This is a genomic window from Leisingera sp. SA32 (genome assembly GCF_056033425.1).
Map to the genome: position 1 here is coordinate 174052 of NZ_JBVYHB010000001.1, position 112657 is coordinate 286708.

The 112657-nt window shown below is 63.0% G+C and carries 109 protein-coding genes and 1 tRNA gene (2 of these 110 running past the window's edge); 68 read left to right on the forward strand and 42 right to left on the reverse strand.

Annotated features, from left to right (window positions below):
* Together AC0IPL_RS00870 and ureG are read left to right on the forward strand one after the other, a co-directional pair.
* On the forward strand, positions 1-62 hold the end of the coding sequence (locus tag AC0IPL_RS00870; protein WP_474271274.1) for an urease accessory protein UreF. It extends 592 nt beyond the left edge of the window; only the last 62 of its 654 coding nucleotides appear in the window; its start codon lies beyond the left edge, outside the window; its stop codon occupies positions 60-62.
* On the forward strand, positions 59-688 hold the full coding sequence (ureG, locus tag AC0IPL_RS00875) for an urease accessory protein UreG (RefSeq protein ID WP_474271276.1): 630 nt from the start codon (positions 59-61) through the stop codon (positions 686-688). Before AC0IPL_RS00870 ends, ureG begins: the two co-directional genes overlap by 4 nt.
* A 13-nt stretch (positions 689-701) precedes the next feature.
* On the opposite strand, the gene AC0IPL_RS00880 is transcribed toward ureG, so the two are convergent.
* The 3 genes from AC0IPL_RS00880 to AC0IPL_RS00890 are packed head-to-tail and all read right to left on the reverse strand — an operon-like array spanning position 702 to position 3391.
* The gene (locus AC0IPL_RS00880; RefSeq protein WP_474271277.1) at positions 702-1349 is read right to left on the reverse strand and encodes a class I SAM-dependent methyltransferase; all 648 of its coding nucleotides are present in this window, start codon (positions 1347-1349) and stop codon (positions 702-704) included.
* 5 nt (positions 1350-1354) lie between these two features.
* Positions 1355-2572, reverse strand: coding sequence for a BtaA family protein (locus tag AC0IPL_RS00885; protein WP_474271278.1), 1218 nt, complete (start codon positions 2570-2572; stop codon positions 1355-1357).
* Between the two features lie 15 nt (positions 2573-2587).
* Positions 2588-3391, reverse strand: coding sequence for a UDP-2,3-diacylglucosamine diphosphatase (locus AC0IPL_RS00890; RefSeq protein ID WP_474271280.1), 804 nt, complete (start codon positions 3389-3391; stop codon positions 2588-2590).
* 142 nt (positions 3392-3533) lie between these two features.
* Between AC0IPL_RS00890 and AC0IPL_RS00895 the strand changes: the two genes are divergently transcribed.
* Positions 3534-3620, forward strand: a tRNA-Leu gene (locus tag AC0IPL_RS00895).
* A gap of 242 nt (positions 3621-3862) precedes the next feature.
* Here the strand turns inward: AC0IPL_RS00895 and AC0IPL_RS00900 are convergent.
* The 3 genes from AC0IPL_RS00900 to AC0IPL_RS00910 are packed head-to-tail and all read right to left on the reverse strand — an operon-like array spanning position 3863 to position 7479.
* Positions 3863-5383, reverse strand: coding sequence for a heme biosynthesis HemY N-terminal domain-containing protein (locus AC0IPL_RS00900; RefSeq protein ID WP_474271282.1), 1521 nt, complete (start codon positions 5381-5383; stop codon positions 3863-3865).
* Positions 5384-5393: 10 nt separating this feature from the next.
* On the reverse strand, positions 5394-6701 hold the full coding sequence (locus tag AC0IPL_RS00905) for a COG4223 family protein (protein WP_474271284.1): 1308 nt from the start codon (positions 6699-6701) through the stop codon (positions 5394-5396).
* Between the two features lie 52 nt (positions 6702-6753).
* Positions 6754-7479 carry a uroporphyrinogen-III synthase gene (locus AC0IPL_RS00910; RefSeq protein WP_474271286.1) on the reverse strand — a complete coding sequence of 242 codons (726 nt, stop codon included), beginning with the start codon at positions 7477-7479 and terminating at the stop codon, positions 6754-6756.
* A gap of 74 nt (positions 7480-7553) precedes the next feature.
* On the opposite strand from AC0IPL_RS00910, the gene tsaD reads away from it, so the two are divergent.
* The 5 genes from tsaD to AC0IPL_RS00935 are packed head-to-tail and all read left to right on the forward strand — an operon-like array spanning position 7554 to position 10750.
* Positions 7554-8651: a tRNA (adenosine(37)-N6)-threonylcarbamoyltransferase complex transferase subunit TsaD gene (gene tsaD / locus AC0IPL_RS00915; RefSeq protein WP_474271287.1), complete on the forward strand. Its 1098-nt coding sequence runs from the start codon at positions 7554-7556 to the stop codon at positions 8649-8651.
* Positions 8648-9610 carry an NAD(P)H-dependent glycerol-3-phosphate dehydrogenase gene (locus AC0IPL_RS00920; RefSeq protein ID WP_474271289.1) on the forward strand — a complete coding sequence of 321 codons (963 nt, stop codon included), beginning with the start codon at positions 8648-8650 and terminating at the stop codon, positions 9608-9610. The genes tsaD and AC0IPL_RS00920 overlap by 4 nt, the downstream gene beginning before the upstream one ends.
* 1 nt (position 9611) lies before the next feature.
* A complete protein-coding gene (locus AC0IPL_RS00925) occupies positions 9612-9884 on the forward strand; it encodes a YciI family protein (protein WP_474271291.1) in 273 nt (90 codons plus the stop codon).
* On the forward strand, positions 9884-10306 hold the full coding sequence (locus AC0IPL_RS00930; RefSeq protein WP_474271293.1) for an EVE domain-containing protein: 423 nt from the start codon (positions 9884-9886) through the stop codon (positions 10304-10306). The genes AC0IPL_RS00925 and AC0IPL_RS00930 overlap by 1 nt, the downstream gene beginning before the upstream one ends.
* 48 nt (positions 10307-10354) lie before the next feature.
* Positions 10355-10750 (forward strand): DUF1761 domain-containing protein, encoded by a 396-nt coding sequence (locus AC0IPL_RS00935; protein WP_474271295.1) that lies wholly within the window; start codon positions 10355-10357, stop codon positions 10748-10750.
* 313 nt (positions 10751-11063) lie between these two features.
* Here the strand turns inward: AC0IPL_RS00935 and ahcY are convergent, their stop codons facing one another.
* Complete coding sequence (gene ahcY / locus AC0IPL_RS00940; protein WP_474271297.1) at positions 11064-12452, reverse strand: adenosylhomocysteinase; 1389 nt, start codon at positions 12450-12452, stop codon at positions 11064-11066.
* Positions 12453-12635: 183 nt separating this feature from the next.
* Positions 12636-12950 carry a hypothetical protein gene (locus AC0IPL_RS00945; RefSeq protein ID WP_474271299.1) on the reverse strand — a complete coding sequence of 105 codons (315 nt, stop codon included), beginning with the start codon at positions 12948-12950 and terminating at the stop codon, positions 12636-12638.
* Positions 12951-13189: 239 nt separating this feature from the next.
* Here AC0IPL_RS00945 and AC0IPL_RS00950 point away from each other — a divergent pair, with 239 nt between their 5' ends.
* Positions 13190-13786, forward strand: a complete 597-nt coding sequence (locus AC0IPL_RS00950; protein ID WP_474271301.1) for an HD domain-containing protein — start codon at positions 13190-13192, stop codon at positions 13784-13786.
* A 391-nt stretch (positions 13787-14177) separates the two neighbouring features.
* Here the strand turns inward: AC0IPL_RS00950 and AC0IPL_RS00955 are convergent, their stop codons facing one another.
* Both AC0IPL_RS00955 and AC0IPL_RS00960 read right to left on the reverse strand, forming a co-directional pair.
* Entirely contained in the window at positions 14178-14732 is a 555-nt protein-coding gene (locus AC0IPL_RS00955) for an ActR/PrrA/RegA family redox response regulator transcription factor (RefSeq protein ID WP_474271302.1), read from the reverse strand.
* Positions 14733-14808: 76 nt separating this feature from the next.
* The gene (locus AC0IPL_RS00960; RefSeq protein ID WP_474271304.1) at positions 14809-15429 is read right to left on the reverse strand and encodes an SCO family protein; all 621 of its coding nucleotides are present in this window, start codon (positions 15427-15429) and stop codon (positions 14809-14811) included.
* Between the two features lie 116 nt (positions 15430-15545).
* Here AC0IPL_RS00960 and regB point away from each other — a divergent pair, with 116 nt between their 5' ends.
* The 8 genes from regB (at position 15546) to trxA (ending at position 27443) form a co-directional block, all read left to right on the forward strand.
* The gene (regB, locus tag AC0IPL_RS00965; RefSeq protein ID WP_474271306.1) at positions 15546-16928 is read left to right on the forward strand and encodes a sensor histidine kinase RegB; all 1383 of its coding nucleotides are present in this window, start codon (positions 15546-15548) and stop codon (positions 16926-16928) included.
* An 88-nt stretch (positions 16929-17016) separates the two neighbouring features.
* The gene (locus tag AC0IPL_RS00970) at positions 17017-18564 is read left to right on the forward strand and encodes a PAS-domain containing protein (protein ID WP_474271943.1); all 1548 of its coding nucleotides are present in this window, start codon (positions 17017-17019) and stop codon (positions 18562-18564) included.
* Positions 18565-18623: 59 nt separating this feature from the next.
* On the forward strand, positions 18624-19100 hold the full coding sequence (gene tsaE / locus AC0IPL_RS00975; RefSeq protein WP_474271308.1) for a tRNA (adenosine(37)-N6)-threonylcarbamoyltransferase complex ATPase subunit type 1 TsaE: 477 nt from the start codon (positions 18624-18626) through the stop codon (positions 19098-19100).
* Positions 19097-20095 (forward strand): aminoglycoside phosphotransferase family protein, encoded by a 999-nt coding sequence (locus tag AC0IPL_RS00980; protein ID WP_474271310.1) that lies wholly within the window; start codon positions 19097-19099, stop codon positions 20093-20095. The genes tsaE and AC0IPL_RS00980 overlap by 4 nt, the downstream gene beginning before the upstream one ends.
* Positions 20095-20787, forward strand: coding sequence for a nucleotidyltransferase family protein (locus AC0IPL_RS00985; RefSeq protein ID WP_474271312.1), 693 nt, complete (start codon positions 20095-20097; stop codon positions 20785-20787). The genes AC0IPL_RS00980 and AC0IPL_RS00985 overlap by 1 nt, the downstream gene beginning before the upstream one ends.
* Positions 20777-23710: a double-strand break repair protein AddB gene (gene addB / locus AC0IPL_RS00990; protein WP_474271314.1), complete on the forward strand. Its 2934-nt coding sequence runs from the start codon at positions 20777-20779 to the stop codon at positions 23708-23710. Before AC0IPL_RS00985 ends, addB begins: the two co-directional genes overlap by 11 nt.
* The gene (gene addA / locus AC0IPL_RS00995) at positions 23707-27060 is read left to right on the forward strand and encodes a double-strand break repair helicase AddA (protein WP_474271316.1); all 3354 of its coding nucleotides are present in this window, start codon (positions 23707-23709) and stop codon (positions 27058-27060) included. The genes addB and addA overlap by 4 nt, the downstream gene beginning before the upstream one ends.
* Positions 27061-27122: 62 nt before the next feature.
* Entirely contained in the window at positions 27123-27443 is a 321-nt protein-coding gene (gene trxA / locus AC0IPL_RS01000; protein WP_474271318.1) for a thioredoxin, read from the forward strand.
* A 146-nt stretch (positions 27444-27589) separates the two neighbouring features.
* Here the strand turns inward: trxA and AC0IPL_RS01005 are convergent, their stop codons facing one another.
* Complete coding sequence (locus AC0IPL_RS01005; protein WP_474271320.1) at positions 27590-27781, reverse strand: DUF1127 domain-containing protein; 192 nt, start codon at positions 27779-27781, stop codon at positions 27590-27592.
* A 218-nt stretch (positions 27782-27999) separates the two neighbouring features.
* Between AC0IPL_RS01005 and hslV the strand changes: the two genes are divergently transcribed.
* From hslV to AC0IPL_RS01025, 4 genes are all read left to right on the forward strand, one after another.
* Complete coding sequence (gene hslV / locus AC0IPL_RS01010; RefSeq protein WP_474271322.1) at positions 28000-28563, forward strand: ATP-dependent protease subunit HslV; 564 nt, start codon at positions 28000-28002, stop codon at positions 28561-28563.
* Position 28564: 1 nt separating this feature from the next.
* Positions 28565-29635 carry a hypothetical protein gene (locus tag AC0IPL_RS01015; RefSeq protein ID WP_474271324.1) on the forward strand — a complete coding sequence of 357 codons (1071 nt, stop codon included), beginning with the start codon at positions 28565-28567 and terminating at the stop codon, positions 29633-29635.
* A 13-nt stretch (positions 29636-29648) separates the two neighbouring features.
* A complete protein-coding gene (gene hslU, locus AC0IPL_RS01020; RefSeq protein ID WP_474271326.1) occupies positions 29649-30956 on the forward strand; it encodes an ATP-dependent protease ATPase subunit HslU in 1308 nt (435 codons plus the stop codon).
* Between the two features lie 78 nt (positions 30957-31034).
* Positions 31035-32150 carry an alpha/beta hydrolase gene (locus AC0IPL_RS01025; RefSeq protein WP_474271328.1) on the forward strand — a complete coding sequence of 372 codons (1116 nt, stop codon included), beginning with the start codon at positions 31035-31037 and terminating at the stop codon, positions 32148-32150.
* Positions 32151-32158: 8 nt separating this feature from the next.
* Here AC0IPL_RS01025 and AC0IPL_RS01030 read toward each other — a convergent pair whose 3' ends face one another.
* Genes AC0IPL_RS01030 through AC0IPL_RS01040 form a run of 3 tightly spaced genes read right to left on the reverse strand, consistent with a single transcriptional unit; the run spans position 32159 to position 34464 of the window.
* Positions 32159-32758 carry a Smr/MutS family protein gene (locus tag AC0IPL_RS01030; RefSeq protein ID WP_474271330.1) on the reverse strand — a complete coding sequence of 200 codons (600 nt, stop codon included), beginning with the start codon at positions 32756-32758 and terminating at the stop codon, positions 32159-32161.
* A complete protein-coding gene (gene mltA / locus AC0IPL_RS01035; protein ID WP_474271331.1) occupies positions 32759-33811 on the reverse strand; it encodes a murein transglycosylase A in 1053 nt (350 codons plus the stop codon).
* The gene (locus AC0IPL_RS01040; protein ID WP_474271332.1) at positions 33808-34464 is read right to left on the reverse strand and encodes a Tim44/TimA family putative adaptor protein; all 657 of its coding nucleotides are present in this window, start codon (positions 34462-34464) and stop codon (positions 33808-33810) included. Before AC0IPL_RS01040 ends, mltA begins: the two co-directional genes overlap by 4 nt.
* 115 nt (positions 34465-34579) lie before the next feature.
* Here AC0IPL_RS01040 and AC0IPL_RS01045 point away from each other — a divergent pair, with 115 nt between their 5' ends.
* The gene (locus tag AC0IPL_RS01045) at positions 34580-35089 is read left to right on the forward strand and encodes an FxsA family protein (protein WP_474271334.1); all 510 of its coding nucleotides are present in this window, start codon (positions 34580-34582) and stop codon (positions 35087-35089) included.
* Positions 35090-35147: 58 nt separating this feature from the next.
* Positions 35148-35636, forward strand: a complete 489-nt coding sequence (secB, locus tag AC0IPL_RS01050) for a protein-export chaperone SecB (protein ID WP_474271336.1) — start codon at positions 35148-35150, stop codon at positions 35634-35636.
* 91 nt (positions 35637-35727) lie between these two features.
* Here secB and dnaQ read toward each other — a convergent pair whose 3' ends face one another.
* From dnaQ to AC0IPL_RS01070, 4 genes are read right to left on the reverse strand one after another with little or no spacing between them, the layout of a single operon-like run.
* Entirely contained in the window at positions 35728-36456 is a 729-nt protein-coding gene (dnaQ, locus tag AC0IPL_RS01055) for a DNA polymerase III subunit epsilon (RefSeq protein WP_474271337.1), read from the reverse strand.
* On the reverse strand, positions 36449-37042 hold the full coding sequence (coaE, locus tag AC0IPL_RS01060; protein WP_474271339.1) for a dephospho-CoA kinase: 594 nt from the start codon (positions 37040-37042) through the stop codon (positions 36449-36451). The genes dnaQ and coaE overlap by 8 nt, the downstream gene beginning before the upstream one ends.
* Entirely contained in the window at positions 37039-37872 is an 834-nt protein-coding gene (locus tag AC0IPL_RS01065) for a shikimate dehydrogenase (RefSeq protein WP_474271341.1), read from the reverse strand. Before AC0IPL_RS01065 ends, coaE begins: the two co-directional genes overlap by 4 nt.
* Positions 37869-38468 carry a Maf family protein gene (locus AC0IPL_RS01070; RefSeq protein WP_474271342.1) on the reverse strand — a complete coding sequence of 200 codons (600 nt, stop codon included), beginning with the start codon at positions 38466-38468 and terminating at the stop codon, positions 37869-37871. Before AC0IPL_RS01070 ends, AC0IPL_RS01065 begins: the two co-directional genes overlap by 4 nt.
* Positions 38469-38515: 47 nt before the next feature.
* On the opposite strand from AC0IPL_RS01070, the gene AC0IPL_RS01075 reads away from it, so the two are divergent.
* From AC0IPL_RS01075 to AC0IPL_RS01110, 8 genes are all read left to right on the forward strand, one after another.
* Positions 38516-38827, forward strand: coding sequence for a hypothetical protein (locus AC0IPL_RS01075; protein WP_474271344.1), 312 nt, complete (start codon positions 38516-38518; stop codon positions 38825-38827).
* A 48-nt stretch (positions 38828-38875) separates the two neighbouring features.
* Complete coding sequence (locus AC0IPL_RS01080) at positions 38876-39331, forward strand: CopD family protein (protein ID WP_474271346.1); 456 nt, start codon at positions 38876-38878, stop codon at positions 39329-39331.
* Between the two features lie 174 nt (positions 39332-39505).
* Complete coding sequence (gene rho, locus AC0IPL_RS01085; RefSeq protein WP_474271348.1) at positions 39506-40777, forward strand: transcription termination factor Rho; 1272 nt, start codon at positions 39506-39508, stop codon at positions 40775-40777.
* A 30-nt stretch (positions 40778-40807) separates the two neighbouring features.
* On the forward strand, positions 40808-42094 hold the full coding sequence (gene mnmE, locus AC0IPL_RS01090; RefSeq protein WP_474271350.1) for a tRNA uridine-5-carboxymethylaminomethyl(34) synthesis GTPase MnmE: 1287 nt from the start codon (positions 40808-40810) through the stop codon (positions 42092-42094).
* Positions 42095-42107: 13 nt separating this feature from the next.
* Positions 42108-43982, forward strand: coding sequence for a tRNA uridine-5-carboxymethylaminomethyl(34) synthesis enzyme MnmG (gene mnmG / locus AC0IPL_RS01095; RefSeq protein ID WP_474271352.1), 1875 nt, complete (start codon positions 42108-42110; stop codon positions 43980-43982).
* Entirely contained in the window at positions 43979-44596 is a 618-nt protein-coding gene (gene rsmG, locus AC0IPL_RS01100) for a 16S rRNA (guanine(527)-N(7))-methyltransferase RsmG (protein ID WP_474271354.1), read from the forward strand. Before mnmG ends, rsmG begins: the two co-directional genes overlap by 4 nt.
* Entirely contained in the window at positions 44589-45398 is an 810-nt protein-coding gene (locus AC0IPL_RS01105) for a ParA family protein (protein ID WP_474271356.1), read from the forward strand. Before rsmG ends, AC0IPL_RS01105 begins: the two co-directional genes overlap by 8 nt.
* A gap of 25 nt (positions 45399-45423) precedes the next feature.
* The gene (locus tag AC0IPL_RS01110) at positions 45424-46317 is read left to right on the forward strand and encodes a ParB/RepB/Spo0J family partition protein (RefSeq protein WP_474271357.1); all 894 of its coding nucleotides are present in this window, start codon (positions 45424-45426) and stop codon (positions 46315-46317) included.
* Here the strand turns inward: AC0IPL_RS01110 and AC0IPL_RS01115 are convergent.
* The 4 genes from AC0IPL_RS01115 to rph are packed head-to-tail and all read right to left on the reverse strand — an operon-like array spanning position 46307 to position 49136.
* On the reverse strand, positions 46307-46660 hold the full coding sequence (locus AC0IPL_RS01115) for a YbaN family protein (protein ID WP_474271946.1): 354 nt from the start codon (positions 46658-46660) through the stop codon (positions 46307-46309). The genes AC0IPL_RS01110 and AC0IPL_RS01115 overlap by 11 nt on opposite strands.
* 4 nt (positions 46661-46664) lie before the next feature.
* On the reverse strand, positions 46665-47819 hold the full coding sequence (hemW, locus tag AC0IPL_RS01120) for a radical SAM family heme chaperone HemW (RefSeq protein WP_474271948.1): 1155 nt from the start codon (positions 47817-47819) through the stop codon (positions 46665-46667).
* Positions 47812-48426, reverse strand: coding sequence for an RdgB/HAM1 family non-canonical purine NTP pyrophosphatase (rdgB, locus tag AC0IPL_RS01125; RefSeq protein WP_474271359.1), 615 nt, complete (start codon positions 48424-48426; stop codon positions 47812-47814). Before rdgB ends, hemW begins: the two co-directional genes overlap by 8 nt.
* The gene (rph, locus tag AC0IPL_RS01130) at positions 48423-49136 is read right to left on the reverse strand and encodes a ribonuclease PH (RefSeq protein ID WP_474271361.1); all 714 of its coding nucleotides are present in this window, start codon (positions 49134-49136) and stop codon (positions 48423-48425) included. The genes rdgB and rph overlap by 4 nt, the downstream gene beginning before the upstream one ends.
* 144 nt (positions 49137-49280) lie before the next feature.
* On the opposite strand from rph, the gene hrcA reads away from it, so the two are divergent.
* Together hrcA and AC0IPL_RS01140 are read left to right on the forward strand one after the other, a co-directional pair.
* On the forward strand, positions 49281-50345 hold the full coding sequence (gene hrcA / locus AC0IPL_RS01135) for a heat-inducible transcriptional repressor HrcA (RefSeq protein ID WP_474271363.1): 1065 nt from the start codon (positions 49281-49283) through the stop codon (positions 50343-50345).
* 9 nt (positions 50346-50354) lie between these two features.
* Positions 50355-50918 carry a nucleotide exchange factor GrpE gene (locus AC0IPL_RS01140; RefSeq protein WP_474271365.1) on the forward strand — a complete coding sequence of 188 codons (564 nt, stop codon included), beginning with the start codon at positions 50355-50357 and terminating at the stop codon, positions 50916-50918.
* Between the two features lie 99 nt (positions 50919-51017).
* Here the strand turns inward: AC0IPL_RS01140 and mutS are convergent, their stop codons facing one another.
* Both mutS and AC0IPL_RS01150 read right to left on the reverse strand, forming a co-directional pair.
* Positions 51018-53648, reverse strand: a complete 2631-nt coding sequence (gene mutS, locus AC0IPL_RS01145; protein ID WP_474271367.1) for a DNA mismatch repair protein MutS — start codon at positions 53646-53648, stop codon at positions 51018-51020.
* Between the two features lie 102 nt (positions 53649-53750).
* A complete protein-coding gene (locus tag AC0IPL_RS01150; RefSeq protein ID WP_474271369.1) occupies positions 53751-54584 on the reverse strand; it encodes a flagellin in 834 nt (277 codons plus the stop codon).
* A 302-nt stretch (positions 54585-54886) separates the two neighbouring features.
* On the opposite strand from AC0IPL_RS01150, the gene AC0IPL_RS01155 reads away from it, so the two are divergent.
* Together AC0IPL_RS01155 and AC0IPL_RS01160 are read left to right on the forward strand one after the other, a co-directional pair.
* On the forward strand, positions 54887-57142 hold the full coding sequence (locus tag AC0IPL_RS01155) for an NADP-dependent malic enzyme (RefSeq protein ID WP_474271371.1): 2256 nt from the start codon (positions 54887-54889) through the stop codon (positions 57140-57142).
* 6 nt (positions 57143-57148) lie between these two features.
* Positions 57149-58021: a ribokinase gene (locus AC0IPL_RS01160; protein ID WP_474271373.1), complete on the forward strand. Its 873-nt coding sequence runs from the start codon at positions 57149-57151 to the stop codon at positions 58019-58021.
* A gap of 85 nt (positions 58022-58106) precedes the next feature.
* On the opposite strand, the gene msrA is transcribed toward AC0IPL_RS01160, so the two are convergent.
* From msrA to AC0IPL_RS01180, 4 genes are all read right to left on the reverse strand, one after another.
* The gene (msrA, locus tag AC0IPL_RS01165) at positions 58107-58772 is read right to left on the reverse strand and encodes a peptide-methionine (S)-S-oxide reductase MsrA (protein WP_474271375.1); all 666 of its coding nucleotides are present in this window, start codon (positions 58770-58772) and stop codon (positions 58107-58109) included.
* 221 nt (positions 58773-58993) lie between these two features.
* Entirely contained in the window at positions 58994-59272 is a 279-nt protein-coding gene (locus tag AC0IPL_RS01170; RefSeq protein ID WP_474271377.1) for an SCP2 sterol-binding domain-containing protein, read from the reverse strand.
* 84 nt (positions 59273-59356) lie between these two features.
* The gene (locus tag AC0IPL_RS01175) at positions 59357-59821 is read right to left on the reverse strand and encodes a DUF1810 domain-containing protein (protein ID WP_474271378.1); all 465 of its coding nucleotides are present in this window, start codon (positions 59819-59821) and stop codon (positions 59357-59359) included.
* Positions 59818-61044 carry an argininosuccinate synthase gene (locus AC0IPL_RS01180; RefSeq protein WP_474271380.1) on the reverse strand — a complete coding sequence of 409 codons (1227 nt, stop codon included), beginning with the start codon at positions 61042-61044 and terminating at the stop codon, positions 59818-59820. The genes AC0IPL_RS01175 and AC0IPL_RS01180 overlap by 4 nt, the downstream gene beginning before the upstream one ends.
* On the opposite strand from AC0IPL_RS01180, the gene AC0IPL_RS01185 reads away from it, so the two are divergent.
* Positions 61043-61954 carry a hypothetical protein gene (locus tag AC0IPL_RS01185; protein ID WP_474271382.1) on the forward strand — a complete coding sequence of 304 codons (912 nt, stop codon included), beginning with the start codon at positions 61043-61045 and terminating at the stop codon, positions 61952-61954. The genes AC0IPL_RS01180 and AC0IPL_RS01185 overlap by 2 nt on opposite strands.
* An 86-nt stretch (positions 61955-62040) precedes the next feature.
* Complete coding sequence (gene ilvA / locus AC0IPL_RS01190; protein WP_474271384.1) at positions 62041-63267, forward strand: threonine ammonia-lyase IlvA; 1227 nt, start codon at positions 62041-62043, stop codon at positions 63265-63267.
* Positions 63268-63283: 16 nt separating this feature from the next.
* On the opposite strand, the gene AC0IPL_RS01195 is transcribed toward ilvA, so the two are convergent.
* Positions 63284-63607 (reverse strand): Hpt domain-containing protein, encoded by a 324-nt coding sequence (locus tag AC0IPL_RS01195; RefSeq protein WP_474271387.1) that lies wholly within the window; start codon positions 63605-63607, stop codon positions 63284-63286.
* Positions 63608-63774: 167 nt separating this feature from the next.
* On the opposite strand from AC0IPL_RS01195, the gene AC0IPL_RS01200 reads away from it, so the two are divergent.
* Complete coding sequence (locus AC0IPL_RS01200; protein WP_474271390.1) at positions 63775-65046, forward strand: PP2C family protein-serine/threonine phosphatase; 1272 nt, start codon at positions 63775-63777, stop codon at positions 65044-65046.
* A gap of 15 nt (positions 65047-65061) precedes the next feature.
* Here AC0IPL_RS01200 and AC0IPL_RS01205 read toward each other — a convergent pair whose 3' ends face one another.
* Positions 65062-65505, reverse strand: a complete 444-nt coding sequence (locus tag AC0IPL_RS01205) for an NUDIX hydrolase (protein WP_474271392.1) — start codon at positions 65503-65505, stop codon at positions 65062-65064.
* Positions 65506-65582: 77 nt separating this feature from the next.
* Here AC0IPL_RS01205 and hslO point away from each other — a divergent pair, with 77 nt between their 5' ends.
* The 8 genes from hslO (at position 65583) to AC0IPL_RS01245 (ending at position 74925) form a co-directional block, all read left to right on the forward strand.
* A complete protein-coding gene (gene hslO, locus AC0IPL_RS01210) occupies positions 65583-66569 on the forward strand; it encodes an Hsp33 family molecular chaperone HslO (RefSeq protein ID WP_474271394.1) in 987 nt (328 codons plus the stop codon).
* Entirely contained in the window at positions 66544-67167 is a 624-nt protein-coding gene (locus tag AC0IPL_RS01215; RefSeq protein WP_474271397.1) for a CoA pyrophosphatase, read from the forward strand. The genes hslO and AC0IPL_RS01215 overlap by 26 nt, the downstream gene beginning before the upstream one ends.
* Positions 67168-67169: 2 nt before the next feature.
* Positions 67170-68321, forward strand: coding sequence for a CCA tRNA nucleotidyltransferase (locus AC0IPL_RS01220; RefSeq protein ID WP_474271949.1), 1152 nt, complete (start codon positions 67170-67172; stop codon positions 68319-68321).
* A gap of 212 nt (positions 68322-68533) precedes the next feature.
* Entirely contained in the window at positions 68534-70372 is a 1839-nt protein-coding gene (locus tag AC0IPL_RS01225; protein WP_474271400.1) for an ABC transporter ATP-binding protein, read from the forward strand.
* Positions 70369-72216, forward strand: coding sequence for an ABC transporter ATP-binding protein (locus AC0IPL_RS01230; RefSeq protein ID WP_474271402.1), 1848 nt, complete (start codon positions 70369-70371; stop codon positions 72214-72216). Before AC0IPL_RS01225 ends, AC0IPL_RS01230 begins: the two co-directional genes overlap by 4 nt.
* 55 nt (positions 72217-72271) lie before the next feature.
* Positions 72272-73519 carry a class I SAM-dependent RNA methyltransferase gene (locus AC0IPL_RS01235; RefSeq protein WP_474271404.1) on the forward strand — a complete coding sequence of 416 codons (1248 nt, stop codon included), beginning with the start codon at positions 72272-72274 and terminating at the stop codon, positions 73517-73519.
* Between the two features lies 1 nt (position 73520).
* A complete protein-coding gene (locus AC0IPL_RS01240; RefSeq protein ID WP_474271405.1) occupies positions 73521-74330 on the forward strand; it encodes an ion transporter in 810 nt (269 codons plus the stop codon).
* A gap of 67 nt (positions 74331-74397) precedes the next feature.
* Positions 74398-74925 (forward strand): L,D-transpeptidase family protein, encoded by a 528-nt coding sequence (locus AC0IPL_RS01245; protein ID WP_474271407.1) that lies wholly within the window; start codon positions 74398-74400, stop codon positions 74923-74925.
* Positions 74926-75121: 196 nt separating this feature from the next.
* On the opposite strand, the gene dalA is transcribed toward AC0IPL_RS01245, so the two are convergent.
* Positions 75122-75604 carry a divisome-associated lipoprotein DalA gene (gene dalA / locus AC0IPL_RS01250; protein ID WP_474271409.1) on the reverse strand — a complete coding sequence of 161 codons (483 nt, stop codon included), beginning with the start codon at positions 75602-75604 and terminating at the stop codon, positions 75122-75124.
* A gap of 171 nt (positions 75605-75775) precedes the next feature.
* Between dalA and AC0IPL_RS01255 the strand changes: the two genes are divergently transcribed.
* A complete protein-coding gene (locus AC0IPL_RS01255) occupies positions 75776-76393 on the forward strand; it encodes a L,D-transpeptidase (RefSeq protein ID WP_474271951.1) in 618 nt (205 codons plus the stop codon).
* A 138-nt stretch (positions 76394-76531) separates the two neighbouring features.
* Positions 76532-76714: a hypothetical protein gene (locus AC0IPL_RS01260; protein ID WP_474271410.1), complete on the forward strand. Its 183-nt coding sequence runs from the start codon at positions 76532-76534 to the stop codon at positions 76712-76714.
* Positions 76715-76808: 94 nt separating this feature from the next.
* On the opposite strand, the gene AC0IPL_RS01265 is transcribed toward AC0IPL_RS01260, so the two are convergent.
* The 3 genes from AC0IPL_RS01265 to AC0IPL_RS01275 all read right to left on the reverse strand — a co-directional run bounded on the left by AC0IPL_RS01265 (position 76809) and on the right by AC0IPL_RS01275 (position 81880).
* On the reverse strand, positions 76809-79817 hold the full coding sequence (locus tag AC0IPL_RS01265) for an aminotransferase class III-fold pyridoxal phosphate-dependent enzyme (protein WP_474271412.1): 3009 nt from the start codon (positions 79815-79817) through the stop codon (positions 76809-76811).
* A 72-nt stretch (positions 79818-79889) separates the two neighbouring features.
* On the reverse strand, positions 79890-80951 hold the full coding sequence (hemH, locus tag AC0IPL_RS01270) for a ferrochelatase (RefSeq protein WP_474271414.1): 1062 nt from the start codon (positions 80949-80951) through the stop codon (positions 79890-79892).
* 107 nt (positions 80952-81058) lie between these two features.
* On the reverse strand, positions 81059-81880 hold the full coding sequence (locus AC0IPL_RS01275) for an SAM-dependent methyltransferase (RefSeq protein WP_474271415.1): 822 nt from the start codon (positions 81878-81880) through the stop codon (positions 81059-81061).
* 13 nt (positions 81881-81893) lie between these two features.
* Here AC0IPL_RS01275 and AC0IPL_RS01280 point away from each other — a divergent pair, with 13 nt between their 5' ends.
* The 4 genes from AC0IPL_RS01280 to AC0IPL_RS01295 all read left to right on the forward strand — a co-directional run bounded on the left by AC0IPL_RS01280 (position 81894) and on the right by AC0IPL_RS01295 (position 84249).
* Entirely contained in the window at positions 81894-82622 is a 729-nt protein-coding gene (locus tag AC0IPL_RS01280; protein ID WP_474271417.1) for a double zinc ribbon domain-containing protein, read from the forward strand.
* Positions 82623-82704: 82 nt separating this feature from the next.
* The gene (gene grxC / locus AC0IPL_RS01285) at positions 82705-82962 is read left to right on the forward strand and encodes a glutaredoxin 3 (protein ID WP_474271419.1); all 258 of its coding nucleotides are present in this window, start codon (positions 82705-82707) and stop codon (positions 82960-82962) included.
* 16 nt (positions 82963-82978) lie between these two features.
* The gene (locus AC0IPL_RS01290; RefSeq protein ID WP_474271421.1) at positions 82979-83809 is read left to right on the forward strand and encodes a carbon-nitrogen hydrolase family protein; all 831 of its coding nucleotides are present in this window, start codon (positions 82979-82981) and stop codon (positions 83807-83809) included.
* Positions 83809-84249, forward strand: coding sequence for a MarR family winged helix-turn-helix transcriptional regulator (locus tag AC0IPL_RS01295; protein WP_474271423.1), 441 nt, complete (start codon positions 83809-83811; stop codon positions 84247-84249). Before AC0IPL_RS01290 ends, AC0IPL_RS01295 begins: the two co-directional genes overlap by 1 nt.
* A 298-nt stretch (positions 84250-84547) precedes the next feature.
* Here the strand turns inward: AC0IPL_RS01295 and ubiG are convergent, their stop codons facing one another.
* The gene (gene ubiG, locus AC0IPL_RS01300) at positions 84548-85294 is read right to left on the reverse strand and encodes a bifunctional 2-polyprenyl-6-hydroxyphenol methylase/3-demethylubiquinol 3-O-methyltransferase UbiG (protein ID WP_474271425.1); all 747 of its coding nucleotides are present in this window, start codon (positions 85292-85294) and stop codon (positions 84548-84550) included.
* 50 nt (positions 85295-85344) lie between these two features.
* On the opposite strand from ubiG, the gene pip reads away from it, so the two are divergent.
* The 6 genes from pip (at position 85345) to infB (ending at position 92698) form a co-directional block, all read left to right on the forward strand.
* A complete protein-coding gene (pip, locus tag AC0IPL_RS01305) occupies positions 85345-86325 on the forward strand; it encodes a prolyl aminopeptidase (protein ID WP_474271427.1) in 981 nt (326 codons plus the stop codon).
* Positions 86322-87167, forward strand: a complete 846-nt coding sequence (locus tag AC0IPL_RS01310) for an ABC transporter substrate-binding protein (protein ID WP_474271429.1) — start codon at positions 86322-86324, stop codon at positions 87165-87167. The genes pip and AC0IPL_RS01310 overlap by 4 nt, the downstream gene beginning before the upstream one ends.
* A gap of 180 nt (positions 87168-87347) precedes the next feature.
* Positions 87348-87938 carry a ribosome maturation factor RimP gene (rimP, locus tag AC0IPL_RS01315; RefSeq protein ID WP_474271431.1) on the forward strand — a complete coding sequence of 197 codons (591 nt, stop codon included), beginning with the start codon at positions 87348-87350 and terminating at the stop codon, positions 87936-87938.
* Entirely contained in the window at positions 87938-89557 is a 1620-nt protein-coding gene (nusA, locus tag AC0IPL_RS01320) for a transcription termination factor NusA (RefSeq protein WP_474271433.1), read from the forward strand. Before rimP ends, nusA begins: the two co-directional genes overlap by 1 nt.
* Positions 89558-89582: 25 nt before the next feature.
* On the forward strand, positions 89583-90203 hold the full coding sequence (locus tag AC0IPL_RS01325; RefSeq protein ID WP_474271435.1) for an RNA-binding protein: 621 nt from the start codon (positions 89583-89585) through the stop codon (positions 90201-90203).
* 8 nt (positions 90204-90211) lie between these two features.
* Positions 90212-92698, forward strand: a complete 2487-nt coding sequence (gene infB, locus AC0IPL_RS01330) for a translation initiation factor IF-2 (protein ID WP_474271437.1) — start codon at positions 90212-90214, stop codon at positions 92696-92698.
* A 427-nt stretch (positions 92699-93125) separates the two neighbouring features.
* Here the strand turns inward: infB and mutT are convergent, their stop codons facing one another.
* The 3 genes from mutT to AC0IPL_RS01345 are packed head-to-tail and all read right to left on the reverse strand — an operon-like array spanning position 93126 to position 95601.
* Positions 93126-93524: an 8-oxo-dGTP diphosphatase MutT gene (gene mutT, locus AC0IPL_RS01335; RefSeq protein WP_474271440.1), complete on the reverse strand. Its 399-nt coding sequence runs from the start codon at positions 93522-93524 to the stop codon at positions 93126-93128.
* The gene (gene argJ, locus AC0IPL_RS01340; protein ID WP_474271442.1) at positions 93521-94747 is read right to left on the reverse strand and encodes a bifunctional glutamate N-acetyltransferase/amino-acid acetyltransferase ArgJ; all 1227 of its coding nucleotides are present in this window, start codon (positions 94745-94747) and stop codon (positions 93521-93523) included. The genes mutT and argJ overlap by 4 nt, the downstream gene beginning before the upstream one ends.
* A 2-nt stretch (positions 94748-94749) precedes the next feature.
* Positions 94750-95601, reverse strand: a complete 852-nt coding sequence (locus tag AC0IPL_RS01345; RefSeq protein ID WP_474271444.1) for a peptidylprolyl isomerase — start codon at positions 95599-95601, stop codon at positions 94750-94752.
* Positions 95602-95778: 177 nt separating this feature from the next.
* On the opposite strand from AC0IPL_RS01345, the gene secA reads away from it, so the two are divergent.
* From secA to AC0IPL_RS01360, 3 genes are all read left to right on the forward strand, one after another.
* On the forward strand, positions 95779-98487 hold the full coding sequence (gene secA / locus AC0IPL_RS01350; RefSeq protein ID WP_474271445.1) for a preprotein translocase subunit SecA: 2709 nt from the start codon (positions 95779-95781) through the stop codon (positions 98485-98487).
* 254 nt (positions 98488-98741) lie between these two features.
* Positions 98742-99671, forward strand: a complete 930-nt coding sequence (locus tag AC0IPL_RS01355; RefSeq protein WP_474271446.1) for a hypothetical protein — start codon at positions 98742-98744, stop codon at positions 99669-99671.
* 24 nt (positions 99672-99695) lie between these two features.
* Positions 99696-101249, forward strand: a complete 1554-nt coding sequence (locus tag AC0IPL_RS01360) for a phosphate ABC transporter substrate-binding/OmpA family protein (RefSeq protein ID WP_474271449.1) — start codon at positions 99696-99698, stop codon at positions 101247-101249.
* A 15-nt stretch (positions 101250-101264) separates the two neighbouring features.
* Here AC0IPL_RS01360 and radC read toward each other — a convergent pair whose 3' ends face one another.
* The 3 genes from radC to dnaK form a co-directional block, all read right to left on the reverse strand.
* A complete protein-coding gene (gene radC / locus AC0IPL_RS01365; protein WP_474271451.1) occupies positions 101265-102029 on the reverse strand; it encodes a RadC family protein in 765 nt (254 codons plus the stop codon).
* A 136-nt stretch (positions 102030-102165) separates the two neighbouring features.
* Positions 102166-103326, reverse strand: coding sequence for a molecular chaperone DnaJ (dnaJ, locus tag AC0IPL_RS01370; RefSeq protein WP_474271453.1), 1161 nt, complete (start codon positions 103324-103326; stop codon positions 102166-102168).
* 78 nt (positions 103327-103404) lie between these two features.
* Complete coding sequence (gene dnaK, locus AC0IPL_RS01375; protein ID WP_474271455.1) at positions 103405-105330, reverse strand: molecular chaperone DnaK; 1926 nt, start codon at positions 105328-105330, stop codon at positions 103405-103407.
* A gap of 215 nt (positions 105331-105545) precedes the next feature.
* Here dnaK and AC0IPL_RS01380 point away from each other — a divergent pair, with 215 nt between their 5' ends.
* Positions 105546-106148 carry an alpha-ketoglutarate-dependent dioxygenase AlkB family protein gene (locus AC0IPL_RS01380; protein ID WP_474271953.1) on the forward strand — a complete coding sequence of 201 codons (603 nt, stop codon included), beginning with the start codon at positions 105546-105548 and terminating at the stop codon, positions 106146-106148.
* A gap of 494 nt (positions 106149-106642) precedes the next feature.
* Here the strand turns inward: AC0IPL_RS01380 and AC0IPL_RS01385 are convergent, their stop codons facing one another.
* Complete coding sequence (locus tag AC0IPL_RS01385; protein ID WP_474271458.1) at positions 106643-107464, reverse strand: ABC transporter permease; 822 nt, start codon at positions 107462-107464, stop codon at positions 106643-106645.
* Positions 107465-107576: 112 nt separating this feature from the next.
* Between AC0IPL_RS01385 and cysQ the strand changes: the two genes are divergently transcribed.
* From cysQ to AC0IPL_RS01415, 6 genes are all read left to right on the forward strand, one after another.
* Positions 107577-108374 carry a 3'(2'),5'-bisphosphate nucleotidase CysQ gene (cysQ, locus tag AC0IPL_RS01390; RefSeq protein WP_474271459.1) on the forward strand — a complete coding sequence of 266 codons (798 nt, stop codon included), beginning with the start codon at positions 107577-107579 and terminating at the stop codon, positions 108372-108374.
* Entirely contained in the window at positions 108374-109174 is an 801-nt protein-coding gene (locus tag AC0IPL_RS01395) for a 3-deoxy-manno-octulosonate cytidylyltransferase (RefSeq protein ID WP_474271460.1), read from the forward strand. Before cysQ ends, AC0IPL_RS01395 begins: the two co-directional genes overlap by 1 nt.
* Before the next feature lie 178 nt (positions 109175-109352).
* Complete coding sequence (gene galU, locus AC0IPL_RS01400) at positions 109353-110246, forward strand: UTP--glucose-1-phosphate uridylyltransferase GalU (RefSeq protein ID WP_474271463.1); 894 nt, start codon at positions 109353-109355, stop codon at positions 110244-110246.
* A gap of 67 nt (positions 110247-110313) precedes the next feature.
* Positions 110314-111297, forward strand: coding sequence for a UDP-glucose 4-epimerase GalE (gene galE / locus AC0IPL_RS01405; RefSeq protein WP_474271465.1), 984 nt, complete (start codon positions 110314-110316; stop codon positions 111295-111297).
* 2 nt (positions 111298-111299) lie between these two features.
* A complete protein-coding gene (locus AC0IPL_RS01410; protein ID WP_474271467.1) occupies positions 111300-112340 on the forward strand; it encodes a glycosyltransferase family 2 protein in 1041 nt (346 codons plus the stop codon).
* 178 nt (positions 112341-112518) lie between these two features.
* On the forward strand, positions 112519-112657 hold the 5' end (the start) of the coding sequence (locus AC0IPL_RS01415) for a glycosyltransferase family 2 protein (protein WP_474271956.1). The gene runs 848 nt beyond the window's last position; only the first 139 of its 987 coding nucleotides appear in the window; its start codon is at positions 112519-112521; its stop codon lies off the right edge, out of view.

A 112657-nucleotide genomic window follows, 5' to 3' on the forward strand; every position in this document is an offset into this window, starting at 1 on the left:
TTCTCGCGGACATCGCGTCCATGCAACATGAAACCCAATATTCAAGGATTTTCCGGACATGAGCAGTCAAAACGGCCCGCTGCGCGTGGGCATCGGCGGCCCCGTCGGCGCCGGCAAGACCACCCTGACGGCCTGCCTTGCCGAGGCCTTGCGCGACAAATGCTCGGTCGGGGTCATCACCAACGACATCTACACCCGGGAGGACGCCGAGGCGCTGATGCGGATGCAGATCCTGCCACAGGACCGCATTATCGGCGTCGAGACCGGCGGTTGCCCGCATACCGCCATCCGCGAGGACGCCTCGATCAATCTTGCCGCCGTGGCAGAGATGCAGGCGCGCCACCCGGAGGTGGAGGTAGTGCTGATCGAAAGCGGCGGCGACAACCTGTCGGCCACTTTCAGCCCCGAGCTGGCGGATCTGACGCTCTATGTGATCGACGTCGCCGCGGGCGAGGAAATCCCCCGCAAGGGCGGCCCAGCGATCACCAAATCCGACCTGCTGATCATCAACAAGACCGACCTCGCGCCGCATGTCGGCGCCTCGCTCGAGGTGATGGAGCGCGACGCTTTGAGAATGCGCAAGGGGCGGCCCTTTGTTTTTTGCGCCCTGCGCCACCGGCAGGGGGTGGAGCATGTCATCGACCACTTGGTGCAGATGGGTGGGCTGCGGCTGGCGCAGGTGGCCTAGCATCTGCGCCAGCTCAGCCCGGACGCTGCACCACGCCGTATTGGGCATAGCCGCGGTACAGTTGCCAATGCTGAAGCTGACCGCCAATGTCCGCGGCAGCGCGCGCCAGTTCCGTCTGCAAGTCCAGCCGCGGGGTGACGTGAAACCGGCCCAACCAACGGTTCAGCCCACGCCCGCACCATTCCGGCCAGCCGTGCAGATCGGAGAAATCGACCACATGCAGCTGCCCGCGCGGCGCCAGATGGGCGCAGGCCATGCGCAGCGCCGCCTGCCAGTCAGGGATCATCGACAGGCCGTAAGAGATGACCACCCGGTCGAACTGCGGCCGCCGGAACAGCTGCCCGCCCTCGAACTGGCAGGCATCGGCCCGCGCCAGCTGCACATGGTCGCCCAGTTTGGCGCGGGCGGAATTCAGCATCTCCTGCGAAATATCGAGTCCGTAGAATGCAGCGTGCGGGTACCTGCGCGCCGCCAGATGCAGGTTCCGACCGGTCCCGCAAGCCACCTCCAGCACATGGGCCCCTTCGGTCGGCACCAGCCCCGCTATCAGGCGATCCCGCCCGAACAGGTAATACTTGCGCGTCACATCATAGATCCGTCGCTGGTGGCGGTAGGTCTCGTCCATCAGCGCGGCATGGGTATGGGTCATACTGTCCAGCATCGGCGTTATCCCTGATAGCGATAGAGGTGAAACCCACCGTAAATGGCGGAGCGATCATCGGCGGTGCCGCGGGCCGAGGCCTCGGCGTCATACCGCCAGCGGTTCAGGATTTGCGGTTGCACCCGGCCCGGCAGGATGTCACCCGCGCCGCCGGTGCGGAAAATCACCCGCGCGCCTGGGCTGGCGGTGCGGCTGATCTGTTGCCACAGCGCGTTCAGCTGCGTGTCATTCATCCAATCCTGCGCATCCAGCAGCACATAGCCCTGTTTCGACCCTGCTGGCTCTGTCGCCAGAAGATCGGTCAAGGATCGGTTCACCAGCCGCCCGCGTTCGGCATAGCGGCGCAGCGCCGCAAAGTTCTGCGCCTGCAAATAGGGCGGCAACGCCGCATCCGGCGCCGGGTCGTAGCAGCGGCCAAAGGCCTGCCAGGCGAAGTAATTCTCCCGGATCGGAAAATCGCACATCAGCTTGCGTACCCGTTCACGCAGAACTGGCAGCACATCGCCGCCGCCATCCGCCGCCAGCTTGTCATATTGCGCGGGCGGAATGCCGAGGCCAAACAGCGCGGCACGGAACCCCGCCAGCCTGCGCACCAGCCACATGTCGAACAACGGCTCGATCTTCTGGTCAAAGAACGCCTGCTGCTCTGCCAGGGTGCGCGCCGCCAGCAAGGGGGCAAAATCCACCCGCCCCAGCCGCGCCACCAGATGCACCGCACCCAAAAAGCGCCCCAGCAGCCCGTGGTGGTAGAACCCGGTCTGAAACACCGAGATCCGGCGGCGCAGCAGGCTGCGACCCTCCCAGAAGGCGCGCGTTTGCGGGTCCAGGTGGTCCCGGATGTAGCGGTCGTACAAGGCACGGTTTGCCGCCATGTCGGCGCGGCCAAAGACCTGGTAGAAGGCCGCGTGATCGGGCAGCGCCTGCGCCGCCGCCAGCTTGAGCCGCCCCAGCGCCACATGCGCGGGCGACAGATCCACCCCGGTGACAGAGGCCGGGCCTGCCGTCAGATAGGACAACAGGTTGCAGCTGCCCGAGGCGATGCAGACCAGGTTGTCCTGCGGCGAGATCTCCAGCGCCGCCATGTCCACCACCGGATCCTCCCAGATCTGCGGATAGACCAATCCCAAGAACAGCCGGGAGAACAGCCGCTCCAGCCATCCGGTTGCAGCGTCGCCCTGTTGCAGCACCGCTGCATCCAGTTGCGCCTGTGCGGTCACCGTCATCTGTCGCGCGCCTCTTCAAACATTTTCCAGGTGTCTCTGCTTGCGTCGGGCGCGGCGGGTGCGATCCCTGTGGCGGGCCATGCGGGCCGTGTGCTCCCAGTCGATCAAGGCCAGCCGTCCGCTGTCCAGCTCGACCACTGCGGTACAGCTTTCGACCCAGTCGCCGGTGTTCACATAGGAAATCCCATCCAGATCCCGGATTGCGGCGCTGTGGATATGGCCGCAGATCACCCCGTCATAGCCGCCGCGCCGGGCCTCGCTGCTCAGCACCGCTTCATATTCACTGATGAAATTGACCGCCTGCTTGACCTGATGCTTGGCCCATTTCGACAAGGACCAGTATTGGCCGCCCCACAGATGCCGCACGCGGTTGATATGGGTGTTGAGCCACAGCATGAAGTCATAAGCCCGATCCCCAAGGTGCGCGAGCCAGCGGGCGTTCACCACAACCGAATCGAACTGATCGCCGTGGGTCACCAGGTACCGCTTGCCATCCGCGGCAGTGAAATCAGCCCTGTGGCAAACCTCGATCCCGCCGAAATGGGTGCCAAGATACGAGCGTAGAAATTCGTCGTGGTTGCCGGGAATCAGATAGATGCGGGCACCGGCATGCGCCTTTTCCAGCAGCGCCTGCACCACATCATTGTGGGCCTGCGGCCACAAGAAGCCTTTGCGTCGGATCCGCCAGGCATCGACGATGTCGCCGACCAGATAATATTGCTCCGCCTGGTGGCGGTTCAGAAAATCGAGAAGCAGCGCAGCCTGGCAGCCCGGCGTTCCCAGATGAATATCCGACAGGAAAATGGTGCGATACTTCACAGGCCCGGTCCCGGCTGGTTGCGTGGTTTCGGACCTAACGCCTCCACATAACAGGACCATGACGCTGCCGCAGAGTTCGACGACTTTCGATTTCCGTTTGACGCCCCCGGCTTTGCACCTTATACGCGCCTGCACGACACCTGCCCAGGTGGCGGAATTGGTAGACGCGCTAGCTTCAGGTGCTAGTGTCCGTATGGACGTGGAGGTTCGAGTCCTCTCCTGGGCACCATTCCCCCGACATTTCAGTCCCCGACAGGCCAGTGACCGGCAGGACATTGCCCCGGTATTTCAGATCTGCACGGTGGCAGCGCCGCGCGTGCCTGTGCGTTTGAACAGGCCGCCATTGCATGGCCGTTCCACGGCACAAGATTGAATGGCGCCAGACCGGATCGCCGACTGGCGCCGCGGTGCGGTGCGGTGGGTACTGCGCAGATCAGGGGGACGGGCAAACGGCCCGCCCCGCCAATGACTTTACCGTGTTTCCTTCACCTGCTCCGGCGCATCTGCGGGCTGGGCGTCGGTCGGAACGGATTGCTGCGCCGCGTCTGGCTCGGCGTCCTGCACGGGCGTCAGAATCGCCTCTTCCGCCGCCGTCGGGGTGACAGGGTGATCCTTGGAATTTCCGGTGATCAGAGGCAGCATATGCGCCGCGGCGGCGCTGGCCACCTCAGGCGTTTCCGGCCGTTTCCAGGACAGCGTGTCAAAGCTGGTGCAGTTCTCGCAGACCGGGGCCCAGTCGGCATGGATGTGATTGCAGCTGTCGCAGACCCATTGCGGACCGCGCGGCGCGGTCAGCGCCCGCGTCAGCCAGCCCTGCACCACCTTGTCATCCGAGCCTTCGCCGCGCTCGATCGCCGCCATCAACGTCAAGGCCCGCGCATCCGGTGCGCGCTCCGACAGATCGCTGAGCCAGCGGCGCGCCTCCGGAAAGTCTTCGGCCACGATGTTCAGCTCCGCCATCACCAGCCGCGTCTCATCATGGTGTGGTTTGAGCCGCGCCAGTTGATCGAACCGCGCGACGCGCTCCGCCGCGCTCTCCTCCGGCTCTGCCGCGGCAAAGGCATGGGCGAGATCAGGATGCGGCTGTGCTTCCCAGGCCTTTTTCAAAACCTTGATGGCCGGGCGTTTCTTGCCCTTGGCCAGATAGGCGCGCGCGGCCATCGCCGCCGCCGGCACCAGGTCGGGCGACAACCGGTTCGCCTCGATGGCCTGCTCCTGCTGTTCCACGGTGGCGGTCTCATCCACGATCCCGCGCGAGGCGGACAGCGCCAGAACCGCATCGCGGCGTTTGAACACATCGCGCGGCAGAGTGCCGGTTTTCAGTTTGGTCGAGAGCGTCTTGCGCGCGCCGGCCCAGTCCTCTGCCTGGGCTTGCAACCGCAGCAGCGTGTCCTGCACCTCGGCGTGTTTGGGCCGCAGCGCCAGCGCCTTTTCGGCCAGCTGGCGGGCGGTTTCCTCATCGCCTTCGGACAGCTTCTGCTTCATGATGCCGCGCACCCCGACAAAACGGGTCGGCGGGTTCGCCAGCAGCCGCTTGTAGGCCTCGGCCGCCTTGTGGGTGTCGCCGCTCAACTCGGCGGCCTGGGCCTTCAGCAGGTCGGTCAGCTCTGGTTGCCGCAGGTATTTCTCGGCCCGCTCCGCCTTGGTCAGCGCCAGCCGCCCCTCGCCCGAGGCCAGCGCCATCAGCCCGTCGGACAGCGCCTTGTAGCCCTTGCGCTCACGCCCCTTGTCGAAATAGCGCGACAGCGCGGTTTCGTCACCGTTCAGAAAGTGCAGCGTCGCCACCAGCAGCGATAACAGTTTCAGAACCAGCCAGACCCCCAGCACCAGCACGCCCAGCGCGATCACGGACTGCAATGCGCTCAGCGTGTATTCGGTGCCCGCAACGGTGATCTGCACCCCGCCGGCAGTTTCCATCAGCAGCCGCGCACCAAAGGCAAGGACCGCGACAATCGCGACAAATACGAGGATTTTCAACAACGACCAAAGCATGACGGTTTCCTTATTTGGCTTGCAGGCTGTGGGCCAGTTCGGCTGCGGCATCCACAGCGGCAATGCGGGCTTTGGCAGAGGCTTCCCAGCCAGAGAGCGCCGCACGGGCAGGCTCGGGCAGCGCGGCCAGTTCGTCCAGCGCCTGCTGAAGCTCCCCTGCGGCCACCGAAGCTTCGGCGCGGGACAGGACCGCATCCGGGTCATCGCCCTGTTTCGGGGTCACCGAGCGCGCGCCGAGGTGGCGGTTGACGTAGTCCAGCAGGTTGCCGCCGCCCTTGGCGTCCTCGCGGGCCTGGGCCAGCGCCTGGCGCGCGGCTGGCACGAATCCGCTGCGCAGGGCGGACAGGGTGGCAACGCCGCTGTCTGCCACGCCGGACAGCGCCCCCGGCACGTCAACGCCCAGCTCCTCCAGCGCCTGCACCTCGGCGACAAATTCGATGCCGCTGTCCAAGGCGGCGCGCAGCTGCGCGAGCTGCGTCTGGGCGCTGGCGATCCGGGCCGCCTCGGCGCTGGCCGCGTCCATCTCCTCCGCCTTGGCCAGCATGTCCTCAACCTCGGCGCGCTGCGCCGCCAGGCTCTCGCGCAATTTGTCCAGTTCTGTCTCAAAGGCCGCAACCGTCTCCGGCGAGGCCGCATCCATCGCAGGGCGCGCCTCCAGCTGGTCCAGACGGGTGGTCAGATCCGCCACCCTCGCGGCGAGCTCCTGCACCGCGCCAGCGCCGTCCTGCACGGGCTGCGCCTCCTCCAGCGCGGTCACACGCTGCTCCAGCGGTGTCAGATCGGGCTGGCTGAGCCCGTCGAGCCGCACCTGCATATTCGCAAGCTGCGCCTGCAATGCCTGTTGGCTGTCGGCATAGGTTTGCGGATCAACGGAGGCCGACCGTTGCAGCGCGGGCGGCAGCACCGTGTCGAGCAGGCCACCCTGACCAACAACAAAGCCGAGCACCGCAGCCACCGCGCCCCCCAGCAGGGCAGCCCCAAAGCCACCGCGTTTTTCCACCACCCGTTCAGCCGGAGCCGTCGGCGGACCGGTAACCACCGGGGTCTCGGTCTCGGTCTCGGTCTCGGTCTCGGTCTCGGTCTCGGTCTCGGTCTCGGTCTCGGTCTCGGTCTCGGTCTCGGTCTCGGTCTCGGTCTCGGTCTCGGTCTCGGTCTCGGTCTCGGTCTCGGGAGAGACGGTCGCCGCGTCAACCTCCGGGTCAATCACCTTTTTTTCGGTTTCGCCCTGCCCGAGCTGACCAGTGGCCACATCCGTTTCCGGCTGGTCGCCGCCGGGGCCGGGTTTCGAAACGTCTTCCGGAGTTTTCTTGTCAGCCACGCCGGTCTCCCCACTCGATTCCTAAAATACGATCCTGCGAACAGACCGGACACTACTCCGCGCCTGCGCTCCCCTCAAGCCGCGACACCCTTTGTGCGGCATCACGCACCGCTTGTGCCATGGCCTTGCTATCTGCTGCCTCGCTTACGTGCAACGTCTTGAAGTTCAAGCACTCTAACGGTTCCGCCACAGCCTTGCTGAGCGCAATCAGATGCAAATTGCCAGCATCTTCCCACAGACTGGCAAAGTGACGCGCCGTTCTGGGTGAAAAAAGCGGCACGATCACGCTGGACTGCGCCACCACCAACCGCCGCGCCGCATCGCTCAGCGGCAACAGGGCCTGATCGTAGACAACCTGCACCCGGCAGGGCAAGCCTGCGTCGCTGAGCCGGTCCGAAATGGCACCGCGACCATGCGCCCCGCGCAGATGCACCAGCGGGCCCAAAGGCATCCGCGACAGCAGCGTATCGACCAGCGCATCCGCGCAGCCGCCGACGCAGGTTGCCTGCCAGCCGGCGTGTCGGGCGGCCTCGGTTGTCTGGGTGCCGACGCAATACGCCGGGCAGCGCGCCGCGGTTTCACGTGAAGCGATGGCCACGGCATTGGCAGAGGTAAAGATCACCCCCTGCACATCCGACAGGTCAATCGACGCCGCGCGGGGGCGGATCTCCATCAGGGGCGCATAGGTCACGTCCAGTTTGGCCCGCAGATCCTCGGGCAGGTCGGCCACGAACCGCCGTGCCGCAGCCAGCGGACGTGTCATCAGCAGAGGGACCATCGCAAGGCTCCCGGGATTGTTTGCAGGCCGCAGAGGTGGTAGCCCCGGCGGCAATCTGATGCAACGGTAACACCATGACAAAGACCCTGACCATCCTGGGGCTGGAAAGCAGCTGCGACGACACGGCTGCCGCCGTTGTGCGGCAGGCCGCAGATGACCGGCCCGAGGTTCTCTCCTCGATTGTGTTCGGCCAGACCGAGCTGCACAGCGCCTATGGCGGCGTTGTGCCGGAAATCGCCGCCCGCGCCCATGCCGAGAAGCTGGACATCTGCGTGCGTGATGCGCTGGCCGAGGCCGGGCTGACGCTGCGGGACATGGATGCGGTCGCGGTCACCGCCGGGCCGGGGCTGATCGGAGGGGTGATGTCGGGCGTGATGTGCGCCAAGGGACTTGCGGCTGCCACCGGCCTGCCGCTGGTGGGGGTCAATCATCTGGCGGGCCACGCGCTGACGCCCCGGCTGACCGATGGCATCGCCTACCCCTACCTGATGCTGCTGGTGTCCGGCGGGCACTGCCAATACCTGCTGGTGCGCGGGGCCGAAGACTTTACCCGCCTCGGAGGCACCATCGACGATGCGCCGGGCGAGGCCTTTGACAAGACCGCGCGCCTGCTGGGCCTGCCGCAGCCGGGCGGCCCTGCGGTGCAGGCCGAGGCGGAAGGCGGCGATCCCAAACGCTTCCGCTTTCCGCGCCCGCTGCTGGACCGGCCCGATTGCAACCTGTCGTTCTCGGGCCTCAAGACCGCGCTGATGCGGATACGCGACCAGGTCGCGGCAGAAAAGGGCGGGCTGACGCGGCAGGACCGCGCCGATCTTTGCGCCGGGTTCCAGGCGGCGGTGGTGGACACGCTGGCGGAGAAAACCCGCCGCGCGATCCGCCTGTACATGGAAGAGAACCCGGCCCAGCCAACGGTCGCCGTGGCCGGCGGCGTGGCGGCAAATACCGCCATTCGCGTAGCATTAGAGACGGTTTGCGCCGAAGCCGGCGCCGCCTTCACCGCGCCGCCCCTGCGGCTGTGCACGGATAATGCCGCGATGATCGCCTATGCCGGGCTGGAGCGCTTCCGGGGCGGCGCGCGCGACGGGCTGGATCTGACCGCGCGGCCGCGCTGGCCGCTGGATACCGCCAGCCCGGCGCTGATCGGATCGGGCCGCAAGGGAGCAAAGGCATGACAGTTTCGGTTCTGGGTTCGGGCGCCTTCGGCACCGCGCTGGCGATCTCCCTGGCGGGGAACGGGCCGGTTACCCTGTGGGCCCGCAACGCAGACGCCGCCGCCGCCATGCAGCGCGACCGATGCAACGCCGACCGACTGCCGGGCGTCGCGCTGCCCGATGCGCTGACCGTCACCGCCGATCTGGAGACCGCGGCGGCAGCTGACGTGCTGCTGTTGGCGGTGCCGATGCAGAAGCTGCGCGGAGTGTTGTGCGACCACCGCGACCAGCTGGCGGGCAAGACGCTGGTCGCCTGCTGCAAGGGGATTGAGCTGAACACCGGGCTGGGACCGGTAGCGGTGCTGCGCGAGGCCGCGCCGGACTGCCGCCCGGCGCTGCTGACAGGGCCGAGTTTTGCCGCCGATATCGCTCGCGGGTTGCCAACCGCGCTGACGCTGGCCTGCGCGGATGCCGCACTGGGGCAGCAATTGCAGGCCCAGCTGACCACTGCCAACCTGCGGCTCTACCGCACCACCGACACCATCGGTGCGGAGCTGGGCGGTGCGCTGAAGAACGTGATGGCAATCGCCTGCGGCGCCGTGATCGGGGCCGGCCTCGGCGACAGCGCCCGTGCCGCGTTGATGACCCGCGGCTATGCCGAAATGCAGCGCATGGCGCTGGCCTGCGGTGCGCGCGCGGAAACCCTGGCCGGGCTGTCGGGCTTTGGCGATCTGACATTGACGTGCAGTTCCGAGCTGTCGCGCAACTTCCGGCTGGGCCTGTCGATCGGCCGCGGCGAGAGCTTTGACGCCTCGGTCACGGTGGAGGGCGCGGCCACCGCCCGCGCGGTGGCGGCGCAGACGGAAAAGCTGAACCTAGAGATGCCGATCACGCAGACGGTAACCAATTTGCTAGATCAGGAGTTGACGATCGAGGAGGCAGCGGCCCATTTACTTAAAAGACCGCTAAAAGAGGAATAAAATGCTCATTGCCTTGATCGCCCGTGACAAACCCGGCCATTTGCAAACCCGTCTCGACAATCGCGACGCCCATCTGGCCTATATCAACGACACCGGTGTGGTGGCCCAGGCCGGCCCGCTGCTGGATCAGGATGGCAATATGGCCGGCTCTCTGGTTATTCTGGACGTCGAGGACATGGCGGCTGGCGAAGCCTGGGCCGCCAATGACCCCTACAACAAGGCAGGCCTGTTCGAGGCCGTCGAATTGATCACCTGGAAAAAGGTCATCGGCTGATGCGCTACTGGCTGTTCAAATCTGAACCCTCCACCTGGAGCTGGCAGGACCAGCTGGACAAGGGCGAGACGGGCGAGGAATGGGACGGCGTGCGCAACTACCAGGCGCGCAACTTCATGCGCGAAATGAAACTTGGCGACCGCGGGTTCTTCTATCATTCGCAGAAGGAAAAATCCGTGGTCGGCATCGTCGAGGTCTGCGCCGAGGCACATCCCGACAGCACCACCGAGGACGACCGCTGGGAGTGCGTCGACATCAAGGCGGTGCGCAGCTTTTCCACTCCCGTCAGCCTCGACCAGATCAAGATGGATCCGCGGCTGGAGGACATGGTGCTGGTCAGGAACGCCCGCCTGTCGGTGCAGCCGGTCAGCGTATCCGAATGGCAAGCCATCTGCGCGCTGGGGCAGACAGACCCGGAGTGATCTGCCATTCTGATCCTCAAGTGACTGAATCCATTTGAGGAGCGAGCCATGGAATTTCTGAGCGTCATTGCCGCCGCCGCCGTCGCCTTTGGTCTGGGAGCCGCCTATTACGGGGCGCTGGCCAAGCCTTGGGTGGCGGCTTCTGGCGTCGAATGCGATGCCGACGGCAAGCCGAAGGGCAGCCAGAATCCGATGATGTATGTGATGGCGTTCGGGCTACAGCTGATTGTGGTCGGCATGATGCGCCATGTGTTCACCCTGTCGGGCATCGACACTTTGGCGGCCGGGTTGATCGGGGGCCTGGGGATCGGCTTGTTCTTCATCAGCCCGTGGATTGCGCTGAACAACCTTTATGGCGACCGTCCCGTGGCGTTGACGCTGATAGACGCAGGTTATGCAACATTGGCCTGTGCGGCGGCGGGTCTGGTGCTGACACTGTTCTGAGAATGCCGGGACACGGTCAGAAGAGAACCGAGCTGCTGAAACTGAAAAAGGGAAGACCCTGAGGACAATCAGGACCTTCCCTTTCCACCCCGCGTGCCCATATCCACCACACGCGTCTGAAAATCTGGTTCCTGGCCGTCCTGGCCGGTCTCTAAGTGATAGCCCATTTGCGCGCGATTCCGCAAAGCAATAACCCCGACAATGCAAGTCAAATGGAGCGGACAACTTTTTGGTGCGCTTCCGGCCCGGCACCGGGACAAAAAAAGCGCCGCCGGATTGCTCCGGCAGCGCCTGATTTCGGGAGCGCGAAGGCTCAGTAACGGTAGTGTTCCGGCTTGAACGGGCCTTCGGGCTTAACGCCGATATAGGCAGCCTGCTCCGGGCTCAGCTCTGTCAGTTTGACGCCGATCCGGCCCAGGTGCAGGCGGGCGACTTTCTCGTCAAGGTGCTTGGGCAGGATATAAACGTCGTTTTCGTAGTGATCGCCACGGGTCCACAACTCAATCTGGGCCAGAACCTGGTTGGTGAAGCTGGCCGACATCACAAAGGACGGATGACCGGTGGCATTGCCAAGGTTCAGCAGGCGACCTTCGGACAGCAGAATGATGCGGCTGCCCGAGGGCATCTCGATCATGTCGACCTGGTCCTTGATGTTGGTCCACTTGTGGTTCTTCAGCGCGGCGACCTGGATTTCGTTGTCGAAGTGGCCGATGTTGCCGACGATGGCCATGTCCTTCATCTCGCGCATATGCTCGATGCGGATCACGTCCTTGTTGCCGGTGGTGGTGATGAAAACGTCAGCGGATGACACCACATCCTCCAGCAGCACCACCTCAAAACCGTCCATGGCGGCTTGCAGGGCGCAGATCGGGTCGGCTTCGGTGACTTTCACACGCGCACCGGCACCGCGCAGGGAGGCGGCGGAGCCTTTGCCCACGTCACCATAGCCGCAGACCACGGCAACCTTGCCGGCCATCATGGTGTCGGTGGCCCGGCGGATGCCGTCGACCAGCGATTCCTTGCAGCCGTATTTGTTGTCGAACTTCGACTTGGTGACAGAATCGTTCACGTTGATCGCCGGGAACGGCAGCTGGCCGTTCTTTTGCAGATCATACAGGCGGTGGACACCGGTGGTGGTTTCCTCGGAGACACCCACGATCGCATCGCGCGTCTTGGTGAACCAGCCCGGCGAGGCCTCCATGCGCTTGGCGATCTGCGCCTTGATGACCGCTTCTTCCTCGGACTGCGGCACCGGGATGATGTCCTCGCCGGCCTCGGCGCGCGCACCAAGCAGAACATAGAGGGTGGCGTCGCCGCCGTCGTCCAGGATCAGGTTCGGGCCGTCCGGGAACATAAAGGATTTGTCGAGGTAATCCCAATGTTCCTCAAGGCTTTGGCCCTTGATGGCAAAAACCGGGATGCCGGCCTCGGCGATGGCGGCGGCGGCGTGATCCTGGGTTGAGAAAATGTTGCAGGACGCCCAGCGTACATCTGCGCCCAGCGCCACCAGCGTTTCGATCAGCACGGCGGTCTGGATGGTCATGTGCAGCGAGCCGACAATGCGTGCGCCTTTCAGAGGCTGGCTGTCGCCGTATTCCTCGCGCAGGGCCATCAGCCCCGGCATTTCGGTTTCGGCGATGTCCAGCTCCTTGCGGCCAAAGCCTGCAAGCGCGATGTCCTTGACGATATAATCCCCGGCCATAGTCTGCTCCATTCCGGTTGCGAGTAAAGTTGCATCAGGGCGTAGCATCGCAGGTCTTTATATTCAACGAAGATGCCCGCAGCCGGGGCGCAGCGGCCCGGCACGCGACATGGGCAGGGTGTTTCAGAAATCACGCTTGGATCTTGGACAGGCGATGGGGGATCGCCAGCCGATCCGTGCAAGTCAGCTTGGGGTCCCCGGTACGGACGCGTCATCCGGGATATGGAAGAAGCCGGATCCGGTTGCGACAACGCAGCTGAGCCCATTCGCATGTGTCACCAGAACGGTAAAGGTTCCGGTTTCATCCGAGGCCCAGACTTCGATCACGGTTGCCTGGGGTCGGCTTTTTTGCAGACCGCCCGCTGTCAGCCGTTCGGAATAGCCGTTTTGCAGTTTTTCCGTCATCGCCGTGCGGTCGCCGCAGCTGGCCGCCAAGGCCGGTGGCGCGGTTGCCGCCATGCCGAACAACAAAGACAGTCCCAATATACGCTTGAACATGACAAACTCCTTTCCATTGCGTGTCACGTCAGGAAAAGGGGTTGCCGCGAAAAGGGGGCGCGGTGCCCCTTTGGTGCCTATAATATTGGGTCGCCCCCGGCCGGTTTCAAACTCACGGCGTGTAAACACTGCGTTTACCGCAGCCCCCCGACCCCCATCCGCTGGCCCGCGCGGCCATTGCCCGCATCCCGTTCAAGGGGTAGTCACGGGGGTAAGCCACAGGGATCAGGAGCAAACTCATGCCCGCCAAACCTGCCCGTGCCTGGCAGCGGATGCTGTCCGGCCGCCGTCTGGATCTGCTGGATCCGACACCGATGGACATCGAGATCGAGGACGTCGCCCACGGGCTGGCCTTCGTCGCGCGTTGGAACGGGCAGACGCGGGGGGATTTCGCCTATTCGGTGGCGGAGCATTCGCTGCTGGTCGAGGAGATCTTTGCCCGGATACAGCCCAAAGCGCCGGTCAAGTGGCGGCTGGCAGCGCTTCTGCACGACGCGCCGGAATATGTGATTGGCGATATGATTTCGCCGGTCAAAGCGGCGGTCGGTCCGGGGTATGGCGCGCTGGACCAGCGGCTGACGGCGGCCATCCACCTGCGCTTTGGTCTGCCTTCGGCGTTGCCCAAGACGGTGAAGGCGCAGATCAAACGCGCCGACAAGATCAGCGCCTGGATGGAGGCGGTGCAGATCGCCGGGTTTTCAGAGGCTGAGGCCAGCAAGTTCTTTGGTCGGCCGAATACGGAGATCACCGGCAGTCTGGAGATCCGTCTGCGGCCGCCGCTTGAGGTGCGGCAGGATTTTGTGGCCCGCCATCATCAGCTGCTTGCACAGATGTGACGCTCGTCCTGGCCGGCTGCGATAGCCCGCGCGGGCGGCGCAGCGAAGCGTCCGACCGGGGCATCTGCCCCGCCGGTGTCTGTCTTTTTCGCGCGCTGCTGTCTGCTGCCGGTTCGGCGCGGGACGTACAGCCAGGTAAAGAATGGCGGCGCCGCCAATAGGCGGAGATGGACGGGCGTATCCGCCCGCGTGCTAAACGTTGTCTCTGCACGTCCCCCGGATAGGGGAACCTGTTCCTGGGATGCCGGGGATGTCAGCCCCGACGATGACCGCGATCAGATGCGATCATGGCAGACAGGGGGAAAAGCCGCGTAAAGCCTGCGTACGCTGGCTGTGCAACACCCTGCGGGCCGGTCTGATGCGGGCCCGCAGGATTGCTTGTCGGCTGCGGTCAGCGCGGGCTGCGCTTGGCCAGGATCCGTTGCAGGGTGCGGCGGTGCATATTCAGCCGCCGCGCGGTTTCCGAGACATTGCGGTCGCAGAGCTCATAGATGCGCTGGATATGCTCCCACCGCACCCGATCGGCGCTCATCGGGTTTTCCGGCGGCGGCGGCAGCTCATCAGTGCTGGCCAGCAGCGCGTTCATGATGTCGGTGGCATCAGCCGGTTTCGACAGGTAGTCGGTGGCGCCGATCTTGACCGCGGCAACCGCGGTGGCAATGGCACCATACCCGGTCAGAACGACAACGCGGCTGTCGGGGCGTTTCTCGCGTAGAATTTCGACCACGTCCAGGCCATTGCCGTCCTCGAGCCGCAGATCAACCACCGCATAGGCCGGCGGGCGGGCGGTGGCGATGGCGCTGCCGCCGGCAACCGAACCTGCGGTCTCCACCTCAAAGCCGCGCTTTTCCATCGCCTTGGCCAGGCGCCGCAGAAACGGCTCATCGTCATCGACCAGCAGCAATGTTTTGTCCGGTCCGATCTCCTGCAGAGCAATGTCCGCCATGCCCGGTCCTCCGCCTAGTTTTGATGTCCCGCCAGAGTATGTCCGGGCAAGGGAAAAGGTCAAACAGCTATCCGCCTCAGCTGTTTTCAATAAAGCAGGCGGTCTTGTCGGCCATCTGCTCGGCGCTTTCGTCGCGGCGGAAGAATTCGACAAAGCCCTGCTCGGGCAGCACCAGGTAGGAGAAGGTCGAATGGTCCACGAGGTAGTACTCGTCGTCGCCTTCGTTCTTTTTGTAGTAGGTCCTGTAGGCTTGGCTGGCGGCCTTGACCTGGGCGGCAGAGCCGGTCAGGCCGATCATCTTCTCATGCAGGTTTTCGGCATAGTCGCCAACCACTTCGGGGGTGTCGCGGTCCGGGTCGATGGAGATGAACACCGGCGTTACGCTGTAGCCGCGGTCGGCCAGTTCGTCGATGGCATCGGCGTTGCGCGCAGCGTCCATCGGGCAGACATCGGGGCAGAAGGTATAGCCGAAATAGACGATGGAGGGTTCGGTGATCACATCCTTGTCGGTGACCGTTTCGCCCTTGGCGTTGACCAGTTCGAACGGGCCGCCAATGGTCTCAGCGCCGCCGGCAATCTGGCTGCTGCGGCACTGGGCCAGTTTGTCGCTGCCGTTGCCATCGCGGGTCAGGAACCAGGCACCGCCCAGCAGGGCAGAAACGCAAACGGTGGCAAGGATTGCAGAAAGACGGGTCATGAGGTCACACCTTTGGTCAGGCAAGGGTTGTTGATCGTGGTCGGCGGCAGACCTATCAAGAAATGCGACCGATGCAACTGCTGCACGGCGTCACATCTACGGGAGCACCCAGGCCGATGATCAACCGCCTTTTCCGGCTGACAAGCGGGCAGGAACACAGCAACTGGATCCGGCTGCGCACATTGATCCTGCTACGCTGGGTGGCCATCACCGGCCAGCTGGCGGCGATTGCGGTGGCGCAGTATCACTTCCAGCTCCAGCTGCCGCTGCTGGCGTGCTATCTGGCCATCGGGGTTTCCGCCGCGGGCAACCTGGTGGCGGTGCTGGCATTTCCGGAAAACAAACGCCTGACGGAGTTCGAAAACTTCCTGATGGTGCTGTTCGACCTGCTTCAGCTGGCGTTTCTGCTGTATCTGACTGGCGGTCTGAACAACCCCTTTGCGCTGCTGGTGCTGGGGCCGGTGACGATCTCGGCCGCGGTGATGGCGCTGCGTTCGACCCTGATCATCGGCGCCACCGCCATCATTCTGGTGACGCTGATGGCAGAATTTCACCTGCCGTTGCGCACCGAAATCGGCTTCATGCTGCGGGTGCCGGACGTCTTTATCTTTGGCAACTGGATCGCCATCGTGATCGCCATCCTGTTTATCGGTGCCTATTCGTTCCGCGTCAGCAACGAGATGCGGCTGATGTCGGACGCGCTGAGCGCCACCCAGCTGGCGCTGTCGCGGGAGCAGAAGCTGACCGATCTGGGCGGCGTGGTGGCTGCTGCCGCGCATGAGCTGGGCACGCCGCTGGCCACCATCAAGCTGGCCAGCGCAGAGCTGATCGAGGAGCTGGACGACCGCCCCGACCTGCGCGACGATGCCGCACTGATCCGCGCCCAGGCGGACCGCTGTCGCGACATCCTGCGCAGCATGGGCCGGGCCGGCAAGGATGACCTGCACCTGCGCCAGGCGCCGTTTTCGGCCCTTGTGAACGAGGCGGCAGAGCCGCATATGCACCGCGGCAAGGCGGTGCTGTATGACGAGGCGCCGCTGGAGGGCGGTGATTTTCAGCAGCCCACGGTGCTGCGCAAGCCGGAGATCATTCACGGGCTGCGCAATCTGGTGCAGAACGCGGTCGATTTCTCGCGCTCCACCGTCTGGATCACCGCGGCCTGGGATGACACCACCATCGTGCTGCGCATCAGCGACGACGGCAAGGGTTTCCCACCGCAGCTGCTGGGCCGGATCGGTGACCCTTTCGTGCGCCGCCGCAAGGGCGAAAGCGAACATCACCAACGCCCGGAGTATGAGGGCATGGGGCTGGGGCTGTTCATCGCCAAGACGCTGCTGGAACGCACCGGGGCGCAGCTGCGATTCGCCAATGGCCGCGAGGCCGACCACGCCACCGACCGCCGCGGCGCGGTCGTTGTGGTGACCTGGCCGCGCAAAAAAATCGACGCGATGGAGGATGGTGGCCCTGTTATCGGGAAAAATTTACCTTTAGAAATTTAAGTATTCATTTTTAGGCAATCAATTAAACATGAATTAACCTTTATTGGCGCACCATAGGGTAAACGAGATCTGAACGAGGCAGGACATGATGCAGAATTTCGCTTCGATCGAATGGTTTGGACTGGTGGCCCTGTGTGCGGCAACAGCGGCTGCTGCGGTCTGGTGGCTGTCGCCCAATCCGCGCCGCGGCGGCATGGAACATGACCTGCTGGCCGGCGACAGCCGCAGCGATGCTGTGTTCCTGTTCGACGACAACAGCCTGATCGGCTGGTCCTCCGGTGCGCGCAAGTTCATTGGCGACCAGGCGGAAAACTTTGACTGGAGCATGCTGCGCGACCAGCTCTCCCGCAGCTATCCCGGCCTGCCGCAATCCCCCGGTTTCCTGCGCGATGTCGGCCCGCTGGTGCTGTCCGGCACCGCATCTGCCGAGAACCGCGAGGCCCATTGTGAATGGATCGACGGCGTCACCCGCGTCCAGCTGCGCCGCAGCGATCTGGAGGAGCAGAACAAAACCCTCGATCAGGAGCTGACAACCCTGCGTGCCGCGGTGCATCAGGCGCCCTACCCCGTCTGGCTCCAATCCGAGGAAGGCAACGTCACCTGGTCCAACCTGGCCTATGATGACCTGAACCAGAAGATTCGCGGCCGCGACGCCAATCTTGCCGAACCGCTGTTCACCGATCTGCACGATCCGATGACCAGCGGCAAGCCGGAGCGGATCAGCATCCCGCTGCCCGACAGCCAGAAGAAACTGTGGTACAACGTCTCCACCACCGAGACCGAGGCCGGCTGGCTGTGCCATGCGGTGGACGTGAACGCGGTGGTCGATGCAGAGGTGGCGCAGCGCAACTTTGTGCAGACCCTGGCCAAGACCTTTGCGCAGCTGTCGATCGGCCTGGCGATCTTTGACCGCAACCGCCAGCTGGTGCTGTTCAACCCGGTGCTGATCGACCTCACCGCGCTACCGGCCAATTTCCTCAGCTCGCGGCCCAACCTGCTGACCTTCTTTGACCGGCTGCGCGACCAGCGCATGATGCCGGAGCCCAAAAGCTACTCCAGCTGGCGCCACCAAATGGCCGACCTTCTGGAAGCCGCCGCCGAAGGTCGTTACCAGGAAACCTGGTCGCTGCCCTCGGGCTCTGTCTACAAGGTGTCGGGGCGACCGCATCCCGATGGCGCCATTGCCTTCCTGTTCGAGGACATCACCGCCGAGGTGACGCTGACCCGTCAGTTCCGCTCCGAGCTGGAGGTGGGCCAGTCGATCATGGACAACATGGAAGAAGCGATCGCCGTGTTCTCCTCCGACGGGACCATGAGCTTTTCCAACAGCGCCTATCGCACATTGTGGCAGATGGACCCGGAGGCAAGTTTTGCCAAAGTGTCGATCATGGATGCCAGCCGCATCTGGCAGGACACCAGCACCCCCACCCCGGTCTGGGGCGAGATCCGCGACTTCGTGGCTGGCTGCGAGGCCCGCGATGCCTGGTGGTCCCGCGTACAGCTGCGCGACGGCACCCGGTTGGTCTGCAAGGTCTCGGCGATCCAGAACGGCGCCACGATGGTCAGCTTCCGCACCCCGGAAACCGATGTGCTGCCCGCCGAACAGGAACGCTTTCCCGCCATCAGCCAGGGGTGATCGGGGACTGAACCCGAAACCCGCTTGCAGCAGGCCCGCGGCGACGCCATTGTACCGCAATGACGACACAGACCGCGGCCCGAACGCTGGCCTCACCAGAAGAAACGGCCGAACTGGCCGCCTTGATCGCCGGAGCCCTGCGCCCCGGCGATTGCCTGTTGCTGGAGGGCGTGATCGGCGCCGGCAAGACCCATTTCTGCCGCCACCTGATCCAGTCGCTGATGCGGGTGCCCGAGGATGTGCCCTCGCCGACGTTCACGCTGGTGCAGACCTATGACGTGCCCGCGGGTGAGCTGTGGCACAGCGATCTTTATCGTCTGACCTCGCTTGATGAGCTGGAGGAACTGGGCCTGACAGAGGCCTTCGAGACCGCGATCTGCCTGGTGGAATGGCCCGACCGGCTGGCCGAGCTGACCCCCGCCCACGCGCTGCATCTGACCCTGGCGCTGGTTCCCGGCGCCGACGACCAACGGACGCTGACCATCCGCTGGAGCGACCCGAAATGGCAACCGCTGATCGAAAGGATCACCGCATGAGCGCGCGCAACGATCACTGCCGTCAGTTTCTGGAGCGAACCCCCTATGGCGGCTGGCAGCGGGGCCCGCTGGCTGGTGATGCCTCCAACCGGCGATACGAACGGCTGCGCGGTCCGGACGGGCAAAGCGTCGTCCTGATGGACGCGCCGCCCGATCGGGGGGAAAGCGTCGCCCCCTTTGTTCGGATCGCCAACTATCTGCGCGACCAGGGGCTGAGCGCGCCAGACATCCTGGCACAGGACGAAACACATGGCTTCCTGCTGCTGGAGGATCTGGGCGACGATCTGTTTGCCCGGGTCATCCGACGCCAACCAGAGCTGGAAGCACAGTTGTATGAGGCGGCCACCGATGCGCTGGTAGCGCTGCACCGCGCGCCGCTGCCGGAGCTGGAACCCTATGGTCCGCGGGTGTTGGCAGAGCTGGCATCGCTGGTCCTGCCTGCCTACCGTGATGCCATTCTGGACGACCACGACGCCAGTCTGCTGTCCCGGTTTCAGGATCAGCTGGAGGACATCCTGCGCGGCACCCTGCACGGCGATCCGGTGCTGGTGCAGCGCGATTTCCACGCCGAAAACCTGCTGTGGCTGCCGGAGCGCGACGGTGTCGCCCGCGTTGGCATGCTGGATTTTCAGGACGCGCGGGCGGGTCACCGGGCGTTTGACCTGATGTCGCTGCTGCAAGACGCCCGCCGCGACGTTCCCGCCGCCATCGAGATGCAGATGATCGACCGCTACATTGCCGCCACCGGCGTCGACGGGTCCGGCTTTCGCACCGCTTATGCGGTGCTGGGCGTGCTGCGCAATCTGCGCATTCTGGGGGTGTTTGCCCGCCTCAGCCGTGAGTACGGCAAGCCGCACTACCTCGCCTATATGCCGCGGGTCTGGGACCATCTGATGCGCGGGCTGGACCATCCTGCAATGGCGCCGGTGGCAGAGATGCTGCGGCGCGCCCTGCCCGCCCCCACGGCGGAAAACCTAGAGAAGTTGAAACCCTGATGCCCCGCAGCCCCGATGCCGTGATGCTGTTTGCCGCCGGGTTCGGCACCCGCATGCGAGAGCTGACGCGCGCGCGCCCAAAGCCGATGATCGAAGTGGCCGGAAAGCCGCTGATCGGTCATGCGCTGGCGCTGGCAGAGGAGGTTTCCCCGGAAACAATTGTTGCGAATCTGCACTACAAGCCAGAACCGCTGCGCGCCTATCTGGAGCCACGGGGCGTGCGGATCAGCCATGAGGCAGATGAGATCCTCGACACTGGCGGCGGCCTGCGCGCGGCGCTGCCGTTGCTGGGCAGCGGGCCGGTTTTCACCATGAATACCGATGCGATCTGGAAAGGTCCGAACCCCTTGCAGCTGGCGCAAGATGCCTGGGATCCGGCTCGGATGGATGCGCTCTTGGTCTGCGTGCCGCTGGCGCGCGCGGTCGGACGCAAGGGCAGCGGCGATTTTTCCACCGACAGTGAAGGGCGCATCAGCCGCAGCGGCAATCTGGTCTATGGCGGCGTTCAGATCCTGAAGACCGACCGGCTGCACCAGATCGCCGAACGGGCCTTTTCGCTGAACACCCTGTGGAACCTGATGGCCGAAGACAACCGACTGTTTGCCCTGGAATATCCCGGCAGCTGGTGCGATGTGGGCCACCCCGAAGGGATCACCCTGGCCGAGGATCTGATAGCCGCCGATGATGTTTGACCCATCCGATAAACCGCGTGTCTTTGCCGTGCCCTGCGGCGTCGATTTCCCCCGCGCACTGGTGAACGGCCTGTGCCTGCGCAGCGAGGGCCAGCCGCCCGAGGCGCTGGCGCGGGTTGAACTGATCGTCAACACCGCCCGCATGGCGCGGCGGGTGCGGATGCTGTTCGACCAGGGCCCGCCGCGGCTGTTGCCGCGGATGCTGATGCTGACCGACCTTGCCCAGCGGGCCACCCTGGACGGGCTGCCGCCACCGCTGCCGCCCCTGCGTCGGCGACTGGAACTGTCGCAGCTGATCGCAAAACTTCTGGACGCGCAGCCGGATCTGGCGGCGCGCGCCTCGCTTTACGATCTGTCCGACAGCCTGGCTGCGCTGATTGATGAGATGCAGGGCGAAGGCGTCAGCACCGATGCGATCCGGCGGTTGGATGTGTCGGACATGTCCGGCCACTGGGCACGCGCGCAGCAGTTTATCGGCATTGCGGATCAACTGACGGCGCAGAATGACGGCGCCATGGACGCCCAGGCGCGGCAACGGCAGGTGGTCTTGAACCTGATCGAACAATGGCAGGACAATCCGCCGCAACATCCAATCATTCTGGCCGGCTCCACCGGGTCGCGCGGAACCACGCTGATGCTGATGGAAGCGATCGCGCGGCTGCCGCAGGGCGCGGTGATCCTGCCCGGGTTCGACTTTGACCAGCCTGATCCTGTCTGGGCGGGGCTGGATGATCCGATGATTTCCGAAGACCACCCGCAGTACCGGTTCCACAAGCTGATGAAGGATCTGGAGCTTGCGCCGGGTGATGTGCAGCGTTGGACGGACTGCGCGCCCGCCTCGCCACCGCGCAACCGGCTCCTGTCGCTGGCGCTGCGCCCTGCCCCGGTGACCGACGCCTGGATGAGCGAAGGGCCGCAGCTGACCGGGCTGGATGCAGCCACGAAGGACGTGACCCTGGTCGAGGCCTCCAGCCCGCGCGCCGAGGCGCTGGCGATTGCGCTGCGGCTGCGCAAGGCGGCGGAGGACGGCCAGACCGCGGCGCTTATCACACCGGACCGGATGCTGACCCGTCAGGTCGCGGCGGCGCTGGACCGCTGGGACATCCTGCCCGATGATTCCGCCGGCCAGCCCTTGCAGCTGTCGCCACCGGGCCGGTTCCTGCGCCATGTGGCCGGGCTGTTCTGCAAACCGCTGACCAGCGATGCGCTGCTGACGCTGCTGAAGCATCCGCTGACCCATGAGGGCACGGAGCGCGGTAACCACCTGCGCCAGACCCGTGAGCTGGAGCTGTCGCTGCGCCGCAACGGCCCGCCCTTTCCGGACGCCGGAACCTTTGCCAAGTTCGGCGAGGACCGCAGCCTGACACCCGGCTGGACAGAGTGGCTGTCGGCCTGTTTTGCCAACCAGCACCAGCCGGGCGAGCAGACGCTGACCGACTGGGTCACCCGCCTGCGCAAACTGGCGGAACAGATTGCCGCCGGCAGCCAGACAGACGGCACAGGCACGCTGTGGGACAAGAAAGCAGGCCATAAAGCCCTGGCCTGCATCGAAAACCTGCAAGCCGAGGCCGCATACGGCGGCACCATGACCGCCCGCGACTTTGCCGATCTGTTGGGGGCCTTGCTGAGCCAGGGAGAGGTGCGCGACCGCGACGCGCCCTATGGCTCGATCATGATCTGGGGCACGCTGGAGGCGCGCGTGCAGGGCGCTGACCTGGTGATCCTCGGCGGGTTGAACGAGGGCAGCTGGCCCGAGGCGGCTGCCCCCGACCCCTGGTTGAACCGACAGCTTCGCAACCAGGCGGGACTGTTGCTGCCGGAACGTCGCATCGGCCTGTCGGCGCATGACTTCCAGCAGGCCATCGCCGCATCCGAGGTCTGGCTGACGCGCGCGATACGCAGCGAAGAGGCCGACACAGTGCCCTCGCGCTGGCTCAACCGGATGACCAACCTGCTGTCCGGCTTGCCCGAACAGGGTGGTCCGCAGGCGCTGGCCGAAATGCGGTCGCGCGGCGCAAAATGGCTGGGCTGGGCCGCGGCGCTGGAGGCCCCGGTACCGATCCCGCAGGCGCCGCGCCCCTCACCGCGCCCGCCAGTGGCCGCGCGGCCGCGGCGGCTGACGATCACTGAAATTCCGCGACTGATCCGCGACCCTTATGCGATCTATGCCAAACACGTGCTGCGGCTGAAACCGCTGAACCCGCTGGTGCAGGAACCCGATGCGCTGCTGCGCGGCATTGTCGTGCATGAGGTCTTCGAGCGGTTCATCCGCGACAGCCTGGACGCGCCAGAGGCGCTGACGCCCGAGAACCTGATCGCTGCCTCGCGGCAGCTGCTGGAGGAACATGTGCCCTGGCCGGTGGCCCGCATCCTGTGGCAGAGCCGAATCCGCAGGATCGCGGCTGACTTTGTCCTGGCCGAGCGCGAACGCCAGGCCCGCGCACGGCCTGTTGCCTTTGAGGCAAAGGGCAGCGCGCGGCTGGATCCCTTAGATTTCACCATCGCCTGCCGCGCCGACCGCATCGACATGGACGACCGCGGATTTCTGCATCTGTACGACTATAAGACCGGCGCGCCGCCCTCCGAGGCGCAGCAGAAGAAGTTCGAAAAGCAGCTGTTGATCGAGGCAGCGATGGCCGAAGAAGGCGCCTTTGCCGACATTGGCGCTGCCGAGGTGGCCCGGGCGCTGTTCATCGGATTGGGCAGCAAGCTGAGCGAAGTGCGCGCCCCGCTGGAGGACGAACCCCCGGCCAAGATCTGGGAAGACCTGCGTACCCTTATCAGTGCCTATTTCGACCCTGATCAAGGCTATTCGAGCCGTCGCATGGTGCATAAGGACGACTTCGCCGGCGACTATGACCATCTGGCGCGCTACGGCGAATGGGACCGCAGCGCCACACCGCAGCCGGAGGATCTGGCATGAGCACCCGCAACAAGGCCTCAGAGGCACAGTTCCGCGCCGCGCGTCCCGACGCCTCGACCTGGTTGGCGGCGAACGCGGGCTCGGGCAAGACCAAGGTGCTGACCGACCGCGTGGCGCGGCTGCTGCTGAAGGGCGTGCAGCCGCAGCATATTCTCTGTCTCACCTATACGAAGGCCGCCGCGAGCGAGATGCAGAACCGGCTGTTCAAGCGGCTGGGCGAATGGGCGATGCTGGAAGATGCCGCGCTGATTGCCGCCCTTACTGATCTAGGCGAGGTCAATACAGGGGCGGCGGAATTGGCCCAGGCCCGGACCCTGTTTGCCCGCGCCATCGAGACACCGGGCGGTCTGAAGATCCAGACCATCCACTCCTTCTGCGCCTCCCTGCTGCGCCGCTTTCCGCTGGAGGCCGGCGTCAGCCCGCAATTCGCCGAGATGGACGACCGCGCAGGCCAGATGCTGCGCGCAGAGATCATGGAGGATTTTGCCGAAGGGCCGCAGGCGGAGCTGCTGGATGCGCTGACCCGCCATGTCAGCGACAGCGATTTTGAGACGCTGACCGCCGCCGTCTGCCAGCGCCGCGCCGATTTTGCCGCGCCGATGGACTGGGCCGGGCTGCTGGCGCTGTTCGGCCTGCCCGAGGGTTTTGACGAGGCGGCGCTGGAGGCGCTGGTGTTCCTGGGGGGCGAGGCGGAGCTGCTGCAAGCCACCCGCACCATGCTGGCCGAAGGCGGCACCACCGACCAGCGCGCAGCCGACAAGCTGGCCGGCATCAACGAACCGACACTGGCTGATTTGCCTGTGTTAGAGAGTGTTTTTCTGACTGGCGCCGGCGCCAAGGAGCCGTTCACCGCCAAGATCGGCAAGTTCCCGACCAAGAAGCTGCGCGAGGCGAATGTGGCGCTGATGGACCGGTTGGAGCCGCTGATGCGCCGCGTCGAGGACGCCCGCGCGCGGCGTCTGGCACTGACGGCGGTGCGCAAGAGCCACGATCTGCACCGGTTTGCCGCCGCCTTTCTGCCGGAATACGAGCGCCGCAAGCAGCTGCGCGGCTGGCTTGATTTCGACGATCTGATCCTGAAGGCACGGCAATTGCTGAACGATCCCGGCGTTGCCGCCTGGGTGCTGTACCGGCTGGACGGCGGCATCGACCACATTCTGGTGGATGAGGCGCAGGACACCAGCCCGGTGCAATGGGACGTGATCGAAAAGCTGGCGCAGGAGTTCACCGCCGGCGAGGGCGCGCGTTCGGACGTGGAACGTACGATCTTTGTGGTCGGCGACAAGAAGCAGTCGATCTATTCTTTTCAGGGCGCTGACCCCAGCGCCTTTGACCGGATGCAGCAGGAGTTCGGCCGTCGTCTGACCGAAACCGGGGCCGGGTTGCAGGATGCCTCGCTGGACTTTTCCTTCCGCTCGTCCGCGGCGATTCTGAAACTGGTGGACCTGGTCTTCCGCGACAGTGCGGGCGCAGGCTTTCGCCCGGATGCGCTGCACCATGCCTTCAAATCCGACCTGCCGGGCCGCGTTGACCTGTGGCCGGTGATTGAGAAGGTCGAGGACGACGAGGATCCGGATTGGACCAGCCCGGTCGACCGTCCCAGCAGCCGCCACCACACGGTGATCCTGGCGGAGCGCATCGCGCAATCGATCAAGCAGATGATCGCGGATGGCGTCACCATACCGATCGACGGCGACAGCCCCGGCAGCTTTTGCCGCCGGCCGGTTCAGGCCGGTGATTTCCTGATCCTTGTGCAGCGACGCTCGGACCTGTTTTCGGAAATCATCCGTGCCTGCAAGAACGCACAGCTGCCCATCGCCGGCGCCGACCGGCTGAAGGTCGGGGCGGAACTGGCGGTAAAGGACATTGCGGCACTGCTAAGGTTCCTGGCGCTGCCGGAGGATTCGCTGTCGCTGGCCGAGGCGCTGAAATCGCCGTTGTTCGGCTGGGGAGAGCAAGCGCTGTTCGACCTCGCCCACCGGCGCGAGGACAAGTACCTGTGGCCCGCCCTGCGCACCCGCGCGGCGGAGTTCCCCCAGACCATGGCGGTGCTGGATGACCTGCGCGCCAATGCCGACTTCCTGCGGCCCTTCGATCTGATCGAACGCATTCTGACCCGCCACGGCGGGCGGCAGAAGCTGCTGGGACGGTTGGGAACGGAGGCGGAGGACGGCATCAACGCGCTGCTATCGCAGGCGCTGGCCTATGAGCGCACCGATGTGCCCAGCCTGACCGGTTTCCTGGTCTGGATGCAGACCGATGATCTGGAGATCAAACGGCAGATGGGCGCGGCCGGCAATCTGATCCGGGTGATGTCGGTGCATGGCTCCAAAGGGTTGGAAGCGCCGATCGTGATCCTGCCGGAGACCGAAAAACGGCGCGCGCCCAGCGATGCGGAGATCATGCTGGCCGAGGGCACCCCGGTCTGGAGAATGCCGAAGGAGCAAATGCCCGCCAGCATGTTGGCCGCCCGCGAGACGGCGCAGGAGAAGTTGCAGAACGAGCGTCTGCGGCTGCTGTATGTGGCTCTGACACGGGCCGAAAAGTGGCTGATCGTCGCCGCCGCCGGCAAGGTAGGCGAGGCTGGCGAAAGCTGGTACCGGATGGTGGAAAGCGCGATGCAGGACGGCGGCGCGGTGGAATGCGATCTGGGCGGGCAGACCGGGCTGCGGCTGCACCATGGTGATTGGGACGGGCTGCCACTGGTGGTGCCACCGACGCCCGAAACCGTCACCCACTGCCTGCCGGAGCTTTTCCGCCAGCCTGCCGCGCCCTATTTGCCGCCCGCCGCGGCGCTCAGCCCCTCGGACCTGGGCGGCGCCAAGGCGCTGCCGGGCGATCAGGGCCTGGACGAGGCTGCCGCCAAGGCGCGCGGCAGCCGCCTGCACCTGCTGCTGGAGCATCTGCCCGGTCAGCCGCCGCAGGACTGGCCGCAGCTGGCACAGAACCTGTTGCAGGATGCGCCGGACAGCGCCGCGCTGCTGGCCGAGGCGCAGGCGGTGCTGACCCAACCGTCGCTTGCACCTGTTTTTGCCAAAGAAACCCTGGCCGAGGTGCCGATCAGTGCCGATCTGGACGGGCAGCGGTTGCATGGGGTGATCGACCGTCTGATTGTCAGCCCCGACCGGGTGCTGGCGGTGGATTTCAAAACCAACGCGACCGTGCCACAATCGCCGCAGCATTGCCCCGATGGGCTGTTGCGGCAGATGGGCGCCTATGCCCATGCGCTGGCGCAGATCTATCCCGACCGGGTGGTCGACACCGCGCTGTTGTGGACCCGGACGGCAACGTTGATGCCACTGCCGCACGACCTTGTGACTGCGGCGTTGCAACGGTACGCGGAACCTTGACGATCCGGGGCGCCGTACATAGGTTCCGACTCCAGTTGCCACACACTCATGGAGACATGCATATGTCCACCGTAGCCGTCACCGACGACACCTTTGACGCCGAAGTCAAGAACTCCGATATCCCCGTCGTGGTGGATTTCTGGGCCGAATGGTGCGGTCCCTGCAAACAGATTGGCCCCGCTCTGGAAGAGTTGGCCGTGGAATTCGACGGCAAGATCAAGATTGCCAAGGTTGATGTCGACAGCAACCCCAACGCCGCTGCGGCGATGGGCGTGCGTGGCATCCCGGCGCTGTTCATCTTCAAGGACGGTCAGGTTGTGTCCAACCGCGCGGGCGCAGCCCCCAAGGCTGCCCTGCAAAGCTGGATCGAAGAATCGATCTGATCCGGCTCCATATTCGGAACATCAAAGGGCTGTCCCGCGCGGGCAGCCCTTTTTCGTTGCCGCAGCCCGCCGGATCACACGCGGCAGACATGAAAAAAGCCGCCCATGCGGGGCGGCTCTTGATACAGGCGGCAAGCAGGTGCTGCTTAGATCGCCGAAATGTCCGAACGGGTCAGGCCGATATCGGACAGCTGTGCATCCGACAGCTCCGAAAGCAGCTTGCGGGTCTTGCGGCTCTCATTCCACTCGATCAGGTTGCTTTTGGCATTCAAGATCGTATCGACCACACGGAGAACGGTGACTGCTCCGAGCGGCGCGTAGATGTTCGCGGTCGTCATTAGCGCATATCCTTCTGAGAAACAGCCGACCCTGTGCCGGTTGTGACGCTCATGTAGGCTGTGCGACTGAGACCCACAATTGCTGGATTCTCAGTCCCGGTCTGCGTTTTCTGCATGGCAGGACGGTCGGCAAACCGCCGCTGTCGGCCGCCGCCAGCGTTCACTTGTACCGGCGTGGGGTTGCAGCCATATAAGGGGGCAAGCAAACGGAGGCATTTATGGCAGACGATCAATTTCCCGGCTGGCACGGCACCACCATCATTGGTGTCAAGAAAGACGGCCAGGTGGTCATCGCCGGCGACGGTCAGGTGTCGCTGGGCCAGACAGTCATCAAGGGTACCGCGCGCAAGGTACGCCGCCTGTCGCCGGGCGGCTTTGACGTGGTGGCGGGCTTTGCCGGCTCCACCGCCGACGCCTTTACCCTGCTGGAGCGGCTGGAGGCCAAGTTGGAGGCAACCCCCGGCCAGCTGGCCCGTGCCAGCGTGGAACTGGCCAAGGACTGGCGCACCGACAAATACCTGCAAAAGCTGGAGGCGATGCTGATCGTCACCGATGGCAGCGACATGTTCGTGATCACCGGCGCCGGCGACGTGCTGGAGCCTGAACATGACGTGGCGGCCATCGGCTCGGGCGGGAATTTCGCCCTGGCGGCGGCGCGCGGCATGATGGACAGCGGCAAATCGGCGGAAACCGTGGCCCGCGACGCCATGGCGATTGCCGCCGACATCTGCGTCTACACCAACGGTAACCTGACCGTCGAAACCATCGGCGGGGACCGCTGAGGTGGCCCAGCTGGACCAGAACGATCTGCGGGCCGCTGTCGGCTCGGGCCTGCTGTCCGAGGCCCAGGCCGCGACGCTGATGGCGCTGGCTCACAGCCGCCGCGGCGCACGGGAAAACCTGGCACCCGGCGACGAGCCCTTTGAGCTGTTCAAAGGCTTCAACGAGATCTTCATCGTCATCGGCCTGGTGATTCTGGCCTCCGGCTGGGCCGGCGTGACGGCGGTTGATCTGGCGGGCTCCATGGGTGTCTATCAGGCCAAGGCGGTCTATTCCGCGGTTCTGGGCGCCGCGGTGCTGTGGGGGCTGTCTGAATACTTTATCCGCCGCCGCCGCATGATCGCACCGGCCATTGCCCTGTCGGTGATGTGGGCCGCCAATGCCGGCCTCGGCCTCACGGCGCAGTTCGCCGAACCCTTCATGATTGCGCAGAATGATTTCACCAGCCTGCCGCTGCCCTTCGCGCTGGCCACCGCGGCGGTGGCCCTGTTCTGGCTGCGGTTCCGGGTGCCCTTTGCCATGGCGTTGATTGCAATGGGTGTCTTTGGGCTCGCGCTGCTGATGGGCGCGATCCAGGCCGGCACGCCGGGCGGTATTGGTGATCTGTTTCTGCTGTCGGCCAGCGGCCCCTTTGCCTGGATCACCCTGGCGGTGGGGGTTGCGGTCTTTGCCATGGCGATGGTGTTCGATCTCAGCGATCCGCACCGTGTGACGCGGCGCTCAGCCCAGGGGTTCTGGCTGCATGTGGTGGCCGCGCCCGCGCTGGTCAACACCATCGCGCTGAGCCTGCTTGCAAAAGACAGCGCGGGCGCCAACCTGATGCTGTTGGGCGTGCTGTTGTTCTTTGCCATGGTCGCCATCGTGATTGACCGCCGCTCCTTCCTGATTGCTGCGATCGGCTACAGCGTGACGCTGGCCGGCACGGTGTTCAGCAGTGATGGCGCGGCGATGACCATTCTGGTGCTGGGCCTGTTCCTTGTCATCCTGGGTGCCTTCTGGAGCCGCATCCGCGCGGCGCTGCTGGCGCCCCTTTCCAACGTGCTGCCGCTTGACCGGCTGCCCCCCTCACACTGAAGGGAAGATACCCATGACCGATCTGACCCCCCGCGAAATCGTCTCTGAGCTGGACCGTTTCATCATCGGCCAGAAAGAAGCCAAACGCGCCGTGGCCGTCGCCCTGCGCAGCCGCTGGCGGCGCAAGCTGCTGGATGATGACCTGCGCGACGAAGTCTACCCCAAGAACATCCTGATGATCGGCCCCACCGGCGTCGGCAAGACCGAGATCAGCCGCCGCCTGGCCAAGCTTGCGCGCGCGCCTTTCCTCAAGGTTGAAGCCACCAAATTCACCGAGGTTGGCTATGTCGGCCGCGATGTGGAGCAGATCATCCGCGATCTGGTGGACAACGCCATCGCCCAGACCCGCGAGTACATGCGCGAGGAGGTCAAGGCCAACGCCCACAAAGCGGCAGAGGACCGGGTGCTGGAGGCGATCGCGGGCAAGGATGCCCGCGAGGCCACCCGCGAGATGTTCCGCAAAAAGCTGAAATCGGGAGAGCTGGACGACACGGTGATCGAACTGGACGTCGCCGATACCTCCAACCCGATGGGCATGTTCGAAATCCCCGGCCAGCCCGGTGGCAACATGGGCATGATGAACCTGGGCGACCTGTTCGGCAAGGCGATGGGCGGGCGTACCACCCGCAAGAAACTGACCGTCTCCGAGAGCTATGAGGTCTTGATCAGCGAGGAAGCCGACAAGCTGCTGGATGACGAAACCGTCACCCGGACGGCGGTGGAATCGGTCGAACAGAACGGCATCGTGTTCCTGGACGAGATCGACAAGGTCTGCGTGCGCCAGGAAACCCGTGGCGGTGACGTCAGCCGCGAGGGTGTGCAGCGCGATCTGCTGCCGCTGATCGAGGGCACCACCGTCAGCACCAAACACGGTCCGGTCAAGACCGACCACATCCTGTTCATCGCCTCTGGCGCGTTCCACATCGCCAAGCCGTCGGACCTGTTGCCGGAATTGCAGGGTCGCCTGCCGATCCGGGTCAACCTGCGCGCCCTGACGGAGGAGGATTTTGTTCGCATCCTGACCGAGACCGACAATGCTCTGACCCGCCAGTACACCGCATTGATGGGCACCGAGGACGTCGCCGTCACCTTTACTGACGACGGTATCGCGGCACTGGCGCGGATCGCCGCGGAGGTGAACCAAACGGTCGAGAACATCGGTGCGCGGCGACTTTACACGGTGATGGAGCGGGTGTTCGAGGAGCTGTCCTTTACCGCGCCGGACCGTGGCGGCGAAACCGTGACCGTCGATGCGGCTTTCGTGATGAAAAACCTCGGAGAGCTGGGCCGCTCGGCTGATGTCAGCCGCTACGTGCTGTAATCCCGCGCGCGGCTCATCATGCGCTTTGACATTGGCGGCAGGTGCAGTAGCCTGCCGCTATTTCGTTGAGGGTAAAACATGAATGCGCTGCGTCTTGCCTGCGGCATCGCCCTGCTGCTGTTGGCGTCCTGCACGGACAGAAGTTTCACCCCCACGGTGCCAGAGGCGCTGGATCTGGGCACCCCAAAGACCATTTTTGCCGCCACCAACCGCGGCGCGCTGCCGAATGGAAACTACGGCGCCCAGCGTTCCGACGGCATCAGCCTGCTGGAGCTCACAGTCTCCATTCCGCCTGAACACAAGCCCGGCACCCTGAAGTTTGGCTATGCGGATCCTGATCCGGCAACGGAGTTCACCATGGCAGGCCGCCACCAGTTCGAAAGCGAAGCCGCGTTCTCCGCCAGGCTGCGCCGCGAACTGGCAAAGCTTCCATACGACGAAAAGGATGTGACGATCTTTGTGCATGGCTACAATTCGACCCAGGCCGAAACCGCATTTCGCGCAGCACAGCTGACCCATGACATCGAAATCCCAGGCGCAACCGTGATCTATTCCTGGCCCAGCAAGGGTAAGGCGCTTGGCTACGCCTATGACGGCGACAGCGTGCTCTATTCCCGCGACGGTCTGGAACATCTGCTGCGCAGCCTGAAAAACGCGGGCGCCCGCCGCGTTGTGGTCGTGGCGCATTCCATGGGCGGTTTGCTGACCATGGAGACCCTGCGCCAGATCGAAATCAAGTCGCCCGGCTGGAGCGCCCGACACCTCGGCGGGGTGATCCTGATGTCCCCGGATCTGGACGTCGACGTCTTCAAATCGCAGATGGAGAAATTCACCGTCGTGCCGCAACCCTTTCTGATCTTCTCCTCGCGCAAGGACACGGTGCTGACCCTGTCGCAGCGTCTGCGCGGGCTGGACGGGCGCGGCAGATTGGGCAACCTTGCAAACATTGACGAAATCAGCGATCTGCCGATTGAGTTCGTCGATACGACAGCCTTTTCCGACGAGGCCGAGTCGCAGCATTTTGTCGCCGCCAGTTCGCCGGCCCTGATTGCGTTGCTGAATGGCGCCCGTGAAACCACCGCCGCCTTCACGCGCACCCCGGATGTGCTGCAAAAGATCTTTCCGGGGCAGATCGTCATCCGGGACAATGCCGTCAAGGTGGCATTGTCCCCTCCGGCAGGCGAGGACCGGTAAGGCGCGGCTCAGCGGATGCGGCGCAGGTAAACGTAGTAGGCGCCACTGCCGCCATGGCTGACATGCGCGGGGGTGATCTGCAACACCGCTTGCGCCAGCGGCGGCAGCGACAGCCACTGCGGCACCTTGTGGCGCAAGACTCCGCGCGGCACCGGCATCGGGCCGGGTTCGTCGCGATCCTTGCCCTTGCCGGTAATCACCAGCACCAGACGCTTGCCGGATCCTTGCGCCGACAGAATGAACCGGGTCAGGGCAGGGTGCGCGGCATCAATGCGCATGCCGTGCAGGTCCAGCTTGCCTTCGGGGCGCAGCTTGCCGCGTTTCATGCGGCGAAAGGCCTTGTCATCCATCTGCACCGGATCGCTGGCCAGGCTGCGCGCCAGCGAGGGTTTGAGATCATGTTTTACCGGTTTGGATCTGGCCCGGCTGCCGATTTCGAACCGCTCGGGCAGCGGCTGGGCCTGTGGTTCGCGCGGCTTGGCCGTCTTGGGCTTTGGCTGCGCCGGGTAGGGCGGCAGCGACTTTGCGGCCGGTGACAGGCGCTCTGTCTGGCTTGCGACCTTCTTCCAAAGGTCGATTTCATCTTCTGTCAGCTTCCGGCGGCTCATTCAAAGGTCTTCCGGCAACATCGCATAGGCCCGCTGGATCGGCAGCAGCAGCACCATCCGTCCCGGGTCTTTCATGGTTCCAGCAATCTCGCCCGCAGCATCGCCGGTGCCAACAAAGATATCCGCCCGCTGCGCGCCCTTGATGGCAGAGCCGGTGTCCTGAGCGATCATCAGGCGGCGCAGCGGCATGTGCCCCTCCTTTTCGACCCAGACCGGCGCGCCCAGCGGGGTATAGGCGGGGTCCGCCGCAATGCTGCGCATCGACGTGACGGAACGGTTCATCGCCCCCAGCGGACCCTTGGAGGCGGCCACCTTGCGGACCTCGCGGAAGAAGACATACGACGGGTTGTGCAGCAGCAGTTCCCGGCCGGCACTGGGGTTGCGCCGGACCCAGGCCTTGATGACCTGGGCGCTGACCTGATGGGCGTTGTAAATCCCGCGGCGCACCAATTCCTTGCCGATGGATCTGTAAGTGTGGCCATTGGCGCCGCCGTAGCCGACCCGGATCATCGAACCATCCGGCAGGCGGATCCGCCCAGACCCCTGGATCTGGAGGAAGAACAGCTCAACCGGGTCGTCGACCCAGGCGATTTCCAACCCGCGCCCCTGCATGACGCCGCTGTTCAGAATGTCGCGCCGGGGCAGCCACAGATCCGTGCGCCGGGCCTCTGGCGGCATCCTGTAAACCGGGTAGCGATAGCGCGCGCTGCGGTGACGAGAGCCGTTCAGTTCCGGTTCAAAGTAGCCGGTGAACAGGGCGGGATTTCCATCCTCGACCAGCACGGGGCGGAAAAACAGCTCAAAGAAGGCACGGGCGCCTTCTGGGCGCTGCGCGCGGGCAGTCTTGCACAGCGCCTTCCAGTCGGGGTCTTTCAGATCGCCGCAGGTGCCCAGAAATGTCTGCAAGGCAGCGGCATGGTCATCCTCGGCCCAGCCATCCAATTGCGAGAAGTCGAGAATGCTGTACACGGTTTCGGATTGCGCCCCGGAGGCGGTCATCGCGGCCGCTGCCAATGCAGCGGCCCCAAGTGCCCCGCGAAGCGCCGCAATCATGCGTCCGTCGCAACCAGCTGCCAGTTCGGATCGTCGCTGCCCATGTCGCGGGCAAAGACCCAAGTGTCCTTCTGGCGTTTCACCGCCTTGGGATCGCCCTCGACGATATCACCGCCGCGATCGCGCACCACCGAGGTCATCTCGGCCTTGAACCGCATGGTGATTTCGGCGCGGCCCGTTTGAGCGTCGAACTGGGCGTCGGTCAGGTTGGTTTCCCGCACGCCGATGAACTCGGCCTCAATCTTCAGACCCTGATCCTCGCGCTGCGCCACCGCCTCGACAAAGCTGTCAAAGACGTCTTCGGCCAGGAAGGGCTGGATGCTGTCCAGATCGCCACGTTCAAATCCCATCAGGATCATCTCATAGGCGCCGCGCGCGCCCTGCACGAAGTCCTGCACCTGGAACGACGGATCTGTCCGTTTCATCGCGGCCAGCGCCTGCGCCTGCGGGCTGCCCTCGTCGACGTAGTCGGTGATGTCGCGGTCGGGTCCGCCCTCGATCACCTCCAGTTCGGGGCGACGGCTGCGCGCCTCGGACTGGGGCACAGGCGGCTTTTCAAAGCCCTCGCGTGTTCCCAGCACGCTTTTCAGGCGCAGGATCAGAAACACGGCAATTCCTGCCAGAACCAAAAGCTGAATCACAGGCGACTCCATGGAAACCTCATGTTAGGCGTTCGTGCTTTGTTTGAAACCAAAGCGGTCAGACCTTATGTAGGTGACGGGCGGGGGCAAGTCTACCGCTCCGGCGAATGATCTCGAGGAAAGCCCTATGTATCTATTTCTTGCGTTTCTGATGGTTCCCATCATTGAAATCGCCCTGTTTATCCAGGTCGGCGGGGCCATCGGGATGTGGCCGACGCTGGGTATCGTCGTGCTGACCGCAGTGCTGGGCACCTGGCTGGTCAAAACGCAAGGTCGGCTGGCGATGGGGCAACTGCGCTCGTCGTTCCAGCACCTGTCAGACCCGGCGGAGCCACTGGCGCATGGCGCGATGATCCTGTTCGCCGGCGCGCTGTTGCTGACGCCCGGATTTTTCACCGATACAGTGGGGTTTGCGCTGCTGATGCCGCCGGTGCGGCTGGCGATGTACCGTTTCCTGCGGTCCAAGATCAGCGTGGCACAATTCCAGATGGGGCCGGACCCCATGCAGAGACGGCATTATCCCGAGGGTCAGGGGCGTGCGGGCGGTCGCGAGGATGTGATCGACGGTGACTATGAAGATGTCACGCCAGGCCAGCGCCGCGACGGCCCATCTGGTTGGGTTGACGGCCCCCGTTGAGATAGCCGGACCAAGCTGCTAAGCACGGGCAAAAGAATTTATATGCAGGAGCACCTCCATGGCCGAAAACGGCGAAGCCCAACAGCAGCCCCAGGTCCAGATGAACATTCTGGGCCAGTTCATCCGCGACATGTCGTTCGAAAACGTGATGGCGCAGAAAGGCTCTGGCGGCGACGTACAGCCCGACGTCAGCGTTCAGGTGAATCTGGATGCCAAGAAGCGGTCGGTTGAAAACCAGTATGAGGTGGTCACCAAGCTGACCGTCGAATCCAAGAACAAGGAAGGCGGCGATGTGCTGTTTGTTCTGGAGCTGGAATATGTTGGCGTGTTCAACATCGTCGGCGTGCCGGAAGACCAGCTGCACCCGTTCCTGTTGATCGAATGCCCGCGGATGACCTTCCCGTTCCTGCGCCGCATCGTGTCGGACGTGACCCGCGATGGCGGCTTCCCGCCGCTGAACCTGGACAACATCGACTTCGTCGCGATCTACCGCAACGAGCTGGCGCGCCGTCAGTCCGAGGCCGCAGCCGCCGCGCCGACACAGTAAGGTTTCAGACCGCACAGGTCCGATGAAGATCAACGCCGCTGGCTCCCAGCGGCGTTTTTCTGTTGCGCGGCGCTGCCGAACTGGCGCGGTGTCAGCTGGTGCTGTTCCACAGGGCGTCATCGCCCAGCTTGGCGACGAACTCTGCATGGGCCGCCTGTTCCTCGGCGGTCAGACGGGCGGGCAGCGGGGCCGGGCGCGGCTGCGGGCGCCAATCATCTTCGACCTCGACCGATTTACTGGAGCGCTGCGTGGACAGGCCGAAATCCGGCTGCCGCCCGCCGATCAGCTCCAGATAGACATCCGCCAGGATCTCGGAGTCGAGCAGCGCGCCATGCAGGGTCCGGTTCGAGTTGTCGATGTTGAATCGGCGGCACAGCGCATCCAGCGTCGCCGGCGAGCCGGGAAAGCGCTGGCGCGCCATCGCCAATGTGTCCACCGCCTGATCCATAGGCAGTTTTGGCAGCCCCATGCGGTCCAGCTCGTAATTCAGGAACTTCATGTCAAAGCTGGCATTGTGAATGACCAGCTTGGAATCCTGCACGAAATCCAGAAACTTCTGGCCGATCTTGGCAAACACGGGCTTGTCCCGCAGGGTCACCGCGCCCGGACCGGGCTGCTGCGGCGGCTCCAGCAGGTCGGGACCGATGCCATGCACCCCGAAGGCCTCTGCCGGCATCGAGCGTTCCGGGTTCATATATTCATGAAAGGTATTGCCGGTGGGCATGTGGTTCAGCAGTTCCACCGCGCCGATTTCAACAATGCGGTCGCCGGAGAAGGGGTCAAAGCCGGTTGTTTCCGTATCGAGAACAATTTCACGCATGGGGCAGGCGGCTCCTGATGTCGGCAAGGATCTGTGCCACCTGCGCGGCGGCGTGCTCTGGGGTGTCAGTTTCGATCAAGTAGTCGGCACGGGCGCGCTTGTCTTCGATCGGCATCTGTTTGTTCAGAATATGCTGGAACTGCGCGGATGTCATCGTGCCGCGGGCAAGAACCCGCTGACGCTGGATGTCGGCGTCGATGGTGACACAGGCCACGGCATCCATCTCTGCATCGCTGCCGGTTTCGAACAGAAGCGGAATGTCGAACACCAGAATGGGGCTGGCTGCCGTGGCGCGGAACTGCGCCCGGTCCGCGGCCACCAGTGGATGCACGATGGCCTCGATCCGGGCGAGGGCGGTGGGATCGGCGGCAATGATCTGTTTCAGGGCAGGGCGGCTGACAGTGCCGTCCCTGACCGCATCCGGAAAAGCCGCCTGCATGGGCGCAACCGCGGCCCCACCGGCAGCGTACAGCCGGTGCACCGCCGCATCGGCGTCCCAAACTGCACAGCCCTGCGCCGCGAACAGCCGCGCTGTGGCCGTTTTTCCCATGCCGATGGAACCGGTGAGACCGAGACAGAAGCTCATGCCAGAAGCGCGGCGCGGGTGTCCGCATCGACCTCGGGGCGCTGGCCGAACCAGCGCTCGAATCCCGGGACCGCCTGGTGCAGCAACATGCCCAGCCCGTCGACCACGGTACAGCCGACCTCCTCTGCATAGGCCAGAAGTTCGGTTTTCAGGGGGGCATAGATCAGGTCTGTCACCACCGCGTCGCGGCGCAGCCCGTCCAGCGGCACCCGCAGCCGCGGCTTGCCCTCCATGCCGAGGGAGGTGGTGTTGACCACCAGCGCGCCTTCCTCGATCACGTTGCCAGCCTGGACCCATTCCACCACCCGGATACGGTTACCAAAGTCGCCCTGCAACTGTTCGGCCCGTTCGCGGGTGCGGTTGGTCAGCAGGATTTCGGGCACCCCGGCCTCCAGCAGCGAGGCCACCACCGCACGGCAGGCGCCGCCGGCCCCCAGCACCACCGCCGGCCCGGACTGCGGATCCCAGTCCGGCGCGCCCTGGGTCAGGTTAGTGATAAACCCATAGCCATCCGTGTTGTCCGCCAGGATACTGCCGTCCGGGCGGAAGATGAGCGTGTTTGCCGCGCCCATGACCCTTGCCCGGTCGGTCACCTGATCGGCGATCTGTATCACCGCTTCCTTGTGCGGGATCGTCACATTGGCGCCGACAAAACCCATCTTCGGCATCATCCGGATGGTGTCCGCCAGATCCTCCGGCTCCACATGCATTGGCACGTAATGGCCGGGGATGCCGTGTTTCACCAACCAATGCCGGTGAAGTTGCGGCGACTTGGACTGGGCCACCGGGCAGCCAATCACGCCGGCGAGCGGAATTTTTGTCATGGTCATTGGTCGATCACCCCTTGCAGCCCGAGATAGCTGATAAGCTCCATCAGCGGCAAACCCAAGACGTTGAAGTATGTCCCGTCAATGCTGACAAACAGCCGCACGCCTTCCTCTTCCAGTTTATAGGCCCCCACCGCGTGGCGGATGCTGTCCCAGTTGCGCGCCACATAGTCGGCCAGATAGCTGTCGGAGCATTTACGCATCAAGAGCCGCACCTGGCCCACATGGCGCCAGATCGGCTCGCCGTCACGATAGATCACTGCGGCCGACAACAGCATATGTCGCTTGCCGCGCATCGCTTTCAGCTGCTCCAACGCTTCGGCGGCGCCGGTGGGTTTCGACAACAGCTGCCCCTCAAAGTCCAGCACCTGATCGCAACCCAGCACCAGCCGGCCTGGATGGCGCATGCTGATCTTGCGGGCCTTTGCCTCCGCCAGGGCATCGGCAATATCGCGGGGCGGTGCTTCCTCTGCCAGCAGGGCTGCCTTGATTGCGGCCTCGTCCAGGCGCGGCACGTCGATGTCGAAATCCACCCCCGCCTGGCGCAGCAGATGCGCGCGGATTTCGGAACCGGATGCCAGAACAATGTGGGCAGTCATGTGGAAAACCCCGTGGGAAAAACGCTGAAGAGTGCAGGACGTTTTGTATGGTTTTCCACGCCCAAGTAAAGACTCCAGGGGTTGACGCAAATCTCAGGATTCAGCCGGCCGAGTCGTCCTTTGTGAATCTGGATAACTTTGAAATGGTGGATAATCCGGTTTTCCCGGTTCATCCCGCGGTTATCCCCAACGCCATAAAGATGACGCATTCCTTAACCGCCCTTAAATACATGGCGCCGGCGGATTTTTCCCCGAACGCGCGCGCCGGCGCTGGAAACTTATCCCTGCTGGGGATAAGCGGAGGAAGAGTGACTTATCCACTGGAGTCACTGCACCCTACAAAAACATCATCCTTCTAATATTCTTATAATTATTAGGGAGGACCGATCAGACCGGGGAGAACGCCGATGGACCTGAACAGCCTGATGTTCACGCTGTACCCATACGCCAAGTCACTGCACATCATGGCAGTGCTGAGCTGGATGGCGGGGCTGTTCTATCTGCCCCGTCTGTTCGTGTACCACGTGGAGCAGGCAGAGAAGGTTCAGGATGCCCCGGCGATCTTCCTGACCATGGAGGACAAGCTCCTGCGGCTCATCATGCGTCCTGCGATGTATGTCTCCTGGCTGGCCGGGCTGTTCATCGTACTGACGCCCGGAATCGTTGACTGGAGCTACATCTGGCCCTGGACCAAGGGCGCAGCTGTGATTGCCATGACCTGGTTTCACCACTGGCTGCTGTTTCGCTACCGCGACTTCAACGGCGGGCAGAACCGGTTGACCGGACGGCAGTACAGGCTGATGAACGAGGTGCCGACGCTGCTGATGGTGGTGATCGTGATCTCTGTTATCTTCAAGTTCTGACGCAGCGACACACAGAGCTGGGCTGTGTCGGCGAAAGCCGCACAGCCGGGGTTTGACTCGTCCGAAACGAGTCCCTATGTATGGGCCGCAACGCGCCCGTCCGGGCATCCGTGTTTTCCTAACCTGTCGTCTGACAAACCCTCGGTGAAGCGGGGGAGTAGAGGCCGTATCTATATGACCGTGCAATCCCTCAACCTGTCTGATCTCAAGGCGAAAAGCCCCAAAGCCCTGCTGGCGATGGCGGAAGAGCTGGAGATCGAAAACGCATCAACCATGCGCAAGGGCGAAATGATGTTCCAGATCCTGCGCGAACGCGCGGATGAGGGCTGGGAAATCGGCGGCGACGGTGTGCTGGAAGTGTTGCAGGACGGATTCGGCTTTTTGCGGTCGCCCGAGGCAAACTACCTGCCGGGCCCCGATGACATCTATGTCTCGCCCGACATGATCCGTCAGTACTCCCTGCGCACCGGTGACACGGTAGAGGGCCAGATCAAGGCGCCGCTGGACAGCGAGCGTTATTTTGCTCTGACCAATGTCACCAAGATCAATTTTGAAGAGCCGGAAGGCGCGCGGCACAAGATCGCTTTTGACAACCTGACCCCGCTGTACCCGGACGAGCGCCTGAAGATGGAGATCGAGGATCCCACCATCAAGGACCGCTCCGCCCGCGTGATCGACCTGGTGGCTCCCATTGGCAAGGGCCAGCGGTCGTTGATCGTGGCACCGCCGCGGACCGGTAAAACGGTGATCCTGCAAAACATCGCCCATTCGATCGAGAAGAACCACCCCGAGTGCTATCTGATCGTCCTGCTGATCGACGAACGACCGGAAGAGGTGACCGACATGCAGCGATCGGTGAAGGGCGAGGTGGTCTCCTCTACCTTTGACGAGCCGGCAACCCGCCACGTTGCGGTGTCAGAGATGGTCATCGAAAAAGCCAAACGTCTGGTTGAGCATAAACGAGATGTAGTCATCCTCCTTGATTCGATCACAAGACTTGGTAGGGCTTTCAACACGGTCGTTCCGTCCTCGGGCAAGGTTTTGACCGGTGGCGTGGATGCAAACGCGCTGCAACGCCCCAAGCGGTTCTTCGGCGCGGCGCGGAACATCGAAGAGGGCGGCTCGCTCACCATTATCGCCACCGCTCTGATCGACACCGGCAGCCGGATGGACGAGGTGATCTTTGAAGAATTCAAGGGGACCGGCAACTCGGAGCTCGTGTTGGACCGCAAGATCGCCGACAAGCGCGTGTTCCCGGCCATCGACATCCTCAAATCCGGTACAAGAAAAGAGGATTTGCTGGTCGACAAGGGCGATCTGGCCAAAACCTTTGTGCTGCGCCGGATCCTCAACCCGATGGGCACCACCGACGCGATTGAGTTCCTCCTGTCCAAGCTGAAGCAGACCAAGTCGAACTCGGAATTCTTCGATTCAATGAACACCTGATCAGGGCCGGCGAGAGAGAAGGGCCACCACATGGACACGATCTTTGCGCTGGCCTCTGCCCAGGGGAAAGCCGGGGTTGCGGTGATCCGCGTCTCCGGCCCGGACGCCCTGACCGCCGGCGAACAACTGTGTGGTGGGCCGCTGCCGGCACGGGGCACGCGCTTGCGCGTCCTGCGCGCTGCTGAGGGTGCGCGGCTGGACGAGGCGCTGGTTCTCAGCTTTACCGCGCCGAACAGCTTTACTGGCGAAAATGTTGTTGAATTTCAAACGCATGGAAGTACTGCGGTGGTGGCCGCCGTGCTGGAAGCATTGCGCGGTATTGACGGTTTACGAATGGCAGAGCCCGGGGAATTTACCCGGCGGGCGCTGGAGAACGGCAACTTGGATCTGGCCCAGGTCGAAGGTCTGGCGGATCTGATTGACGCGGAAACCGAAGCGCAGCGCAAGCAGGCGCAGGTCATCCTCGCCGGCGGGCTGGGCAAGTTGGCGGAAACCTGGCGCGAAAAGCTGATCCGCGCGGCGTCTCTGATCGAGGTCACGATAGATTTTGCCGATGAAGAGGTGCCAGTAGATGTAACCCCTGAGGTCACAGCGCTTCTGGCTGAAGTTCAAAAAGATCTGGAAGCCGAAACCGCCGGGGTGAAGATTGCCGAGCGAATCCGGTCCGGGTTTGAGGTGGCAATCGTCGGCGCACCAAATGTCGGAAAATCAACGCTTTTGAATGCGCTGGCAGGCCGCAAGGCCGCGATTACCTCGGAATATGCCGGTACCACGCGCGATATTATCGAGGTCCGCATGGATCTTGCCGGGCTGCCGGTGACCCTGTTGGATACGGCCGGCCTGCGGGAAACGGACGATCACGTCGAGGGCATCGGCATTGCCCTGGCACGGCAGCGGGCGGAGAACGCTGATCTGAGAGTATTCCTGGCCGAGGACGAAGAAGTCCTTGATGTTGAGCTGCGCGACGGGGATATTCGGCTGCGTCCGAAGGCGGACTTGCGCAGCGATGCAGAAGGCGCAATTTCCGGACGTTCGGGGCAGGGGGTGGATGCGCTGGTCGCGCATGTGTCCTCGGTTCTTTCGCGGCGGTCGGCCCAGGCTGGCATTGCGACGAGGGCCCGCCATCGGGATGCCATGGTCACCGCACTTGCGAGCCTCAGCGAAGCGCAGCAAGTGTTGCAGTGCGGCCCGGAGTTCTATGATATAGCTGCCGAGGAGATGCGCTCTGCAATTCGCGCCTTGGAACTCTTGGTGGGGCGTATCGGGGTAGAGAATCTTCTGGATGAGATTTTCTCGAGTTTCTGCCTAGGTAAATAGAGGAGTGTTTCACGTGAAACATTCAGGTTTTGACGTTGTGGTTGTTGGCGGCGGACACGCCGGCACCGAAGCGGCCCATGCTGCAGCCCGCATGGGCGTGCGCACGGCGCTGGTGACGCTCAGCAAGGACGGCATCGGCGTCATGTCCTGCAACCCTGCCATTGGCGGCTTGGGGAAAGGCCATTTGGTGCGCGAAATCGATGCCTTGGACGGTGTCATGGGTCGGGTTGCCGACTTGGCAGGCCTGCAATTTCGCTTGCTGAACCGGCGCAAGGGGCCCGCCGTGCAGGGGCCACGGGCGCAATCTGACCGTCAGGTCTATCGCCGAGAAATGCTAAGTCTCACCGAAGCGCAGCCCAACCTTGAGATCGTCGAAGGTGAAGTTGTCGACTTTCTGATGACAGCCGACGCGGTGACGGGTGTGCGCTTGGCAGATGACAGCGAAATCCCCGCCAAATCGGTGGTTCTGACGTCTGGCACGTTCTTGCGTGGGGTCATTCACATCGGTGACGAAGCGCGGCCGGGCGGGCGGATGGGCGACAATCCCTCTGTGCGCCTGGCAGAGCGGCTCGATGATTTTGCCCTGCCTCTGGGGCGGTTGAAAACCGGAACCCCGCCGCGGTTGGATGGGCGTACGATCAACTGGGATATTCTGGATGCGCAGCCCGGAGACGAAGACCCGGTCTTTTTCTCCTTCCTCAGCACGTCCCTCAACATAGCTCAGCTTCCGTGCGGGATTACCCACACCAACGCGCGAACCCATGACATCATCCGGCAGAACCTCGACCGTTCAGCGATGTATGGCGGCCATATTGAGGGGGTCGGCCCCCGCTATTGCCCTTCGATCGAGGATAAGATCGTGCGCTTCGCCGACAAAGACTCGCATCAGATCTTCCTGGAACCGGAAGGGGTAACTGACCACACGGTCTATCCCAACGGAATTTCCACCAGCCTTCCGGTTGATGTTCAAGAAGCCTACGTCCGGTCCATTCGTGGACTTGAAGCAGCAGAGATCCTGCAGCCCGGTTACGCGATTGAGTATGACTACGTCGACCCTAGGGCGCTGTCGCTTGAGCTTGCGGTCAAGGACGTGCCGGGACTGTACTTGGCGGGGCAGATCAACGGCACTACAGGCTATGAAGAGGCGGCTGCCCAGGGCATGGTTGCCGGCTTGAATGCCGCCCTCCGCAGTTCTGATCGCGACCCAGTGATCTTTGGTCGCTCCACCAGCTACATCGGGGTGATGATTGATGACCTGACCACAAATGGCGTCACCGAGCCCTATCGCATGTTCACCTCTCGAGCGGAGTTCCGGCTGTCCTTGCGCGCGGACAACGCAGACCAGCGGCTGACGCCGTTGGCGCTTGAGTTGGGCTGCGCCGGCGAGGAGCGGAAGCGGGCGTTCCTGGCCAAGCAAGAGCGTCTGACGGCGGCGCGCGATATTCTGGAAGGCCAGACATTCACGCCCAAGCAAGTTTCAGCGGCCGGCATCCGGGTCAACCAGGATGGCAACAAACGAACTGGGTTGGATGTGTTGGCCTTCCCGGATGTGGCGTTCGAAGACGTTTTACCGCTCCTGCCGGAGTTGGAACATGTTCCCGCGGACATCCGACGGCAGGTGGAGCGGGACGCGCTCTATGCAAATTACATTGCACGGCAGGAGCGGGAAGTTTCGGCGCTGAAGCGGGACGAAGGGTATCAGATCCCTGCTGAGTTTACCTACGAGGGAATTGAGGGTCTGTCCTGGGAGCTGCAACAGAAGCTGACGCGGGTGCGGCCAGAAACGCTGGCGCAGGCTGCGCGGATCGATGGTATGACGCCGGCAGCCTTGGCAATTCTGCTGGCGCGGCTGCGCAGAACGGATCAGCGCAAGGGGCAGCGCGCATGAAGAAAGACGATCTGCTGAAGACCCTGGATGTTTCACGTGAAACATATAACCGTCTGGAGATTTTCGAGGAGGTCATCCAGAAATGGAACCCACGAATCAACTTGGTGTCGCGGTCCAGCCTGGACCAGCTGTGGACCCGGCATATATTCGATTCGATCCAGGTGTTTCGTTGCGTCGAGCCGCCCAGAACCTGGGTGGATATCGGCAGCGGGGGCGGGTTTCCGGGGCTAATTATCGCAATTCTCTGCGCGGATGAATCATCGGATACGGATGTGACGCTGATCGAGAGTGATCAGAGAAAATCCGCTTTCCTACGCACTGCCGCGCGGGAATGTGGCGTCAAGGTGAAGGTCCTTTCAGAACGCATCGAGAAGGCGGAGCCGCAGCAGGCGGATGTGTTGTCCGCCCGTGCCCTTGCTGACCTGTCCGCCTTACTGGCGTTTTCGGAACGACATCTGAAACCTGACGGTATCTCGTTGTTCCCAAAGGGGGAGAGGTGGAAAAAAGAAGTGGATAACGCGCGGGAGCAATGGCGGTTTGAGGCCGAACCCGTTAGAAGTTTGACAGAAGAAGAAGCAGTAATCCTGAAAATCAGGGGAGTGGTACGTGTCTGATTATTCGCGTCCGGACGGGCCTCGGATCATCGCCATAGCAAACCAGAAGGGCGGGGTGGGAAAGACCACAACAACCATCAACCTGGCTGCTGCCATGGTGGAATGCGGGTTGCGGGTCCTTGTGGTCGACCTTGATCCGCAGGGCAACGCCTCGACCGGGCTGGGTATTGAACCCACGGACCGGGAGCTGACCACCTATGATCTCTTGGTGGAGGACGCAGCCCTGAAGGATGTAATCCGCGAGACGGACATCGAGGACCTGTGCATCATCCCCGCGACTGTAGACCTTAGCTCGGCGGATATTGAGCTTTTCACCAATGAAAAGCGGAGCTTCCTTCTGCATGACGCCTTGCGGCAAACGGCGATGGATGAATACGAATGGGATTATGTCCTGATCGATTGCCCGCCCTCGCTGAACTTGTTGACAGTGAATGCTATGGTCGCCGCGCATTCGGTTTTGGTGCCGCTTCAGAGCGAGTTTTTTGCGCTTGAAGGGGTCACGCAGCTGATGCTGACAATCCGCGAAGTCCGGCAATCCGCCAACCCTGATCTGCGGATAGAAGGTATCGTTCTGACGATGTACGACCGGCGGAACAACCTGTCGCAACAGGTTGAGCTGGACGCGCGAGAGAATCTGGGCGATCTGGTTTTTCGCACCAAGATTCCGCGCAACGTCCGGGTCAGCGAGGCGCCGTCCTATGCGCTGCCGGTTCTGAACTACGACTCCAACTCATTGGGGGCCAAGGCCTACCGGGCGCTGGCAGAAGAAATCCTAAACAAGCACCACAAGATAGCGGCATAATGAAAGAAAAATACCGGAGGCAACAATGGCAGAAAAAAAGGCAAAACCGCGCGGTCTGGGTCGAGGATTGTCAGCCTTGATGGCAGATGTGAACCCGGCGCCTGTGAGTACCCAGGCAGAGGCCCCGCGCAACGCTGAAATCCTGGTGCCAATCGAGAAGGTGATCGCCAACCCGAATCAGCCGCGTCGGCAGTTTCTGCAAGAGGATTTGGATGACCTGACAGCGTCGATCAAGGAGAAGGGGGTTCTTCAGCCTTTGATCGTGCGTCCCCGATCGGATGGCAAGTACGAGATCGTCGCGGGGGAACGGCGGTGGCGGGCGTCGCAGGCCGCGAAGCTGCATGAAGTACCTGTTCTGATCCGGGATTATTCAGACTTGGAGATGATGGAAGTTGCCATCATCGAAAACATCCAGCGGTCTGACCTTAACGCGATGGAAGAGGCGCAGAGCTATAAGCAGCTTATGGACAAGTTCGGCCATACTCAGGAGAAGATGGCCGAAGCCTTGGGAAAGAGCCGCAGCCATATCGCCAACTTGGTACGGCTTTTGCACCTTCCGGAGGATGTACAGACACTGGTTCAGGAGCGCAAACTGTCGGCCGGTCACGCGCGGGCGCTGATTACCTCGGATAACGCATCGGAGCTGGCTGCAAAGATTGTCAAAGGCGGTCTGTCGGTGCGGGCGACCGAAGCTCTCGTCAAAAAGGCGGCGACGGGAGATACAGCCGCGAAGCCTCGTAAGCCAAGAAAGACCGAAGAAAAGGACGCGGACACTCGGGCCCTAGAGGGCGATCTGTCAGCGGTTCTGAAAATGAAAGTCTCGATCGATCACAAGCCCGGTGGCGAAGCGGGGTCGGTGACGATCAGCTACGAGACTCTGGATCAGCTGGATGAGCTGTGCAATCTGCTCAGCCGTTAGGGCGTGACCAGATAAAGGTCAGAACGGCGAGCAAAACCACGGCCTGAATGCCCAACACGTGGGATGGCGCGGCAAGCAGGACAGAGATCAGGAAGACGGCGGCAATCGACACGGTTGCCGCCTTTTTTGCGGCTGGGCGGATCGCGCCGTGGTCCTGCCAGTCAGTGATCATTGGACCGAACAGCGTGTGCGCCAGCAGCCAGCCATGCAGGCGTTCAGAAGAGTTGGCAAAGCAGAAGGCCGCGAGCAGCAGAAACGGAACCGTCGGCAACAGTGGCAGAACGACGCCAATGACGGCCAAGGCCACGCTGAGCAGTCCAAGGCCGGCATATATGAAGCGCATAGGCTTAATCCACCAATAGCTCGCGGAGAACCGCATTCAAAACAGCGCGGCCCTGATCGGTGGCACGCAGCCTGTCACCAGAGATAGTCACCATGCCCAGATCTGCAAGGTCGCGCAGTTTCGCCTGTGACATCTCTTGGCCGGAAAGCTGGGCATAGCGCACCATATCCAGACCTTCTGAAAGGCGCATCCCCATCATCAGGTATTCCGCCGCTGCATCTTCGGCTGTCAGGGTTTCGCGCAGGGATTCACCATTACCGGCGTCTACCGCCTTGAGCCAGGCGCCGGGGGCGAGGTGGGTCTCAGTGGCGAAGCGTCTACCATTCAAGGTAAGTCTGCCATGTGCGCCGGGGCCGATACCGACATAATCGCCATAGCGCCAGTAGATCTGGTTGTGACGAGATTCGGCACCGGGTTTGGCATGGTTGGAGATCTCGTAGCCATGCATGCCATGTCGGGCGCAGATTTCCTGCGTGGCTTGGTACATGTCGGCTGCTGTGTCATCAGGGGGCAGGTTGCGGAGTTTGCCGCGTGCGTAGCGGTCGCCAAAGGCGGTGCCTTCCTCGATCGTCAGCTGATAAAGCGAGAGGTGGTCGATCGCCATGGACAGCGCGTCGGTGAGTTCGGTCTGCCACGCAGCAAGGGTCTGCCCCTGGCGCGCATAGATCAGGTCAAAGCTGACCCGATCAAAACACTTTCGGGCAATGTCAAAGGCCGCACGGGCCTCTACGACGGTATGTAGTCGCCCCAAACGCCGCAGATCCTCATCGTTCAGAGCCTGAATGCCCATGGAGACCCTGTTCACCCCGGCGTCACGGTAGCCGGCAAAGCGTCCGGCTTCGACAGAGCCGGGATTTGCTTCAAGTGAGATCTCTATGTCATTGGCAAAGGGCCAGATTTCACGTGCGCGCTGGATCACGGCGGCAACGGTTTCCGGCTGCATCAGAGACGGTGTGCCGCCGCCAAAGAAAATGGAGTTTAGAACTCGGCCCGACAGCTGCTCTGAGACTCTATCAAGTTCCACAAGATAGGCTCTAAGCCAGACTTTCTGGTCTATTTTAGAGGTGACGTGACTGTTGAAATCACAATAGGGACATTTGGCCTGGCAGAACGGCCAGTGGACGTACAGGCCAAAGCCCCCATTGCGCCAGTCATCCACCGAAACAACCCCGAACGAACTGGGCCAAGGCCTGGCCACGGTGGCTGATCTTGTGCTTTTCGGCCGGATCCATCTCGCCACAGGTGATGTCGTAGCCGTCGGGTTGGAACATTGGATCGTAGCCAAAGCCATGCGCGCCGCGGATCGGCCAGACCAGCTGTCCGGGCATCACCCCTTCGAAGACCTCGTCGTGGCCGTCGGGCCAGGCGACGACGAGGGTGCAGCGGAACTGGGCTGTGCGCGGCGCATTGGCGCCAGCCGCGTTCAGCGCGTCATTGGCCCGGGTCATGGCCAACGCGAAATCGCGGCCATTCGGCGTTTCGGCCCAATCGGCGGTGTAAACACCGGGGGCGCCGTTCAGCGCGTCGATGGTGATGCCGGAGTCATCGGATAGGGCAGGGAGGCCGGTGGCCCGAGCCGCCGCATGCGCCTTGATCCTGGCGTTGCCGACAAACGTATCCTCGGTTTCCTCGGGCTCGGGCAGCTCCATCTCGGCGGCACCGATGACGCTGACACCGTGCGGTGTCAGGATCTCGGTGATCTCGGCCAGCTTGCCCTTGTTGTGGGTGGCGACAAGCAGCTTGCCGCCTTCCAGTTTGCGGGTCATGCGCAGGCGGCCTTTTGCATTTCGGCCAGTTCGGAGGTGCCCTTGGCCGCAAGGTCCATCAGCTCGTTCATCTGGTCGCGCGAGAACAGCGAGCCTTCGGCGGACATCTGCACTTCGATCAGCTGGCCGGAGCCGGTCATGATGAAGTTGCCGTCAACGCCAGCCTCGGAATCTTCGGGGTAATCGAGGTCCAGCACCGGCTGGCCTGCATAGATACCGCAAGAAACAGCAGAGACAGGATCCAGCAGCGGGTCGATTTTGACGTCACCCGCCTTCATCAGCTTGTTCACCGCCAGACGCAGTGCGACCCAGCCGCCGGTGATCGAGGCACAGCGGGTGCCGCCATCGGCCTGAAGCACGTCGCAGTCGACTGTGATCTGGCGCTCGCCGAGGGCGACCCGGTCCACACCGGCGCGCAGGGCGCGGCCGATCAGGCGCTGGATCTCAACGGTGCGGCCGCCCTGCTTGCCCGCGGCCGCCTCGCGGCGCATCCGGGTGTTGGTGGCGCGCGGCAGCATGCCGTATTCTGCGGTAACCCAGCCGAGCCCGGTGCCTTTGATGAACGGCGGCACACGGTCCTCGATGGTGGCTGTGCACAGGACGTGGGTGTCGCCAACCTTGATCAGGCAGGAGCCTTCGGCGTGTTTGGTAAAGCCGGTCTCGATCGAGACGGCGCGCATCTCATTCAGTTCTCGTCCAGAGGGTCGCATGTCACATCCTTTGTTTTGTTGAGCCGGGGATAGCCCCCGGACCTGCGGCGATGCAAGCCCGATTGACCTTTTGCGCTGCTGCTCTTTAATGACATTCCGGTGCCGGGTTCCTATGTTGAGACCGGATGTGGAGCAGGAAAACCGATGAACGACGTGAACAACATACTGGAGGATCTGAACGACCGGTCCCGTGAAGTGTTCCGGACGGTGGTCGAGAATTACCTGGAGAGCGGCGACCCGGTGGGCAGCCGGACGCTGACCCGCTCGTTGAGCGAAAAGGTCAGTGCCGCGACCATTCGCAACGTGATGCAGGATCTTGAATTCATGGGGCTGCTGGACAGTCCGCATGTCAGCGCCGGCCGCGTGCCGACGCAGCTGGGGCTTCGGATGTTCGTCGACGGGCTGCTGGAAGTCGAGGATCTGAAGGTCGACGACCGCGAGAAAATCGACGCCACGTTGGGCCGCAATGGCGGTGATGTGGGCAGCATGCTGGACCGGGTCGGCGCGGCGCTGTCGGGGGTGACGCAGGGGGCGTCCCTGGTGCTGACGCCCAAGCATGAGGCCGAGATTCGCCATATTGAGTTTGTATCGCTTGCCCATGACCGGGCGCTGGTGGTGCTGGTGTTTTCCGACGGTCACGTGGAAAATCGCCTGTTCAAGCCGCCACCGGGGCAGACCCCCAGTTCGATGCGGGAGGCTGCGAATTTCCTCAACGCGCTGATTGAGGGGCGCACGCTGAGCGATGTGCAGCGTCAGATCCAGAAGGAGATTTCGGCGCGCCGACAGGAGATCGACAGCCTGGCGCATCAAATGATCGAAAGCGGACTGGCGGCCTGGGAGGACGACGGTAGCGATCAGGCAAGGCTGATCGTGCGCGGCCGGGCGAATCTACTGGCTGAAACCGGCGCCGCAGAGGAGCTGGAACGCATCCGCACCCTGTTCGACGACCTGGAGCGTAAGCGGGACATTGCCGAATTTCTGGAACTGACCGAAGACGGCGAGGGCGTGCGTATTTTTATCGGCTCGGAGAACAAACTTTTCTCACTTTCGGGTTCCTCTTTGGTGGTGTCTCCCTATATGAACGCGGATCGAAAGATCATCGGTGCGGTGGGGGTCATTGGCCCGACGCGCCTGAATTACGGACGGATTGTGCCGATTGTAGACTATACGGCACAACTGGTCGGCAAACTGTTGTCGGACCGGAGTTAGAGGTGAAACATGGCAGAGCTCAAGGACGAAGACTTTCTGGATGACATCGCCGCCGCCGAGGCGGAGGAGATGGCGGCGCAGACCGAGGAGTTTGATGACGCCTCGCTGGAAATCGACGCGCTGCGGGCGGAACGGGATGAGCTGAAGGACCGGTTCATGCGGGCGCTGGCAGATGCCGAGAACGCCCGCAAGCGTGGCGACAAGGCGCGCCGCGAGGCCGAAAATTACGGCGGCTCGAAACTGGCCCGCGACATGCTGCCGGTCTATGACAACATGAAACGCGCCATCGAATCCGCCACCGAAGAGCAGCGCGAGGTTTCTGCAGCGTTGATCGAGGGCGTTGAGCTGACCATGCGCTCGTTGCTGGGTGTGTTTGAAAAACATGGCGTGCGCATCGTCTCACCCGAGGTGGGTGACAAGTTCGATCCGCAGGTGCATGAGGCAATGTTCGAGGCTCCGGTTCCGGGCACCAAGGCAGGCGAGATCATCCAGGTTTCCGCCGAAGGCTTCATGCTGCACGACCGGCTGCTCCGTGCGGCGCAGGTCGGGGTGTCCTCGACGCCGGCCAGCTGAGGCAGCCCTACCGCTGGAAGCAGGCCCAGGTGGGCCTGTGGCTCCGGCGGAAGTATTTTGGGAAAGATGAAAAGCGGTCCCGATGGGGCCGCTTTTGGTTTATTCGGCCGCTTCTTTCAGTTTGTAGAGCATGTCCAGCGCCTCGCGCGGGGAGAGCTCGTCTGGGTGGATGCTGTCGAGCAGCGCCTGCGCCGGCGAGGGACCTGCGGCGGGCTTGGGCTGGGGCGGCGGGGCGGCGGCAAACAGCGGCAGATCGTCGATCTGGACCTTGCCACCGCCTTCGCGGCTGCCCTGCTCCAGCATGTCCAGCACATCGCGCGCGCGGGCAACCACGGATGGGGGAAGCCCCGCAAGCTGCGCGACCTGAACGCCATAGGAGCGGTCGGCGGCGCCCTTGCGCACCTCGTGCAGGAAGATCACCTCGCCCTCCCATTCCTTGACCGCCACGGTGGCGTTGTCGACACCCTCCAGCTTGGCGGCCAGCTGGGTCAGCTCATGGTAATGGGTGGCAAACAGCGCACGAGAGCGGTTCACCTCATGCAGGTGCTCCAGCGTCGCCCAGGCGATCGACAGGCCGTCATAGGTGGCGGTGCCGCGGCCGATTTCGTCGAGGATCACCAGCGCGCGGTCGTCGGCCTGGTTCAGGATGGCGGCGGTTTCGACCATTTCCACCATGAAGGTGGAGCGGCCGCGGGCCAGATCGTCGGACGCGCCAACGCGGCTGAACAGCTGGCTGACGATGCCGATATGGGCGCGTTCGGCGGGCACGTAGCTGCCCATCTGTGCCAAGAGCGCAATCAGCGCGTTCTGCCGCAGGAAGGTCGATTTACCGGCCATGTTGGGACCTGTCAGCAGCCAGACCGCGGCGCCATCGCTGGCGCTGAGGTCGCAGTCATTGGCGACAAATGTCTCTCCGCCCTGCTGACGCAGTGCCTGTTCCACCACAGGGTGACGCCCGCCTTCCACGTGGAACGTGCGGCTGTTGTCGACCTTGGGGCGGGTCCAGCCCTCGCCACGGGCCAGATCGGCAAGAGCGGTCAGCAGGTCCAGCTCTGCCAGGCCGCGCGCGGCGGTGTTCAGCCTGGCCGCGCAATCCAGAATAGAGTCCGTCAGCCTTTTGTAGAGCCGCTTTTCGATCTCCAGCGCCAGGTTGCCCGCGTTCAGGATGCGGGTTTCGATCTCGCTCAGCTCGACCGTGGTGAAGCGTACCTGGTTGGCGGTGGTCTGGCGGTGGATGAACGTCTCGTTCAACGGCGGCGACATCATCTTGTCCGCGTGGGTTGCGGTGGTTTCGATGAAATAGCCGAGCACGTTGTTGTGCTTGATCTTCAGTGAGGCAACGCCGGTCTGTTCGGCATATCTCTGCTGCATCGCCGCGATAACACCGCGCCCCTCGTCGCGCAGGGTGCGGGCCTCGTCCAGTTCCGCGTCATAGCCCGCGGCGATAAAGCCACCATCGCGCGACATCAGCGGGGGATATGCGATCAGCGCGGCATCGAGCAGGGAGAGGAGTTCGTCAAACCCCTGTAGATCGCCGATGGCATCGCGCATCAGCTGGGGCAGATCCAGACCGCCACAGAGACCGGTGATGATTTCCGCCTGCGACAGGGCATTGCGGATGGCGGCGAGATCGCGCGGGCCACCGCGCTCCAACGCCAGGCGTGACAGGGCGCGGTCAAGGTCGGGGGTCTTGCGCAGGGCGTCGCGCAGCTCCTGGCTGAGAGGTGCCTGATCCACGACAAAGTCGAGCGCGGCGAGCCGGTTCAGGATGACGTCCTGGCTGCGCGAGGGGCTGGACAGGCGCTGTTCCAGCAGCCGCGCGCCGCCGGGGGTCACGGTGCGGTCCACCACCGCCAGCAGCGAGCCTGCGCGGCCGCCGGACAGCGAGCGTGTCAGCTCCAGATTGCGCCGCGTGGCGGCGTCAATCTGCACGACCCGGTCCTGTGCCTCCTGTTGGGGCGGTTGCAGCAGCGGCAGTTTGCCCTTCTGGGTGATCTCCAGATAGTCGATCAGCGCCCCCATCGCTGACACTTCGGCGCGGGTGAAGGTGCCAAACCCGTCCAGCGCGTTGACGTTAAACAGGGTGCAAATGCGTTTCTCGGCGGCGGTGCTGTCAAAGCTGGCCTTGCCCAGCGGGGTGAGCGGGATCTTGTATTCATCGGCCAGCGGGCGGGTGGCCTCATAGGCGGGGCCATCGGCGACGATCAGCTCGGACGGGGCCAGACGGGCCAGTTCCGGCGACAGACGCACGCGCGCAATCGGCATCACGTGGAACGCACCGGTGGAGATGTCGGCCCAGGCCAGTGCCGCCTCGTCCCGCAGTTCGGCATAGGAGACCAGAAAGTTGTGCCGCCGCGCCTCCAGCAGGGAGTCCTCGGTCAGGGTGCCGGGGGTGACCAGCCGCACCACATCGCGTTTGACCACTGATTTGGAACCGCGTTTCTTGGCTTCGGCTGGGCTTTCGAGCTGTTCGCCCACGGCCACGCGAAACCCCTTGCGGATCAGCGTCAGCAGGTAGCCTTCGGCAGCATGCACAGGCACGCCGCACATCGGAATGTCCTCGCCGTTGTGCTTGCCGCGCTTGGTCAGGGCGATGTCCAGCGCCTCTGCGGCGTTGACGGCATCGTCAAAGAACATCTCGTAGAAGTCGCCCATCCGATAAAAAAGCAACGCATCCGCATGCGCTGCCTTGATCTCGAGATATTGCGCCATCATGGGCGTTACGGTCATGAAAGGTCCCCCGGTCTGTCATTGCCAGACTTCTACAATGGGGGCGGGCCGAGGAAAACCCGGATGTCCCGGCGGCGGCGTAAGGCCGGCGGTGGATTGCTGTCAGTAGAGGTTGCGCAGAGTGTCCGGCATGGTGTTGGCGATCGACAGCGCGACACTGCTGAGCTGCTGCTGGGCCTGAAGCGCCAGCATCTTGGTTGCGGTTTCCTCGATGTTGGTCTCGATCATTGAACTGACGCCACGGGTAATCGAATCCGACATCCGGCTGACAACGGTGCCCTGTTCGGCGAGTTGGCCGGCGCCGGATCCCAGCGCTGCGGAACTGTTGATGGCATAGGACAGGAACCCTTCGATTTCCTCCAGTGCAGTCAAAGCGCTGGCACTGTCCGTGATCGTGGTGCGATTACCGAGATCGAATTTCGGGCTGCCTTCAAAATCCACGCCCGAAACGGTGATCGTAGAGAGGCCGAGGCTGTTGGAAAGATTGGATGCCACGGTCAGCCCGGTGCCGCCCGCGCCATCAACATCTGTCTTGAGCAGGTTCACGCCCCCGTACTCCGAGGCGGATATGACGGAGCTGATCTGTTCAACTTTCTTCGCCATGGCGGCTTCATACTTGCTGAAATCGCCCATCCCGCTGCTGGCCTGTATCGCAAGCGTGCGCATATCCGACAGCGTGTCGGTGATCTGTTCCGCGCCAGCGGAGGCAACGGCAACCGTGGCTTCGCCCAGTGACAGCGAGTCCGAGACCGACCGCAGCCCGGAAATATCCGAGTTCATCAGTTCCGAAATTGCCCAGAGGGCGGCGTTGTCCTGTGCCGTATTCACTGTCTGGCCGGTGGAAACGCTGTCTTGGACAGCCTCGAGCTGGCTGTTGGTGCCGCCCAATGTCTGCAAAGCCACAAGCGCGCCGGAATTATTGTTGAAACTTATCATTCCGCGTTGTTCCCATAGTTGAAACCATGCCCGAAGGGCGGGCGAACAGCCGCCTTTCTGACGGATGCATGACAGGCACCTAAATTGCGTGCCGCAGCGCCACCTGACGGTCAGGTGCAGGTTAATGATTGATAAATAAATGCAGCCGAGGCAGGCCCGAAATGTGGCGAAAATGCGGCAGACGTCATGGGGATTTAGCGGTTTTTATCTATTTTCGGAAGATACAGATTCTTGAAACCCCGGATTGAGAGGTGCCCGCGGCTGGGATAAGACGGGACTGATGTGGAGAGGACTAGGACCAAATGCCCAAAACAAAGATCACCGACGCAGAAGCACTGGCGTTTCACCTGGAACCGTCTCCCGGCAAGTGGGAGATCAACGCAACCGTTCCGATGACCACCCAGCGCGACCTGTCGCTGGCCTACAGCCCCGGTGTTGCCGTCCCCTGCGAGGCAATCGCGCAAAACCCTGAAACGGCCTATGATTACACCAACAAGGGCAATCTGGTCGCGGTGATTTCCAACGGCACCGCGGTGCTGGGTCTGGGCAACCTGGGCGCGCTTGGCTCCAAACCTGTGATGGAGGGTAAGTCGGTCCTGTTCAAACGCTTTGCCGACGTGAATTCCATCGATATCGAACTGGACACCGAAGACCCGGACAAGTTCATCGAAGCGGTCAAGCTGATGGGCCCGACCTTCGGTGGCATCAACCTTGAGGATATCAAGGCGCCGGAATGTTTCATCATTGAGCAAAAGCTCAAGGAAGAAATGGACATTCCTGTGTTCCACGACGACCAGCACGGCACCGCGGTGATCTGCGCGGCCGGCCTGATCAACGCGCTGCATCTGTCGGGCAAGAAGATCGAGGACGTGCGCATCGTCCTGAACGGCGCCGGTGCCGCGGGTATCGCCTGTATCGAGCTGCTGAAATCCATGGGCGCGCGGCACGAGAACTGCATCGTCTGCGACACCAAGGGGGTGATCTATCAGGGTCGCACCGAGGGCATGAACCAGTGGAAATCGGCGCATGCGGTCACCACCGAACTGCGCACGCTGGAAGAGGCGATGCGCGGGGCGGATGTGTTCCTGGGCGTGTCTGTCAAAGGGGCTGTGACTCAGGAAATGGTCAAATCCATGGCCGACAACCCGGTCATCTTTGCCATGGCCAACCCGGATCCCGAAATCACCCCGGAGGAGGCGCATGAGGTGCGTGTCGATGCCATCGTCGCCACCGGCCGGTCGGACTATCCGAACCAGGTCAACAACGTTCTGGGCTTTCCGTATCTGTTCCGCGGCGCGCTGGACATCCACGCCCGCGCCATCAACGATGAGATGAAAATCGCCTGCGCCCATGCGCTGGCCGCTCTGGCGCGCGAGGATGTGCCGGACGAGGTGGCGCTCGCCTATGGCAAGTCGCTGTCCTTTGGTCGCGACTACATCATCCCAACGCCGTTTGATCCGCGCCTGATCCACCGCATCCCGCCGGCCGTGGCCCGGGCGGGCATGGACACCGGTGCGGCGCGCCGTCCGATCGTGGATATGGACGCCTATGAACACGGGCTGCGCGGTCGCATGGACCCGACGCAATCGGTTCTGCGCGGCCTCAACGCCCGCGCCCGCGCTGCCCAATCCCGGATGATCTTTGCCGAAGGCGACGACCCGCGGGTGCTGCGGGCCGCGGTTATGTACCAACGCGCCGGGTTCGGCAAGGCGTTGGTTGTGGGCCGACCCGATGATGTGAAGGAAAAACTCGAAGAGGCGGGCCTCGGCGATGCCGTCCGCGAGCTGGAAGTGGTGAACGCCGCCAACACCCAGCATTTCGAAACCTACAAGGACTTCCTTTACAACCGCCTGAACCGCCGTGGCCACGACCGCAAGGACATCCACCGCTTGGTTGGCCGCGACCGGCACGTGTTCTCGGCGCTGATGCTGGCGCATGGCCACGGCGACGGCTTGGTCACCGGGGCTACCCGGAAATCGGCGCATGTGCTGGATCGGATCAATCATGTCTTTGATGCAGATGCAGCCCACGGTGCGGCGGGTGTCACAGCCCTCCTGCACAAGGGGCGCATCGTGCTGATCGGCGACACGCTGGTGCATGAATGGCCGGACGAGAACGACCTTGCCAATATCTCTGAACGGGCCGCGGTCGTGGCCCGACACATGGGGCTTGAGCCTCGGGTCGCTTTCGTCAGCTTCTCGACCTTTGGCTACCCTGTCTCGGAGCGGGCTGAGAAGATGCATCGCGCGCCGGCCGTGTTGGACGACCGCGGGGTCGATTTCGAATACGAGGGCGAGATGACCGTGGATGTCGCCCTGAACGCTGCCGCGCAGGAGGCATACCCGTTCCAGCGGCTGACGGGTCCCGCCAACATCCTGATCGTTCCGGCCCGTCATTCGGCGTCGATTTCGGTCAAGCTGATGCAGGAAATGGGTGGCGCCACGGTGGTTGGCCCGATCCTGTCTGGCATCGACAAGCCTGTGCAGATTTGCTCGACGACCTCGACCGCAAATGACATCCTGAACATGGCGGTGCTGGCCGCCTGCAACATCGGGTGATCTGACATGGCGATCTGGAACCTCGGATCCATCAACGCGGACATGGTTTATGCCATGCCGCATCTGCCGACGGCGGGGGAGACCCTGGCCGCCGGCGGGATGCAGCGGTTCCTGGGGGGCAAGGGCGCCAATATGTCCGTGGCCGCCACCCGCGCCGGCAGCGATGTGATGCATATCGGCGCGGTCGGGGCGGATGGCCTCTGGGCGGTGGAGCGTCTGGCGGCCTATGATGTGGATGTTCGCCATGTTGCCCGGCTCGACATGCCGACGGGACATGCCATCATTGCGGTGGACCGGGATGGTGAAAACCTGATCATTCTCTTCCCCGGCGCCAACCGGGAAATCTCAGCCGACCAGCTGGACCGGGCGCTTGACGAGGCCCGTTCCGGCGACATTCTGGTGATGCAGAATGAGACCAATATGCAAGCCGAGGCAGCGCAGCTCGCCAAGGCGAAGGGGTTGCGGGTCTGCTATGCCGCGGCGCCTTTTGATGCCACGGCGGTGCAGGCGGTGCTGCCCCATCTGGACTTCCTGATCCTGAATGAGATCGAGGCGGACCAGTTGCAACAGGCCAGTGGCAAGTCACCGGCAGATCTGGGGGTTCGTGATGTGATCATCACTCTGGGCGCCAAGGGCGCGCGCCATATCGACGGGGCCAGCGGCGCGGTGTCGGATGTCCCGGCGCTTCCGGTCACCGCTGTCGACACAACCGGGGCCGGCGACACCTTCACCGGCTACGTGCTGTCAGGTCTGGACCGTGGTCTGACGATATCAGAGGCGATGGCCCAGGCCGCGCGGGCCGCGGCGCTGATGGTCACACGCCATGGCACCGCGGATGTGATCCCGACCCTTCAGGAGGTGACGGCCGCCCGGTTCTGACAATCCCGGTTTCTTTCTGACTGAAACTACTCCGGGGGAATTGGCCGCAGGCCAAGGGGGCAGAGCCCCCCGGCGCGATGGCCCTTCACTGCTTGCGGGCAAATGGCGCCGCATCGCCCCACAGCTGCCGCACCCGTTGATCGCGCCCGCAGGCCTGGCGGTAGCGTTTATAGGCTGCGGCCTGGCGTTTGGGGCCAAATCGGGTCAGGACCAGGCTGTCGCCCTTATAATAATCCTGATAATAGTCCTCGGCATGGTAAAACCGGCTGCTCTCCAGGACAGGGGTCACGATCTCCTGGCCCAGCTCAGCCTGCGCCTGTGCCTTTACCTCCAGCGTCAGAGCCTCTTCCGCCTTGTCAGAGACAAAAACCGCCGTCCGGTAGCTGTCGCCGCGATCACAGAACTGGCCGCCGGGATCAGTGGGGTCAATGGAGCGGAAGAACATCCGAAGCAGCTGCCTGCGCGAGATTTTTGACGGGTCAAAAGTGATCTGTACCGCTTCGTAATGCCCTGTGCCGCCGCGGGTCACCGATTTGTAGGTCGGGTTCTTGGTACTGCCGCCGGTGTAGCCCGAAATCGCCTCGATAACGCCGGGCACTGATTCAAAATCACTTTCGACGCACCAGAAGCAGCCGCCGGCGACGGTGAGCGTCCGGGTGTCCTGCGCCTGTAGCGGATGGGCCTTTGCCAGACCGCCCAGCACAAGAAGACCCATGAGGGCCAAGGATTTCATCTGGTTCACAAGCTGCATCATTGCCTCCGACGTGGGTTGTGGCAAGCCTGCCCGCCGACGGCACCGCGCTCAAGCCTTGGTCGGGTGGGGTCACCGATTGGTGATGGCAAGTTACTGAACGCGCCGTGCAGACCCGCACTGTTGCTAAGGGCGGTCGCGGCGGTGCAGGGGCGTTGCCTCTCTGGCCCCGCAGGGGCAATTCAGCCCAGAGTATTTTCCGGAAAGATGAGGGCCTTGGCTCAGCCGATCAGCTTGCTGAGCTTCAGTGCCACGCCCATGTCGCCAGAGAGTTTGATCTTGCCCATCATCACCGCAGTGGCCGGGTTCAGCTTGCCGGCCAGCAGTTTGGACAGGTTTTCTGGGCTGAGCCGCAGGGTGCAGTCGGTGTCGCGGTCCACGGTGCTGGCGGTGCCGTCGGCCAGAATGATGACGCCGTCCGCGCCGCAGTCGAATTTCAGCGAGCCGTCAAACGGTCGGTCTGCGAGGTTTTGGCGGATGCCGGCTGCGATGTCTTCCAATGTCTTGACCCTTCTATACCTGCACAAAAGGTAGAGCAGACCGGACGCGGGGCGCAACATTGACCCAGCGGGAAAGACGCGGGGTTACGTATCGGCAAGCGCCGTCCGGGTCAGCGGGCAGGGAACGCCGCCGTAAAACCTGTCCAGAACCTCGCGGCATTCGGTGGGTGCACCGGGCACGGCGGCGAACAAGGTCATGGAGGAGCGCAGTTTCTTGGCATCCACCGGGCCGAGAATGGCGGCCGGATCGGTGCCGGCGTGGGACAGCATCAGTTGGCAGACCTCGCACAGGCGGGCGCGCAGGATCTCGTGGTCGAGATAGGCTTTGGCCTCAGCCAGATCCTCAATCCCATAGAGCTGCGCCATGTGGGATTTACCCAGTTCTGCCAGCTGCGGAAAGACGAACCACATCCAGTGGCTCGTCTTCTTGCCGGCGGCAAGCTCGCTCAGGACATCTGCCCAGACAGTGTCCTGAGCCTCGACAAACATCTCCAGCTCTTCCGCGAAATCGTCTTCGAAGTCGCCGTCTATGTCGTCGTATCTGCTCACTTCTTGATCCGGCGCGCGCGGGCGGCCAGCAGTTTCAGGCGCAGCGCGTTCAGCTGGATGAAGCCGGCGGCGTCCTTTTGATCGTAGGCGCCAGCGTCTTCTTCAAAGGTCACATGTGCCTCGGAGTAGAGCGAGTTCTCCGACCAGCGGCCAACAGTATTGGCGGAGCCTTTGTACAGTTTCACCCGCACGGTGCCGGACACATGGGTCTGGCTGGCGTCAATCGCCGCTTGCAGCATCTCGCGCTCCGGGCTGTACCAGAAGCCGTTGTAGATCAGCTCTGCGTATTGCGGCATCAGCTGGTCCTTCAGGTGCATCGCGCCGCGGTCCATGGTGATGGATTCAATGCCACGGTGCGCTTCCAGCAGGATGGTGCCGCCGGGCGTTTCATAGATGCCGCGGGACTTCATGCCGACAAAGCGGCCCTCGACCAGATCCAGACGGCCGATGCCGTGCTTGCGGCCGTATTCGTTCAGCTCGGTCAGGATGGTCGCCGGCGACATCGCTTCGCCGTTGATGCTGACCGCATCGCCCTTCTCAAAGCCGATCTCGATGTATTCGGGCGTGTCGGGCGCGTCCTCGGGGTGGACGGTGCGCTGGTAGACGTAATCGGGCGCTTCCTGCGCCGGGTCTTCCAGAACCTTGCCCTCGGAGGAGGTGTGCAGCAGGTTGGCGTCAACCGAGAAGGGCGCCTCGCCGCGCTTGTCCTTGGCAACCGGGATCTGGTGCTCTTCGGCGAACTCCAAGAGCTTGGTGCGCGAGGTCAGGTCCCATTCGCGCCAAGGCGCGATTACCTTGATGTCGGGGTTCAGCGCATAGGCCGCGAGCTCGAAACGGACCTGGTCGTTGCCCTTGCCGGTGGCGCCATGGGCGACCGCGTCGGCGCCGGTCGCCTCGGCGATTTCAACCAGGCGTTTGGAGATCAGCGGGCGCGCAATCGAGGTGCCCAGCAGATAGAGACCCTCATAGACCGCGTTGGCGCGGAACATCGGGAAGACGAAGTCGCGGACAAATTCCTCGCGCACATCCTCGATGAAGATGTTTTCCGGCTTGATGCCCAGCATTTCCGCTTTCTTGCGGGCGGGCTCCAGCTCTTCACCCTGGCCGAGGTCGGCGGTGAAGGTGACAACTTCGCAGCCGTATTCGGTTTGCAGCCATTTCAGGATGATCGAGGTGTCGAGGCCGCCGGAATAGGCGAGCACAACTTTCTTGGGCGCGGACATGGAATTCCCTCTCAGGTCAGAACGTCTGGGGCGTAGCGGGTTTTGGCTGAAAGAGCAAGGTTGTCCGGGGTTTTCTGCGCCGTGCACTGTGTCTAGGGTGCGGACGATAGAATTTAATCATTTGGAGACGGCCGTAATGAAAGGCTGGACAATTTTTGTGCATTCTGTCCGCATGGTAATGCGGAATTTGAACTACGCGGTCAGGATCGCTGCCGGGCCGGTGCTGATCGGGCTGGCCACCGTCTTTGCGTTGCTGGCAAGCGCCGGTCTGCCGCTGACGCTGATGACCGATCAGCAGGCGGTGTCGCAGGTGTTGGCGGCAGGCGGCTTTGGCCTGACGCTGCTGGTAGTGTTTCTAATTATTTTTGCGGTGCAGATCTGGGTGTTCGTGTCCTGGCACCGTTTTGTGCTGCTGGAGGAATACCCCAGAGGCCTGCTGCCAGCGTTTCGCGGGGACCGTATGCTGGCCTATTTCGGGCAATTCCTGCTACTCGTTCTTGTTGCGTGCGCGGTTATGATCCCGGCCGGGGTCATCTCGGCGCTGGTCGCTGGAATCGCAGGCAACGGTGGGGCGGTGCTGGTCGTGGCTGTCGTGGTCATATTTTTTCTCTTCACGCTTGTCACAATGTACCGGCTGACGCCCATCCTGCCGGCCGCCGCTATTAACCAACCGCTGAAGCTGCGCGATGCCTGGGACAAGACGCGGGGCACCACCGGCACAATCGTGGTGCTGGTGGTTCTGATTGCGGTGTTCAACGTGCTGCTGCAGTTGCTTGTTGATCTGTCGATGGCGGTGTTTGCGCCGCTTGGCATCGTGTTCCTGATCTTTGCAACACTGGTTGCAACGCTGGTCAACGTCAGCGTCGTCACCACCTTCTATGGCCACTACGTGGAGGGGCGCCCGATCTGATCGGCGGGGGCACCAGCCGGTATTCTTATGTATGCTTTCACCCCCGCCCCTTGCCTTGGGGGCGGGCTTGCGCCACTGAATGGCTCATGAGCGATTTCAAGACCCAGGCCAGAGAGGCCGAGGCGGCGATGCGCGATGTGTTCCCGCCCACGCCGCTTCAACGTAACGTGCACCTGTCGGAGCGTTTCGGCGCCGACATTTACCTCAAGCGCGAAGACCTGAGCCCGGTGCGCTCCTACAAGATCCGCGGCGCGCTGAATGCGATGCGCAAGCAGCCGGATCAGGAGCTGTTCGTCTGTGCCTCGGCCGGCAACCATGCGCAGGGCGTGGCCTTTATGTGCCGCCACCTGGACAAGCGCGGGGTGATCTTCATGCCGGTGACCACACCGCAGCAGAAGATCCAGAAGACCCGGATGTTTGGTGGCGACAATATCGAGATCCATCTGGTTGGCGACTACTTTGACATTTGCCTGGCGGCGGCGCAGGAGTGGTGCGCCAAGGAGGGCGGTCACTTCCTGTCACCCTTTGACGATGCTGACGTTATCGAAGGCCAGGCCTCGATCGCGGTGGAGATCGAGGCGCAGCTGGGCGCGGTGCCCGATCACGTGATCCTGCCAGTGGGCGGCGGTGGCATGTCGGCTGGGGTGTTCTCCTGGTTTGGCGACGCGGTCCACAGCCTGTTCGTGGAGCCTGACGGCGGTGCCTGCCTGCGCGCGGCGCTGAGTGCAGGCAAGCCGGTACCGCTGGACCATGTCGATACGTTTGTCGACGGTGCCGCGGTGGGGCGGATTGGACAACAGCCCTTCGATATCCTGAAAGACGTGCCGCTGCCGGATGTGCTGAGCGTGGCCGAGGATCGGATCTGCGCCACCATCATTGAGATGCTGAATGTCGAAGGCATCGTGCTGGAGCCGGCCGGCGCGCTGTCGGTGGAGGCTTTGCAGGATGTGCGCTCCTGGATCCGCGGCAAAACCGTGGTATGCGTCACCTCCGGTGGCAATTTCGATTTCGAACGCCTGCCTGAGGTGAAAGAACGCGCGCAGCGCTATTCCGGGGTGAAGAAATACTTCCTTTTGCGGCTGCCGCAGAGGCCCGGTGCGCTGAAGGAGTTTCTGGGCATACTGGGCCCAGAGGACGACATCGCCCGGTTTGAGTACATGAAGAAATCTGCGCGCAACTTCGGCTCTGTGCTGATCGGTATCGAAACCAAGCGGCCGGAAAACTTTGAGCAGCTGTTTGCGCGTCTGGATGCGGCCGGGATGACATTCACCGACATCACGCAGGATGAAACCCTGGCGCAATTCGTTATCTGACGGGCGACCCGAAGGGTCAGAACTTTTCGGTCATCCCGCTCAGGAAGCTGGATTTTGAGGCCTGGTAGCTGGCAAGGATGGCAGCGACATCGACGCTGTCCGCCGCGCCTTCCGCGGCCTTGCGTTCACCGTCGAGGCACAGGGCGGAGAAATCCTGAAACCCGAGATTCAAGGCGCTGCCTTTCAGGAAATGCAGCTGCTGCTCCAACTCCGCGCGATCGCCAGCCTCCAGCTTGGTGATGACGCCCTCGACTTCTTCCAAAAAGATTTCAACGACTTCGTCGAAATCCTCGGCGCCTACCTCCTCGCGCAGCTCGCTCACACGTGGCCAGTCAATCATGTGCTTGTTCCCAAAGTCTGTTGCGACGTGTGATTTATTAAGTTGATTGCCGTAAAAAGATGGTGAAAGAAAGGGCTCTATTCAAGTTTTAAACTTCACTGCCTGTTAAAGTTCTGCCCCGATAGTATCACAAGATCATCTGATTTTTCCATTGTGAGGTGCCTTCGGTGCTGCCAGAACGTTCGATCGACGACGAGGACCACACAGTGGCCGGAACCATACGCCGTGTGCTGGTTGTCGACGACAGCCGACTGCAAAGACGCATTCTTGTGGCCTCGCTGAAAAAGTGGGGGTTTGATGTCGTCGAGGCGGACAGCGGCGAATCGGCGATGGAAATCTGCCAGGCGGAAACACCCGATCTTATTCTTAGCGATTGGATGATGCCCGGCATGAACGGGCTGGAATTCTGCCGCGCTTTCCGCGCCAGCAGCAGCACGGAGTATGCCTATTTTATCCTTCTGACCTCCAAGAGCGAGAAAAACGAGGTGGCGGAGGGGTTGGATGCCGGCGCCGATGACTTCCTGACCAAGCCGGTCAGTTCTGACGAGCTGCGGGCGCGGATTTCGGCGGGCGAGCGGATCCTGCGCATGCAGCGCGAGCTGTCGGAGAAGAACCGCATCGTTTCGGAAACGTTGGGAGAGTTGCAGCGGGTCTATGATGCCATCGACAAGGATCTGATCCAGGCGCGCAAGATCCAGGAATCGCTGGTGCCGGAGCTGTCCAAATCTTTTGGCTCCTCGACCGTCAGCCTGTTGCTGAAACCCTGCGGCCACATCGGTGGCGACCTGGTGGGCATGTTCTCGCCGGGCGTTAACCGGATCGGATTCTACTCCATTGATGTGTCCGGCCACGGGATCACCTCGGCGATGATGACGGCGCGTCTGGGCGGCTATCTGTCGTCGAATTACTTTGACCAGAATGTTGGCATGGAGAAGCGGTTCAACCGGTTCTACGCCCTGCGCCAGCCGGAGGAGGTCGCCAGCATGCTGAATGCAAGGCTGATCGCCGACACCGGCATCGAAGAGTATTTTACGATGGCTTACTGCATCGCCGATCTGCGCAGCGGCGTGGTCAAGATGGTGCAGGCCGGCCATCCGCATCCCCTGCTGCTGCGCAAGAACGGCGAGATGGAATTCATCGGCAAAGGCGGCGTGCCAGTGGGGCTGGTGCCAGATATCGGCTACAGCCAGGAAGAATTCGTGATGGAGAAGGGCGACCGTTTGCTGCTGTTCTCCGACGGCTTTACCGAGGCACGGCTGGAGGACGGCTCCATGCTGGAGCCAGAGGGCCTGCTGGACCTGGTCGGCAAATGCAGCCCGGGCCAGGGCGGCAAGGAATTCCTGGATGACCTGTACTGGCACCTGACTCAGGTGATGAGCAAGGAACACGGGCTGGAAGACGACGTCTCTGCCACGCTGTTTGATTTTCAGGGGCCGTAAGTCGCAGCAGCGCCGCTAAAGCTGTTTTACCAGCATCGCGGCAAAATGCCGGTCGCCGGCGTTGCCCAGTTGACTGACGGCTTGTTGCGGCGCCATCCACAAGGCTTCATGTGCTGGCTCCAGCGGCGGGCCGACCGCGCGCAATGGCAGCGCGGTGTAGATATGGCAGATCTTCTCTGCCCACAGGTCATATTCGGGCATATAGGCATAGCGGCGAAACACCCCCAGCTTGCGTGGAAAGGCGATCTTCCAGCCGGTTTCCTCATACACCTCGCGGTGCAGTGCGGGCAGGGGCGATTCGCCCGGATCAATGCCGCCGCCGGGCAATTGAATGTCTGGCCCCGGATCATGCTGACAGGTCAGCAGCAGCCGCCCGTCGCGCGGCAACAGCGCATAGACACCGGGCCGCCGGGTGTAGATCTGGCCCTTTTCGGGGCTGCTGCCAAATCGCCGGATCATGGGCTCGCCTCTTCACTCTGCCGTCAATTCGCCTATATAGCCCCGGTATGCCAACCCCCGGCGCGTAAGGAAACCCCATGACTCTTGGTTCGAAAATCGCGTGGGACGACACCGTCCTGCCCTTCCAGCTTGATGCCTCGGACATGCGCGGCCGCGTTGCGCGGCTTGACGGCGTGCTGGACGGTATCCTGAAACAGCACGACTACCCGCCCCAGGTCGAGGCCTTGGTGGCGGAGATGGCGTTGCTGACGGCGCTGATTGGCCAGACCATTTCGCTGCGCTGGAAATTGTCGTTGCAGGTGCAGTCCAAGGGCGCGGTGCGGATGATTGCCACCGATTATTATGCGCCGCAAAAAGAAGGCGAGATCGGCCAGATCCGCGCCTATGCCAGCTTTGACCGTGACCGGCTGACGGACGGCGCCCCCTTTGATCAGGTAGGCGAGGGCTATTTTGCGATCCTGATCGACCAGGGCAACGGCACCCAACCCTATCAGGGCATCACGCCGCTGGCACAGGGCTCGCTCAGTGCCTGCGCCGAATCCTACTTTGCCCAGTCCGAACAGCTGCCGACGATGTTCAAGCTCAGCTTTGGAAAGTCATCCGAGCCGGGCGTAGGCGAGCACTGGCGCGCAGGCGGGATCATGTTGCAAAGCATGCCAAAGGCTTCCCCCTTTGCGGCGCAGGGCGAAGGGTCCGGCGAAACCTTGCAGGCCAGTGATCTGGTCTCCGGCGACCAGGAGGAAAACTGGAACCGGGTGACCGTGCTGCTGAACACCGTCGAGGACCTGGAGCTGATCGGCCCCTCGGTGACCCCCGCCGACCTGCTGGTGCGATTGTTTCACGAGGAACAACCGCGGGTCTACGACTTCCAGCCGGTGCGCTTTGGTTGCACCTGTTCAGAGGAGCGCGTGCGGCAGAGCCTGTCGATCTATTCCGCCAAGGACATCGCGACGATGACCACGGAGGACGGCCGGGTGACCGCCGACTGCCAGTTCTGCGGCGCGCATTACAATCTGGACCCTGCCTCGCTGGGGTTTGATGCGGACAACCCGCCCAGTGCCTGACGCTGCGCAGGATCTATCGGGCAGGATAGCCGCGGCGCTGAAGCGACAGGGCCACGGCTCGTCTGATTTTGACCTGAACCCCGGCACGGTGCTGCCCGAGGGGCGCAAATTGCGCCCGGCCGGGGTGCTGGTGCCGATCTCGCTGGCCTCGGGCAGCCCGCAGCTGATCCTGACCAAGCGCTCTTCGGCCCTGAAGCACCATCCCGGCCAGATCGCCTTTCCCGGCGGCAAGGTGGATCCGGGCGACCGCGATGAAACCGCCGCCGCCCTGCGCGAGGCGTGGGAGGAAATCGGGCTGCCGCAAGATCTGCCGCAGGTGATCGGATGTCTGCCGCCGCATGAGACCGTGACGGGCTTTTCCGTGACACCGGTGGTGGCGCTGATCCGCGAGGGCTTTGCCGCGCGCCCCGAGCTGGGTGAGGTTGCCGAAGTATTCTCGGTGCCGTTGGAGCATGTGTTGGAGCCGCGCAACTATGTGGTGGAATCCCGCCGCTGGCGCGGCAGTCGGCGTCGGTATTATACGGTGCCATATGGCCCTTATTACATCTGGGGCGCCACCGCGCGGATGCTGCGCGGCTTTGCGGAACGGATGCTGTGAGCTTGCGGGTTGATCAGCCCTGGCTGCACGCGCCAGCCACCCAAGCCGTCTGCGCGGCGGTAGGGGCGGATGGAGCTGAGGTGCTGTTTGTCGGTGGCTGCGTGCGCAACGCGCTGCTGGGGGAGCCGGCGTCGGATATGGATATTGCCACCGATGCCACCCCGGATCAGGTGCTGGCGCTGGCCAAACGCGCGGGTATCAAGGCGGTGCCGACCGGCATCGACCATGGCACCGTGACGTTGATCCGCGAAGGCATACCGCATGAGATCACGACCTTCCGCAAGGATGTCGCCACCGACGGGCGCCGCGCAGTTGTAGCCTTTGCCAGTGACATCGCGGATGATGCCCGCCGTCGCGATTTCACCATGAACGCGATCTATGCCCGCCCCGACGGCGAGGTGGTCGACCCGCTGGGCGGGATGGCGGACCTGACCCAGCGGCGGGTGCGCTTCATCGGCACGGCCGAAAACCGCATCCGCGAGGATTACCTGCGCTCGCTGCGGTTCTTCCGCTTTCATGCCTGGTACGGCGACCCCGGCCAGGGGTTCGACGCCGACGCGCTGGCAGCGATTGCCGACAATCTGGACGGGTTGCAAAGCCTGTCGCGCGAACGCATCGGTGCCGAGATGCTGAAACTGCTGGGGGCCGCCGATCCTGCGCCGGCGGTTGCGGCGATGCGCCAGGCGGGGGTGTTGGGGCACATCCTGCCCGGCACCGACGACCGTGCGCTGGCACCGCTGGTCCATCTGGAGGGCACCCGCTCTGTTTCGCCGTTGCGGCGGTTGGCGGCGCTGGGCGGTGAAAACTTGCAGGATGCGCTGCGGCTGAGCAAGGCGCAGGCGGCACATCTGGCCCAGATCCGGCAGGCTGCTGCGGCCTCGGCCGGCCCGGCAGAGCTGGGTTACAGGCTGGGGGCAGAGACGGCGCTGGACGCCATGCTGTTGCGCGCGGCCTTGATGGAACAGCCGGTGTCTCCCGGGTTGGAGACTGATATCGCCCGTGGCGCCGCCGCGAAGTTTCCGGTCCAAGCGCGGGATCTTCTGCCGCGCCTGAAAGGCCCACAGCTGGGCCGCGCGCTAAAGCAGTTGGAGGCGGAGTGGATCGCGTCAGGCTTCAGCCGCAGCCGCGAGGATCTGCTGCACTCTCTTGGCTGACAGGCGGGGTGCTGCGTCGTGCAACCTTGGGGGGTGACAAGACAGCGTTTCCGGCGTAAAAAATCGGCAGCCACCACATGACGGAGGAATGCTGATGTATTACGGGATCTGGTTTCTTTAACGCCTGAGACCTGCCCCGTTTGACGTGGGAGCCTTGGGCTGTCCGCTGTCTGCATTCGTATTCCAAACTGCTCACCATCTGGAGCAACCGCATGTTTCGCTATTTTGAGAACCTGATTGACCCCTATTGCAGCTATGCAGAAACGGACACGCCGCCGACGCGGTTGTGGCCGTTTCTGCGTGAGTATTCGAAACCGTTCAAAACCGTTTTTGTGCTGGCGGCGTTGATGTCCGTCGTCGTGGCCGCGATCGAGGTCGGTCTGATCTATTACATGGGCCGGGTGGTGGACCTGATGTCGGGCACCCCGGCGGAGGTCTGGGAAAACCACGGCACCGAGCTGATTCTGGTTGCCCTGTTCATCCTGTTGCTGCGGCCGGTGTTGCAGCTTTTGGATGTGGTGCTGCTGAACAATGCGATCCTGCCGAACTTTGGCACGCTGATCCGCTGGCGGGCGCACAAGCATGTGTTGCGGCAGTCGGTCGGCTGGTTCGAGAATGACTTTGCCGGCCGTATCGCCAACCGCATCATGCAGACCCCGCCTGCCGCCGGTGAGGTGATTTTCCAGGTGTTTGACGCCATCACCTTCTCGCTCGCCTATCTGGTGGGGGCGGCGGTGCTGCTGTGGGTTGCGGATGTGCGGCTGATGTTGCCGCTTGCCGTCTGGTTCGTTCTCTATGCGCTGCTGGTGCTGTGGACGGTCCGCCGGGTGGGTCCGGCCAGCCAGGCGTCATCCGACGCGCGCTCCACCGTGACCGGGCGGGTCGTCGACAGCTATTCCAACATTCACTCGGTCAAGATGTTCGCCCATCATCACCACGAGCTGACCTATGCCCGCGATGCGATCGAGGACACCCGCAAGACGTTTCAGGCGGAGATGCGGATCTTCACCATCATGGATGCGACCCTTGTGACGCTGAACGGGTTGTTGATCGTCGGTGTGGTTGGATGGGCCGTGATGTTGTGGACACAGGGCACCGCCTCCGTGGGGCTGGTGGCTGCGGCCACCGCGCTGACCCTGCGTCTGAACGCGATGACCGGCTGGATTATGTGGGCGCTGACCTCGTTTTTCCGCCAATTGGGGGTGGTGGCGGAGGGAATGGAGACCATCGCCCAACCCATTGATCTGGTGGACGCCGCCAATGCGCAGCCGCTGCGGCTGACAGACGGGGAAATCGAGCTGCGCAACCTGTCCCATCACTATGGTCGCGAGGCAGGTGGTCTGGACCGGATCAACCTGACCATCCGACCGGGCGAAAAAATCGGCCTGATCGGCCGCTCCGGGGCCGGTAAGTCAACCCTGGTGAAGCTTTTGCTGCGGTTCTATGACGCTGAGAAGGGCCAGATCCTGATTGATGGTCAGGACATTCGCAGCGTCACTCAGGACAGTCTGCGGCTGAACATCGGAATGGTGCAGCAGGACAGCGCGCTGATGCACCGATCTGTGCGCGACAACCTGCTGTATGGCCGCCCGGATGCCAGCGAAGAGCAGATGGTCGCCGCCGCCAAACAGGCCCAAGCGCATGACTTCATCCTTGATCTGGCGGATCCGCAGGGACGCCGCGGCTATGACGCCCATGTGGGCGAACGCGGAGTGAAGCTGTCCGGCGGGCAGCGCCAGCGGGTGACATTGGCGCGGGTCATCCTGAAGGATGCGCCGATTCTGGTGCTGGATGAGGCGACATCGGCGCTGGACTCGGAGGTCGAGTCGGCGATTCAGGAGACCCTCTATGGTATGATGCAGGGCAAGACGGTGATCGCTATTGCACACCGGCTGTCCACCATCGCGCAAATGGACCGTATCCTTGTGATGGATCAGGGCCGTATTGTTGAAGAGGGCAGCCATGACGCGCTATTGCAGGCGCAGGGGCTTTACGCCCAGCTCTGGGCGCGTCAATCCGGCGGGTTCCTGAACATCGAGGCCGCAGAATGAACATTGGCAATCTGATCGACGCCTTCCGCCCCGCTTACGGGCCGCCGCCGCGCCAGCTGGGTGGATTCCTGCGCTGGTGCCTGTCCGGTGCCTGGCCGATGCTGTGGCTGGCGGCGGGGTTTTCGGCGCTGGCTGGCGCGATGGAGGCAGGCACCGCCTATATCCTGGGGCTGGTGATCGACACCGCCATCGGCAGCGGGCCGGAGCGGTTCTTCTCGGCCGAAAACCTGTCGGTGATCGCTGCGGCGCTGGGCTTCTTCCTGCTGCTGCGGCCGGTGCTGTTCGGGCTGTCGGCGGCCTCCAACGCGATCATTGTCGGGCCCAATGTGAACCCGCTGGTGCTGTCGCGGCTGAACCGCTGGACGCTGGGCCAGTCGGTGCGGTTCTTCGACGAAGATTTTGCCGGCCGCATCGCCCAGAAACAGATGCAGACCGCCAATGCCGTCACGTCGGTGGCGACCGAGGTTATCAACGTGGTGGCCTTCGCCCTGGCCTCTCTGGCGGGATCTTTGGCCTTGTTAGGCTCTATAGATCTGCGGATTACGGCGGTGTTTCTGATCTGGCTGGTGGGTTATTTCGCGCTGATCCGCTGGTATCTGCCGCGCATCCGCCAACGCTCCGGGGCGCGGGCCGGGGCGCGGGCGATGGTCACCGGACAGGTGGTGGATTCGATCACCAACATCAAGACGGTCAAGCTGTTCGCCCATGCCGACCACGAGGAGCGCACCGCACAGGATGCGATGGTGACCTTCCGCGACAAGGCGTTGCAATTTGGCTACGTGGCGGCCAGTTTCCGCTTCTGCCTGATGTGCCTTGCCGGGGTGCTGCCGGTGCTGCTGATCGGTGTCACGCTGATGCTGTGGCGCGGCGGCATGGCCAGCGAGGGTGACATCGTCGCCGCGGGGGCCGTCTCGATCCGCATTGCCCAGATGACCGGCTGGGTGAGCTTCACCCTGATGGCGATCTATTCCAACATCGGCGAGATCGAAAACGGCATGAAGACCCTGTCGGTAGAGGATCGGGTCGAGGATGCGCCGGAGGCCAAACCGTTGCAGGTGACACAGGGCGAGATCGTCTTTGACGAAGTGGAATTTTCCTATGGCGGTGACGTCGGCGGCGTCCGCGGCATCAGCCTGACCGTCAAACCGGGCGAAAAGCTGGGCATCGTCGGCGCCTCCGGGGCGGGGAAATCGACCCTGGTTTCGCTGCTTCTGCGCCTCTATGACGGGGAAAAAGGGCAGATCCGCATCGACGGACAGAACATCGCAGCGGTGACCCAGAACTCCTTGCGCAGCCAGATCGGCATGGTCACCCAGGAAACTGCGATGTTCAACCGCTCGGCCCGCGAGAACATTCTCTATGGTCGCCCTGGTGCCAGCGAGGATGACATGGTCGCCGCTGCGGACAAGGCGGAGGCGCATGCGTTTATTGCGGCGCTGGAGGATGGCGAGGGCCGCAATGGCTATGATGCTTATCTGGGCGAGCGCGGGGTCAAGCTGTCCGGGGGTCAGCGCCAGCGGATCGCATTGGCCCGTGCCATCGTCAAGGATGCACCGATCCTGGTGCTGGACGAGGCGACCTCAGCGCTGGATTCGGAGGTCGAGGCCTCCATTCAGGCAGCCCTGCACCGGGTGATGGAGGGTAAGACGGTTCTGGCCATCGCGCACCGGCTGTCGACGCTGAGCGAGATGGACCGCATCATCGTGATGGAGGAGGGTCGGATCGCCGAAAGCGGCAGCCACGAGGAGCTGCTGGCGCAGGATGGCCTCTATGCGGCCTTCTGGGCGCGGCAGTCCGGCGGCTTTATCTGTACCGATGACGCGCAGAGCGCTGCCGCTGAATGAGCTTCCGCGGCGTATTTCGCTTTTTCTGACCCGTCAGCCGCTGTAATGAACGGCCATGACTGATGCAGCCAGAACCACAGCAACAATCAGTCGGCTGGGCCATCAAGGTGATGGCGTGGCCGATGGCCCTTTGTTTGTCCCGCGCAGCCTGCCGGGCGAGACCGTGTCGGGGATCGTCCAGGGCGACCGGTTGACGGAGGTGCGGATCGAAACCCCCAGCGAACATCGGGTGCAGCCGCCGTGCCGCCATTATAAATCCTGCGGTGGCTGCCAGTTGCAGCACGCCAGCGATGCCTTCGTGGCAGACTGGAAAACCGACGTTGTGCGCACTGCCTTGCAGGCGCAGGGATTGGAGACGGTGTTCCACCCGATCCACACATCGCCACCGCGCTCGCGTCGGCGGGCGACCTTTGCCGTGCGCCGGACCAAGAAGGGCGCGATGGCCGGCTTTCACGGCCGGGCCTCTGGTGTGATTACCGACATCCCGGACTGCCAGTTGCTGGACCCGGCCCTGATCGCGGCCCTGCCGGTGGCTGAGGCACTGGCGCTGGCCGGTGCCAGCCGCAAGACACCGCTGGCGGTGACGGTCACCACCTCGGCTGCCGGGCTGGACATTCTGGTGCGCAACGGCAAACCGCTGGACGGCCCGCTGCGTATCAGCCTGGCGCAACTGGCAGAGAAGCATCACATCGCGCGGCTGACATGGGACGACGAACCGGTGGCGATGGAACAGCCGCCCACCCAGACCTTTGGTCCGGCCCAGGTCTGCCCGCCGCCGGGCAGTTTCCTGCAGGCCACCCGGGATGGCGAGGCGGCGCTGCTGGCGGCGGTGCTGGAAATTACCCATGGGGCGCGTCGGATTGTCGATCTGTTTGCGGGCTGCGGAACCTTTTCGCTGCCGTTGGCCCGCCTGGCAGAGGTCCACGCGGTCGAGGGTGAACGTGACATGATCGCCGCGCTGGACGCGGGCTGGCGTCGGGCAACCGGGGTGAAAAAGGTCACCACCGAAGCGCGCGATCTGTTCCGAAACCCACTGCTGCCGGAAGACCTGAATCCCTTTGGCGCCGCCTTTGATGCCGCGGTGATTGATCCGCCGCGGGCCGGTGCCGAGGCCCAGACCGCGCAGCTGGCCAAGGCCCGCACCCCGGTAATTGCCTATGTCTCCTGCAATCCGGTCAGCTTTGCCCGCGATGCCAAGACGCTGGTGACGGCGGGCTATCGCCTTGACTGGGTGCAGGTTGTTGACCAGTTCCGCTGGTCCGCCCATACCGAGCTGGCCGCGAAATTCACCCTGAAAGACTGAGATGACCGATACCCACGCCATGACACCCACACGCCGACTTGCCGCCATTCTCGACAGTGAGATGTTTGGCCGTTTCATCACCGCCGTGATCCTGATCAACGCGGTGACGCTGGGGTTGGAGACCGCGCCTGCGGTGATGGCGAGGGCCGGTGGGCTGATCTATCTGATCGACCATCTGTGCCTGTCGATCTTTGTGGTGGAGATCCTGGCGAAGCTCTACGTTCGGCGGCTGCGGTTCTTTGCCAGCGGCTGGAACGTGTTTGATTTCGTGATTGTCGGCATCGCTCTTGTGCCCAGTGCGCAGGGGTTGTCGGTGCTGCGCGCCCTGCGGATCCTGCGGGTGTTGCGGGTGATCTCGGTGGCGCCGCGCCTGCGCCGGGTGGTGGAGGGGTTCATCACCGCGCTGCCGGGGATGGGATCGGTCTTTCTGCTGATGGCAATCATCTTTTACATCGGTGCCGTGATCGCGACCAAACTGTTCGGCCATGATTTTCCGGAATGGTTCGGCAGTCTGGGCCGCAGTGCGTATTCGCTGTTTCAGATCATGACGCTGGAAAGCTGGTCGATGGGCATCGTGCGGCCGGTGATGGAGGTCTTCCCCTACGCTTGGGCGTTCTTTGTGCCTTTCATCATGGTCACCACCTTTGCCGTTGTGAACCTGCTGGTGGGCCTGATCGTGAATTCGATGCAGGACGCCCACGGCGAGGAAGAAGGCGTGCGCACGGATGCCTACCGGGACGAGGTGCTGACGCGTCTGGAGGCCATCGAGCGAAAGATCTCCAGCCAGAATGAGACTGATAGGAAATTGTGAATTTCCTTGCAGCCGGTTTCGCGTTATTGCCTGAGACGAGGCAAATAAAAAAACAGGCTCAACACAGATGGACAGACGGGCATTTGGTCTCGGCGCTGTTGCCAGCCTTGGGCTGGCCGGGTGCAGCGGCGGTGGCGCACGGGATGACAGGTTCAAAACCTATGACGGCCCTGAGGTAACCTCAATCGTGGTCAACAAGGGCGCGCGCCGAATGTATTTGTTGCATCACGACGAGGTGCTGCGGGAATACAAGGTTGACCTCGGCTTTGCGCCGCAAGGGCACAAGCAGTTCGAGGGCGACGGAAAGACCCCGGAAGGCACCTATCTGATCGACCGCCGCAATCCCAACAGCCGCTACCATCTGTCGGTTGGGATTTCCTATCCCAACGGGCTGGACCGTGTTCGTGCGACGGCCCAAGGAAAACGTCCCGGCGGCGAAATCTTCATCCACGGCGAGCCCAACAACGGCAAGGAGCGCCGACGTGCGGCGCGGGTGGATGACTGGACAGCCGGGTGCATTGCCGTGTCGAACGAAGAGATCGAGGAAATCTATGCGATGGTGTCAGAGGGAACATCCATCGCCCTGCGCCCCTGAGGGCGGCCGCATCGGCTTTCCTCACCCGGGGGGGGGCGGTGTCCTGTTCCAGGCTGCACCGAGCTCTGAGCGACTGAGCGGCGCGCTCCCGCGTCTGCGGTTGCATCGGCTGCGCCGCTACATCCTGGCAGTCTTGGGCGTGGCGCCGTTCCGGCGCAGCCTCCCGGCGGGGCCGGGCGGCACCCGTCCGGATGGCTCAGTTGGCCATCACCAACGTCCACCAGATCTTGCCGCCGGGTTCCTGGAACCAGGAAAAGCCCATGTTCACAGCCTTGGGGTCCAGAATGACCGCGCGGGTTGCGGGTTGTTCTAGCCAGGCCGCCAGGGTCTGCTGCTCATTCTCATAGGTCTCGGAGATGTTTTCGCCGAGCAGCGAACCAGTGTATCCGGCGCGGGCGATGCGATCCAAGGGCGAGGAGCCGTCAGACCCGAAATGCCAGGGCCGGTTCTGCACCGACATGTCGCGGGAATGGGTTGCGGCGGCGGCGGTCAGCTGGGCATTCAGCTGAACAGACGGTGCGCCGGCGGCAGAGCGCAGGGCGTTGACCGAATCGAGCATTCGCAGCTGGACCTTGTCCGCATTGCGGATGCGATAACCCCCGCCAGTGTCGGTCACCGGTGTACAGGCCGCGACCGCGGTCAGGATTGCAGCCGCCATCAGCAGAAAAACGCGGTTCATGTGGCACTCTCGTTCTGTCAGTTGCCTGATGCACTTAGCCTTCCTGTGGCGTGGGTGCAAATGGCGCAGCGGAAATATGCGAGCGAAACCGGCGGATTGATTTGCGACTGCGGCTTTCAGGCCATAAAATACCTGCACCCCGGAACCCGACCGCGCAATTTGGATAGAGTCATGCCCCGAAAATCATTTGATACACTTGGCAGGCGGCAATTTCTTGCCGGTAGCGCTGCCGTGATTTCCACCCCTGCACTGGCTCAGGCCCAGGTGGGCGACGACCAGCAGGACTATGATCCGCTGCGCCCGCCGCCAGAGCCAGAACCGCCAGTTCAGCGCAACATCTCCGCGTTTCGGGCGAAATCCTGGCGGCCGTACTTCGACAATCTGCGCCGCGGCGCCATTCTGGTCGATATTGACAGCCGCGCCTTGCACTACTGGTCCGAGGATCAGCAGACCTATAAATTGTTTCCCTCCTCGGTGCCGCTGTCGGATGACCTGACCCGCCGTGGTCGCACCAAGGTTATCCGCAAGGTCGAAGGGCCGGGATGGGCCCCGACGCCGAATATGCGCAAGCGCAATCCGGAGTGGCCCGCCTATATTCCGCCGGGCCCGGACAACCCGCTGGGCACCCATGCGCTGTATCTCAGCTGGAAGTATTACCGCATCCACGGAACCCATGACACACGAAAGATCGGCCGCAAATCATCCAACGGCTGCATCGGTTTGTACAATGAACATGTGGCCGAACTGTTTGGACTGGTCAAAGTGGGCACGCAGGTGTTGCTAATTTGACGACAGCACCTTCAGCGCTAGGCTGATAGTGATAACAAGCAATTGCAATCCCGCAGATTTGCTGGTTAGAAAAAAATACGAGGTAAGTCTTGGGTGCGCGGCGCAGATCGTTGGGCCGCGCTAATTCTGGAGGTTAACATGAAAAAACTCGTTATCGCTGCTGCGCTGACCGCTGCTGCTTCGACCGCCACCGCTGGCAACCTGTCCGAGCCGGTTGTAGAACCGCCGGTCATCGTCGAAGAAGCTCAGGGTTCTTCCAGCGGCATCATGCTGCCGCTGCTGCTGCTGGTTCTGGTTGGCGCGGCTGTCGCATCGAACTAAGTTTCGATACACGAACATGGAAAAGGCGGTGGAGATCCACCGCCTTTTTTTGTTGCGGCCCAGACAGCCGGTGAACGCCGCGGGAGAGGGGCCGTCAGGCCGCCTCCACTTCGCGCAGGATTTTGCCGAGAGTGTCCAGAAGCATCTGCACGTCGTCCGCCTCAATGGTCAGCGGCGGACGGATTTTCAGGGTGTTATCCTTGGGGCCTTCGCTGCCGATAAGGATGCGGTGATCGCGCATCCGGTTCTTCACATAAGAACAGATCTCCGTCGCCTCTGATCTGTCGGGGCGGATCAGTTCCAGACCCAGAAACAGCCCCATGCCGCGCGCATCGCCGACGCAAGCATGGTCGTGCTGGAGCCGTTTCAATCCGTCCATCAGCAGTGCGCCCATGGCCTGGGCATTGGCTTGCAAACCCTCGTCGTCGACAATGTCCAGAACCTCCTTGCCCATCCGACAGGACAGGGTCGAGCCGCCGAAGGTGGAGAAGAACTCGATACCATTGTCAAAACTGGCGGCGATCTCGCGGGTGGTGACCAGCACGCCCAGCGGGTGGCCGTTGCCGATTGGTTTGCCCATCACCACGATGTCTGGCAGCGCGCCTTGGTGTTCGAACCCGAAATAGTATTCGCCCAGTCGGCCAAGGCCGGTCTGCACCTCATCGGCGATGCAGATGCCGCCTGCGGCGCGGATCTTGTCATAGACTGCGGGCAAGTAGCCTTTGGGCGGGATGATCTGGCCGCCGACGGAGGGAAAGGTCTCAGCGATGAAGCCGGCGATGCCGTGGCCGCGGGCCTGTAGGGCGCGGATGGCGGGGTCCACCAGGTCGGCAAACTTCTGCGCGCGGTCCGGGTCATCCCGCCCAAAGGAGCCGCGATAGTCGTCGGCGACCTCGACCAGTTCGACCCACTCTGCCTTGCCGCTGCCGCCGGGCTTGTTGAACTTGTAGGCCGAGAGGTCGATCGCCCCGGTGGTATTGCCGTGGTAGCCGTGATCGGGGGTGACCATGCCCTTGGCGCCGGTATGCGCGCGGGCCAGACGCAGCGCCAACTCATTGGCCTCGGTGCCGGAATTGACGAAAAAGCAGACCTCAAAGTGGTCGGGCAGTTTCGACAGGATCTTGTCGGAAAAGGCGGTCTGGGCCGGGTGCAGGTAGCGGGTGTTGGAGTTCATCCGCTTGAGCTGGTCCGCCGCCACCGCCTGGATGCGCGGATGTGCGTGGCCCACGTGCGGGACGTTGTTGTAGGCGTCCAGATAGGGACGGCCCCATTCATCAAATAGGTGGTGTTTCCAGCCGCGCAGCAGCATCACCGGGTCGTCGTAGGTCAGGCTGAGGTTGCCGCCGAAATGCGCGTGCCGACCGGCCAGAACGGTGCGTTTGTCCGTGGGCGTGTAGCGTACCTTGTCATCGGGCAGGTTCAGCAGCGCCGCTGGGTTCGGGCAGAGTGCCCGCCACAGATACATCTCGTCCGGGTCCCCAACCCCGGGCCAGTCGGTCTCGATGCCTTCGGTGGTCAGGGCCAGCTGGAAATGCACATGCGGCGCCCAACCGCCGTTCTGGTCAGCTGCACCCAGGCGGCAGAATTCCGCGCCTTGCTCCACCACGTCGCCGGGCTTCAGATCCGTCAGGAACTCCGGGTCCAGATGACCATAGAGCGTATAAAACGGCTCACCCGTGGGCGTTTCGTGGCGCAGGATGATGACGCCGCCATAGTCCAGATGCCCGTTGCGGTTTTCGGCCACGAAGACCTCACCGCGCAAGGGGGCGTACATCGGCGTGCCTGCCGGGGCGAAGGCATCCACCGCTAGATGCACCGTGCGCCGGTTGCTGGCCTTCCATGGCCCCTTGCGAAAGGCTGGCTCGGTGTAGATCAAGCGCGGTTCGTGATAGTAGCCCAGCCAGATTGCGTCACCGTCTTCGAATTCTTCGCCAACCCGGGCGGCTTCCTCCAGCGGCATGTGAAAGGGGTTCTGCGGCCAAGTGGACTCCTCCACCGACAGCGTACCCATCGGGGCGTCGTTCAGATCCTGCCCCATCAAGGGGGCAAAGCGGCCGCGGTTCTGTTCCAGCCAAGCCATCACGCGGTCGGCGCCGTCAACCACCGGCAAATCGCAGGCGGCGCGCAGGCGGGCGCGCAGCAGACCTGGGTGCAGGGTGGTGCCCTCAAGGAAGCGCCAGGCAGGTGCTTGCGAAATGGTGACATAGGGGTCATCCGGGTTTTCCGCCGCCATCAGGGTGGAGTTCACTACGCTGACCGCCAGCCGCGCGCGCAGCAGGGGCCAGAGCATATCCAGTTCGGCGGCCGTCAACGGGTTGGCTGCGTGATAGCCCGCGACCAGCGCAGCCAGCGCTGCCTCCGGTGTCGGGTGGTCCAGCACGATGTAGGCTGCGGCGATGGCGAGGTCGCAAATCTTCGGCGCGACGCACATGTCGCCCAGATCAATCAGCCCGGATACCCGGCGCGGCTCCCCTAGTTGGCCGCACACCATGATGTTGTAGTCATTGGCGTCATTGTGGATCGCCTGTTTCGGCAGTGCCGACAGAACAGGCTCTAACTTGGCGAAATCGGCAGCGATATCCCCCAGCAGGGCCCGTCGGGACGGATCGCTGATGCACCCGAGCTGATCGGCGATCCAGCCCGCCTGCATCAGGTCCCATTTGAAATCGCGGTCCAGACCGGGGTGCTGGAAATCCGCCAGCGCCGTGGCGGATCCACCCAGCACCTGGCCGACCTCTTGGATCAGCGCGTCGCTTTTGGGTTCCACCTTGGCATAGCAGCGACCGGGAAGCTGGCTCAGCAGCCACACCAGTCGCTCCTGGCCGGTCTCATCCATGACCGTCAGCAGAGCATCACCGCCGATTGCGGCAATCACCCGCGGGCAGGGCAAATCCGGCTGGCGCGTGGCGATATGGGCGAAGGCCTTCACTTGCATGTCCACCAGCCAGCGTTCGCAGCCGGGGCGCATCGCTTTGAGGATATAGCCGTGACCGTCTGCGGTCTTGGCCAGAAAGTTCAGGTCGTATTCGCCATCAAGGCGGTGCAGCTCCGCCTTGATTCCCCAATGCCGTTCAAGGGCATCCGCCCAATGCGCCAGCGTCATTCAAACTCTCCCCGGTGTGCTGCCAATTGCAGCGATCCAATATTGGATCCCATTTGGACCGAGGAGCTTGGATTAGTCCAGCCAGCCTTTCAGATTCTGTTCGATTACCCCGGCAAGTGCGGCGATATGATCCGCGTCATCGTTGAGACAGGGGATATAGAGGAAGTCTTCGCCGCCGGCCTCCTCGAAGCTTTCCTTGATCTCTTCGTTGATCTCTTCGAGCGTTTCGATGCAGTCGGCAGAGAAGGCGGGCGCGATCACCGCGATGTTCTTCTTACCTTCCTTGGCGAGCGTGGCGACGTGATCGACGGTGTAAGGCTTCAGCCATTCCTCCGGCCCGAACACGGACTGGAAGGTGGTGGTGATCTGGGTATCGTCCCAGCCCAGCCGTTCCTTCAGCAGGCGCGTGGTTTTCTGGCACTGGCAATGGTAGGGGTCGCCCTGCATCAGGTAGCGTTTCGGCATCCCGTGGTAAGAGACCACCAGAATGTCGGGGCGCGTGTCAGCCTTGGCATAGGCTTCCTCGACCGAGCGGGCCAGCGCGTCGATATAGGCGGGCTGGTCGAAATAGGGATCGATGGTGCGGGCAGCGGGTTGCCAGGTCTCTGCCATCAGCGCGCGGAAGAACTGATCGTTGGCGGTGCCAGAGGTGGCCCCGGCATATTGCGGATAAAGCGGCACGAACAGGATTTTCCGGCAACCCGCGTCGACCATGGCGCGCACCTTGGATCTGGTTGAGGGGTTGCCGTAGCGCATGCAGAAATCGACCATCACCTGGTCGCCATAACGCGCCTTCATCACCTCCGCCATCCTAGCGGTCTGATCCTTGGTGATGGTCATCAGCGGGCTTTCGCCCTTGTCGTGGTTCCAGATGGATTTGTAGGCCGCACCGGAGGCAAAGGGCCGCTTGGCCAGGATGATCAGCTGCAACAGCGGCTGCCATTTCCAGGCCGGATAATCGATCACCCGCTTGTCGGACAGAAACTCGCTCAGATAGCGGCGCATCGGCCAGTAGGTATAATCGTCGGGTGTTCCGAGGTTTGCCAGCAGGATGCCGACCTTTTCGGCCGCAACCGGAGGGTGGTCGGCGGGGGCGTGGGCAGGGCATTTGGCGGTCCGGGCGGCGTCCAGCATGGTGCAGGTCCTGTGCGGCTTAGAGGTGGGTGAATGAGCAGGAAGGTACTGTCTTTACGTGGGAAAGGCCAATTGGATCACATTGGCGCAGCCATAATCCGAACCTATCACGGGTCGCGCTTGGCTGCGGGTACTTTCAGCGCATCCGCCAGTCGCATTTTGGCCGAACCCGGGCGCAGCGGCTTTTGTTGCGTGTCCGACGGCGTCCAGCCGGTCAGGCAGACCAGGTCAAAGGTCGCGGGCAGCCGCCCTTCGTCGGTGGCAAAATGGCTGCGGTAAATGTGATCGGCGAGCTGGAACAGCGCCCGCGGCACAGGCTGTTTCAGGCGTTGGGTCAGGGCGTTGGTTTCGCCCATGCCGCGCAGATCGTGGATCAAGTGGGTGAGATCGCGGTATTCGGCCGTCAGCGGCACCAGATCGGCCACCGGCAGCGCAAAGCCGGCCCGTTGCAACAGCCCGCCAAGGTCGCGGATCTCGCCCATCGGGGCCACGCGGGGCGACAGGCCGCCCAGAACTGCGGTTTCCGCCTCGGCCATGGCGGCGCGCAGCTGATGCAGGGTCTGACCGCCGAGGGTGAGCACCAGCAAAAGCCCGTCTTCTTTCAGGGCGCGGCGACACTGGATCAGCTGACCAACCGGGTCGTTGGCCCAATGCAGACCCATTGCATGGACCACAACGTCATGTCTGTCCGGCTCCAATGCCAGCACGTCGTCGTCTGCAACCACGGTGACATCCGGCAGGAAGCCCTCCCAGACCTGCGGGAAGGGGCAGACCACCGCAGGCGCCGTAAAGGTTCTGTTAACCAAGCTCAGGCGATCCTCGGCTTCGTCGCGCGCCAGATGGTGCAGGAACAGCGCCTCCGGTCGGTGCCGGGCGCGGCGGGCGGCCAGGGTTGTGCGGTCGAAGAGTTGCGCGGGTGCGTGTGTCATGAGGGCTGTTTAGATGCTGCTGAGGGGAATTCAAACCGCTGTTTCCCTGATCTACCCGGCGCGGTGCATCGGCTGCGGCGGATTGGTGGACAGCGACTTTGGCCTGTGCGGTCCCTGTTGGGCGGAGATGCACTTTGTCGCCGGGACAGTCTGCGACGGCTGCGGCCTCCCGCTGCCGGGGGAGGCTGACGGGCACCGTATCGAGTGCGACAGCTGCCTGCGCGATCCGCCTCCCTGGCGCCGGGGACGCGCGGCGCTTCTGTACGAGGGGCAAGGGCGCAAGCTGGTGCTGGCGCTGAAACATGGCGACCGCACCGAAATTGCTCCGGTTGCCGCCGGCTGGCTGGCGCGGGCAGCGCGCCCGTTGCTGCACGATGACCCGCTGATCTGCCCGGTGCCGCTGCATTGGAGCCGGCTGATGCGGCGTAGGTACAACCAGTCGGCGCTGCTGTCGGCGGCGCTGGCCCGTGACGCGGGTTTGCCGCATTGCCCGGACCTGCTACGCCGGACCCGCCGCACGCCAACGTTGGAGGGCAAGACACGCGCGCAGCGCTATCAGATTCTGAGCGACGCGATTGCAGTTCATCCGGGACGGGCCGCGCTGATCCGGGGGCGGACCGTGCTGCTGGTGGATGACGTGATGACCTCCGGCGCCACGCTGAGCGCCTGCGCCAACGTTTGTCTGGGGGCCGGTGCTGCAGAGGTGAGGGTGGCGGTTCTGGCCCGGGTCACGCAAGCGTGAGGCCATGGGCCAACCACTGGCAATTGTTGCAATGGATACCCAATTCCTCCACAAGCATCGCCATCAGATTAAGGAAACGCGAATGAAACCGGTTGAAATCTATACTTCGCCCCTGTGCGGATATTGCCACGCGGCCAAACGCCTGTTGAATCAGAAAGGCGTGACCTATGCCGAGGTCAACGTGCTGGAACAGCCGGAGCGCAAGGCGGAGATGATCCAGCGCGCCAACGGGGGGCGTACGGTGCCGCAGATCTTCATCGGTGAGACCCACGTGGGCGGCTGCGACGATCTGTTTGCGCTGGAGCAGGCAGGTAAGCTGGATCCGCTGCTGTCAGCCTGAGAACGGAGACTCCAAAATGCGCACCGCACTGCTTCAGATGACCTCCTCCGATGATCCGGCTGAGAACCTGCAAACGGTGCAGCGGATGTTGCAGGAGGCTGTGGAACAGGGCGCGGGCTTTGTGCTGACGCCGGAGGTGACCAACTGCCTGTCTGGCAGCCGGACCCACCAGAACCAGGTGTTGCACCCCGAGTCGGACGACCCGACGCTGGCCGCCCTGCGCGCGGCGGCTGCCCGGCACGGCGTCTGGTTGCTGCTGGGTTCATTGGGGTTGAAGACGCAGGATCGTGATGGCCGTTTCGCCAACCGGCAGTTCCTGATTTCCCCGACCGGAGAGATTGCAGCGCGCTATGACAAGATCCACATGTTCGATGTCGAGGTCTCGCCCGAGGAGACCTATCGCGAGTCTGATGGCTACCGACCGGGATCGCGCGCGGTGGTGGCAGGCACGCCTTTCGCCAAAATCGGCATGAGCATTTGTTATGACGTGCGCTTTGCCTATCTGCACCGGGCGCTGGCCAGGGCCGGGGCACAGATCCTGACGGTGCCGGCGGCGTTTTCGCATGTCACCGGTGCTGCACATTGGCACACGCTGCTGCGCGCCCGCGCGATCGAGACCGGCTGTTTCGTGCTGGCCCCAGCCCAGACCGGAACGCATGCGGCCAGCCGAGGTCCCAGCCGCCGGACCTATGGGCATTCGCTGGTGGTGGCCCCCTGGGGCGAGATTCTGGCCGATGCGGGCACCGAAGCCTGCGTGTGTGTCGTTGATCTCGATCTCGAAAAAGTGGAAGAAGCCCGCAGGCGCGTGCCTTCTTTGACCCACGACCGGGAGTTTGACGGACCCTGATGGATGAAAATCACTCTCTGGCTGTCTCGCTGTTCAGCGAGATCCTGATGGCGGATCAGCTGGCCCGCGCGCGGCTGAGCAAAGTGCTGCCCAAAGGCATGGAGCTGTCGCATTTTTCGGTTCTGAATCATCTGGGGCGTGCGGGGCTGGAACGCTCTCCGGCGCAGCTGGCGAAGGCGTTTCACGTGACACGGGGCGCGATGACCAACACGCTGAACAAGCTGGAGGTGGCCGGCTATATCCATGTGCGGCCCGACTGGGATGACGCCCGGCGCAAGATGGTGGCGATCAGCCCGGCTGGCAAGCAGGCCCGCGATGCCGCGCTGGCGGGGATTATTCCGTTGATCTCGGACGTGGTGGATGAACTTGGCAGCGACCGCGTGCGCGCCACCCTACCAATCCTGCGGGAGCTGCGCGGCAAGCTGGAAGACACCGGTTAATCGGGCGCGCACCAGATTGCATGGTTGCGAATGCAAAAAGGGCGCCTGCGATCAGGCGCCCTTTTTCCCATCGGTCCCCATGCGTCCGTGAGTGGCGGTGCGACAACCTTTGGGTAGCCCGCCAGAGGCGGATCTGGATCAACCGGCTCCGACAGGCGCGACCTCTGGGTGGAGCAAAGATCAGTTTGATCCCGTAATCGTAGAGTAGCAAGAGACGGCCACACGCAAAAGAACGCATAGGGATTACCACCTATCCGATGGGATAGGTGGCGCAGTCATGCGGTGTTTCTCTGTGCGGTCACTTGGGTTTGGTGCTGGCGGTCACATAGTTCACCGACAGATCGCGTTCGGAAATGGACCAGCTCCAGGTGATCGGATTGAACACGAACCCCTTGCGATCCACCGGTGTCAGCCCGGCCTGGCGCAGCAGATCGAACAGCTCGTCGGGGGTGATGAACTTGGCCCAGTCATGGGTGCCGCGCGGCAACCAGCGCATGATGACCTCGGCGCCGACAATGGCCATGGCATAGCTTTTGGCGTTGCGGTTGATCGTCGAGCAGATCTGCAACCCGCCCGGTTTCAGCAGCTGCCGCGTGGCGGTCAGATAGCCCTGCGGATCTGCGACATGTTCGACCACTTCCATGTTCAGCACCACGTCGAACTGTTCGCCCGCCTCGGCCAGCGCCTCGGCGGTGATGTGGCGGTAGTCGATCTCCAAACCGGATTGTTCGGCATGGATGCGGGCGACCGGCAGGTTGCCTTCGGCGGCGTCCGCGCCCACCACGGTGGCGCCCAGCCGGGCCATCGGTTCGCTCAGCAATCCGCCGCCGCAGCCGATGTCCAGCAGGCGCAGCCCCTCAAACGGGCGCTGTGACGTCAGATCGCGGCCAAATTCACCCGCGATCTGGCGCGTGATATAGTCCAGGCGGCAGGGGTTCAGCATGTGCAGCGGCTTGAACTTGCCATGCGGATCCCACCATTCCGCGGCCATCGCCTCGAATTTGGCGATTTCTGCCGGGTCGACGGTGGATTGAGGCGCTTGCATTCCTGTCTCCGTGTGCTCTTTTGTAGTCTGACGTCTCACTAAGGTCAGTAATGGATAGATACCCCGACCAAAAGCGCGCAGTGCATTATCTTTACCCGCCGGTCGAAGCCTTTGACCAGCGCATGATCGACGCAGGCCAGGGCCACCGCATCTATGTCGAGCAGAGCGGCAACCCCAATGGCATACCCGTTGTCGTGTGTCATGGCGGCCCGGGCGGAGGCAGCAGCCCGGCGATGCGGCGCTATTTCGACCCGGACATGTACCGAATCATCCTGTTCGACCAGCGCGGCTGTGGCCGTTCGCGCCCGCATGCGGCCTGTGAAGACAACACCACCTGGCATCTTGTGGCGGACATGGAGCTGATTCGCCGCCACCTGGATATTGACAGCTGGATCCTGTTTGGCGGCAGCTGGGGCGCCACGCTGGCGCTGATCTACGCCCAGACCCACCCGAACCGGGTCAACCACATCGTGTTGCGCGGGGTGTTCCTGATGACCGCGGCTGAGCTGGACTGGTTCTACGGCGGCGGTGCGGGCAAGTTCTGGCCGGAAAACTGGTCGCGCTTTGTCTCACTGGTACCGGACCACGAACGCGGCGACATGATCGCAGCCTATCATAAACGGTTGTTTTCCGGAAATCTTGAGGAAGAGATACGCTTTGGCCGCGCCTGGTCCGCCTGGGAAAATGCTCTGGCGTCGGTGCATTCCAATGGCCAAAGCGGCGACAGCCCCGGTGACTACGCCCGCGCTTTCGCCCGGCTGGAGAACCATTACTTCATCAACCAGGGCTTTTTGGACTATGACGGGCAGATCCTCGCCAACATGGGGCGGATTTCGCATATTTCCGGCATCATTGTGCAGGGGCGCTATGACATGATCTGCCCGCCGTCCTCGGCCTGGCGTCTGAACGAGCTGTGGCCAAATGCGGAGTTGAAGATGGTGCGCAATGCGGGTCATGCTTTGTCGGAGCCCGGAATCAGCGCGGAGCTGGTCCGGGCCATGGACCGGATCGCAGGAGAGCTTGTGTCATGACGCGCATTGACCGCCGCGCGCTGTTCACCTCGGGTGCTGCGGCTGCCTTGCTGGCGGCTGCGGGTGGCTCGGTTGATGCGGCGCCTAAGGCGGGCGGCGCCCTGCGGCTGGCGGTCCCGCGGGATGGCGGGCTGCTGGAGCAGGCGGCGCGTGGGGCGGTTTACGACAGTCTGACCGAAATTGCCCCCGACGGGCTGCTGCGGGGAGAGCTGGCCACCGGTTGGCAGTCTGCCCCCGACGCCCGCAGCTGGACCTTCGAGCTGCGTCAGGGGGTTACCTTTCATGACGGCCGCGAACTGTCGGCTGAGGATGCCGCCGCTTCGCTGCGGGCGCAGGGCATTGCCAACACGGATTTGCGGGATGCCGTCGCGCTGGGCGCTCACCGCCTGCTGGTGGAATTGTCAACGCCGAACCCGCATCTGCCCTATCTGCTGGCCTCTGCGGAGCAGCTGATCGTGCCGGGGGGGGAACCGGTGGCAGCGCTGGGCGCCGCGGTGGGCACCGGATGCTATCGGGTCGAGCGCGCGCAGGACGGCCGCCATTTCCGCGCCTCCAAGGTGGCGGACCATTACAAGGTCGGCACGGCAGGCTGGGCCGATGCGGTGGAGATCATCGTGATCCCCGACGCCGCGGTGCGGGCCGAAGCCCTGCGCGATGGCTATGTCGACGTGGCAGCCCTGCCGGAGCCGCGCGGGCTGCTGAAGCGCGGTGACTTCCTGTACCATCCTTCGGCCAGTGATATGGCGCTGGCGGCGCGCCTTAGCGTTGGCCTGCCGCGTCGGATCGGCCAGCGTGCGCCGCTGGATGACGGCCGTATCGCCGAACGGTGGTGGCTGGTCTGACGGACTGCTGCGGGGGGCCGAAAAGACAAGCCTTGCAGTTTGCCCCGATTGCCCCTATATGCCTTTGACAACAGCGGCGCGTTGAACCCTGGTTCAAGGCTCCACCGGGAATGTGAACGGGCCGCGCGCCCGTTTTTTTGTGCTTGCAGGAGTGTTCCTGCGACCCCAAGTGGAGGTCAGATGACCAACGACCTGATTGCCAAAGCTGCCATCGACCGGCGCCTGGCCGAGATCGTCACCCCGGTGATCGAGGATCTCGGCTATGAGCTGGTGCGCATCCGGCTGATGTCCGGCAAGGCCACGACGCTGCAGATCATGGCGGAAAAGCCTGAAGGCGGCATCGAGGTGGACGACTGTGCCCAAATCTCGAACGCGGTCAGCGCGGTGCTGGATGTCGAGGATCCGATCATCGACGCCTACGCGCTGGAAGTGTCCAGCCCCGGCATTGACCGTCCGCTGACGCGGATGAAGGATTTTGCTCTGTTCGAAGGGTACGAGGCCAAGCTGGAAACCGCAGAGCTGGTCGACGGCCGCCGCCGCTTCAAGGGCGAGCTGGCCGGTACGGAAGGTGACGAGGTTCTGATCAATATCGAGGATCAGGGTGAGACGGTGACCATTGGTCTGAAATTCGACTGGCTGAGCGACGCCAAGCTGGTTCTGACTGATGAACTGATCAAGGAAATGCTGCGCCAGCGCAAAGAGGCCGGCACGCTGAACGAAGACGCATTCGACGAAATCGAGACCGAAGAGTCTGACGAGGAGAACAAGTAATGGCTATCACCTCTGCAAACCAGCTGGAGCTGTTGCAAACCGCCGAGGCCGTGGCGCGCGAAAAGATGATCGACCCCGGTCTGGTGATCGAGGCGATGGAAGAAAGCCTGTCGCGCGCAGCCAAGAGCCGTTACGGCGCCGAGATGGACATCCGGGTGTCGATCGACCGCAAGACCGGCCGCGCCACATTTACCCGCGTGCGCACTGTAGTTGCCGACGAGGACCTGGAAAACTATCAGGCTGAACTGACCGTGGAGCAGGCGCGCCAGTACATGGCCAACCCCGAGATCGGTCAGACCTACGTCGAGGAAGTGCCGCCGGTGGAAATGGGCCGCATCGCTGCGCAGTCGGCCAAGCAGGTCATCCTGCAAAAGGTCCGCGAAGCAGAGCGCGACCGTCAGTACGAGGAATTCAAGGACCGCGCCGGCACCATCATCAACGGGCTGGTCAAGCGCGAGGAATACGGCAACGTCATCGTCGATGTGGGTGCGGGCGAAGCCATCCTGCGCCGCAACGAGAAGATCGGCCGCGAAAGCTACCGCCCCAACGACCGTGTGCGCTGCTACATCAAGGACGTGCGCCGCGAGCCGCGCGGCCCGCAGATTTTCCTGTCTCGCACCGCGCCGGAGTTCATGGCCGAACTGTTCAAGATGGAAGTGCCGGAAATCTATGACGGCATCATCGAGATCAAGGCCGTGGCCCGGGACCCCGGTTCGCGCGCCAAGATCGCGGTGATCTCCTATGACGGCTCGATCGACCCGGTCGGCGCCTGCGTCGGTATGCGCGGCAGCCGTGTCCAGGCCGTGGTGAACGAACTCCAGGGTGAAAAGATCGACATCATCCCGTGGAACGAAGATCAGCCGACCTTCCTGGTCAACGCGCTGCAACCGGCCGAAGTTTCGAAGGTGGTGCTGGACGAAGAGGCTGGCAAGATCGAAGTCGTGGTGCCGGAAGAGCAGCTGAGCCTGGCCATTGGCCGACGCGGCCAGAACGTGCGCCTTGCGTCGCAGCTGACCAACCTCGACATCGACATCATGACCGAAGAGGAAGAGTCGGCCCGTCGCCAGAAGGAATTCGAGGCGCGCACCAAGCTGTTCATCGAAACCCTGGATCTCGACGAATTCTTCGCCCAGCTGCTGGTCTCCGAGGGCTTTACCAACCTCGAAGAGGTGGCCTATGTTGAGCGGGACGAGCTGCTGGTCATCGACGGTGTCGACGAAGGCACCGCAGAGGAGCTGCAGGCCCGTGCCCGCGATTACCTGGAGGCCCAGGCCAAGGCGGCGCTGGAAGCCGCACGCGAGCTGGGCGCTGAAGACAGCCTGATCCAGTTCGAGGGTCTGACCCCGCAAATGGTCGAAGCACTGGCCAAGGACGACGTTAAGACGCTGGAAGATTTCGCCACCTGCGCCGACTGGGAACTGGCCGGCGGCTGGACCAACGACGGCGGTCAACGGATCAAGGACGACGGCATTCTGGAACCCTTCGGAATGTCGCTGGAGGAGGCCCAGGATCTGGTGATGACCGCGCGGATCGCGCTGGGCTGGGTCGACCCGGCCGAGCTGGAAGCCGACGTCGCCGAAGACGATGGCGAAGCTAGCGAAGAGGAAGGCGAAGCCTGATCCGGGCTTCGCACAGGAGAGCTGAATGACACGCGGTGGCGCACAGAAAGACCGGACCGACGGCAGCGAACGCAAATGCATCGCGACCGGCGAAACCGAACCCAAGCAGGGGCTCATCCGGTTTGTGATGGGGCCTGAAGGGCAGGTGGTGCCGGATGTCATGGGCAAGCTGCCGGGCCGTGGTGTCTATGTCTCTTCCAGCCGTTCGGCGCTGTCGGCGGCGGTGAAAAAGAAGCTGTTTGCCCGCAGCTTCAAATCGCAGGTGCACTTGCCTGCAAACCTGGAACAGGAGGTGGAGCGCCAAGTGGTCCGCCGCCTGATCGAACTGCTGAGCCTGGCCCGCAAATCCGGCGATGCGGTTTCCGGGTATGAAAAGGTCAAGGACTGGCTGTCCAAGGAACAGGCTCGGGTGTTGATCCAGGCCTCGGATGGCTCTGGGCGCGGAAAGTCGAAGCTGAGCACCCCTTACAAGGGTAAATTTATCGGCTGCCTCACGGCGGACGAGCTGGGAATGGCATTTGGGCGCCAAACTGTGATACATGCAGCCCTCGCCTCTGGTGGACTCAGCAAACGTGTTGTAGATGAGGCGCAGCGATTGCAAGGTTTGCGCGAAATGGTGGGCGGCAAGGGCCGCACGGAAGGATAAAGAGCTTTATGAGCGATAGTGACGGCAAAAAGACACTGGGTCTGCGTGGGAGTTCCCGTCCGGGGAACGTGAAACAGAGTTTCAGCCATGGACGGACCAAGAATGTCGTGGTGGAAACCAAGCGCAAACGCGTCGTGGTTCCCAAGCCGGGCGCAGGCAAGGGCGGCAGCGGTGCCGTGCCTGCCGGGTCCGGCGGGCGCCGGCCTGCCGGCATCAGCGATGCAGAGATGGAACGCCGCCTGAAGGCGCTGCAGGCCGCCAAGGCCCGCGAATCCGAGGAAGCCGCGCAGCGCGAAGCCGAGGAAAAGGCCCGCGCCGAAGAGCGTGAGCGCCGCCGCGCCGAAGCGGAAGCCAAGGAACGGGAACAGCGCGAAGCCGAAGAGCGTGCCCGTCAAAAGGCCGAAGACGAAGAGCGCAAGAAGCGCGAGGCCGAAGTGGCCAAGGAGCGCGCTGCCGCCGCAGCGTCTGCCCCTGCAGCGGAATCGCCCAAGGCTGCGCGCCCAGCTCCGAACAAACCTGCACCGTCCTCTGCCCCCCGCAAGGCAGATCGCGAACGCGACCAGCGCCAGAACCGCGGCAAGGGCCAGGACGACGGTCGCCGCTCGGGCAAACTGACACTGGGTCAGGCGACCGGTGGCGGCGGCAACCGTCAACGTTCGATGGCGTCGATGAAGCGCAAGCAGGAGCGCGCCCGGCAAAAAGCTATGGGTGGGCAGGTCGAACGTGAAAAGGTTATCCGTGACGTTCAGCTGCCCGAGGCCATCGTGGTGTCGGAACTGGCCAACCGGATGGCAGAGCGCGTCGGCGAGGTTGTCAAATCGCTGATGAACATGGGCATGATGGTCACGCAGAATCAGACGATCGATGCTGACACTGCCGAACTGATCATCGAAGAATTCGGCCACAAAGTGGTTCGGGTCTCCGACTCCGACGTGGAAGACGTGATCAAGGAGATCGAGGACAAGGACGAGGATCTGAAACCGCGTCCGCCGGTCATCACGATCATGGGCCACGTCGACCACGGCAAGACCTCGTTGCTGGACGCGATCCGCGATGCGCGGGTTGTCGCAGGCGAAGCCGGTGGCATTACCCAGCATATCGGCGCCTACCAGGTGACCACCGAAAGCGGCGCTGTGCTGAGCTTCCTGGATACGCCGGGCCACGCAGCCTTTACCTCGATGCGTTCGCGTGGTGCACAGGTCACCGACATCGTGGTGCTGGTTGTCGCCGCCGACGACGCGGTGATGCCGCAGACCGTCGAGGCCATCAACCACGCAAAGGCGGCCAAGGTGCCGATGATCGTGGCGATCAATAAAATCGACAAGCCGGCGGCTGACCCCACCAAGGTGCGTACCGACCTGTTGCAGCACGAAGTCGTCGTTGAGGCGATGTCGGGCGACGTGCAGGATGTGGAAGTCTCCGCTGTGACCGGCCAGGGTCTGGACGAACTGCTGGAAGCCATTGCACTGCAATCGGAAATCCTGGAGCTGAAAGCGAACCCCGATCGCGCCGCACAGGGTGCCGTGATCGAGGCGCAGCTGGACGTCGGCCGCGGCCCCGTGGCAACGGTTCTGGTGCAGACCGGTACCCTTCGCCAGGGCGATATCTTTGTTGTGGGTGAGCAGTACGGCAAGGTCCGTGCGCTGATCAACGACAAGGGCGAGCGGGTCGAAGAAGCCGGTCCCTCGGTTCCGGTCGAGGTTCTGGGTCTCAACGGTACCCCGGAAGCGGGCGATGTGCTGAACGTCACCGAGACCGAAGCCCAGGCGCGTGAAATCGCCGAGTACCGCGCCCAGGCCGCCAAGGACAAGCGCGCAGCCGCTGGTGCGGCGACAACGCTGGAACAGCTGATGCAGAAGGCCAAGGAAGACGAAAACGTCTCTGAGCTGCCGATCCTGCTGAAGGCTGACGTGCAAGGCTCCGCCGAGGCCATTGTTCAGGCGATGGAGAAGATCGGCAACGACGAAGTGCGCGTGCGCGTGCTGCACTCTGGTGTTGGTGCGATCACCGAAACCGATGTCGGCCTGGCGGAAGCCTCCGGTGCGCCGATCATGGGCTTCAACGTCCGTGCCAATGCCTCTGCCCGTAACACGGCAAACCAGAAGGGCGTGGAGATCCGCTACTACTCGGTGATCTATGACCTGGTGGACGACGTGAAGGCGGCGGCTTCTGGCCTGCTGTCCGCAGAGATCCGCGAGAACTTCATCGGTTACGCGCAGATCAAGGAAGTCTTCAAGGTCACCGGTGTTGGCAAGGTTGCCGGCTGTCTGGTCACCGAGGGCATCGCCCGCCGTTCGGCCGGTGTGCGCCTGCTGCGCGACAACGTGGTGATCCACGAGGGGACGCTGAAGACCCTGAAGCGCTTCAAGGACGAAGTGGCGGAGGTTCAGTCGGGCCAAGAATGCGGTATGGCGTTCGAAAACTACGACGATATCCGCCCCAACGACGTGATCGAAATCTTCGAGCGCGAAGAGGTAACCCGCACGCTGGACTGATCCGGTGCCCTGCGGCAGAAAATTCGGACCCTGGCAGCACTGCCGGGGTCTTTTTCTTTTCGCTGCCCGCCTCCGACAGACTTGTCCCTCGGCAACTGTGATGGCGGCAGTTTGTCGGGAATGAAAAAGGGCAGCCCCGAAGGACTGCCCTTTGTGCCTGGTTGGCGTGAGTGGCGGCTCAGGCAAATGGTGCGTTTGTGGCCTGATCCCGCGGCCCGCACCCTGTGTTCCCAGCTGTGTGGGTGCCTGTATGAAACTGCGCTGTCCGGGTTATGCCCCTGCGTCCCGGTTCCTGCGCGCCTTGGTTCTGCCTCTTGCCTTGGATGTTGCCATGTTTGCTCGTAGGTCAAATTTCGAACAAATTGGTTAACAATTGGTTCACGGCACGCGGCTTTGTTTACCCAAATGCGCCGGGCGGTGGTTCTCGCTACAGCCAATCGCGCAGAATAGGGATCAGCGGGATATCGGCTGGCGGCATCGGGTAGTCGCGCAAATCCTGCGGCCGGACCCATTTCAAAGTCTGCCCTTCCTGTGCCTGCGGGATACCCTGCCATTTGCGACAGGCAAACAGCGGCATCAACAGGTGGAAGCTTTCGTAGGAATGGCTGGCGAAGGTCAGCGGCGCCAGGCAGGAGGCCCAGGTGTCAATGCCCAGCTCTTCCTGCAATTCGCGCACCAAGGCGGCCTCAGGGGTTTCACCCGGCTCAATCTTGCCGCCGGGAAATTCCCACAGACCGGCCATGGATTTGCCTTCCGGGCGCTGCGCCAGCAGCACCCGGCCGTCAGCGTCGATCAGCGCAACAGCGGAGACCAGGACCGTTTTCATGACCGGTAATCCGCGTTGATGGAGATGTATTGATGGGTCAGATCGCAGGTCCAGACGGTTGCCGTGCCGCTGCCAAGCCCCAGATCCACCCTTACGGTGATCTCCTGCTTTTTCATTTCCGCCGCGCCCAGCTCCTCGCGGTAGCCGGGGGAAACCCAACCCTTTTCCGCCACCAGAACGTCACCAAAGTAGATCGACAGAAGATCGCGATCCGCGGCAGCACCGGATTTTCCAATTGCCATCACCACCCGGCCCCAGTTTGGATCCTCGCCGGCGATGGCGGTTTTCACCAGCGGCGAATTGGCAATTGCCAGGCCATGCACCTTTGCGTCCGCGTCCGACGCCGCTCCCGTTACTTCGATCTCGACGAACTTCGTCGCGCCCTCGCCATCGCGCACCACCTGGTGCGCCAGGTCCAGCATGACCCGCTCCAGCCCGGCCGCGAACTCCGGGTTGCCGCTGGCATCCACACCCGAGGCACCGGTTGCGCAGAGCATGAGGCTGTCGGAGGTCGAGGTATCACTGTCCACGGTGATGCAGTTGAAGGTCCGGTCGCATATCTCGGCCAGTAGCGCCTGAAGGGCGGTCTGCTCAACCCTGGCATCGGTGAAGATATAGACCAGCATCGTCGCCATGTCCGGGGCGATCATCCCGGATCCTTTGGCGATGCCGGCAATCTTGACCGTTTTTCCGCCGATCCCGACAGTGGCGCAGGCGCCTTTGGCGAAGGTGTCGGTGGTCATGATCGCCTTGGCTGCGTCCTCCAGCGCGGTCTCGTCCAGCCTGCCGTTCAGCTCGTCGATCTTTGCGACGATGCGCTCATGCGGCAGCGGCTCCCCGATGACGCCGGTGGACGCGGTAAAGATGCGGGCCGCGGGCAGGCCGGTGGCATTGGCCACAGCTGCGCTGATCTCTGCCACCGAGGTCTGGCCGTGATGGCCGGTGAAAGCATTGGAATTGCCAGAATTCACCAGGATGGCAGCGCCGGCGGTGGCGTCGCCGCCCAGTTTTTCCTGGCAATCCAGCACCGGGGCCGAGCGGGTCTTGGAGCGCGTGAACACCCCGGCAACGGAGGTGCCGGGATCCATCACCGCCAGCATCACATCGGCGCGGCCCTGGTATTTGACACCAGCGGCCGCGGCGGCAAACCGCACGCCGCCGATCGCCGGCAGATCGGGAAAGCTGGCGGGTGCCAGCGGCGATACGGGTATCTTGCTAGCCATCATCAGTTCCTAATCAGGCTCAGATCCTTGAGGATCGCGGGGTCCAGATCCTCGATCTCGGGGCGGTCAATTTCCGCAGCGGCGGTCAATTCGTTGACGCGCGCCTCGACAGCCTGCTGGCGCAGCTCATCCGCCAACTGGTCGCGGACCTCGTCGAATTCGGGGGCCTCGGTCTTGCGGCGCTCATGCAGCAGGATCACGTGCCAGCCGAACTGGGTCTGAACGGGCGCGGAGACCTCGCCGGACTTCATGGCCAGCACCGCCTCTTCGAACTCGGGCACCATGCTGCCGGTGGTGAACCAGCCCAGATCGCCGCCGTTGGGGCCGGTCGGCCCGGTGGAGCGTTCCTTGGCGAGGGTCGCGAATTCAGCGCCGGCATCGAGCTCTTTCTTGACGTCGCGCGCGTCTTCTTCGCTTTCGACCAGGATATGCGCGGCGTGGAATTCGTCGCCGCCCTCGCCGGTGGAATATTTGTCATCATAGGCTGCGCGCAGCTTGTCCTCCGTGATGGCCTTGTCCATCACCGTCTGAATCACATTTGCGGCCAACATGGCGCGTTCTTCGTTATCGACCGATAGCTGCACATATTGCGGCACGTCGCCGTGCAGCTGCTGTTTCAACGCGGTCTGCTGCACCAGCTGGTCAAGGATGGCGTTGTACAGGACGTCATCGGGCAGCTGCTTGTACTGGGCAGGCAGGTTTTCGCGGGCCATGACCATGTGGCCGATGGTGATATCCTCGCCGTTGACGGTGGCGACCACTGTCTTGGCGTGCGGTGCCGCTACGGCGGCAAGGGGCAGCGCCACACAGGCAACCAGGGTCATGCCCCGCAGAAAAGTGAGACCTTTGCGCATTGAATTCATCCTATTCCTTGGCCGCGGCGGGGCGCGGCGTTGACACTCTATACCCTGCCGCTTACATCGCTTTGAGGCCATTGGCAGGACCGTCTTTACACCATTGTTTATGGGTTGCGGACACGGGCGGCAAGCCTGCCGGATGCAAAGGCCGGACATAGGATCGCTGGAGAAAAAATGCTGGGTTTCGGAACAATCGCCAAAAAGGTTTTCGGCACGCCGAACGACCGCAAAGTCAAGGCGACACGGCCGCTGATTGCCAAGATCAACGCGCTGGAGGAGGAGTTCACGAAACTCACCGATGACGGACTGATCGCCAAGACCGAAGAGCTGCGCAAACGCGCGCTGGGAGGCGAAAGCCTGGATGCGCTGCTGCCTGAGGCCTTTGCCAACGTGCGCGAGGCGGCCAAGCGGGCGCTCGGCTTGCGCGCCTTTGACACCCAGCTTCTGGGCGGCGTGTTCCTGCATCAGGGCAATATCTCCGAGATGAAGACCGGCGAGGGCAAGACTCTGGTCGCCACCTTCCCGGCTTATCTCAACGCGCTGACCGGCAAGGGCGTGCATGTGGTCACGGTGAACGAATATCTGGCCAAGCGCGACAGCGAATGGATGGGCAAGGTGTTTGCTCAGCTGGGCATGACCACCGGGGTGATCTGGTCGGGCCAGGGCGACGCCGAGAAAATGGCCGCCTACAACAGTGATGTCACCTATGCGACCAACAATGAGCTGGGCTTTGACTATCTGCGCGACAATATGAAGCCCTCGCTGGATCAGGTGTTCCAGAAGCAGCATAACTTCGCAATTGTGGATGAGGTCGACTCGATCCTGATTGACGAGGCCCGCACCCCGCTGATCATCTCCGGTCCGGCTGAAGACCGCTCCGAGATGTATTCCACCATCGACAAGGTGATCCCGCTGCTGTCAGAGGAGCACTATGAGATCGACGAAAAGACTCGTGGCGTGACCTTCACCGAGGACGGCAACGAATACCTGGAACAGACGCTGCGCACGCATGGGATGCTGGAGGAGGGCGCCTCGCTCTATGATCCCGAAAGCACATCGGTCGTGCACCACGTGAACCAGGCGCTGCGGGCACACAAGCTGTTTCAGCGCGACAAGGACTACATCGTGCGCGATGGCGAGGTGGTGCTGATCGACGAATTTACCGGCCGTATGATGCCGGGCCGCCGCCTGTCCGAAGGGTTGCATCAGGCGATCGAGGCTAAGGAAGAGGTGCAGATCCAGCCGGAGAACACCACCCTGGCGTCGGTCACCTTCCAGAATTACTTCCGCCTATATGACAAGCTGTCGGGCATGACCGGCACCGCGATGACCGAGGCGGAGGAGTTTGCCGAAATCTATGGTCTGGGTGTGGTGGAAGTTCCCACCAACCGCCCCATCGCCCGTGCGGACGAGGACGATCAGGTGTACCGCACCGCCCGCGAGAAATACGAGGCTATGATCCGCGAAGCCAAGGTTGCGCATGAAAAGGGCCAGCCGGTTCTTCTGGGCACCACCTCGATCGAAAAATCCGAGTTGTTGAGCCAGATGCTGGAGCAGGAAGGCATTCCGCACAACGTTCTGAACGCCCGCCACCACGAACAGGAGGCGCAGATCGTCGCCGACGCCGGCCGGTTGGGTGCGGTGACCATCGCCACCAACATGGCCGGCCGCGGCACCGACATTCAGCTGGGCGGTAACGTCGAGTTGAAGGTGCTGGAGGCGCTGGCCGCGAACCCCGAAGCCGATCCGGCAGACCTGCGCGCGGCCGAGGAAGCCAAGCACGCCGAAGAAAAGCAGAAGGTTCTGGATGCGGGGGGGCTGTTTGTAATGGCCTCGGAGCGGCACGAAAGCCGCCGCATCGACAACCAGCTGCGCGGCCGCTCGGGCCGGCAGGGCGACCCTGGTCGCACCCGCTTTTACCTCAGCCTCGAAGACGATCTGATGCGCATCTTTGGCTCCGAACGGCTGGACAAGCTGTTGTCGTCGCTGGGCATGAAAGAAGGCGAGGCGATCATTCACCCTTGGGTGAACAAGTCGCTGGAGCGTGCCCAGGCCAAGGTCGAGGGCCGCAATTTCGACATGCGCAAGAACGTGCTGAAGTTTGACGACGTGATGAACGACCAGCGCAAGGTGATCTTTAATCAGCGCCGTGAAATCATGGCAGCCGAAGACCTGTCCGAGATCGTCGACGATATGCGCCACGAGGTGATCGACGACCTGCTGGACGCGCATATGCCGCCCAAGACCTACGCCGACCAGTGGGACACCGCGGGGTTGCAGGGAAAAGTGCGTGAAATGCTGTCGATCGACGCGCCGGTGGCCGAATGGGCCGCCGAGGAAGGTGTTGACGACGAGCAGATCCGCGAGCGTCTGGTCGAGGCGTCCGACAAGATGATGGCCGAGAAAGCCGAGGCCTTTGGCCCGGAAAACATGCGCAACATCGAAAAACAGGTGTTGTTGCAAACCATTGACAAAAAATGGCGCGAACACCTGCTGACGCTGGAGCATCTGCGCTCGGTTGTGGGATTCCGCGGTTATGCGCAGCGCGATCCGCTGAACGAGTATAAAAACGAGAGCTTCCAGCTGTTCGAAACCATGCTCGACTCCTTGCGCGAAGAAGTTTCGCAGCAGCTCAGCCGGGTGCGCCCGATGACTGAGGAAGAGCAACAGCAGATGCTGATGGAAATGGCGGCCCGTCAGGCCGCCATGCAGCAGGCCGCGACGCAAGGCAGCGCAGCCCAACCCGCCGCTGAACCGGTAGAGGCGCCGGCAGACGGCTTTGTCGAGGATGACCCTTCGACCTGGGGTAACCCGTCGCGCAACGACAAATGCCCCTGTGGTTCGGGCAAGAAGTTCAAGCACTGCCACGGCAAGCTGGCCTGATCCACCGCCCATAAGGCGTGCGGCGGCGTTGCGATCGGCACGCCGCCGCACCCATCTGCGCGGGCTTGATGCGCTGTGCGTGGGGACCCGGCTGGCGCAGCGATGGTCAGTTGTATCCGCCGGGTGTTTGTTTCCCGCTGCGCAACAAAAGTGACGCTTCCGCCGCATTTGGCGCAATCTCTTCTGCATGCGGCCACAAACTGGCCGGAATTTTCTGGCAGGGTCTCTTTACCACCCCGGTATAGGAGGACCCCATGCTGACCAAGAAGATGATGCGGACATCCGCTCTGACGCTGGCATGTGCCATTGGCATTGGCGCGTATATGCAGGTCTCGGCACCTCTTGCTCCGCAGGGCGACCTCGCCCCGAAAGCCGCCGGGATGGCAGCAACCGGCCCGGTACAGTTGCCGGGTGAGCCCGGACCGAGCCGACTGCAAATCGAGGACATCACCCTGACCTCCGCTCCGGCGGAAACGGCGACGGCGCCGGTGTCGACGGAACCGCCACAGCAGGCCGTGCACTGCCGCATGACGGCCAGTGCCGAGGCCGCGCCAATGGCGATGGTTGCCCTGACGGTCTCGGCGCCCTGTCAGCCGGAGGCGCGTTTGACCATCCATCACAGCGGTATCAGCTTCACCGCGCGTCTGGATCGCTCTGGCAGCTATCAGGCCTCCATTCCGGCGTTGGCGCAAACGGCTGTGTTCATCGCCGAAACCGGCAGTGGTCTTGGGGCGGTCGCCGTGGCCAAGGTGAATGATCTGGATGCGATAGACCGTGTCGTGCTGCAATGGATTGGGAATAGCGGGTTTGAAATCCATGCCCGCGAGTTCGGCGCAGCCTATGGCAGCGCGGGCCACATCTGGCATGGCGCCGCAGCGGGGTCGGGCCTGGGGCAGTTGATCCGGCTGGGAGACGACAGCCAACTGGCGCCGCGTATTGCCGAGATCTATAGCCTGCCACGCACAACCTCCGGACAGGCCAAGGCCGGCACCGTTGCGGTGACCGCGGAGGCAGAGGTCACCGGTATCAACTGTGGCCGCGATATCACCGCCCAGGCGCTACAACTGCGTGACGGACAGCTCAGCAGCCGCGATCTGGTGATGGCAATGCCCGATTGCTCGGCACAAGGCAGCTTTCTGGTGTTGAATAATCTGGTAGAAGACCTGAAAATCGCTTCCAACTGATTTGCGCTAACTTCAGGTATCCTCATGACCTTTTTTCGTGCGGCCGTTTGCGCCGCACTTTTTCTGACAGCTCTTTCCCGCGCGCTTGCGGCCCAGGACGTCACCCTGTCTTCGCCGGATGGCGCGGTGGAAATCACCGGCACGCTCTTGGGTTTCGATGGCGAATTCTACCGGGTAGAGACCCAGTTCGGTGAGCTGACGGTGGATGGCTCCGGCGTGGCTTGCGACGGGCCGGGGTGCCCCAGCCTGTCCGGCTTCGTCGCCGAAGTGACTCTGGCGGGATCCGCCACCATGTCGGAGGTGCTGTTGCCCGCGCTGGTCGAAGGCTTTGCGCTGCGCAACGGCTATCAAACCCGCCGCGAATCCTTGCCCGATGGAAATTTCAGCCAGGTTTTGCTGCGTGGCAGCAGCCCGGCAGCGCGGTTCACGTTTATCGTCAGCAACACGGACGCCGGCTTTGCTGCGCTGATTGCGGATGAGGCTGATGTCGCCATGGCCTTGCGGGAAATCCGCCCGTGGGAGCAAAAGGCGGCGCGCGCCGCGGGATTGGGGGATTTCACCGGGCCGGGCCGCAGCCGGGTGCTGGCATTGGATGCCTTTGTGCCGGTCGTCGCACCGTCAAATCCCGTGCAGCAGATCTCAGTGCCGCAGCTGGCCGCTGTCCTGTCGGGGCAGATAACCAACTGGCAGCAGCTTGGCGGACCCGATGCGCCGATCTCATTACATATGCCGGTCGCGGGATCCGGTCTGTCGCAAGCGGTGGAGGACCGGTTGATGGCGCCGACCGATGCTGCGTTTTCCGACGAAATCCAGCGCTATGACCGCAGCAGCACGCTGGTGCAGCGGGTGCTGGTGGATCCGTTTGCAATTGGCATTGCCAGCTACGCAGAAAAAGGCGCCGCCCGGATGCTGACGCTGTCCGGCCCCTGCGGCTTTTCCCTGCGTGCCAGTCGGCGCGCGGTCAAGACAGAGGACTATCCGCTGACGGTGCCTATGTTCCTGTATCTGCCTGCCCGGCGGTTGCCCAAGGTGGCGCGAGATTTTTTATCCTATGTGCGGGGTCCGGCGGCGCAGGCGGTGATACGGCGGGCCGGCTTCGTCGATCAGGCGCCGGAGCGGATACCGGTCAGCCAGCAGGGCAGCCGACTGGCCAACGCTGTTCTGGCGGCAGAGGGCGACGGGGCGCTGGCGGAGTTGCAGCGCCTGGTGGCGCAACTGCGCAGCATGCGGCGGCTGACGGTGTCCTTCCGGTTTGAGCCAGGCTCAGCCCGGCCCGATGCCCAGTCCCGCAGCAACATCGAACATTTGGCCCGCGCCCTAGAGGCTGGCGAGTATGACGCCCGAACGTTGGTCTTTGCAGGGTTTTCCGATGGTGTGGGCCCGGCGGAAGGCAACCGGAACATCGCTTTGAAACGCGCTGAGGCCGTGCGGGATGCTGTGGTCAAGGCGGCGGAGACGGCTGATTTCGGCCAAGTGGAGATCCGCACCGAGGGCTTTGGCGAGGCCTTGCCGATGGCGTGCGATGACAGCGATTGGGGGCGCCAGATCAACCGTCGGGTAGAAGTCTGGGTGAAATAGCCCGCCTACGGGTGGCTATAGATACCCCTGCGCGCGAAAGCTGAGTTCGGCAGATTTTCCGATGATCAAGTGGTCGTGCAGGGTGATGCCCAATGCGCTCAGGGCGGTCTGGATCTGGTCGGTCATGCGGATGTCGCTGTCCGATGGGGTGGGATCCCCGGACGGGTGATTGTGAACTAGGATCAATGCGCTGGTTTTCAATTCCAGTGCGCGCTTGGCAACTTCTCTGGGATAGACCGGTACGTGGTCAACGGTGCCGCGGGCCTGTTCCTCGTCAGCGATCAGAACGTTCTTGCGGTCCAGGAACAGGATGCGGAACTGTTCCGTTTCGCGGTGGGCCATGGTGGTATGGCAGTAATCCAACAGCGCGTCCCAGCTGGAGATCACCTGGCGCTGCATCACCCGTGCACGGGCCATCCGATGGGCAGCGGCCTCCAGTATCTTGAGGTCGGTAATCACCGCTTCGCCAACGCCTTTGATAGCTGACAGCCGTTCGGGTGGGGCCGTTACCACCCGGTTGAAGTCGCCAAAGCTCTCCAGAAGAAGCCGCGCGAGGGGCTTCACGTCGCGACGCGGGATCGAGCGGAACAGCACCAGCTCCAACAGTTCATAATCAGGTATCGCTGCGGCGCCACCCTGGCGGAACCGGTCGCGGAGTCGGGCGCGGTGATCCCTGATGTAGGATGGCAGCCGACCTGTGGCCAGAGGCACGGGCGGCGCTTCATCGCCGCCGGGAAACAGCGGCAAGGCGATGTCCTGAAATGCCGAATCCTGTGCCATAGGCAATGGTGGCGGCATCATGGTTTACAAAGTGTTAACACGCGCCCGTCCCAGCGCCGGAGAGGGCCATGGGCCGCAAAAGAAAAGCGCCCCGGAGGGCGCTTTTGACGGTGTTCTATTGGGGCCACGCCTGGGCTTAGCCTTTCATCCCGTCCCAGAAGCTCTTCACCGAGGAAAAGAAGCTGCGGGATTCGGGGTTGGTGGCGTCCTCGGAGATGTCTTCGAACTCCCGCAGAAGTTCCTTCTGCCGCGCCGTGAGGCTGACCGGCGTTTCCACCGCCAGCTCAATGAACATGTCCCCGGTGCCGCCGCCGCGCAGGGCAGGCATGCCCTTGCCGCGCAGGCGCATCTGGCGGCCGGATTGGCTGCCCTCGGGGATTTGCACCCGACCGCGGCCACCGTCAATGGTCGGCACCTCGATCGAGCCACCAAGGGCTGCCTTTGCCATGCTGACCGGCACCCGGCAATAAAGATTGTTGCCGTCCCGTTCGAACAGTGCGTGCGGGGACACTTCGACAAAGATGTAAAGATCGCCCGGCGGTCCGCCGCGCAGGCCCGCTTCGCCTTCCCCGGCAAGACGGATGCGCGTGCCGGTTTCAACCCCTGCGGGGATGTTCACCGAAAGTGAGCGGTCCTTTTCGACCCGGCCATGGCCGTGGCAGCTCTTGCACGGGTTCTTGATGATCTGGCCCAGGCCCGAGCAGGTCGGGCAGGTGCGTTCAACGGTGAAGAACCCCTGCTGCGCGCGCACCTTGCCCATGCCCGAGCAGGTCGGACAGGTGGTGGGTTCAACACCACCCTCGGCGCCAGTGCCCTCGCAGGCGGTGCAGGCCACGGACGTGGGCACCTTGATGGTCTTGTGCAGGCCGCCAAAGGCATCCTCGAGCGAGATCCGCAGATTGTAGCGCAGATCCGCCCCGCGGGAGGCTCGCTGCCGCCCGCCGCCGCCGCCCCGTTGACCGCCCATGAAGTCGCCGAACAGGTCGTCGAACACGTCGGAGAATGCGGAGGAGAAGTCGCCGCCGCCAAACCCCTGGCCCTGGCCGCCACGCTGACCCGCACCGGTGCCGTTCTCAAAGGCCGCATGGCCGAAACGGTCATAGGCGGCTTTCTTCTCCGGGTCCTTCAGGACGTCATAGGCCTCGTTGGCCTCCTTGAACTGCGCCTCGGCGTCCGGATTGTCGGAGTTTCGGTCGGGATGCAGCTCTTTGGCCTTCTTGCGAAAGCCCTTTTTGATTTCGTCTGCAGTGGCGCCTTTGGCGACACCCAGAACGTCGTAATAGTCGCGTTTTGACATCGGATATCCCCATCTGCCTCAACGAAAATGGGCCGGTCCGGTGACCGGACCGGCCCGCTATGGCCTGCGTGTCAGCCGTTAGCGCTTGTCGTTGTCCAGGTCTTCGAATTCCGCGTCAACGATGTCGTCGTCAGCCGGGCCAGCGGACTCGTCGGCGGCTGTCGGCTCTCCGTCGCCGCCAGCTTCGTCAGCCTGCGCCTTGTAGATCGCTTCGCCCAGCTTCATGGCAGCTTCGGTGACGTTCTGGATGCCGGATTTGATCTTCTCGGCGGTCGATTTCTCGTCTTCCAGGTCGTCCTTCAGCGCGGCCACGGCCAGCTCGATCACCTCGACGGTGGACGGGTCTACCTTGTCGCCATGTTCCTCGACCGATTTCTCGGTGGAGTGGATAAGCGATTCGGCCTGGTTCTTGGCTTCGATCAGCTCGCGGCGTTCCTTGTCGGCCTCGGCGTTTTCCTCGGCGTCCTTAACCATCTTTTCGATGTCGTCGTCGGACAGGCCGCCCGATGCCTGGATGGTGATCTGCTGCTCCTTGCCGGTCGCCTTGTCCTTGGCGCCGACCGACACGATGCCGTTGGCGTCGATGTCAAAGGTCACTTCGATCTGCGGCATGCCGCGCGGTGCCGGCGGGATTTCCTCGAGGTTGAACTGGCCGAGCATCTTGTTGTCAGCCGCCATTTCACGCTCACCCTGGAACACCCGGATGGTCACGGCATTCTGGTTGTCTTCCGCGGTCGAGAATACCTGGCTCTTCTTGGTCGGGATGGTGGTGTTGCGGTCGATCAGACGGGTGAACACGCCGCCCAGAGTTTCAATGCCCAGCGACAGCGGGGTCACGTCCAGCAGCACCACGTCTTTGACGTCGCCCTGCAGAACACCGGCCTGAATGGCCGCGCCCATGGCAACAACTTCGTCCGGGTTCACGCCCTTGTGGGGCTCCTTACCGAAGAACTTGGTCACCTCTTCGATGACCTTGGGCATGCGGGTCATACCGCCGACCAGAACCACCTCATCGACGTCGGAGGCGGACAGGCCCGCATCCTTGAGCGCCGCCTTGCACGGATCCATCGAGCGTTTGATCAGGTCGGAGACCAGGCTTTCCAGCTTGGCGCGGGTCAGCTTCATCACCATGTGCAGCGGCTGGCCCGAGGACGGGTCCATCGAGATGAACGGCTGGTTGATCTCGGTCTGCGAGGTGGAGGACAGTTCGATCTTGGCCTTTTCAGCGGCTTCCTTCAGGCGCTGCAGGGCCATTTTGTCCTTGGACAGATCGACGCCGTTTTCCTTTTTGAACTCATCCGCCAAGTAGTTGACGATGCGCATGTCAAAGTCTTCACCACCCAGGAAGGTGTCGCCGTTGGTGGATTTGACTTCGAACAGGCCGTCGTCGATTTCCAAGATGGTCACGTCGAAGGTACCGCCGCCGAGGTCATAAACCGCGATGGTCTGGGTTTCTTCCTTGTCGAGACCGTAGGCCAGCGCGGCCGCGGTCGGCTCGTTGATGATGCGCAGCACTTCGAGGCCCGCAATCTTGCCGGCGTCCTTGGTGGCCTGACGCTGGGCGTCGTTGAAGTAGGCAGGCACGGTGATGACCGCCTGGGTGACTTCCTCGCCCAGGTAAGATTCCGCGGTTTCCTTCATCTTGCCCAGAGTGAAGGCGGAGATCTGCGAGGGGGAGTATTTCTCACCCCGTGCTTCGACCCACGCGTCGCCGTTGCCGCCGTTCACGATGGAGAAGGGGACCATTTTCCTGTCTTTGGCGACGGCTGCGTCGTCGAACCGGCGGCCGATCAGGCGCTTGACGCCGAAAATGGTGTTGTCGGGGTTGGTCACGGCCTGGCGTTTGGCCGGCTGGCCCACCAGGCGCTCGTCGTCAGTGAAGGCAACGATCGACGGGGTGGTGCGCGCGCCCTCGGCGTTCTCGATCACGCGGGGCTGGGAGCCATCCATGATGGCCACGCAGGAGTTTGTGGTACCCAGGTCGATGCCGATAACTTTGCTCATGTTTCGATCCCTTATTACTACTCAAGGCGATTACCCGAGGCCTGAACCCGTTGCGGCATCCCGACCCCGATTGATGTTGCGGTTTGGTCTGCACCTTGCCGCGTCTCGGCGTATATAGGGAGCAGAAAACGCCCCTGCAAGCGCCGAGACACGCGCCAAAGCGTGAATCAATGCGCTTTTTTGCAAGGGGTATGGTTAAGAATGGGTGAATGGCGATGACGCTGCTGCGCGTGCGCGGATTTGAAATCCACAAAGGTTACCTGGGACCGGACCAGCAGGAGGCGCTGATTGAAAGCTTGCGCCCAGTGCTGAAGGCGGCGCCGCTGTTTTCGCCAACCGTTCCGGGCGGCGGGCAGATGTCGGTGCGGATGACCTCGGCGGGGCAGTTTGGCTGGTATTCCGACGCCGCGGGCTATCGCTATGCCGACACGCACCCCACGGGGCAGGACTGGCCGACGATTCCGGCGCAGGTTCTGGAAATCTGGCACGCGCTGACCGGGCTGGAACGCGCTCCGGAATGCTGCTTGCTGAATTACTATGGCGAGGGGGCGCGCATGGGGCTGCATCAAGACAAGGACGAGGCGGATTTCTCCTTTCCGGTGGTGTCGATCAGCCTGGGGGATGACGGGCTGTTCCGCATCGGCAACCAGACTCGCGGCGGCAAGACGGAATCGATCTGGCTAAATTCTGGCGATGTGGTGGTGATGGGCGGCGCGGCACGGTTGACCTATCACGGGGTTGATCGGATCCGGTTCAAGTCGTCGCGGCTGCTGCCCAAGGGGGGGCGCATCAACCTGACCCTGCGGGTTGTGACCTGAGGAGAACCCAAGTGAAGCTTGAAGACCTGCCTGCGCTGGGCGACCGGCAGGCCATTCTGGAGTTTGCTCAGCAATCCAACGCGTAGTGGCATTTTGGATCCTTCCGCGCCACATCCAGCGCCGTGCGGTCAGGAATGGCGCCTCATTCAGTGTGAGGGACCAGAAGGGGTCAGTGCCGAAGCACTCCAGCGCTTGTCCGTGAGCCATGCGCCCCGGGGGTCCAAGGCAATAAACCGCAGGGCGGTTCAGCCTGAACGTTCGCCGTTCTTCACAAGGCCCCAATTGCCGCTGTCGTCAGCCTGTACGACCCCTACCCCGGTTTGATGTAGCGCCAGGCTGCCAATGATTTCAGAGCTTTCCGGAGGGGGCGCAGCGGATGTTCAGCACGTCATCCGCAGGTACACCGGTGACGCTGTGAAGCGCGGGAAACTCCTGCGCTGCGGCTGGCAGTGCCGCACATATCAGCCAGATCAAGGCGGCACCGGCGCAATGTCTCAGCGCCGCGCGCCCCAGCTGATGGAGACGCGATGGCGGGTGTAGAATTCGCCCATCAGTCCGATCATCAGCAACACCAGCGCCACCCATCCTGCATATTGCCAGGAGCTGAAATGCGGGTTGTAGTTGATGAAAACGAAACCGCGCGACTGGTCGATGCAGTGAAACAGCGGATTCCAGTCGAACATCGCCAGCATGAAGCTGGGCAGGGTGTTGGCCAGGAACATCTTGCCCGAGGCGATCATGTTGGCACGCTGGTAGATCATGGTCAGGATGCTGACCATGCTGGGTGCCCAGGGTTTCAGCACCAGGAAAATCAACCCGACCGACACCCCGCCGATCCACGACAGCAATACCATGCCAAAGGCGGCGATTGGTTGCTCAATCTCAACCGGGGTGAAGGCCACGTGGTAGACAAACAGGATCAGCAGCAACGACAGCACCTGTACGTAAAGCGCCCCGATGGCGGCCGACAGGATGGCCACCATCGTGTTCATCGGCGCGTGCTGCATCATTGGGCTGCTGGGGCCCTCGGCACCGGCAACGGCGCTGACGGTTTTTGTGTGCACCATGAACAGGAAGATGCCAGACATCACATACAGCAGAAAATCCCCGCGGATGGCAGACCCGCGCATGCCGAGGACCGCAAACATCACGTAGAAGGCGGCGACGAACATCACCGCCTGCATGATGTTCAGCGCCAGCGCGATCAGCGCGTTGTTGTGCTTGGCACGGATGCTGCGCACCACCGCGTGGAACACCACCTCGCAAAAGGCCAGAAAGCCGGAAAGCGAGGACTGCTGGGTGCGCTGCTGAAACATCGGGTCTGTATTCTCTGCTCGAATCCGAACCGGCTGCTTGCCGTCCGGTTATCTGCACAGCATAAGGGAGCAGAGGAAAATTTTCAATTAAACCCGTTTTGGGGAGAGCCGCGTGACCTACGAAGACCTGGTGCCCGTGATCCGCCGACTGGCTATCGAAGCTGGCGCAAAGATCATGGAGATTTATAACTCCGATGACTTTGACGTAAAGGTCAAGTCCGACGAAAGCCCGGTAACGGCCGCCGATGAGGCTGCCGATGCGCTGATCTCTGCGGGATTGCGGGCGGCCTTCCCGGACATGATGCTGGTCACTGAGGAACAGGCAGAATCGCACAAGGAACGCGGCGATACCTTTCTGATCGTCGATCCGCTGGACGGGACTAAGGAATTCATCCACCGCCGGGGGGATTTTACCGTCAACATCGCGTTGGTGGAAAACGGCGTGCCGACCCGCGGCGTGGTCTACGCACCGGCCCGCGAACGCATGTTCTTTACCCTGGCAGATGGCAGTGCCGTCGAGGAAACCGGTGCGTTTGATCCCGAAACCATCGGCGAAACCCGCCCGATCCGAGTGGCCGACAGCGACAATTCCGCGCTGATGGTGGTGGCGTCGAAATCGCACCGCGACCAGGCAACTGACGATTACATCAACAAGTACAACGTGAAGGACAGCAAGAGCGCGGGCTCCTCGCTGAAGTTCTGCCTGGTGGCCACCGGCGAGGCGGACATCTACCCCCGCGTCGGCCGCACCATGGAATGGGACACGGCCGCGGGCCACGCGGTGCTGGCAGGTGCGGGCGGCAAGGTGGTGCGCTTTGATGACCACACGCCGCTGGTCTACGGCAAAGAGGGCTATGCCAACCCGTTCTTCATCGCCTATGCCCCGGCCGTGGAGCTGCAGACAGCCTGATGTCCGTTCTGATCGTCATCCCCGCCCGCTATGCCTCGACCCGCTATCCGGGCAAGCCGCTGGTGCCGTTGACCGGCACCACTGGCCAGCAGCGTACGCTTGTGGAGCGCTCCTGGCGGGCGGCCTGTTCGGTCGAGGGCGTGGACCGGGTTGTGGTGGCAACGGATGACGAACGTATCCGGCAGGCGGCAGAGGGATTTGGCGCCGAGGTGGTGATGACCTCCGAAAGCTGCGCCAATGGCACCGAACGCTGCGCCGAAGCGCATGCGGCGCTGGGCGGTGGCTATGATATCGTGGTGAACCTGCAGGGTGATGCGCCATTGACGCCGCACTGGTTTGTCGAGGATCTGGTGGCAGGCTTGCGCGCCGCGCCGCAGATGGGGCTGGCGACGCCGGTTCTGCGCTGCAACGGCGCGACGCTGAACAGCCTGCTGGCCGACCGCAAGGCGGGCCGCGTCGGGGGCACCACTGCAGTATTTGCCGCCGACCGTAGTGCGCTCTATTTCTCCAAGGAGGTGCTGCCGTTTTGTGCAAAGCGCTTCGGCGATGGCGAAAAGACGCCGGTGTTTCACCATGTCGGCGTATATGCCTACCGCCCGGATGCCTTGGCGACGTATCCTGACTGGGACAGTGGACCGTTGGAGCAGCTCGAGGGGCTGGAACAGCTGCGGTTCATGGAAAATGGGCGTCAGGTGTTGTGCGTTGAGGTGGAGGCGCGCGGGCGTGAATTCTGGGAGCTGAACAACCCGGAGGATGTGCCGCGCCTTGAGGCGATGATGAAGAAAATGGGGATTGAGTGACGGGAGTATGGTAACGAGGATGGGACAAGAGATGACGGGTTTTCTAACGCGCGGGTGTGTCCTGCCGATCGCCGGTAAAGATATTTTGGGAGTCGACCGGATATGACACCCGCCAGAGGCAGCGCGGTCAGCGCATTTGCCACGGGTCTGTCCGGAAAAGTGGATTTGAGAGAAGATCATGCGTAAAAAAGTTACCAAGGCGATTTTTCCGGTTGCAGGGCTGGGCACGCGGTTCCTGCCGGCAACCAAATCGGTTCCCAAGGAAATCATGACCCTGGTCGATCGACCGCTGGTGCAATACGCCATTGACGAGGCGCGGGCGGCGGGGATCAAGGAATTCATCTTTGTCACCTCGCGCGGCAAAGGCGCTCTGGAAGACTATTTCGACCATTCGCCGGTGCTGGAACAAGAGCTGCGCAAGAAGGGCAAGGACGACCTGCTGGAGATCCTGAAAAGCACGGACATGGAGTCCGGTGCGATTGCCTATCTGCGCCAGCACAAGGCGCTGGGGCTGGGTCACGCCGTCTGGTGCGCCCGCCGCCTGATCGCCAATGAGCCTTTCGCGGTGATCCTGCCGGATGACGTGATCGCAGCCGAAAAACCCTGCTTGCAGCAGATGGTCGAGGCCTATGAGGAAACCGGCGGCAATATGGTCGCGGCGATGGAAGTCGCCCCGGAAAAGACCTCCTCCTACGGCGTGCTGGATGTGAAGGATGACATGGGGCGGGTTGTTTCGGCCAATGGCATGGTCGAAAAACCCAAAGCCGAGGATGCGCCGTCCAATCTGGCTGTGATCGGCCGTTATATTCTGGCACCGTCGGTGCTGAAGAACCTCAACAAGATGAAGCAGGGTGCGGGTGGCGAAATCCAGCTGACCGATGCCATCGCTGAGGATATCGCCAAAGATGTGCCTGTTTACGGCTACCGCTTCGAGGGGGACCGGTTTGACTGCGGCTCCAAGGCGGGCTTCTTGCAGGCGACGGTCGCCTTTGCGCTGGCACGTGACGAACTGCGCGATGACCTGATGAACTACATCTCCGGAATCGCGCAGGTCGGCAAGGCGGCGCAATAACCCGCCGATCTGAAATGTAGCGACACAGGCCATCCCGGCACGGGGTGGCCCGCAAGGGGACTGGACAGTGACCAATATTCTCGTGACCGGCGGCGCCGGCTATATCGGCTCTCATGCCTGCAAGGCGTTGAAGGCGGCAGGCTATACGCCGGTGACCTATGACAATCTGGTGACCGGCTGGCAGCAGGCGGTGAAATTCGGCCCGTTTGAACAGGGTGACCTGAACGACCGCGCGCGGCTGGATGAGGTCTTTGCCAAGTATCGGCCGGCCGCGGTGATGCATTTCGCGGCGTTGAGCCAGGTCGGCGAAGCCATGAGCGCGCCGGGCCGCTACTGGGCCAATAACACGGGGGGCTCGCTGAATCTGGTGGAGGCCGCGGTGGCGGCAGGCTGCCTTGATTTCGTGTTTTCCTCCACCTGCGCCACTTACGGTGAGCATGACAACGTGGTGTTGGATGAAAACACCCCGCAGCAGCCGCTGAACGCCTATGGCGCCTCCAAACACGCAGTAGAGAATATCCTCAAGGACTTTGGCGCGGCCTACGGGCTGCGTTCGGTGATTTTCCGCTATTTCAACGTCGCAGGCGCGGACCCTGAGGCTGAAGTGGGCGAGTTCCACCGTCCTGAGACCCATCTGGTTCCGCTGGTGCTGGATGCGATTGCGGGCAAACGCGATGCGCTGACCATCTTTGGCACCGATTACGACACGCCGGACGGCACCTGCATTCGCGATTACGTGCATGTTTGCGATCTGGTGGACGCCCATGTTCTGGGCCTGAAATGGCTCGAGTCCGGCAAGGACAGCCAGGTGTTCAATCTTGGCACCGGTAGCGGTTTTTCGGTCCGCGAGGTCATGGACCGCGCCGAGGCGGTAACCGGCCAGAAGGTGCCCTGCAATATTGGCCCGCGCCGGGCCGGTGATTGTACCAAACTGGTGTCGGGATCGACCCGTGCGATCACGGATCTGGGCTGGGAGCCGCGGCGCTCGAGCCTGGACACGATGATCTCCGACGCCTGGAAATGGCACAAGACGGGCCACTACGAGCGCTGAGCATGACCGCGCCCGCCGTCCCTGATCCGCATCCCCTCGGCCTGGCGATGGCCTATCGGATGCGGTGGAAGCGGCGGCGATTGCTGTGGCGTGGCTTGCGTGCGCGTCACCAGCTGCGCCTTCTGGCGGACCGCCGCAAGCAGATCCCGGCGCAAGGAGTTCTGGTCTTTTTGGTGCTGCGCAACGAGGCGGCGCGGCTGCCCTATTTCCTACGGCACTACCGCCAGCTGGGGGCGGCGCATTTCCTGATTGTCGACAACGCCAGCGATGATGGCAGCGCCGCGCTGCTGGCCGCGCAGCCCGACGTGACGCTGTGGCAAACCGCTGCAAGCTATCGCGCATCGCGGTTTGGTCTGGACTGGCTGGGCTGGTTGCTGACCCGCTATGGACATGGGCGCTGGTGCCTGACCGTGGATGCGGATGAGCTGCTGGTCTATTGCGGCATGCAGCAGCATGGGCTGGACGATCTGACGCAACAGTTGCAGCGACAGGGACGCGAGGGCTTTGGCGCGCTGATGCTGGATCTCTATCCCAAGGGGGCGCTGGGCGCGCAAAGCCACACGCCGGGACAGAATCCCTGTGATGTGCTGCCATGGTTCGATCCTGGTCCCTATCGGGCAAGACGGCAGCAGCCGATGGGCAACCTGTGGGTTCAAGGTGGGGTGCGCGAAAGGGTCTTCTTTGCCGACCAGCAAGAGCGTGCACCGACGCTGAACAAGATCCCGTTGCTGCGCTGGAACCGGCGCTACGTGTATGTGAACTCGACCCATTCACTGTTGCCGCCCCGCTTGAACGGGCTGTACGGCGGGCCGGGCGGGCACCATCCGTCCGGGGTGCTGCTGCATACGAAATTCCTGCCCGAAATCGTCGCCAAGTCGATCCAAGAAAAAGCCCGCCAGCAGCACTTTCACGCGCCGCAGCAGTTTGACAACTATTACGACCAGATCGCGGCGGCACCGGATCTGTGGCATGAGGGCGCGCAGCGATACGCCGGACCGGAGCAACTGGCAGCGCTGGGGCTGATGCGGTCCGCCTGGTCCTAGCTCACCGATATGTTGCACCCAGACGTTGGGCCCGCGTAACTGTTTTTAAGCACATTGTTAATAAACTGCCTCCGTGACATATTGTGTGCAAATCCGGCGCGGGCAGACCGGGAGCGGGCCGAGTGGGCGCGTCTTGGGCAGGGATGGAGTGGACGTGGGGCTTTGGGATTCTTACCGGATGCGCTTGCGGCGCAAGCGGCGGCTGATCCGGGCCGTGCGCAAATCCGCCGAGCTGACGGCGGTTCAGGACAACACCCGCGCAATCCGTCCCGATGACATCCTAGTGGTCTGCACCATGCGGAACGAGCAAATCCGCC

Coding starts and splice junctions, on each gene's coding strand:
- ureG (WP_474271276.1), top strand. CDS start 59: ATGAGCAGTCAAAACGGCCCGCTGCGCGTGGGCATCGGCGGCCCCGTC.
- AC0IPL_RS00880 (WP_474271277.1), bottom strand. CDS start 1,349: ATGCTGGACAGTATGACCCATACCCATGCCGCGCTGATGGACGAGACC.
- AC0IPL_RS00885 (WP_474271278.1), bottom strand. CDS start 2,572: ATGACGGTGACCGCACAGGCGCAACTGGATGCAGCGGTGCTGCAACAG.
- AC0IPL_RS00900 (WP_474271282.1), bottom strand. CDS start 5,383: ATGCTTTGGTCGTTGTTGAAAATCCTCGTATTTGTCGCGATTGTCGCG.
- AC0IPL_RS00910 (WP_474271286.1), bottom strand. CDS start 7,479: ATGGTCCCTCTGCTGATGACACGTCCGCTGGCTGCGGCACGGCGGTTC.
- tsaD (WP_474271287.1), top strand. CDS start 7,554: ATGACAAAGACCCTGACCATCCTGGGGCTGGAAAGCAGCTGCGACGAC.
- AC0IPL_RS00920 (WP_474271289.1), top strand. CDS start 8,648: ATGACAGTTTCGGTTCTGGGTTCGGGCGCCTTCGGCACCGCGCTGGCG.
- AC0IPL_RS00925 (WP_474271291.1), top strand. CDS start 9,612: ATGCTCATTGCCTTGATCGCCCGTGACAAACCCGGCCATTTGCAAACC.
- AC0IPL_RS00930 (WP_474271293.1), top strand. CDS start 9,884: ATGCGCTACTGGCTGTTCAAATCTGAACCCTCCACCTGGAGCTGGCAG.
- AC0IPL_RS00935 (WP_474271295.1), top strand. CDS start 10,355: ATGGAATTTCTGAGCGTCATTGCCGCCGCCGCCGTCGCCTTTGGTCTG.
- ahcY (WP_474271297.1), bottom strand. CDS start 12,452: ATGGCCGGGGATTATATCGTCAAGGACATCGCGCTTGCAGGCTTTGGC.
- AC0IPL_RS00945 (WP_474271299.1), bottom strand. CDS start 12,950: ATGTTCAAGCGTATATTGGGACTGTCTTTGTTGTTCGGCATGGCGGCA.
- AC0IPL_RS00950 (WP_474271301.1), top strand. CDS start 13,190: ATGCCCGCCAAACCTGCCCGTGCCTGGCAGCGGATGCTGTCCGGCCGC.
- AC0IPL_RS00955 (WP_474271302.1), bottom strand. CDS start 14,732: ATGGCGGACATTGCTCTGCAGGAGATCGGACCGGACAAAACATTGCTG.
- AC0IPL_RS00960 (WP_474271304.1), bottom strand. CDS start 15,429: ATGACCCGTCTTTCTGCAATCCTTGCCACCGTTTGCGTTTCTGCCCTG.
- regB (WP_474271306.1), top strand. CDS start 15,546: ATGATCAACCGCCTTTTCCGGCTGACAAGCGGGCAGGAACACAGCAAC.
- AC0IPL_RS00970 (WP_474271943.1), top strand. CDS start 17,017: ATGCAGAATTTCGCTTCGATCGAATGGTTTGGACTGGTGGCCCTGTGT.
- tsaE (WP_474271308.1), top strand. CDS start 18,624: ATGACGACACAGACCGCGGCCCGAACGCTGGCCTCACCAGAAGAAACG.
- AC0IPL_RS00980 (WP_474271310.1), top strand. CDS start 19,097: ATGAGCGCGCGCAACGATCACTGCCGTCAGTTTCTGGAGCGAACCCCC.
- AC0IPL_RS00985 (WP_474271312.1), top strand. CDS start 20,095: ATGCCCCGCAGCCCCGATGCCGTGATGCTGTTTGCCGCCGGGTTCGGC.
- addB (WP_474271314.1), top strand. CDS start 20,777: ATGATGTTTGACCCATCCGATAAACCGCGTGTCTTTGCCGTGCCCTGC.
- addA (WP_474271316.1), top strand. CDS start 23,707: ATGAGCACCCGCAACAAGGCCTCAGAGGCACAGTTCCGCGCCGCGCGT.
- trxA (WP_474271318.1), top strand. CDS start 27,123: ATGTCCACCGTAGCCGTCACCGACGACACCTTTGACGCCGAAGTCAAG.
- AC0IPL_RS01005 (WP_474271320.1), bottom strand. CDS start 27,781: ATGACGACCGCGAACATCTACGCGCCGCTCGGAGCAGTCACCGTTCTC.
- hslV (WP_474271322.1), top strand. CDS start 28,000: ATGGCAGACGATCAATTTCCCGGCTGGCACGGCACCACCATCATTGGT.
- hslU (WP_474271326.1), top strand. CDS start 29,649: ATGACCGATCTGACCCCCCGCGAAATCGTCTCTGAGCTGGACCGTTTC.
- AC0IPL_RS01025 (WP_474271328.1), top strand. CDS start 31,035: ATGAATGCGCTGCGTCTTGCCTGCGGCATCGCCCTGCTGCTGTTGGCG.
- AC0IPL_RS01030 (WP_474271330.1), bottom strand. CDS start 32,758: ATGAGCCGCCGGAAGCTGACAGAAGATGAAATCGACCTTTGGAAGAAG.
- mltA (WP_474271331.1), bottom strand. CDS start 33,811: ATGATTGCGGCGCTTCGCGGGGCACTTGGGGCCGCTGCATTGGCAGCG.
- AC0IPL_RS01040 (WP_474271332.1), bottom strand. CDS start 34,464: ATGGAGTCGCCTGTGATTCAGCTTTTGGTTCTGGCAGGAATTGCCGTG.
- AC0IPL_RS01045 (WP_474271334.1), top strand. CDS start 34,580: ATGTATCTATTTCTTGCGTTTCTGATGGTTCCCATCATTGAAATCGCC.
- secB (WP_474271336.1), top strand. CDS start 35,148: ATGGCCGAAAACGGCGAAGCCCAACAGCAGCCCCAGGTCCAGATGAAC.
- dnaQ (WP_474271337.1), bottom strand. CDS start 36,456: ATGCGTGAAATTGTTCTCGATACGGAAACAACCGGCTTTGACCCCTTC.
- coaE (WP_474271339.1), bottom strand. CDS start 37,042: ATGAGCTTCTGTCTCGGTCTCACCGGTTCCATCGGCATGGGAAAAACG.
- AC0IPL_RS01065 (WP_474271341.1), bottom strand. CDS start 37,872: ATGACCATGACAAAAATTCCGCTCGCCGGCGTGATTGGCTGCCCGGTG.
- AC0IPL_RS01070 (WP_474271342.1), bottom strand. CDS start 38,468: ATGACTGCCCACATTGTTCTGGCATCCGGTTCCGAAATCCGCGCGCAT.
- AC0IPL_RS01075 (WP_474271344.1), top strand. CDS start 38,516: ATGGTTTTCCACGCCCAAGTAAAGACTCCAGGGGTTGACGCAAATCTC.
- AC0IPL_RS01080 (WP_474271346.1), top strand. CDS start 38,876: ATGGACCTGAACAGCCTGATGTTCACGCTGTACCCATACGCCAAGTCA.
- rho (WP_474271348.1), top strand. CDS start 39,506: ATGACCGTGCAATCCCTCAACCTGTCTGATCTCAAGGCGAAAAGCCCC.
- mnmE (WP_474271350.1), top strand. CDS start 40,808: ATGGACACGATCTTTGCGCTGGCCTCTGCCCAGGGGAAAGCCGGGGTT.
- rsmG (WP_474271354.1), top strand. CDS start 43,979: ATGAAGAAAGACGATCTGCTGAAGACCCTGGATGTTTCACGTGAAACA.
- AC0IPL_RS01110 (WP_474271357.1), top strand. CDS start 45,424: ATGGCAGAAAAAAAGGCAAAACCGCGCGGTCTGGGTCGAGGATTGTCA.
- AC0IPL_RS01115 (WP_474271946.1), bottom strand. CDS start 46,660: ATGCGCTTCATATATGCCGGCCTTGGACTGCTCAGCGTGGCCTTGGCC.
- rdgB (WP_474271359.1), bottom strand. CDS start 48,426: ATGACCCGCAAACTGGAAGGCGGCAAGCTGCTTGTCGCCACCCACAAC.
- rph (WP_474271361.1), bottom strand. CDS start 49,136: ATGCGACCCTCTGGACGAGAACTGAATGAGATGCGCGCCGTCTCGATC.
- hrcA (WP_474271363.1), top strand. CDS start 49,281: ATGAACGACGTGAACAACATACTGGAGGATCTGAACGACCGGTCCCGT.
- AC0IPL_RS01140 (WP_474271365.1), top strand. CDS start 50,355: ATGGCAGAGCTCAAGGACGAAGACTTTCTGGATGACATCGCCGCCGCC.
- mutS (WP_474271367.1), bottom strand. CDS start 53,648: ATGACCGTAACGCCCATGATGGCGCAATATCTCGAGATCAAGGCAGCG.
- AC0IPL_RS01150 (WP_474271369.1), bottom strand. CDS start 54,584: ATGATAAGTTTCAACAATAATTCCGGCGCGCTTGTGGCTTTGCAGACA.
- AC0IPL_RS01155 (WP_474271371.1), top strand. CDS start 54,887: ATGCCCAAAACAAAGATCACCGACGCAGAAGCACTGGCGTTTCACCTG.
- AC0IPL_RS01160 (WP_474271373.1), top strand. CDS start 57,149: ATGGCGATCTGGAACCTCGGATCCATCAACGCGGACATGGTTTATGCC.
- msrA (WP_474271375.1), bottom strand. CDS start 58,772: ATGCAGCTTGTGAACCAGATGAAATCCTTGGCCCTCATGGGTCTTCTT.
- AC0IPL_RS01185 (WP_474271382.1), top strand. CDS start 61,043: ATGGAATTCCCTCTCAGGTCAGAACGTCTGGGGCGTAGCGGGTTTTGG.
- AC0IPL_RS01180 (WP_474271380.1), bottom strand. CDS start 61,044: ATGTCCGCGCCCAAGAAAGTTGTGCTCGCCTATTCCGGCGGCCTCGAC.
- ilvA (WP_474271384.1), top strand. CDS start 62,041: ATGAGCGATTTCAAGACCCAGGCCAGAGAGGCCGAGGCGGCGATGCGC.
- AC0IPL_RS01195 (WP_474271387.1), bottom strand. CDS start 63,607: ATGATTGACTGGCCACGTGTGAGCGAGCTGCGCGAGGAGGTAGGCGCC.
- AC0IPL_RS01205 (WP_474271392.1), bottom strand. CDS start 65,505: ATGATCCGGCGATTTGGCAGCAGCCCCGAAAAGGGCCAGATCTACACC.
- hslO (WP_474271394.1), top strand. CDS start 65,583: ATGACTCTTGGTTCGAAAATCGCGTGGGACGACACCGTCCTGCCCTTC.
- AC0IPL_RS01215 (WP_474271397.1), top strand. CDS start 66,544: ATGCGGACAACCCGCCCAGTGCCTGACGCTGCGCAGGATCTATCGGGC.
- AC0IPL_RS01225 (WP_474271400.1), top strand. CDS start 68,534: ATGTTTCGCTATTTTGAGAACCTGATTGACCCCTATTGCAGCTATGCA.
- AC0IPL_RS01230 (WP_474271402.1), top strand. CDS start 70,369: ATGAACATTGGCAATCTGATCGACGCCTTCCGCCCCGCTTACGGGCCG.
- AC0IPL_RS01235 (WP_474271404.1), top strand. CDS start 72,272: ATGACTGATGCAGCCAGAACCACAGCAACAATCAGTCGGCTGGGCCAT.
- AC0IPL_RS01240 (WP_474271405.1), top strand. CDS start 73,521: ATGACCGATACCCACGCCATGACACCCACACGCCGACTTGCCGCCATT.
- AC0IPL_RS01245 (WP_474271407.1), top strand. CDS start 74,398: ATGGACAGACGGGCATTTGGTCTCGGCGCTGTTGCCAGCCTTGGGCTG.
- dalA (WP_474271409.1), bottom strand. CDS start 75,604: ATGAACCGCGTTTTTCTGCTGATGGCGGCTGCAATCCTGACCGCGGTC.
- AC0IPL_RS01255 (WP_474271951.1), top strand. CDS start 75,776: ATGCCCCGAAAATCATTTGATACACTTGGCAGGCGGCAATTTCTTGCC.
- AC0IPL_RS01260 (WP_474271410.1), top strand. CDS start 76,532: ATGAAAAAACTCGTTATCGCTGCTGCGCTGACCGCTGCTGCTTCGACC.
- AC0IPL_RS01265 (WP_474271412.1), bottom strand. CDS start 79,817: ATGACGCTGGCGCATTGGGCGGATGCCCTTGAACGGCATTGGGGAATC.
- hemH (WP_474271414.1), bottom strand. CDS start 80,951: ATGCTGGACGCCGCCCGGACCGCCAAATGCCCTGCCCACGCCCCCGCC.
- AC0IPL_RS01275 (WP_474271415.1), bottom strand. CDS start 81,880: ATGACACACGCACCCGCGCAACTCTTCGACCGCACAACCCTGGCCGCC.
- AC0IPL_RS01280 (WP_474271417.1), top strand. CDS start 81,894: ATGCTGCTGAGGGGAATTCAAACCGCTGTTTCCCTGATCTACCCGGCG.
- grxC (WP_474271419.1), top strand. CDS start 82,705: ATGAAACCGGTTGAAATCTATACTTCGCCCCTGTGCGGATATTGCCAC.
- AC0IPL_RS01290 (WP_474271421.1), top strand. CDS start 82,979: ATGCGCACCGCACTGCTTCAGATGACCTCCTCCGATGATCCGGCTGAG.
- AC0IPL_RS01295 (WP_474271423.1), top strand. CDS start 83,809: ATGGATGAAAATCACTCTCTGGCTGTCTCGCTGTTCAGCGAGATCCTG.
- ubiG (WP_474271425.1), bottom strand. CDS start 85,294: ATGCAAGCGCCTCAATCCACCGTCGACCCGGCAGAAATCGCCAAATTC.
- pip (WP_474271427.1), top strand. CDS start 85,345: ATGGATAGATACCCCGACCAAAAGCGCGCAGTGCATTATCTTTACCCG.
- AC0IPL_RS01310 (WP_474271429.1), top strand. CDS start 86,322: ATGACGCGCATTGACCGCCGCGCGCTGTTCACCTCGGGTGCTGCGGCT.
- rimP (WP_474271431.1), top strand. CDS start 87,348: ATGACCAACGACCTGATTGCCAAAGCTGCCATCGACCGGCGCCTGGCC.
- nusA (WP_474271433.1), top strand. CDS start 87,938: ATGGCTATCACCTCTGCAAACCAGCTGGAGCTGTTGCAAACCGCCGAG.
- AC0IPL_RS01325 (WP_474271435.1), top strand. CDS start 89,583: ATGACACGCGGTGGCGCACAGAAAGACCGGACCGACGGCAGCGAACGC.
- infB (WP_474271437.1), top strand. CDS start 90,212: ATGAGCGATAGTGACGGCAAAAAGACACTGGGTCTGCGTGGGAGTTCC.
- mutT (WP_474271440.1), bottom strand. CDS start 93,524: ATGAAAACGGTCCTGGTCTCCGCTGTTGCGCTGATCGACGCTGACGGC.
- argJ (WP_474271442.1), bottom strand. CDS start 94,747: ATGGCTAGCAAGATACCCGTATCGCCGCTGGCACCCGCCAGCTTTCCC.
- AC0IPL_RS01345 (WP_474271444.1), bottom strand. CDS start 95,601: ATGCGCAAAGGTCTCACTTTTCTGCGGGGCATGACCCTGGTTGCCTGT.
- secA (WP_474271445.1), top strand. CDS start 95,779: ATGCTGGGTTTCGGAACAATCGCCAAAAAGGTTTTCGGCACGCCGAAC.
- AC0IPL_RS01355 (WP_474271446.1), top strand. CDS start 98,742: ATGCTGACCAAGAAGATGATGCGGACATCCGCTCTGACGCTGGCATGT.
- AC0IPL_RS01360 (WP_474271449.1), top strand. CDS start 99,696: ATGACCTTTTTTCGTGCGGCCGTTTGCGCCGCACTTTTTCTGACAGCT.
- radC (WP_474271451.1), bottom strand. CDS start 102,029: ATGGCACAGGATTCGGCATTTCAGGACATCGCCTTGCCGCTGTTTCCC.
- dnaJ (WP_474271453.1), bottom strand. CDS start 103,326: ATGTCAAAACGCGACTATTACGACGTTCTGGGTGTCGCCAAAGGCGCC.
- dnaK (WP_474271455.1), bottom strand. CDS start 105,330: ATGAGCAAAGTTATCGGCATCGACCTGGGTACCACAAACTCCTGCGTG.
- AC0IPL_RS01380 (WP_474271953.1), top strand. CDS start 105,546: ATGACGCTGCTGCGCGTGCGCGGATTTGAAATCCACAAAGGTTACCTG.
- AC0IPL_RS01385 (WP_474271458.1), bottom strand. CDS start 107,464: ATGTTTCAGCAGCGCACCCAGCAGTCCTCGCTTTCCGGCTTTCTGGCC.
- AC0IPL_RS01395 (WP_474271460.1), top strand. CDS start 108,374: ATGTCCGTTCTGATCGTCATCCCCGCCCGCTATGCCTCGACCCGCTAT.
- galU (WP_474271463.1), top strand. CDS start 109,353: ATGCGTAAAAAAGTTACCAAGGCGATTTTTCCGGTTGCAGGGCTGGGC.
- AC0IPL_RS01410 (WP_474271467.1), top strand. CDS start 111,300: ATGACCGCGCCCGCCGTCCCTGATCCGCATCCCCTCGGCCTGGCGATG.